Here is a 111403-nt window from a genome sequence, read left to right as displayed (position 1 = left end):
CAACGTCGTCGAACGCTGCTTCAACAAACTCAAGCAGAACAAGGCCCTCGCCACCCGCTACGACAAACGAGCCCGCCACTACAAAGCCCTCGTCACCCTCGCCTGCCTACGACTATGGCTCCCCAACTGACATTGCGGACACCCCCTAGGGAGTGTCCCCCCGGGATGTCGGGCCGCTCTCGCCCTCCGGCCGGAACACCGCCACCCACACGCCCTGCGCCGCCTCGCGGAAGACCACTTCGAGCGGCATGCCGATCCGCAGGTCCGCCGGGGCGCAGTCGACGACCTCCGTCATCATGCGCGGGCCCTCGGCCAGGTCGACCACGGCCGCCGTGTACGGGACCCGCGTCCCGAACGGCGGGAGGTCGTTGCGGTGGATCACCGACCACGTGTAGAGGGTGGCGCGGCCGCTCGCGGGTTCCCAGGTCACCCGCTCCTCGCCGGACCAGCAGAACGGGCAGAACTCCCGCGGGTAGTGGTGGACCCGCCCGCAGTCCGCGCAGCGGCGCAGCAGGAGCCGGCCCTCGGCGGCCGCGTCCCAGTAGGGCCGGGTGAAGTCGTCGGTCTCGGGCAGGTCGTGGCGCGGCGCGCCGGCAGGACTCACAGTGCTCGCGGCGGTCGCAGCGCGCGCTGAGCCCGCAGGACTCGCTGAGCCCGCCGGGCTCGCCGAGCCCGCAGGACTCGCTGAGCCCGCCGGGCTCGCCGAACTCGCAGGGCCCGTCGAACTCGCGGGGCTCACAGGAACAGTCCCGTCGCCGCGTCCACGGACCAGGTCTGCCAGGCCATCGCGAAGAGCGCGACGAGCGAGATCAGGGCCATCATCGCGTTCTGCCCCTGCTCGGCCCAGTCGTGGATCATCAGCACCAGGTACAGCAGGTTCAGCAGCAGCCCGCCGACGAGCGCGACCGGGGTCAGGAAGCCGAGCACCAGCCCGAGCCCGAGGGCGAGTTCCGCGTAGACGACGACGTACGCCATCAGCCGCGGGCGCGGCTGGACGACCTTCTCGAAGCCGCCCTTCACGAACGGCCAGCGGTGCTTGCCGGCGACGTCGGCGGCCCAGGCGATGCCGGTGCCGCGCTCGAACCAGCCCTTCTTGTCCTTGTGCCGCCAGCTCTCCAGCCACCACAGGCCGAGCCCTATCCGGAGCACGGCGAGCCACTCGGCCCCACTGAGCCAGATGGTCTGCATCGGCCCTCCCTCCCTAGACCTGACGGTACGTCAGTTCAGCGGATCGGGAGCGATCCCGCAAGGGTGGCCGTGCACTGCGTTCACCCCGGGCACCCGGCCCGGAGGGGGCGGCCCGGAAGCGCCCGTGATCGATCCGCAATCGATTCCCTCCTTGTCCGAGACCCATCAACGCTGTGTGTCGATACGCTCACTCCTCATGTCCGGAGTCCCCACAGCCCCCGACCTGTCCACCCAGCCGCGCCCGGTCTACGTGATCGGCGCCGGGCCCGGCGGCCTCGCCGCGGCCGCAGCCTTGCGCGCCCGCGGGGTGCGTGCGGTGGTCGTCGAGAAGTCCGATGACGTCGCCTCCTCCTGGCGGGGGCACTACGACCGGCTCCACCTGCACACCACGCGCCGGCTCTCCGCCCTCCCCGGGCTGGCGATGCCGCGCAGGTTCGGGCGGTGGGTGTCGCGGGACGACGTGGTGCGGTACCTGGAGAAGTACGCCGAGTTCCACGCGCTGGAGCTCGTCACCGGTGTCGAGGTGACCCGGCTCGACCCCGCCCCCGGCGGGGACGGCTGGCTGCTGCACGCGACCGGCGGGCGGGTGCTGGACGCCCGCGCCGTCGTCGTCGCCACCGGGTTCAACCACACCCCCGCGCTCCCCGACTGGCCGGGCGGCGACACGTACACCGGGGAGCTCCTGCACGCCCGCGAGTACCGCAACGCCGAGCCGTACGAGGGCCGGGACGTGCTCGTCGTCGGCACCGGCAACACCGGCGCCGAGATAGCCGTCGACCTGGCCGAGGGCGGGGCCGCGCGGGTGCGGCTCGCCGTGCGCACCGCACCGCACATCGTGCGGCGCTCCACCGCGGGCTGGCCCGCGCAGCGCACCGGGATCCTGGTGCGGCGGCTGCCCGTACGGCTCGTGGACCGGCTCGGCGCGCTCGTCGCCAAGGCCTCGGTCCCCGACCTGACGGCGTACGGACTCCCCCGCCCCGCCGCCGGCCTGTACAGCAGGGTCAAGGAGGGCGCGATCCCGGTCCAGGACGTCGGCCTGATCGACGCCGTGCGCACGGGCCGGGTCGAACCGGTCGCCGCCGTGACCTCCTTCGACGGCGGGCAGGTGGTGCTCGCCGACGGTTCCCGCATCACCCCGGACGCGGTGGTCGCGGCCACCGGATACCGGCGCGGCCTGGAGGGCCTGGTCGGGCACCTCGACGTGCTCGACGGGCGCGGCCGTCCCCGCACGCACGGCGGCCGCTCCCCCGCGCAGGCCCCCGGCCTGTACTTCACCGGCTTCACCAACCCCATCAGCGGCATGTTCCGCGAGATGGCCCTGGACGCCGAGAAGATAGCCCGGGCGGTCTCCCGCCGCCTGGGCCCCCTGGCCGGCCGCCCGCAGCCCGACCCCCTCCCGAACACGGGCCTCCGCCCGGTCGACCCCCTCGCCTAGGGGGTGTCCGCAAAGTCCCGCCTGCCCCGCGACGCCCGGCACGCGCTCTCGGCGCACCGGACGCCGCGGGACCGCCCTCCGGGCGGCCGGCGCCACTTCGCGGACACCCCCTTGGGGCGGGCACGGGCCACCCGGGCCGCCACCCGGGCCGCCACCCGGGCCGCCACCCGGCATCCGCGCGGCCGCGTGCGCGCTCCGGCGGGCCGGCCGGCCGCGGGGGTCCCCCGTACCGCCTCCGGCGGACGCGGCCGACGGGTCCCGAACGCGGCCGAAACGCGCTCTGGACCCGTCCCGGCGGGATCTGGGACCGTTCCCACACACCACCTCCACCAGCTTTCCTGCGCAGCACTGTTCCTGACGGCACGTCAGTTCAGTAATCTGACTACGCGTCAGTTATTGAGGTTCATCGAGCAGGAGCGGGCGGAACGATGCTTGGATCTACTCACGGCACCCTCACCACCGACTTCCGCGCACGTGTCGACGCCTGCGGGGAGACCCCCAGGACGGCCGTCCACTCCACGGCGGCACCCTCCGCCGCGGACGCGGTCGCGGTGGACGTCAGCGGACGGCCCCTGCACGCCGATGTCCCCGACCTCGACCGGTTCTTCCGGCCCGAGTCCGTGGCCGTCATCGGCGCCTCCGACGACGAAGGCAGACCGAACACCGGCATCACCCGCCAGCTGATCGCCTGGGCTGAGCGCGTCGGCGCGCGGATCCACCCCGTGCACCCCACCCGCCCCGCCGTCTTCGGAGTGGCCTGCCACGCGTCCGTGGCCGACCTGCCCGAACAGGTGGACCTGGCCGTCCTCCTCGTCGGCGATCCGCTGCCGGTGATCGAGGAACTGGCCGAGGCCAAGGTGAAGTTCGCCGTCGCCTTCGCCTCAGGCTTCGCCGAGACCGGAGACGAGGGGGCCGCCGCCCAGGAGCGGCTCGCGGCCGCCGTCCGGCGCTCCGGCCTGCGCCTGCTCGGCCCCAACACCAACCTCAACGCCTTCGAGGAGTTCCGCGAGGACCTCGACGGCCCGGCGATCGCGCTCATCACCCAGTCCGGCCACCAGGGCCGGCCCGTCTACACCCTCCAGGAGCTGGGCATCCGGCTCTCCCACTGGGCCCCCACGGGCAACGAAGCCGACCTCGAGACCTCCGACTTCATCTCCTACTTCGCCGAGCGGCCCGAGGTCGGGGCCATCGCCTGCTACGTGGAAGGCCTCAAGGACGGCCGCCAGTTCCTCCTCGCCGCCGACCGCGCCGCACGCAACGGCGTGCCCGTCGTCGCCGTCAAGGTCGGCCGCACCGAGACCGGCGCCCGCATGGCCGCCTCCCACACCGGGAAGCTGACCGGCGCGGACACCGTCGTCGACGCCGCGATGCGGCAGTTCGGCGTCATCCGCGTCGACGGTCTGGACGAGCTCCAGGACACCGCCGCCCTGCTCGCCCGGGCCCGCAAGCCGCTGGCCGACGGGGTCGTCGTGTACTCCATCTCCGGCGGCACCGGGGCCCACTTCTCGGACCTCGCGACCGAGGCGGGGCTCACCCTGCCCACCCTCTCGCAGGCCAAGCAGCAGGAACTCCACCAGTGGATACCGGAGTACCTGAACGTCGCCAACCCCGTCGACAACGGCGGCCACCCGGTCGGCGACTGGCGCGGCCGCAAGATCATCGACGCGATCCTCGCCGACCCGTCGGTGGGCGTGCTGATCTGCCCGATCACCGGGCCGTTCCCCCCGATGAGCGACAGGCTCGCGCAGGACCTGGTGGACGCTGCCGAGCAGAGCGACAAGCTGATCTGCGTCGTCTGGGGCTCGCCGGTCGGCACCGAGGAGGCCTACCGCACCACCCTGCTCGGCTCCTCCCGCGTGGCCACCTTCCGCACCTTCGGCAACTGCATCACCGCCGTCCGCGCCTACCTCGGCCACCACCGGTTCACGTCCGCGTACCGCTCTCCCTTCGAGGACGCGCCGCGGACCCCGTCCCCCTCGTACCGCAAGGCGCAGGCACTCATGCGGCCGGGCCAGCAGCTCAGCGAGCACGCGGCGAAGCAGCTGCTCAGGGCGTACGGGATACGGGTCCCCCGCGAGCAGCTCGTGACGAGCGCCGCGGCGGCGGTACGGGCGGCGGGGCTCGTCGGGTACCCGGTGGTGATGAAGGCCTCGGGGCCGCAGCTCGCGCACAAGACGGAACTCGGGCTGGTGAAGATCGGCCTGACCTCGGCGAGCCAGATCCGGGACGCGTACCGGGAGCTGACGGACATCGCCCGCTACGAGAACGTCCCGCTGGACGGGATCCTCGTCTGCCAGATGGTGGAGCGGGGGGTCGAGATGGTCGTCGGCGTGACGCAGGACGAGCTCTTCGGCCCGACGGTGACGGTGGGCCTGGGCGGGGTCCTGGTGGAGGTCCTGCACGACGCGGCGGTCCGCGTCCCGCCCTTCGGCGAGGACCAGGCCCGCGCGATGCTGACGGAACTGCGCGGCCACGCCCTCCTGGAGGGCGTACGGGGCGCCCCGCCGGCCGACGTGGACGCGCTGGTGGAGGTCGTCCTGCGGGTCCAGCGGATGGCGCTGGAACTGGGCGGCGTCCTGTCCGAGCTGGACATCAACCCGCTGATGGTCCTCCCGCGCGGCCAGGGGGCGGTGGCGCTGGACGCCCTGGCGATCTGCCGCTGACCGCCGCGCGGCCCCCGGACCCGCGGACCCCCGGACCCCCGGACCCCCGGACCCGGCCGGCACGCCGGGCCTGCGCCGCGCGGGGCCGCCTCCCCACCCCTACCCCGAACGGGAGTTCACCCCATGAGCAGCGACGCCCCCGCCGACGAGGTCCTGCACCGCATCGAGAGCGGGGTCTCCTGGATCACCCTGAACCGGCCGGAAGCCATGAACGCCGTCACCTGGGACCAGCGCGAGCGCGTCATCGCCCTGCTCGCCGAGGCCTCGGCGGACCCCGGCGTGCGGGCCGTCGTCGTCACCGCCACCGGCAAGGGGTTCTGCGCGGGCGCCGACCTGCGCGGCGCCCCCGCCGCGCCGGGCGAGCGCGTCGCCGGTGACGTCGCCCGCATGATCCGGCTCGGCGCGCAGCGCCTGATCACGGCCGTGCTGGACTGCGAGAAGCCGGTCCTCGCCGCCGTCAACGGCACGGCCGCCGGGATCGGCGCCCACCTCGCCCTCGCCTGCGACCTGGTCGTCGCCGCGGACTCGGCCCGCTTCATCGAGGTGTTCGTACGCCGCGGCCTGGTCCCCGACGGCGGCGGCGCCTACCTGCTCCCGCGCCTGGTCGGTCCGCAGAAGGCCAAGGAGCTGATGTTCTTCGGCGACGCCGTCCCGGCGGCCGAGGCCGAGCGGCTCGGTCTCGTCAACCGGGTGGTTCCGGCCGGGGAGCTGGAGGCCGCCGCCCGGGAGTGGGCGGAGCGCCTGGCGCAGGGCCCGACCCGCGCCCTCGCACTGACGAAGCAGCTGGTGAACGCCTCTCTGGACGGTGGCCGGGCGGCCGCACTGGCCGCCGAGGCCACCGCTCAGGAGATCAACATGACCACAGCCGACGCGAACGAGGGCGTGGCGAGCTTCGTGGAGCGACGCTCGCCCAAGTACCTCGGGCGCTGAGCGGGCGCCTCACGTCATCGGGTTCGGCTTCAGCAGCGCGAACACGGCTCCGGACGGGTCCGCCACCCACGCGATCCGGCCGACGTCCGGCACGTCCGCGGCCGGCATGAGCACCGATCCGCCGTTCCCGCTCGCCGCCGAGACCGTCGCGTCGACGTCCGCGACGTTGAAGTACGGGACCCAGCGCGGCTTCTCGACGCCCCCGCCCGCCCCGTCGCCCATCGGCGCGATCCCGCCGAACGAGGTCTGCTGCTGGTCGCCGTCCTTCAGGCTCAGCACGCGGTACGTCATCCCGGGCGTCTCCATGTCCTGGCTGCGCCAGCCGAAGACGCCGTTGTAGAAGGTGATGGCCGCGGCCGGGTCCGGTACGTGCAGCTCCGCCCACACCAGGCTGTTCTCGTCGGAGACCCTCCCCAGTCCGTCGGTCTTCCCGGACTGCCAGAGCGCGAACTCGGCGCCCTGCGGGTCGGTGGCCTGCGCGAGCCAGCCCTCGCCCATGACGTCCGTCGGCTCCATCCGGATCTTCCCGCCACCGGACCGGATGGCGGACACCGTGGCCTGGATGTCGTCGGCCTTGAAGTGCAGCATCCAGGCGGAACTCGCCCCTTCCTCGGTGAGCGGCCCGAGCGCGGCGACGGTCTTGCCGTCCACCTGGAAGAACCCGTACCCGCCGGCGTCCGGGCCCAGGTCGGTGAAGGTCCAGCCGAAGACGGAGCCGTAGAACCCCGCGGCCCCGGTGGTGTCGGGGCTGCCGAGGTCGAGCCAGACGGGCGAGCCGAGACGGAAGTCGGTGCCGAGCATGGAGTCCTCCTGGAGACGGGTGGATCGGGATCGGGCCGGGGGCCACGATGCCGACCTGCCGCGGGAGTGTCCTCCGTACGGGTCCCGGTGGGGCGGTGGATTCACCCGTACGGGCGAACGGCGAGGCCCCGCCCCGAGCCCCGGCTACAGGCGGTGCAGGGTTTCGGCGGACCGGGGGTGGAGGTCCTCCGGATCGCCCAGGACGCAGAACAGCTCGGGCCGTTCGGCCGTGCCGGCCACCTGCCAGTCCCGCATGGGGCCACAGCCCTCGATGGTGAGCGTGACCCGGTCCCTCGGCCGGTCGAAGAGGCCGCCGGACCCGCGCCCGGGCTCGAACGTCCACGTCCCGGTCCCGGAGCAGGTGTCCCACAGCCCGGTCGGCGCGACCTGCGCCAGGTTCCCGGCTTCCGCCTCGCCGTTCTCGCCCAGCCGCAGCCGGTACGCGCCGCCGCCGCCGATCCACTCGCCGGCGTACCGGGCCCGCTCCAGCCGGGGCGGCTCGTACGCGGCGAACCCGGTCCGCTCCTGGAGGAAGGCGCCGAACGCGCAGAGGAGCAGGGCGATGCCGGTGGCGGCGCCGGCCCGGGCCGCCATCCCGGTCCACCCGAGCGACCTGTGGTGCGCGTACGAGGCCGCCAGCACCGGGAGGACCCCGGAGCCGGCGATCCAGAGCGCCGTCCAGCCGTACGGCAGGCCCCAGGCGGCACCGGCCCATCCCGTGTAGGCGGCGGCGACGGCGGCGGCCCAGAGCGGTGCCCACCACGGGTTTCCCAGCGCTCGCGTCAGGGCCATCACCGGCAGGGTGAACAGCACCCGGTGCAGGTACGCGGCCAGGACCACCACGAGCAGCATCAGCGGTATCGCGGCGAAGACGGCGGAGTCGATGCCGAGGCCGTGGTCGTCGCGCATGCCGGAGGTGGCGAGGAAGGCCGCCCCCGCCACGATGCACTGCCCGGTGAAGGCCAGCTCCGACCCGGTCGACAGACGGGACCGGTTCCGGGACCGCGCGGCCGGTCCCGCGTGCACCTCTGGCATCCCCATGCCCCCACCCCCACATTAATTGAACATGTTCAATCGATGGCGACGATACACCCTCCCCATTTCCGAGTCACCCGCCCGCACCCCTTCCAATCTGACGGACCGTCAGCTTCAATCGTGACGTGATGGGACACGCAGGGATGGCGGCCACCGTCGTCCGATACCTCAGGTCAGTCGGCTCCCCCACCTCCGCCCCGTCGGAGCAGGACCCGGACGCCGGCCACGTCGACGCGCTGCCGCGCCCCGATCTGCGGGCCGTCGGCGAGGACGAGCGCGCCCCCGTCAGCCCCGCCGAGTTCCGGGCCGTACTCGGGAACTTCGCCAGCGGGGTCACGGTCATCACCGCCCCGGCCGGGGAGGGGGAGGACGGCCCGGCCGGGTTCGCGTGCCAGTCCTTCGCCTCGCTGTCGCTCGACCCGCCGCTGGTCACCTTCATGGTGGCCCGTACGTCGACCACCTGGCCCCGGATCGCCCGCGCCGGGGTGTTCTGCGTCAACGTCCTGGGCGCCGGGCAGGGCGAGCTGTGCCGGGCCTTCGCGGTCAGCGGCGCCGACAAGTTCGCCGGGGTCGCGCACACCCCCGCCCCCGTGACCGGGTCACCGCGGCTGGAGGCCGTGCCCGCCTGGATCGACTGCCGCATCCACGCCGTGCACACCGGCGGGGACCACCTGATCGTGGTCGGCCGGGTCGAGGCCATGGGCGCCGCCGGGGAGGACGGCCCGCTCCTCTTCCACAAGGGCCGCTTCGGCCGCCTCGCCGCCGAGTAGCCCGCGGGCGAGCGGGCGAGCGGCGCCGGGGATTGCGTGAAGGCCCCGCCTCCGGCCGGAGGCGGGGCCTTCACGTCGTCCGCGTCGTCCGCGTCGTCCACGTCGTCCACGTCGTCCACGTCGTCCGCGTCGTCCGCGTCAGAACGTGAGCACTCCCCGCGCCACCCGCCCGTGCTGCGCGTCGTCCACGGCCTTCGCGAAGTCCTCGATCGGGTAGGTCTCGGTGACCAGTTCGTCGAGCAGCAGCCTGCCCTGCCGGTAGAGCTCCGCGTAGAGGGCGATGTCCCGCTGCGGGCGGGAGGAGCCGTACCGGCAGCCCATGATGGTCTTGTCCAGGTACATGGACGAGACCGTGAACGACGCCTCCTCCTTGAAGCCGGGGACCCCGAGCAGGATCGCCTGCCCGTGCCGGTCCAGCAGGTCGACTGCCTGGCGGATCAGCTTGACGTTGCCCACGCACTCGAAGGCGTGGTCCGCGCCCGTCGGGAGGATCTCGCGCACCGCCGCCGAGGAGTCGGGGACGGCCGAAGCGTCGATGAAGTGCGTGGCCCCGAACTGCCGGGCCACCGCCTCCTTCGCCGGATTGGCGTCCACGGCCACGATCGCGCCCGCGCCCGCGATCCGCGCGCCCTGGATCACGTTGAGCCCGATGCCGCCCGTGCCGATGACGACGACCGACTCCCCGTGGTCCACCCGGGCCCGGTTCAGCACGGCCCCCACCCCGGTCAGGACACCGCAGCCGATGAGCGCGGCCGAGGTGAGCGGGATGTCGTCCGGGATCTTCACCGCCTGGACGGCCTTGACGATCGTCCGCTCCGCGAAGGCGGAGTTGGACGCGAACTGGAACAGCGGCCTCCCGCCCCGCGAGAACGGCTGCCCCGGCATCCCGATCGCCTTGCGGCACATGGTCGGCCGGCCCCGGTCACAGTCCGCGCAGGCCCCGCAGTTCGCGAGGGTCGACAGGGAGACGTGATCGCCGGGCGCCACGTGCGTCACACCCGAACCGACCGCCTCCACCACCCCGGCGCCCTCGTGGCCGAGGACCACCGGCGGCGGGAACGGTATCGTCCCGTCGATCACCGACAGGTCGCTGTGGCACAGTCCGGCCGCCGCGATGGCGACCAGCACCTCCCCCGGCCCCGGGTCGCGGATCTCCAGATCCTCCACCACCTGGACCTGCTTGCCGTCGAACACGACGCCTCTCACCTGGACTCCTTAGGCAGGCCGAGCACGCGCTCGGCGATGATGTTCCGCTGGATCTCGTCCGAGCCGCCGTAGATCGTGTCGGCGCGGGTGAACAGGAACAGGCGCTGCTCCTCGTCGAGTCCGAGTTCGTACGGGGTCCCGGGCGCCCAGTCGCCCGGCCCGGCGCAGGCCGCGGCTCCGCGGACCGCCACCGCCAGCTCGCCGAGCCGCCGGTGCCAGCCGCCCCACAGCAGCTTGGCCACGCTCGGCGCACCCGGGTCTGCGGCCGTTCCCAGCGTCCGCAGGGCGTTCCAGCGCATCGTGCGCAGCTCGGCCCACTGCCGTACGAGGCGTTCTCGCAGTACGGGGTCCCCGGCGCCCTCCGGCGCCGCGGCCACGTAGGCCCCCACCACCCGCTCCAGTTCCGCCGCGAAGCCGATCTGCTGGACGAGCGTGGAGACCCCGCGCTCCAGGGCGAGCAGTCCCATGGCAACGGTCCAGCCGTCGCCCTCCCCGCCGACGGCCTCCGCCGCCACCGCCCCGTCGAAGAAGACCTCGTTGAACTCGCTCGTCCCCGACATCTGGCGGATCGGCCGGACCTCGACCCTGCCCGGCTGGTCCATCCGCACGAGCAGGAAGGACAGGCCGCGGTGGCGCCGCGAGCCCGGTTCGGTCCGGGCCAGGACGAAGCACCAGTCGGCGTCCCGGGCCAGCGAGGTCCAGATCTTCTGGCCGGTGACCCGGAACCGCCCGTCCGCCGCGTCCCGTACCGCGGTGGTACGGATCCCCGCGAGGTCGGAGCCGGCGCCCGGCTCGCTGTAGCCCTGGCACCACAGCTCCTCGCCGCGCGCGATGCCGGGCAGGAAGCGGTCCCGCTGCTCCCGGGACCCGTACGCGATCAGGGTCGGCGCGAGGAGGTTCTCCCCGATGTGGCCGACCCGCCCGGGGGCGCGCAGCGCCGCGTACTCCTCGGCCCAGACGACCTGGCCGGTGAGGGAGAGCCGCTGCTGCCCGTACGTCCCGGAGGGCAGCTCCCAGCCCTGGCCGATCCAGCCGCCCCGGCCCAGCTCGCGCTCCCACGCGCGCCGGGTCTCGACCCCTTCGTGCTCGCTGCCGGGCCCGCCGAGGCCGAGGGCGTCCGCGTACGGACCCACCAGGTGCCCGGTGAGCCAGGAGCGGGCGCGGACGCGCAGCCGCTCGTCCCCGGCCCCGAAGCTGAAGTCCATGTCTTCCGGGCTCCCCTACGCGTTGGGGCGGTCCTTGGCGGCCGCCGCCTTGGCCATGGCCTCCAGCTGCGCGAGCATCGGCATCGGGTCGGTGCCGACGGTGCCGGGCAGGAAGTCGGCGATCTTCTCGGGGGTCCAGGAGCCCTCGGCGTAGCCGGCGCGCAGTTCGCGCGGCTGTGCCCAGACGGCGATCTTCGGGCCGGCGATCGTGTAGACCTGCCCGGTGATCTTCTCGCCGCCCACGGCGACGGCCTTGTCGGAGAGCAGGTAGGTGACGAGGGCCGCGACGTCCTCGGGCTCGCCGATCTCCTTGAGCTCCATGGGGACGTTCGCCGACATCCGGGTCCGGGCGACGGGTGCGACGGCGTTGGCGGTGACCCCGTACTTGGCCAGCCCGAGCGCGGCGGAGCGGACGAGGGAGATGATCCCGCCCTTGGCGGCGCTGTAGTTGGCCTGGGCGACGGAGCCCTGGTGGTTGCCGCTGGTGAAGCCGATGAGGGTGCCGGAGCCCTGGCGGCGCATGACGGCGGAGGCGGCGCGGAAGACGGTGAAGGTGCCCTTGAGGTGGGTGGCGACGACCGGGTCCCACTCCTCCTCGGACATGTTGAACAGCATCCGCTCGCGCAGGATGCCGGCGACGCACACGACGCCGTCGATGCGGCCGAACTGCGCGAGGGCGGTGTCGACGATGCGCTGGCCGCCCGCCATGGTCGAGATGTCGTCGGCGACGGCGACGGCCTCGCCTCCGGCGGCCTGGATCTCCTTCACCACGCCGTCGGCTATCTCGCTCGTCGGCTCCCCGCCCTCGATGCCGACGCCGTAGTCGTTGACGACGACCCTGGCGCCCTCGGCGGCCGCCGCGAGTGCCACGGCCCGCCCGATGCCCCTGCCCGCGCCGGTGACGGCCACGACCTTGCCGGCCAAGAAGTTCCCCACGCCCGACCCCTTCCCGCGTTTTCTGACGGTCCGTTAGATTCTATGACCAGTCGGATGTCCGGGCACAAGCCCTAGTCGGCCTCAGTTGCCCCAGCGCACCCCAGGAGCTGATGGAAGCCATGACCTTGCCCGCCGAGTTCCACGACATCGCCAAGCGCGTCAACAACTGGGGGCGCTGGGGCGCCGACGACGAGATCGGGACCCTGAACCTGATCACCGCGGAGGTGGTGCGGGCGGCCGCCTCCGAGGTCCGTACCGGCGTGCGGATCCCCCTGGCACTGCCCCTGAAGGAGGACGGGGTGCAGGCGGGGCTGATACCGGGGCGGGTCAACCCGCTGCACACGATGGTGCAGATCAACCAGGAGCTCTTCGGTCCGGGCACGGTGGCGTGCAGCGACGACGCCGTGACGATGGGCCTCCAGTCGGCCACCCACTGGGACGCGCTGACGCACGTCTCGCACTCGGGCCGCATCTACAACGGCCGCCCCGCGTCCACGATCACCGCGCACGCACGCGCCGAGTTCAGCGGCATCGACAAGGCCGCCCCCATCGTCTCGCGGGGCGTCCTGCTGGACGTGGCCCGCGCGAAGGGCCTGGACCGGCTGCCGGGCGGCCACGCGGTGACCCCGGAGGACCTGGCGGAGGCGGAGGAGTTCGGCGGGGTCACGGTCCGGCCCGGAGACGTCGTCCTGGTCCGCACCGGCCAGATCCAGGTCTACCTGGCGGGCGACAAGCACGGTTACGGCTTCCCGTCGCCCGGACTGTCCGTCCGCACGCCGGAGTGGTTCCACGCGCGGGACGTGGCGGCGGTGGCGAACGACACCCTGACCTTCGAGATCTTCCCTCCGGAGATCGACAACCTGTGGCTGCCGGTGCACGCGCTGGACCTGGTGGAGATGGGCATGCACCAGGGCCAGAACTGGAATCTCGAAAAGTTGTCCACAGCCTGTGCAGAAGAGAACCGGTACGCCTTCCTGCTCTCCGCCATGCCGGAGCCCTTCGTCGGCGGCGTCGGCACCCCGGTCGCCCCGGTGGCCGTCCTCTGAGCGCGTTCAACCGTATGGCCCGATTCGGCCGGTGGGGGCGGGGTAGGGAGGGGCCGTCCAACCCTCATCGGCAGCCCCGGAGGCATCCGTGCCCGACATGAACGGCCCCTACCAGGCCGGCACCCCCTGCTGGATCGACCTGATGGTCCCCGACCAGCAGGCCGCCCTCGACTTCTACCGCGACCTCTTCGGCTGGCAGGGGGAGATCGGCCCGGCGGAAACCGGCGGCTACTCCGTCTGCACCCTCAAGGGCAAGCCGGTGGCCGGGATCATGCGCGCCTCCAACCCGGACGGGACGGTCCCGGACCCGATGCCGCCGACCGTGTGGACCACGTACCTGGCCACCGACTCCATCGACTCCACCCTCAAGTCGGTGACCGACGCGGGCGGCACGGTGATGGTGGGCCCGATGGACGTCATGGACCTCGGGCGGATGGCCGTCGTCTGCGACCCGACCGGCGCCGTCGTCGGCCTCTGGCAGTACGGCACCTTCGCCGGGGCGGGCATCGTCAACGAGCACGGCGCGCTGATCTGGAACGAGCTGAGCACCGGCGACGTCGCGGCCGCCTCCGCGTTCTACTCCGCCGTACTGCCGATGGGCACGGCGAAGTCGCAGATGCCGGGCGCCGAGGAGTACACGGAGTTCACGGTCGCGGGCCGGGCCGTCGGCGGGATGATGGACCTCGCCTCGATGCCGACCGGGGTTCCGCCGCACTGGCTCCCGTACTTCGCCGTCGACGACGTCGACTCCGTCCAGGCGGCCGCGGTGCGGGCCGGCGGCGCCGTCAAGGCCCCCGCGTTCGACATGGCGGCGGGCCGGATGGCCGTCCTCGCCGACCCCCAGGGCGGCACCTTCGCGGTGATCGCCGCCACCACCCCGGAGCAACCGGCCTGATCCGAACGGCGGTTGCCCCGGCCCTCCGGCCGGGGCAACCCGCGCGGCCCCGCCCGCACTACCCCAAGCGGTAACGGGCCGCGGCGGCGGCGAAGCCGGGGGCCTCGGCCGGGGTCAGGGCGGAGACCGCCACCCAGGAGAGGTCGGCGAACTCGATGTACATGCGGCCCTTCTGGAGCAGGCCCGTCCCGTTCGCCCGGACGACGGTGATCTCCGACCGCGGGACCTCCCAGTACTGCTGCATCACGGGCGTCGACTGCCACAGCGGCGAGACGTCGGTCAGGGCGAACCAGCGCCGGTCCGTCACCACGAGGACGTCCGTCGCCGAGCCGCGCGCGCCGGCGCGGCCGATCAGGAACCGGCCGGCCGCGCTCTGCCAGCCGCCCTCCATGCCCTTGCCGTCCGCCGGGTCGGGGGTCCGCTCGGCCGCGTCCCGGCGCGGGTCGTGCCCGCGCGCCTTGAAGAACTGCTGGAGGGGGCGCGGGAGCTTCTCCTCGATCCGCCGGCCGAGCGCCGCCGGCTCCGGCGGCGCGAGCAGCTCCTCCGGCGGGTTCGGCACGCCGGGACCCGGTTCGCAGGCACATACGGCGATCAACTGCTCGTCAGGCTGCAGGAAGTCCTCGGCCTGGCGGCGCCGGTCCTGGTTCACGCGCTTGCTCCTACTGCTGAGTAACGTCGAGTGCGCCCCAATTGTCCTCGAAACCGGAATGCCTGATTACCACCGGGGCCGACACCCTCCCCCGGGATGCATCCCGGGGGCGGATGTCCGTACGGGGGACCGCCGTTAGGGTCGCGGCATGGACACCTCATCAGGGCAGGTCGGCAGGGGTCGGCAGCCGTTCCGATGGCAGGTCGCGGCCCTCTGGACGGGCGCCGCGCTCGGCACGCTCCTGCTGTCGAACCTCGCCTTCCGCGTCCCCCTCGGCTTCGGGGACCAGATCTTCGACGTGGGTCCGCTCCTCGCGGTCATCGGCGTGCTGACCGGCGCCCTCCTGGTGCGCCGGGCGCCGCTCACCACCCTCGGCCTGATGCTGTTCGGCACGTACCTGATGCTCTTCGTCGGCCGCGCCCCCGGGCTCACCCTCTCCATGGTGCTGCCCGCCGCGGTGGCGCTCGGGATGGTCGCGGCCACCCGCTCGCGCCGGGTGACCCTGTCGGCCGTGGGCATCACCGTCCTGCTGCTGATCACGGCCCAGTTCGCGGTGCCCGCGGAGGGCTCCGCCGCCCGCGTCCTCGCCCAGAGCCAGCTGCCGGTCGTGGTCCTCGGCTGGCTGATCGGCGACTCCGTGCGGCGCGGCCGCGAGGCCGCCGCGCAGGCGCAGGCCCGCGCCACCGAGCAGGCCCTCACCGACGAGCGGCTGCGCATCGCCCGCGAGCTGCACGACATGGTCGCGCACAGCATCGGCGTCATCGCCATCCAGGCCGGGGTCGGCAGCCGGGTCATCGAGACGCAGCCCGCACAGGCCCGCGAGGCGCTGCGGGCCATCGAGGCGACCAGCCGCGAGACCCTCGCGGGGCTGCGCCGCACGCTGGTCGCCCTGCGCCGCAGCGAGCCCGCGCCGCTGGGGCCCGCGCCGGGCCTGGACGGCATCGACCGGCTCGCCGAGGCCGCCGCGGCCGATACGGGCGTACGCGTGGACGTGGCGTGGTCGGGGGAGCGGCGGCCGCTGCCCTCCGACATCGAACTGGCCGCGTTCCGCATCGTGCAGGAGGCGCTGACCAACGTGGTCCGCCACGCGCGGGCCGGCGGCTGCCGGGTGGAGATCGCGTACGGGCCGGACGAACTCGCCCTGGAGGTCACCGACGACGGGCGCGGCATCCCGGAAGGCGCCGCGCCCGGCGCCGGATTCGGACTCACCGGCATGCGGGAGCGCACCGCCCTGCTGAACGGCCGCTTCGAGGCCGGACCACGGCCCGGGGGCGGCTTCCGCGTGGCGGCGGCCCTGCCGGTCGGACAACCCCAGGAGAAGGCATGAACGCCAGCGCCAACGTCCGCGTACTGCTCGCCGACGACCAGCCCCTGGTCCGCTCGGGGCTGCGCGTCCTGATGGCCGACACGCCGGACCTGGAGGTCGTGGGCGAGGCCGCGAACGGCGCCGAGGCGGTCCGGATGAGCGCCGAGCTCGCCCCCGACGTGGTGGTGATGGACATCCGGATGCCGGAGATGGACGGCATCGAGGCCACCCGGCGCCTCACGTCGGCCGGCCCGGGCGGAGCCCGCGTGCTCATCCTGACCACCTTCGACGAGGACGAGCACGTGTACGGGGCACTGCGCGCCGGTGCGAGCGGTTTCGCCGTGAAGGACATGGCGCTGGACGACATCCTCGCCGCCGTCCGCGTGGTCGCGGCGGGCGACGCCCTGATCGCGCCGGGCGTCACGCGCCGCCTGATAGCGGACTTCGCCGCGGGTCCGGCGGCCGCCCCCGAGCGCGTCGCGGCGATCACGGGCCGGGAGCAGGAGGTGCTGACCCTGGTGGGGCGGGGCCGGTCGAACAGCGAGATCGCGCAGGACCTGTTCATCACGGTGGCGACGACGAAGTCTCACGTGGCCCGGCTGCTGACGAAACTGGACGCCCGGGACCGCGTCCAACTGGTGATCAAGGCCTACGAAATGGGACTGGTCGCGCCGCCCGGTTAGGGGCGCGCGGGAACCAGCGGGTGGCGGCGTACGGTCGTGCGCACCCCGAGCGCGGCACGGCAGCCGCCACCCCACGACCCGCACTCGTCAAGGTCTGCCCTTGGCGTCCCCTCGCGACGAATCGCTGAGTACAAGGGTGATCACCAGTTGACGAACCGTCAACACCTCGTTAGAGGTACACGCGCGGTTCCCACGTCGATCGACAATCCGCGGGTTTGTCGGCGCGGTCGATCTCGCACCAGATCCGCTTGCCCGCGCCCTCGCGCTGCCAGCCCCAGCGGTCGGCCAGTCCGTCCACCAGCTCCAGGCCGCGCCCGCCCGTGTCGTCCCCGGCGGCCTGCCGCCGGGCCGGGCCGCGGGCGCTGGTGTCGGCGACCTCGACCCGTACCCCGGGCTCCCCGAAGAGCATCCGCAGGACGGCGGGGCAGCCGGTGTGCACGACCGCGTTGGTGACCAGCTCGGAGATCAGCAGGATCAGCGTCTCGGCGAGCGGTTCGTCATCCCCTATGCCCGACCCCGCCAGCCGCGACCGCGCCCAGCGGCGGGCCCGGCCGACCTCGGCGGGGTCCGGTCCGACCTCCAGCTGTACCTGAAGCACCTGCACCGCTCACACCATCCGAACCGGCGGACACTTCGCCTCGCGACAGGACGGGATCACCGAGTGTGATCCCCTTGCGGAGCAGCATGGTTGACATACAGTCACCGCAACAAGCGCTTCGGGCATATTCCAGCGCGAAGGAGTAGGTGTGGTGCATACTGCGCGTCGCTCGCGCTGCTGGGCCGCTCGCATTCCCGGGAGCGTACCGGAGCAGGCCCCCGAGTCCGGGCCGCAATGGGCCGGGCCTAGGACACAAACCGATATCAACTCTCTGTAATCGGACATGCGTCCCGGACCGTTCCGACCGTACCCCGTTCCGCTCCCGTTCCACCCCCTTTTGGTGACAGGGAGCTACGTCGAGACCGACGCCAGCTCCGCCGCCAGCAGCTCCTCCGCCTCCTGCGCCGTCCGCCACTGCTCGGCGCGCACCCAGGCCCGCTTGAGGTGCAGGTGCACGTCCGCCTCCCACGTGAAGCCCATCCCGCCGTGCACCTGGAGGCAGTCGCGGGCATTGCGCACGGCGGCCCCGTCGGCCAGCAGCTTGGCCCCGGCCGTCTCCGCCGGGTCCGCGGTCACCGCCGCCGCGTACACCGCCGTACGGGCCACCTCGGCCCGCACCAGCATCTGCGCGCACAGGTGCTTCACCGCCTGGAAGGCCCCGATCGGCTGCCCGAACTGCTCGCGCTCGCGCCCGTACCGCACCGCCAGCTCCAGCGTGCGCAGCGCGCCGCCGACCTGGAGGGCGGCCGTCAGCAGCGCGCCCTCGTCGCGGTACGCCTCCGCGGCGGCGGGCGGCCGCGCGGCCACCCGGTGCAGCGGGGTGAGCGGGTCCGCCGAGGGCACCGGCTCGCCCGGAGGGGGAAGCGGCGCACCGAGCACGGCGTCGGCCTCCCCGAGGTGCGCCACCAGCGCCCCGCCGCCGCCCGGGGCCCCCAGGTCGAACGCCGTGACCACCGCGGTCCCCTCCGCCGCCCCCGGGACGGCGCCCGCCGCCAGGTGCGTGGCGACCAGCGGCCCCGGCAGCAGCGCCCGGCCCGCCTCCTCGAAGACGAGCACCGCCTCGGGCAGCCCGAGCCCGACCCCGCCGCGCTCCTGGGGGAGCCGCAGCGCGAAGAACCCGGCCTCGCCGAGCTCCCGCCACAGCCCCCGGTCCAGGGCCCCGCCCGCGTCCACCGAGGCCCGCAGCGCCTCGCGCCCGTACCGGCCCGCCAGCAGGTCCCGTACGCCGGCCCTCAGGTCGCGCTGCTCTTGCGTCAAGCGGAAGTCCACGGCCCTCACCGGCCCTTCGGGAGGCCGAGGATCCGCTCGGCGACGATGTTCCGCTGGATCTGCGAGGTGCCCGCCGCGATCGTGTACGAGAGGGACGAGAGCCGGTCCAGGGTCCACTCCCCGTCCAGCGCGAGGGAGTCCGCGCCCAGCACCTCGGCGGCGGTGTCGTACAGCTCCTGCCTCGCGTGGGAGTAGGCGAGCTTGAAGACGGAGCCGCCGACGCCCGGCACCCCGCCGGAGGCCTCGGACGCGCTCACGTTCCACTGGGTGAGCCGCCACAGCGCGCCGAACTCCCCGTACAGCCGCCCGAGCCGGCGCCGCAGCACGGGATCGTCCCAGCGGCCGTTCGCCTTCGCGGTGCGCGCGAGCTCTCCCAGGGTGCGGCGGCAGGCCACGACCTCGCCGACGAAGGCCGTCCCCCGCTCGAAGGAAAGCGTGACCATGGTCACGCGCCAGCCGTCGTTCTCGTCCCCGACCCGGTTCGCGACGGGCACCCGCACCTCGTCGAGGAACACCTCCGCGAACTCGGCCGATCCGGCGAGGGTGCGCAGCGGCCGTACGGTGACCCCGGGCGCGTCCATGGGCATGGCCAGCCAGGAGATCCCGCGGTGCTTGGGGCAGGCCTCGCTGACGGGCTGCGTGCGCACGAGGAGCTCGCACCAGTCGGCGACCTCCGCGTGCGAGGTCCAGATCTTCGAGCCGGTGATCACGTAGTCGTCGCCGTCGCGCACGGCGCGCGTGCGCAGCGCGGCCAGGTCGGAGCCCGCGCCGGGCTCGCTGAACCCCTGGCACCACACCTCGTCCCCGCGCAGTACGGGCGGCAGCCAGCGCGCCCGCTGCGCCGCCGTGCCCTCGGCGGCGATCGTCGGGCCGGCGTGCAGGAGCCCGACGAAGTTGGCGCCCACGTACGGGGCGCCGGCCCGCTCGGTCTCCTCCAGGAAGATCAGGTGCTGGGTGGGGGTGGCCCCGCGGCCGCCCGCGTCCACGGGCCAGTGCAGGCCGGCGTACCCGGCGTCGTGGAGCCTGCGCTGCCAGCCGGCGTCGTACGCGCGCCGGCCGGGCCAGTCGTCGGGGGACGGCTTGGCGGGCAGCTCGGGCAGGGTCTTGCCGAGCCATTCGCGCAGCCGGGCCCGGAAGTCCCGCTCCTCCTGCGTGTACGTCAGGTCCATCAGCGGTTCTCATCCATGGACAAGCCGAGCATGCGGATGGCGTTGCCGCGCATCAGCTTGTAGACCGTCTCGTCGTCCAGCCCCTTCACGTGGTCGAGGGCGACCTCCTTGGTGTGCGGGAAGGTCGAGTCCACGTGCGGGTAGTCGGTCTCGAAGGTGGCGTTGTCGCGGCCGACGACGTCGAGCGAGGCGATCCCGTGCTTGTCGCGGAAGAAGCAGCAGAACATCTGCCGGTAGTAGTACGTGGACGGCGGCTCGGGGATCAGGTCGCGGACCCCGCCCCAGGCGCGGTGCTCCTGCCAGACGTCGTCGGCGCGTTCGAGGGCGTACGGGATCCAGCCCATCTGGCCCACGCTGTAGGCCAGCTTCAGCGTCGGGAACTTGACCAGCACCCCGCTGAACAGGAAGTCCATCATCGAGGCCATGGCGTTGTTGAAGCTGAGCGAGGCCTGGACGGCGGGCGGCGCGTCGGGCGAGGCGGCGGGCATCTGGGAGCTGGACCCGATGTGCATGTTGACGACGGTGCCCGTCTCCTGGCACACGGCGAAGAAGGGGTCCCAGTAGCCGGAGTGGATGGACGGCAGCCCGAGGTAGGTCGGGATCTCGGAGAAGGTCACCGCGCGCACCCCGCGGGCCGCGTTGCGCCGGATCTCGGCGACGGCGAGGCCGACGTCCCAGAGCGGGATGATGCAGAGCGGGATGAGCCGGCCGCCGCTGTCGCCGCACCACTCCTCGACCATCCAGTCGTTGTACGCGCGCACGCAGGCGAGCGCCACTTCCTTGTCGTGGGCCTCGGCGAAGGTCTGGCCGCAGAAGCGCGGGAAGGTCGGGAAGCAGAGCGATGCCTCGACGTGGTTGAGGTCCATGTCGGCGAGGCGCGCCTTGGGGTCCCAGCAGCCGCGCCGCATCTCCTCGCGGGTGATGCCCTCCAGGGTCATGTCGTCGCGGTCGAAGCCGACGGCGGCGATGTTGCGCTTGTACGGGAACTTCAGGTCCTCGTAGATCCACCAGTCGGTCGGCGGGCCGTCGGGGTCCATGGAGATCACGTACTTGCCGCCGGTGTACCGGAGGTCGCCGATCCCGGCCGTGAGCGGCTTGGGCCCGCGGTCGCGGTACTTGGCCGGCAGCCAGACGTCGAAGAGGTGCGCGGGTTCGATGACGTGGTCGTCGACGCTGATGATCCGAGGCAGTTCCAGTTCCATGGTGTCCCCTCGCGAGCCGATGAATCCGGTAAATCTGATGGAGCGTCAGAAAGTACGCTAGCCCCGCCACCCCTGGACCGACAAGCGCCGGAGCCCTACGCTCTGCGCTGGATCTGACTAAGCGTCAGTTACGGGAGGCTGGGCATGGCGGACACCAACGACACGGCGGTACGGCTGAGCCACTCCCCCACCCTGTGGGAGCTGGTCGCGGCGCGGGCCGCGCTGAGCCCCGGCGCCCCGGTGCTGATCGAAGCGGCCGAAGACCCCGCCGGCGACCGCACGCTCACCTTCGCCGAGCTGCGCGACCGCTCCGAACAGGTCGCGGCGGGGCTGTACGGGATGGGCGTACGGCCCGGCACGGTCGTCGCCTGGCAGCTGCCCACCCGGATCGAGACCGTCCTGCTCTCCCTCGCCCTGGCCCGGATCGGAGCCGTCCAGACCCCGGTGATCCCCTTCTACCGGGACCGCGAGGTGGGCTTCGCGCTGCGCGAGTCCAAAGCCGAGTTCTTCGCCGTCCCCGGCGTCTGGCGGGGCTTCGACCACACGGCGATGGCGGAGCGCCTCGGCGCGCGCGGCGTCTTCGAGGCGTACGGATCCCTCCCGGCCGCGGACCCCGCCGTACTCCCCGCGCCCCCGTCCGACGGCACGTCCGTCCGCTGGATCTACTGGACCTCCGGGACCACCTCCGACCCCAAGGGCGTCCTGCACACCGACCGCTCACTGATCGCGGGCGGCTCCTGCCTGGCGCACGCCCTGCACCTGAGCCCGGCCGACACCGGCTCGATGGCCTTCCCGTACGCGCACATAGGCGGCCCGGACTACCTGGTGATGCTGCTCCTGTACGGCTTCCCCGCGGTCCTCTTCGAGAAGTTCGCGATGCCGGACGCGCTGGCCGGCTACCGGCGCCACGGGGTCACGGTGGCGGGCGGCTCCACGGCCTTCTACTCGATGTTCCTCACCGAGCAGCGCAAGGACCCCGCCAAGAAGCTGATCCCCACCCTCCGCCTCCTCGCGGGCGGGGGCGCCCCGAAGCCGCCGGAGATCTACCACGCGGTCGTGCGCGAACTGGGCTGCCAGCTGACCCACGGCTACGGCATGACCGAGGTCCCGATGATCACCATGGGCGCCCCGGACGACACGGCGGAACACCTCGCCACCACGGAGGGCCGCCCCCCGGCCGGCATGTCGATCCGCATCACCGCCCCGGACGGCACGCCGCTCCCCGCGGACACCGACGGCGAGGTCCGGCTGCGCGGAGAGGCGGTCTGCCGGGGCTACCTGAACCGCGAGGACCGCCCGGCCGAGGTCTTCGACGACGACGGCTACCTGATCACGGGCGACCTCGGCCACCTGACCCCGGACGGCTACCTCGTCCTCACCGGCCGCACCAAGGACGTGATCATCCGCAAGGGCGAGAACATCTCCGCGAAGGAGATCGAGGACCTCCTGCACCTGCTCCCGGCCATCGGCGACGTGGCCGTGATCGGCCTCCCGGACCCGGAGCGCGGGGAACGCGTCTGCGCGGTGGTGGAACAGCCGCCGGGCGCGGCCCCCCTGACCCTCCCGGACCTCACGGCCCACCTCCGCGCCCAGGGCCTGTCCCCCCACAAGCTCCCGGAGCAGCTCGAACTGGTCGAGGCCCTCCCCCGCAACGAAGCCCTCCGCAAGGTCCTGAAGTACAAGCTCCGGGAGCGGTACGCGTAGCGCGGGGCCCCGCGGCGCCGGCGGGGCCCCTGGCTGCCTGCCGCTACGCGTCCGGGGCCTCCACGCCGCAGTACGCGGCGAAGGCCGTCAGGATCTCGTCCTCCGTGATGCGGCCGTCGGCGTCGGCGTCCAGGGCCTGCGCGATCCCGTCGGCCAGTTCGGCCGGGGTGCCCAGGACGCGCAGCACCCTGGCCGCCGCCGCCGGGGTCGTGCCGCGGCCGTCCTCGTCCGCCACCGCGATCACCCCGTGCAGGAACGGCCGCGCGATCTCCGCGAACCGCTGCGGGTTGTCGCGCAGCCGCTTCGCCGCCCCGGTGATGAACTCCTCGCGGGTCACGCGCTGGTCCCCGTCGACGTCCGCGATCCCGGCCATCCCCTGCCAGAACGCCTCGGCGCCCGCGAAGAGGCCCTGGCCCCTGTCCGACCGCGCGGTGGTGCCGAATTCGGCCAGCACGGCCCTGGCGGCCGCGCTGAAGTCCTCACGGTCGATGTATCCGTTCCCGTCCTGGTCGAACGTGGCAAACCGGGCGGCGATCTTGCGCTCGTATTCTGCGCTGTCCATATGCGGCGTTCCGCCTTCACATGTGCGGTGGAGTTCAGTTCAAGACAAGCCAGGAGCGTAAGGCCTACGTGGCCTGCCCGTTAAGCGAAGTCGTCAAGCAGGTGGCCGCATCGAACCCGCGCACGGGAAGCGCGGCGGGGCGCGTACACCTGTGCCCATGTGCCGCATCCGGCCCCATTGTTCACACCCCGCACCGCGCCTATCACGGAGAGCGCTCTTCCTGGGCCGCGTTCCCCCAAAACGGGCGCGAACCCGCCTCTGGCGACTACATTCGAGGCGTCGACACACGGCTGGGGGCAGTTATGCCGAAGGACGTACCACCTCGCTGGGACCGCCGCATGCAGCAGCGCCTCGCCCGCGGCGAGGCCGCCGCGCTCGGAGAGCTGTACGACCGCTTCGCCTCGCTCGTGCACAGCCTGGCGCACCGGGTCCTCGGCGACGAGACGGCGGCGGACCGGATCACCCGCGAGGTCTTCGGCTACATCTGGGAGAACCCCGACGCCTACGACCCGAAGCAGGGCTCCATGCGCTCCTGGGTCGCCCGGGTCACCCAGAGCCAGGCCGTGGCCCGGCTGCGCCAGTCCGAGCTCGGCCGCGGCTCGCGCGAGGAGCTCGAGCAGAAGGTGCGCAGCGCCACCGCCGCCGCCCGCGCGGACTACATCGTCACGTCGATGCCCGCACCGCTGCGCGCCGCGCTGGAGCTCGCGTACTTCAAGCGCCGCGACTACCGGCAGGCCGCCGCCGACCTCCGCATCAGCGAGGACGAGGCCCGGCGCCGGCTGCGCCTCGGCCTGCAGCTGCTGTCGACCGCCAACGTCCTCCCGCAGGAGGACTCCGCTCCGCCCGGATACGGCCCGCCAGGATATGGAACTCCCCGATGAACGGCCCCGCCGACCCGCCCCCCGAGGGATACGAGGAGCTGCGCCCCGGCGGTCCGGCGCGCATACCGGGTCCGCGCGGGGCCGCTGACGACCTCGATCCGCGGCACGCGCCCGAGCCGCTCCCCGAGCCGCCCGCCGCACCGGAACCGCCCCCGCCGCCGCGCACCCACGCCGTGCTGAAGTCCCTGCTCGGCGCCTGGGCCCTCGCGGCCTGCTCCGCCGAGGAGACGCAGGCGGTCGAGGACCACCTCACCGAGTGCGCGCAGTGCGCCGAGGAGGCGCTGCGGCTACGCGACGCCGTGGGCCTGCTGCACCCCGAGGACAGCCTGGACCTCAAGCCGCTGCTGCGCTCGCGGGTACTGGAGGACTGCCTCGGCAAGCGGCCGGCCCGCATCCCGGTGCCGGCGTGGGCGAACCCGTACGACACCGAGACCGCGCGGCTCGACGCGCTGCTGCGGGACTTCGGCGACTCGGAGTGGCAGACCCCGGTACGGCTCAAGTGGTTCGAGGAGGAGCGGCGCCAGACGCGCCGGACGACGGTGGCCGGGGTGATCGGGCACCTGCTGACGGTCGACGGGCTGGTCGCGACGGCGCTGGGCCTGGACGACCCGCTGGGCCCGGAGGCGCCGTCGGACGCCACGGGCCGCACCGAGCACTACTGGAGCTCCGCCGAGCAGCCGATCACCCGGCAGATCCGCGAGCCGTGGCGGGAGCAGGGCCACACGCTGCTGCGCACGGTGTCGTTCGCGGGCCGGGGCGTCGGCGAACTGTCCGTGGACTACGGGCCCTTCGCGCTGCCGCTCGGGGACGCCTTCCTGGAGCGGGCCTTCGAGTGCTGGGTGCACGCCTGGGACATCGCGGAGGCGGTGGACTACCCGTACGACCCGCCGTCCGGGCCGCACCTGCACCGGATGATCGACCTGGCGGCGCGGCTGCTGCCGAGCGCACTGGCCCACCGGCGCCGGGCGGGCCTCGCCGCCCCGGCCCGCGGCCTGGTCGCGGCGGGCGCGCCGGGGCGGACCCTGCACCTGGAGATCGAGGGCGCGGGCGGCGGCAGCTGGGACATCGCCCTGGACTCCCCGGCGGCGAAACCGTCGGCGGAGCTCACGGTGGCGCAGATCGCGCTGGACGGCGCCGAGTTCTGCCAGCTGGCCGCCGGGCACATCTCCCCGGAGGACGCGGCCGTGGGCCAGCACGGCGACCGCGAGGCCATCCGCGACGTCCTGTTCGCGGCGGCCTCGCTGAGCCGTCTGTAGGCGGTGCGCCGCCGGACCGCTGCCGGAGCCCCGCCGACCTCGGCGGGGCTCCGCCGGTCCGGCGGAGCCCGGTGCTACGCGAAGACGACCGTGCGGGTGCCGTTCAGGAGCACGCGGTGCTCGCTGTGCCACTTCACGGCCCGCGCCAGCGCCTGGCATTCCACGTCGCGGCCGATCGCCACCAGCTGGTCCGGGGTCACCTCGTGACCGACCCGCTCGACCTCCTGCTCGATGATCGGGCCCTCGTCGAGGTCGGCCGTCACGTAGTGCGCGGTGGCACCGATCAGCTTCACGCCGCGCGCGTGCGCCTGGTGGTACGGCTTCGCGCCCTTGAAGCTCGGCAGGAAGGAGTGGTGGATGTTGATGATCCGCCCGCTCAGCTCCTTGCACAGGGTGTCCGACAGCACCTGCATGTACCGGGCCAGGACCACGAGCTCGACGTTCTCCTCGCGGACCAGCGCCAGCAGCTGCGCCTCCGCGTCGGCCTTCGTCTCCTTCGTCACCGGGATGTGGCGGAAGGGGACCCCGTACGAGCGCACCAGCTCGGCGAAGTCGGTGTGGTTCGAGACCACGGCCGCGATCTCGACGGGGAGCGCGCCGATGCTGGAGCGGAACAGCAGGTCGTTCAGGCAGTGCCCGAACTTCGACACCATCAGCACGATCCGCATGCGCTCGTCGGAGCGGTGCAGCTGCCAGTCCATCCGGAACGAGTCGCCGATCGCGGCGAAGCTGGCCCGCAGCTTGTCGAGCGTCACCGGAGCGTCGGCGGAGAAGTGGACCCGCATGAAGAAGAGGCCGGTGTCGTGGTCGCCGAACTGCCGGCTGTCCTCGATGTTGCACCCGGTCATGAACAGGTAACTGGACACGGCGTGCACGATGCCCTGCTTGTCCGGGCATGACAGGGTCAGTACGTACTGCTGGGGGGCCTGGGCCTGCGGGTCGTCGCTCATGACCCCACAGCCTTTCACACCCCGCGGCTCACGCCGCGCGGGTGAGGATCCTCAGCACTTCCAGCGACCGCGGCGGCTCGTCCGGTTCGTCACCGTCCGCCGTCGCCAGCCGTACGTGCGCCTCGCGCGCGGCACGTACCGCCTCGGGCCAGGCGTGGTGCTCCAGGTAGGCGGAGACGGGGGCGTCGGGCCCGACCTGGTGCAGGATCCGCAGCACCCGCAGCACCGCGAGGTCCACGAGGGTGGCCTCCTGGGAGTCGCGGAATATCGTGCCGACGTACTTGTCGGCCGACCAGCTGTCGAGCCAGGTGTCCTCGACGAGGCGGTACACGGCGTCGGTGACGTCCCCGTACCCCTCGGCACCGGCGAGCCAGGTCTCCTCGTGGAAGACCGGGTCGGAAAGCATGTGAAGCGCCGAGCGCACGTTGCTGCGCCAGCGCCACCACGGCATGTCGTTCAGGGGCATGCCGCCCATGGTGGAGGAGCGGCCACCGCGACGGGAAGAGTTCTTCGAACCTTGGGCGAATGTCACGCTTGCGATGTTACGTTCACGGCTTGCGCGATCTTGAAGCGCCTGTGCGCAATCCGCCCCCCTGCAATTCACCTTCACGTCACCGCTTGTTGTGTCCATCTCACTCTTCAGTTACCCGTGGGGCGGAAGTGTGCGTGGACATGACCGAATGGCGACGCACGGCTCCCCTGACCCGCACCTTGGTGGCAACGGCGACGGGGGCGTGTCTCGTCGCCGGATGCGGGGTGCTCCCCGGGGGCTCGGGGGGCTCCGGGGGCACCATCACAGTCATGACCTTCGCGCCCATGGAAACCAAGGCGACCAACATGCCCGGAATGCCGGGAATGGCCAAGGCCTATGAAGCCTGGGTCAATTCCAAGGGCGGTATCAACGGACACAAACTGCGCGTACTGACCTGCAACGAGAAGAACACCCCGACCGGCGCCGCCGACTGCGCCCGCAAGGCCATCGACGAGAAGGCCGTCGCGGTCGTCGGCTCGTACAGCCAGCACGGACGCGCCTTCATGGCCCCGCTCGAGGCCGAGGGCATCCCCTTCATCGGCGGGTACGGGGTCTCCTCCGAGGAGTTCCAGAGCACCCTCTCCTACCCCGTCAACGGCGGCCAGCCCGTCCTCCTCGCCGGCGCCGGGCACCAGCTGGGCAAGGCCTGCAGCCAGGTGGCCATCATCCGCCCGGACACCCTCGCGGGCGACTCCATGCCGATCCTGCTCAACGCCGGCCTGAAGCTCAACAAGGCGCCCGAGGCCAACGACATCCGGGCCGCCGAGGACTCCGCGGACTACGTCACGCAGGCCCGCGAGGCCCTGGCCAACTCCACCGGCGGCAAGGACCGGGGCTGCGTGACCGCCGTGCTCGGCGAGCGCACGGAGACGTTCTTCGACGCGTTCCGGCGCGAGGACAGCAAGCACAAGAACCCGCAGATCTCCTCGGTCCTCGGCAGCGTCAGCCAGGCCGTGGTCGACCGTACCGGCGGCCGGGAGAGCCCTTTCGAGGGCGCGTACGTCGCCAGCTGGTACCCGGTGTCGACGGACGCGCTGTGGGAGCCGATGCGGAAGGTCATCTCCGAGCACGCCTTCGGCAACGACGCGGTGGACCCGGACGACAGCGGGACGCAGACCACCTGGATCGCGTACACCGTGCTCGCCGAGACCCTGAAGCGGTTCAAGTCCGGCGAGGACGTCACGGCGCGCAAGGTGGCGCGCATGCTGAACCAGGGCGAGCCGGTCAAGACCGGCGGGCTGACCCCGGACCTGAGCTGGCGCTACAAGGACATGCGCGCCGTCGCCGGCTTCCCGCGCATGGTGAACGGGCGCGTCAACTTCCAGGTCGTCCAGTCGGGCCGGCTGGTCGCCCAGCAGGGCGGCGAGCCGTCGATGGACATGACGGAGACGCTGGAGCAGGCGCCCCGCGCCGCGTGACGCCCGCTCGCCGCCGTGGCGGCTAGAGCTGGGACTTGTCCCGCTTCGTGAGGGCGTACTTGGCCGCGATCGCGTTCCACAGGGTCGCGGCCGACTCCTTCGCCCTGGTCGCCTCGCCGCTCGCCTTGTTGCCCTCGCTCGCGTTGCCGGTGCCCTTGGCCTGCCCGTCCTTGCAGCCCTTCTTGTCGCCGGCGGTGTCGTCCGCCCAGGCGGCGTAGCTGTTGTCGGCGTCCGCGGAGGACTGCCAGGCCTTGGTGAGCGCGGCGGCCAGCTTCGCGTTGTCCGGGAGCTGGTCCATCTTCAGGTCCTGGAGGCGGGTGACGAGCTCCTCGCGCTGGCGGGCGGCGTCGCGCAGGTCGGTCGCCGCCTGGCCGAGGTTGCGGCAGCCCTTGATGTCGTCGACGGCTCGGATCACCGCGGCGCGGCTGTCGTTGCTGTCCGCCAGCAGCTTGTCCAGCTGGACGGCCTGCGAGCGGGCCGGGTCCACGGGCGCCTCGGCGGCGCCCGCGGCCGAGCTTCCGGCGCTGGGGACCGCGGCCGCGGCCGCCGGGTCGTTGTTCTGCTTCTTGCCGTCGCTGAGCAGCGCGCCGACGCCGAGCCCGACGACGGCCAGGCCGATGACCACGGCGGCGATCACCCAGGCCGGCACCCGGCGGGCCGCCTCCGGCCGGGGCGGGGGCGGGGCGTACTGCGGGTTCTGCGGCTGCGGGTTCTGCTGCGGCGGCTGTTGCGGATGCTGCTGCTGCGGGGGCTGCGGGAACGGCTGCGCCTGAGGGGGTACGGGCCGCTGCCCGCGCGGCGGGTAGCCCCGCGGCGGCTGCTGGCGCAGCACCGGCTCCTGCACGGGCGGCAGCTGCCGCGTGTGCCCGCCGTCGCCGCCCTCCTCCCGGAACAACGCGTCGAACCCCTCGGTGACCGGCGGGATGTACTGCGTGGCGGCCTCGTGGAGCCCCGCCCCGCCCGGTACGGGCGGAATGTACTGGGTCGCCGCCTCGCCGTGCGCCGGTACGGGCGGTATGTACTGGGTGGCCGCCTCGCCGTGCGCCGGTACGGGCGGAATGAACTGGGTGGCGGCCTCGTCGTGCCCGGCGCCCGCCGGCGGGAACGGGGCCGCGGGCCCGGCCGGGACCGGCGGGATGTACTGGGTCGCACCCTCGTCCTGCACGGGCGCGGCCACGGCGGGCGGGTACGGGGCCGCCCCGTCCGGCCCGGCCGGGACCGGCGGGATGTACTGGGTGACCGCCTCGGGCAGCGGCGGGTAGCCGTACCCGTGCGGATCCCCCGGCCCCTCGTAGCCGGGCCCCACCACGTGCCCGGGCGCGGCCCGGTCCGGCACGGGCGGGTAGCCGTACGCGGGCGAGCCCTGCGGCGCCTCCGGGCCCGGCGCGGCCGGATAGCCGTACGCCGGCCGGCCCGGCTGCGGGGTTTGACCGTGGCTGGGTTGCGGGTGCGTCGGGTCGGGGCCCCATGGCGTACCCGCCTGCGGGCCGCCGCCCTGTCCGCTCTCCGTCACCGGGACTCCTTCGCCGACTACTCCGGACAATCCGAATCGTCGGCTCACGCTACCCGGTCACCCCCCTGCGCCGGAGGCCCCAGGGGGAGTCTTGCCGATCGGGCCGGGCTCGCGGCGCCTGGCACCGCGCCCTGATCCGGCCCGACCGACGCGGCTCCCCTACGCCACCACCTCCAGCCGCGCCGTGAATTCCCGGGCCGCCGGCTCCTCGCGGTACGGGGCGAGCCGGCTCCGGAAGTCGTCCAGGTACTCGGCGCCCCGGTTCGAGCGGAGCCCCGACAACAGGTCGGCCGCCTTCGCGGCCGTCTGGCACGCCTGCTCCACCTCGCGCTGCTGCACCTGAGCCGCCGCCAGCAGCAGCAGCCCGATCGCCCGGCGCCGCGCCTTGCCCGCCGGGAGCCCCCGCAGCGCCTCCTCGGCCTGCCTGGCCGCCGAGTCCGCCTGGCCGAGGTCCCGGTGGCAGTGGGCCAGCTCGTCCGCGAGGTACGCCGCGTCGAAGTGCCCGATCCACACCGGGTCGTCGCCCGACTCCGGCTCCGCCCGCTCCAGCGCCGTCACCGCCCGGGAGGACAGCACCGCCGTCGCCCGGGCATCCCCCAGCAACGCGTGCCCGCGCGCCTCGGCCGCGTAGAACATCGCCTCCACCCGCGGCGTGACCTGCCCGCGGGTCCCCTCCTGCGCGGCCCGCGCCAGCTGCGCGATCTCCCGCGGATTGCCCAGCTCCGCCGCGAGGTGGCTCATGGACGCCGCGAGCACGTAGCCCCCGTACGCCCGGTCCCCGGCCGCCTGCGCCAGCCGCAGCGCCTGGATGTAGTAGCGCTGCGCCAGGCCCGGCTGGCCGGTGTCCACCGCCATGTACCCGGCCAGCTCGGTCAGTCTGGCCACCGCCGCGAACAGCGCCCGCCCGACCGGCTCCCGGTACGAGCCGCCGATCAGCCCGGACACCACGGAGTTGAGGTAGTGCACGACGACGGGCCGCACGTGCCCGCTGCCGAAGCGGTGGTCGAGGTCCTTCAGGGCGTCGGTCGTCGCCCGTACCGCCTCCACGTCCGGCATCCCGACGCGCGAGCCGCCGCTGCGCGCCACCTGCGCGTCGGCGCCGGTGATCAGCCAGTCCCGGCTCGGCTCGACGAGCGCCGAGGCGGCCACGCTGGATCCCGAAAGGAAGTCGCGGCGGCCGACGTCGCTCCGCCACAACTCGCTGACCTGCTCGATGGCGCCGATGACGGTCGGGGAGAACTGCAGGCCGATGCCGGAGGCGAGGTTCTTGCCGTTGGCCATGCCGATCTCGTCGATGGTGACGGTCCGGCCGAGTTTGCGCCCCAGCGCCTCGGCGATGATGCCCGGCGCCCGGCCGCGCGGCTGCTGGCCGCGCAGCCACCGGGCCACGGACGTCTTGTCGTAGCGGAGATCGAGGCCGTGTTCGGCCCCGCACATGTTGACGCGCCGGGCGAGCCCGGCGTTCGAGCACCCGGCTTCCTGGATGAGCGCCTGAAGCCGTTCATTCGGCTGGCGCGCGACGAGAGGCCTGGCTGCCATGAAAACCCCCAGTAGCCGCGGGTGATCGTTGGAATGATCACTTCCCGCCTGAGTTGCGGAGAATCATCCGCTCTGCGTCGTGTCGCTACCCAACTCCGGCGCCCCGACCTCCTACGCGCCCCCACGCGTGCTCCAGTGCGCCCCATATGCAGGATCGATGCTCCGGCCACCGGCCGGTTTACGCCCGTAACCCCGCGTGACCCCGAGAGTTGTGATGGGCGTGGAAGAGACCATCGGAGTCACGGAGACGGCACCCATCCCCAAGCAGCGCGGCGAGCAGCTGCTGGACCATGCCGTGCGGTACGCGGAAGAACGGCACTGGGACGTCTTCGCCGGCACCTGGCTGGAGTCCGCCGACGGGCGTGAGGTGTGCTCCTGCGGGGCGCAGGACTGCCCGGCGCCCGGCGCGCACCCCACGGTGAAGGACTGGGCGGCGCTGGCCACGGGCAGCGCGGTCCAGGTGCGGCGGATCTGGGCGAAGCGCCCCGAGGCCTCGATCCTGCTGCCGACGGGCCGGACGTTCGACGCGCTGGACGTGCCGGACTCGGCCGGGTTCCTGGCGCTGGCGCGCCTGGAGCGGATGGAGCGCACCCTCGGGCCGGTCGCCCTGACGCCCGACCACCGGATGCTGTTCTTCGTCCTGCCGGGCGCCGGTGCGAAGGTGCCGGCCCTGGTGCGGGGGCTCGGCTGGTCGCCGACCGCGCTCGATCTGGCCGCGCGGGGCGAGGGCGAGTACGTGGCCGCCCCGCCCACCCGTTTCGGCGGCCGGGGCGCGGTCCAGTGGGCCCGCCGGCCCACCCCGGCCAACCGGTGGCTGCCGGACACGGAGGAGCTGATCGCGGCGCTGGCGTACGCGTGCGGACGCGAAGCGGCGGCGGACCGGGACCGGCGGGGCGCCTGACCCCAGCGCCCGGGATCGCAGGTCAGGGCCGGGATGTTCGTGCCCGGAAACTCATGACATAAGTAACTGCCCACCCTCTCCCCGCCCTCCTATCGTGAGGAAGGCAAGACCACGGGGAACAGGACGAGAGGCAGGCGCACATGCCGGACCAGGCAGTTGCGACGGGTGGGACGGACGGACCGGACGGTGCGCGACCCGCGCCGTCCACCGGACGGGCGGCGGTTCGGGTCGAGGGCCTGTGGAAGCGCTTCGGCGACCAGGTCGCGGTCGCGGGGATCGATCTGGAACTGCCCGCCGGCCAGTTCATCGGCCTGGTCGGGCCGAACGGCGCGGGCAAGACGACGACGCTGTCGATGGTGACCGGACTGCTGCGTCCCGACATGGGGCGGGTCCTCGTCGCCGGGCACGACGTGTGGAGCGACCCGGTCGAGGTGAAGTCGCGGATCGGCGTACTGCCGGAGGGCCTGCGGCTGTTCGAGCGGCTGTCGGGCCGCGAACTGCTCGGCTACATGGGCCGGCTGCGGGGGCTGCCGGGCGAGGAGACGGACAAGCGGGCCACGCAGCTCCTGGACGTCCTGGACCTCGCGGGCTCGCAGCACAAGCTGGTCGTGGACTACTCGACGGGCATGCGCAAGAAGATCGGCCTGGCCGCCGCACTGCTGCACAACCCCGAAGTGCTGTTCCTGGACGAGCCGTTCGAGGGCGTGGACCCGGTGTCGGCGCAGACCATCCGCGGAGTGCTGGAGCGGTACACCTCCTCCGGCGCCACGGTCGTCTTCTCCTCCCACGTGATGGAGCTGGTCGAGTCGCTGTGCGACTGGGTGGCCGTCATGGCCGCCGGCCGGATCCGCGCCGCGGGCCCGCTGGCCGACGTACGGGGCGACGCTCCCTCGCTGCAGGCCGCCTTCCTGGAGCTGGTCGGTGCGGGCGGGCGCGACGCGGGCGACTCCCTGGACTGGCTCGGCGGGCAGGCGGCCCGATGAGCACCGCATCCACCCCCGCCCCGGCGGCCGGGCACGCCGTCTCCGCCGCCCCGGCCTCCGCCCCCGCGGTCAACCTGACCGCGGTCTTCGTCCGCCTCAAGCTCTCGCTGATCCGCAACGGGCTGAAGGGCTCGTCGAAGCGCAAGGCCGCGTACTTCAGCTCGCTGGCGCTGTCGCTGGCGGTGGCCTGCCTCGCCATGGTCGGCCTGGCCGTACTGCACGGGAACGCGCACGCGGGCACGGTCGTCGTGCTGCTCGCCGCGATCCTGGCGCTGGGCTGGACGTTCATGCCGCTGTTCTTCCCGAGCGGGGACGAGACCCTCGACCCGAGCAGGCTGGTCATGCTGCCGCTGCGGCCGAGGCCGCTCGTACGGGCCCTGCTGGCCTCCTCGCTGGTCGGCATCGGCCCGCTGTTCACGGTCTGCCTGGCGGTGGGCTCGGTGGTGGCCGTCGCGCGGGGCGCGGCGGGGATCGTGGCGGCCGTGGTGGCCGTGCCGCTGCTGGTGCTGGGCTGCGTCGCGCTGGCCCGCTCGGTGGCCACGGCCAACGTGCGGCTGCTGACCAGCCGCAAGGGTCGCGACCTGGCACTGCTCAGCGGTCTGCTGATCGCGATAGGCGCGCAGGTGGCGAACTTCGCGAGCCAGCGCCTGTTCGATTCGGGCGGTCTGGCGCAGCTGGAGCCGGCCGAGGCCGTGGTGCGCTGGCTGCCGCCCGCGACGGCCGTCGGCATGGTGGACTCGGCGAGCAGGGGCTCGTACGGGGTGGCGGCGGGCCAGCTGGCGGTGACCGTCCTCGCACTGGTCCTGCTGCTGCGGTTCTGGGAGCGGAGCCTGACCGCGCTGATGGTCACCCCGGACGGGTCGACGATCGCGGCGGCGAAGCCGTCGGGGAAGCGGGAGTCCGCGGGCGGCGCCGGTGCGTGGGCGTTCCTGCCGGCCGGCCGGACGGGCGCGGTCATGCAGCGCTCGCTGCGGTACGTGGTGCGCGACCCGAAGACGAAGTCGGCGTGGGTGACGGCGCTGGCGGTCGGTGCGATCGTCCCGGTCTTCAACGCCCTGCAGGGCACCGGCTCGATGTACCTGGCCTGCTTCGGCGCGGGCATGCTGGGCATGCAGATGTACAACCAGTTCGGGCAGGACACCTCGGCGTTCTGGATGGTCGCGCAGACCATCTCGACCCCGCGGGAGGCGTTCGAGGAGCTGCGCGCCCGCGCGTACGCCCTGGCCCTGGTGACCGTCCCGTACACGGTCGTGCTGACGGCGGTCACGGCGGCGCTCCTGGACGACTGGGCCGCGCTCCCGGCGGGGCTCGGGGTGAGCCTGGCGCTGCTCGGTTCGATGCTGTGCACGGGTGCGCTGGCCTCGGCCCGGTTCCCGTACTCGATCCCGACGGACGGCGCGTTCAAGAACGTGGCGCCGGGTCAGGCCGGGCTCGCCTGGGCGGGCATCTTCGGCGGCATGCTGGTGTCGGCGCTGATCTGCTCGCCGGTGATCGCGCTGACGGTCTTCCTCAACGTGACGGACCAGCACTCACTGACCTGGATCCTGCTCCCGCTGGGCGCGGCTTGGGGCACCTTCGCCGCCTGGGCGGGGCTGCGTCTCGCGGCCCCGAAGGTGGCCGGGACCCTTCCGGAGATCCTGCTGGCGGTCAGCAAGGGCTGAGCGGCGGGCCCGGGCGCGCGTCCGCGTGCGGGAGGGGGTGACGGGCTGCTGCCCGTCACCCCCTCCCTCGTTTCGCGTGGACGCCCGTCCGCCCTGTCCGCCCTGTCCGCCCGTCCGTCTCGCTCAGCGGGCGGCGCTTCTGATCTCGTCCAGGAAGGGTTCCAGGGCGGCGCGCCAGGCCGCCGGCTGGTCGTAGTGGAGGTAGTGGCCGGCGTCGGGGATCTCGGCGTACCGGCCCTTCGGGAGGACGCGGACCATCTCCTGGGCCTCGGCGCGGCCCAGTTCGCCGTCGAGGCCGCGGACGACCAGGGTCGGGCAGCGGACCTGGGCCAGCTCCTCCCAGTGCGCGTCGTGGACCCAGGTCTCGCGGGCGGTCAGCATCTGGCGCCGGGAGAAGACGGGGCGCCAGCCGTCCCGGCCCTCGTGCATCACCTCGGCGAAGAAGGCCCCGCGTCCCGGGTCGGGGCGTTCCACCCGGGGGTCGTCCTCGCCGAACCAGCGGCGGGCGGCGTCCTGGGTGGGGAAGGGGAGGGGCCAGCGGCGGAACCATTCCTCCCACTCCTGCTGGGAGGCCTCGCCGAGGGCGGAGGCGCGCATGTCGCAGATCACCAGTGCCTCGACCAGGTCGGGGCGGCGGGCGGCGAGCTGCCAGCCGGTGAGGGCGCCCATGGAGTGGCCGACCAGGGTCACCGGGGCCAGGCCGAGCTGCTCGATGACGGCTTCGGCATCGGCCACGAAGGCCTCGCGCCCCAGCGGGGTCGAGGCACCCGGGCCGGCGGCGGGGCGCTCGCTCTGGCCGTGGCCGCGCTGGTCGAGGGCGATGACCCGGCGCTGCCGGGAGAGCCAGCGCGCGGTGCCCGCCCAGTGGAAGGCGCGGCCCATCAGGCCATGGAGTAACAGCACCCGGGGTTCTTCGGGATCCGGGGGCGCGGTGGGGGGTGATTCCCGGAACTCCCAGGCGGCCAGGCGCACACCGTCTGCCCCTGTCACATCGATGCGCTGTACCACGGCAGATGCACCCCCTTCGCTCGCGGCCAGACTATCGAACCCGTATTCGAAAACGGGGTTCTCGTCTTCAACACCGCTCTTTCGAGTGACCTTGCTCAAGGATTGGCCGCCGCTGCCGATGGAGATCCTTTCAACAGGGAGGCGGGCCGCTCGGGGAAGACGGTCCGAGGGGATGACCTTGAGAGCTCGGGGCTCCGGGTCAGCAAAGGGGAGGACCGGTCCCGGCGCCGCAAGGCGCCGGGACCGCCCACACCCACCACCGGCTGTGCTGCCACCGAAAGTGCCGCGTACCGGCCCGTGTGGAGGCCGTCAGCGCTTGGCCACGAACACGTGCGAGGCGATCTCCGCATCGAGCTCCGCGGCCTCCCCACCACTGCCGACCAGCACCCCGCCCGGCGACTCGGTCACGCTGACCACCGAGCCGGGCTGTACGCCCGCCCGCCGCAGCGTGTACATCAGCTGGGCGTCCGTCTGGATCGGCTCCCCGATCCGGCGGACCACCACCGTCTTGCCGTCCGCGCCCGGATCCAGCTCCGACAGGCTGACCATGCCGTCCTCCAGGAACGGGTCCGCCTCGGCCTTCTCGCCCAGCTCCTCCAGCCCCGGGATCGGGTTCCCGTACGGCGACTCGGTCGGGTGGCGCAGCAGCTCCAGCACCCGCCGCTCCACCGCCTCGCTCATCACGTGCTCCCAGCGGCAGGCCTCGGCGTGGACCTGCTCCCACTCCAGGCCGATGACGTCGACGAGGAGGCATTCCGCGAGCCGGTGCTTGCGCATCACGCGCGTCGCCAGCCGCCGCCCCTCCTCCGTCAGCTCCAGGTGGCGGTCGCTCGCCACGGCCACCAGGCCGTCGCGCTCCATGCGCGCCACCGTCTGGCTCACCGTCGGGCCGCTCTGGTCGAGCCGCTCGGCGATGCGGGCGCGCATGGGGACCACGCCTTCCTCTTCCAGCTCGAGGATGGTGCGGAGATACATCTCCGTGGTATCGATCAGTCCGGACATTCGTGCCCCTCGGATATCGTGCGCTGGCCCTGCACCCAATTCTGACGCATCGCGCCGACAACCGTCCCGTGCCGGACGTCAAGCCCCGCCCGGGACATCCCCGGGCACACCGGCCCCGGGATTGACGTTCGTATTGACACGCCCTTGGTCCAGACCGCACGGTGAGCGGCGGACACGGACGAACCCCACCTCTGGAAGGGCCATCGGCGTATGAGCGAGAGCAAGCTGGCCGGTCAGTTCCTCGACGCCGCGATCGGACTCCTGGAGCGGGTGAGGGACGAGGAGTCCGCGCACATCGCCGAGGCCGGCACCGCCATCGCCGACGCCGTCGCCTCCGGGAACCGGCTCTTCGCCTTCGGCGCCGGACACTCCTCGCTCCCCGCGCAGGACGTCGTCTACCGGGCGGGCGGACTCGCGCTGGTGAACTTCCTCGCCGTCCCCGGCACCGTGGGGATCGACGTCATGCCGGCCACCCTGGGCAGCGCCCTGGAGCGGGTCGACGGCCTCGCCGGGGCCGTCCTCGACAGCAGCCCGGCCACCGACGGCGACGTGCTCGTGATCATCTCCCTCTCCGGGCGCAACGCGCTGCCGGTCGAGATGGCCATGAACGCCCGGGCCCTCGGCCTGAAGGTGATCGGCGTGACCTCGGTGGCGTACGCGACCGGCACCAAGTCGCGGCACGTCTCGGGCACCTTCCTCAAGGACCACTGCGACATCGTCCTCGACAGCAAGATCGCGGTCGGCGACGCCGAGCTGAGCCTCGACGGCATCGACGCGCCGTTCGCGCCCGCCTCCACGGTCGTGACCAGCGCGATCATGCAGGCCGTGATGGCCGCGGCCGCGGGCGAGCTCGCCGCCCGCGGCGTGGAGCCCCCGCTGCTGCGCTCGGGCAACGTGGACGGCGGCCACGAATGGAACGGCCGCGTCCTGAAGGAGTACGGCGACCGGATCTTCTTCCGCCACTGATCCTCCGGACACCTAGGGGGTGTCCTCTGCCCGGGGCGGCCGCGGCCGGGACGCCAGGTCGAGGTCGGCCGCCACCCGGGCCGCGACCTCCTCCGCGTACGCCGCGTCCGCCTGCTCGAAGGCCGCCCGCGAAGCGGCCCGTACGAAGGTCAGCGCCCCCACGGTCCGCCCGCGGCTGCGCAGCACCGTGCACAGCACGTGCGCCGCGTCCTCGGGCCACTGCCGCTCGCGCGCCCAGCTCCCGGCCGCCTCCCCGCGCGGGGCGCTCGTACGGACCGAGCCGATCCGGTCCAGCGCCTGGAGCGCCGGGTGCCCGGGCGCGTACCGGGCCGGGATCTCCTCCGCCCCCGGCAGCAGCGGCGGCGAAGCCGCCATCCGTACGAGCCGGCGCCGGTCCGGGTCGGCCGACTGCTCCAGTACGTCGAGCAGCGCGTGCTCGGCGAAGCCCGCCAGCGCGAAGTCCAGTCGTACGGCGGCCGCCTCGGCCGGGTCCTCGCACTCGGCGGCCGCCCGGCCCGAGCGGTGCAGCTGGCCGGCGCGGAACCGCAGCTGCGCCGTGTCCAGCGCCGCCTGCCGGGCCTCGGTGATGTCCTGGAACAGCCAGCCGACCCCGAGCGGCACCGGCTCCTCCGCCAGCGGCGAGCCCAGGCGCAGGAACCCCGACCGCCAGCACCGCCGCCGCACCCCCTCCGGCGTGCGGACCGACACCCACAGCTCCGTGGGCGCGGGCGGCGACCCTTCGGCGAGCACGTGCTGCAGGGCCCCCTCCAGCTCCTCGACGCCCTGGGCCAGCAGCTCCCCCAGCGGCCGGCCGAGCAGTGCCGTGCGCCCCGAGCCGAAGGCGCGGGCGGCGTGCGCGTTGACCACGGCGGGCCGCAGGTCCACGTCGACGAGGACGACACCCCAGGAGGCGTCGTCCATCAGCGCCTCGCTCAGCGCGATGGACCGCTCCAGGTCGATCTGGGCGTGCACCTCGCTGAAGGCGCAGTACACCCCGGCGGGCTTCCCGTCCGCCCCGGGCACCCCGGCGGACTGGGTCCGTACGAGCACCCGCCCGCCCTCCTTGGTCAGCAGCGCGAACTCGTGAACCTGCCGCCCGGGCACGTCCTGGGCGGACATGAGCCGCTCCTCCACGTCCTGTGCGTCGGCGGCGCGCACGGCCCAGCCGGCGAAGCCCTTGCGCCCGACCGCCTCGGCGGCGCTCCAGCCGAGGATCCGCTCGGCCTCGCGGTTCCAGTGCGTGATCACGCCGTCGGAGTCGAACGCGCACAAGGCCGCGTCCATCCCGTCGAGCAGCGCTGCGAGCAGATCGTCGGTGGTCTCACTACGTCCGGAAGCACTCACCTGGCACCCCCTGCAGGTGTTCGCGTGTGCGGCACGTCGGATCATTCAACTGGAACGTGACGCAGCCCACACCGCATTCCCCGAATCGCCCCGAAATAAATCACTTGAGGACCTCGGGGAGCGGTTCTAGGCTCTGCCGTACACGAGAAGGGAGGTGGTTCCCGAAATGTACGGAAACCGGACGCGTGAGGTGGCTGCGGGCTAAGGGCCCGTCGTCGCACGCACCCAGTGCGGTGCCCGGCGGGTAGCCAGGCGCCAATCCCAAGCAGTCACCCGACCCGCGAGCTCGCCGGCACGTCCGGCCGGCTTCTCTCACTGCAGGAGAGAAACCCGAGCTCGCGGGTCGTCTGCGTGTGCGCGCGGGTGACGCCGGCCGCTACGGGCAGAGCCGCTCCAGCCGCCACTTCCCGTCCTCCAGGACGTAGCGCAGCCGGTCGTGCAGGCGGTTCTCGTGCCCCTGCCAGAACTCGATCCCGTCGGGGACGACCCGGATGCCGCCCCACTCGGGCGGGACGGGGACCTGCTCGCCCTCGGGGTAGCGCTCCGCGAGCTCCGCGTAGCGGCGGTCGAGCTCGGCCCGGGAGGCGATCACCCGGGACTGCTCGCTCGCCCAGGCGCCCAGTTGCGAGCCGTGCGGGCGGGAGCGGAAGTACGCCGCCGTCTCGTCGCGGCCGATCCGCGAGGCCGTGCCGGTGACGATGACCTGGCGGGAGATGGGGTGCCAGGGGAAGAGCAGCGCGACGTGCGGGTTGGCGTCGATCTCGCGGCCCTTGCGGGAGCCGTAGTTGGTGTAGAAGACGAATCCCCGCCCGTCGAACTGCTTCAGCAGCACCGTGCGGGAACTTGGGCGGCCGTCGGGGGTTGCGGTCGAGACCACCATCGCGTTGGGTTCGAAGAGGTGCGAGTCGGCGGCCTGCTGGAACCACTCGGCGAACTGCCGCATGGGATCTTCGGCGAGGCCGTCCTCGTGGACGATCTCCGAGCGGTACTGCTTGCGCATCGTGGCGGGGTCAATGTCCTGGTCGGTCACGCGTGCCATCCTGCCGCAGGAGTGCTCGCGGCAGTGTGCCGTATGTCACGCTTCCGCCGGCCATCCGTAACAGCCAAAATCTTGGGGCCGGTCCGGAGGTCCCCACGCGGGTGACCGACGGCCGTGCCGGGCATCAACGGGGATGACCGCGCCGGACCGCGAGTCACGCCGGGAGCCGCGCGTGTTCGCACTATCTGAGGAGCCGCCTGATGTCCGACTTCGTACCCGGGCTCGAAGGGGTCGTCGCGTTCGAAACCGAGATCGCCGAACCTGACAAGGAAGGCGGATCGCTCCGCTACCGCGGGGTCGACATCGAGGATCTCGTCGGGCACGTCTCGTTCGGCAACGTCTGGGGCCTGCTGGTCGACGGGGCGTTCAACCCCGGCCTGCCCGCCGCGGAGCCCTTCCCGATCCCCGTGCACTCCGGCGACATCCGCGTCGACGTGCAGTCCGCCCTGGCCATGCTCGCCCCCGTGTGGGGTCTGAAGCCCCTGCTCGACATCGACGAGAAGACCGCCCGCGACAACCTCGCGCGCGCCGCCGTGATGGCGCTGTCGTACGTCGCGCAGTCCGCGCGCGGACAGGGCCGGCCGATGGTTCCGCAGAGCGAGATCGACAAGGCCGAGTCCGTCGTCGAGCGGTTCATGATCCGCTGGCGGGGCGAGCCGGACCCCAAGCACGTCAAGGCCGTCGACGCGTACTGGACCTCGGCCGCCGAGCACGGCATGAACGCCTCGACGTTCACCGCGCGCGTGATCGCCTCCACCGGTGCGGACGTGGCCGCGGCCCTCTCCGGCGCCGTCGGCGCCATGTCCGGGCCGCTGCACGGCGGTGCCCCGTCCCGCGTCCTCGGCATGATCGAGGAGATCGAGCGCACCGGCGACGCCGTGGCGTACGTGAAGAAGGCCCTGGACAAGGGCGAGCGGCTGATGGGCTTCGGGCACCGCGTGTACCGGGCCGAGGACCCGCGCGCCCGCGTGCTGCGGCGTACGGCCAAGGAGCTGGACGCGCCGCGCTACGAGGTGGCCGCCGCGCTGGAGAAGGCCGCGCTGGAGGAGCTGCACGCGCGCCGGCCCGACCGGGTGCTCGCGACGAACGTGGAGTTCTGGGCCGCGATCATGCTGGACTTCGCCGAGGTCCCGGCGCACATGTTCACCTCGATGTTCACCTGCGCCCGCACCGCCGGCTGGTCGGCGCACATCCTGGAGCAGAAGCGCACGGGCCGCCTGGTGCGGCCGTCGGCCCGCTACATCGGCCCCGGACGGCGCGACCCGCGCGAGATCGAGGGCTACGCGGACATCGCCGACACGGCCTGAGCACCCCTTCGTACGCCGCCCGCGCGGCGCCGCCGCCGGTCAGGGCGCCGCATCCCGTGGAAGTACGGGGTGCGGCGCCCTCGGCGTACGCGGGGTACGAGGCGTACGCGGGGTACGAGGCGTACGCGGGGTACGAGGCATACGCGCCACCGGCCGCGCGTGCGCGCCGCCGGCCGGCTTCAGCCGAGGGCGGCGTCCAGGATCCGGGACCACTGGGCGACCACGCGGGCGCGGCGGGCCGTGTCGTCGGTGAGCACGTTGGCCAGGCCGAGGCCGCGGGCCATGTCGAGGAGGCCCTGCACGGTCTCGCGCACGCCGGGCACGGACTCGTCGGCGCCGAGGAGTTCCACGGCGATGCGGTGGGTCTCGCGGCCCACACGGGCCTCCAGTTCGGTGACCTGGGGGCGCAGCTGCTCCTCGTTGGAGGCGGCGACCCACAGCTGGAGGGCGGCGCGGAAGAGGGCTCCGGTGTAGAGGTCGACGATGGCTTCGACCACGGCGGGGCGGGCGGCGGGCCCGGCCTGGAAGAGGTCGCGCAGGGCGGCGGAGCGCTCCTCGGAGACGTAAGCGACGGCGGCGGTGAACAGGTCCTCGCGCGTCGGGAAGTGGTACTGGGCCGCGCCCCGCGAGACCCCGGCGCGTTCGGCGACGACCGCGACGGTGGAGCCGGCCCAGCCCTGTTCGGCGAGGCAGGCGACGGCCGCCTCCAGGAGGTGGCGGCGGGTGACGCGGCTGCGGGCCTGCTTGGGGCCGGACGGGGCCTCGGGCCCGGTCCGGTCGTCCTCGGTGGACCGCGTGTCGGTCACAGGGCCCATGACGGGTCCCGGCGTTCGAAGCGGGCCGTGATGCCCTCGCGGGCCTCGGCGGAGCCGAAGTGGCGTGCGGACAGCTCCGTGAGCGCGGCGCCGTCCGTCGCGAGCACCGCCCGTACCGGGGCGGTGAGCAGCTCCTTGGTGGCGGCGAGGGCCTCCGGGCCCGCCTTGCGCAGGCCCGCGAGCACGGGGGCGAGGACCTGGTCCACGTCCTCGCCGTGCAGGGTGAGCAGGCCGATCCGGGCGGCTTCGGCCGCGTCGAAGGCCTCGGCGGTGAGGAAGTAGCGGGCCGCCGCGCGCGGGTCCAGGCGCGGGAGCAGCGGCGCGGAGATCACGGCCGGGACCACGCCCAGGTGGGTCTCGGTGAAGGCGTACGTGGAGGCGGGTCCGGCGGCGGCGATGTCGCAGACGCCGAGGAGGCCGAGGCCCCCGGCCCGGACGTGTCCGGTGACGCGGGCCACGACCGGCTTGTCCAGCTCGGCGATCTCGCGGAGCAGGGCGAGGAAGTCGGCGGGGTCGCAGGGGGACTTCAAGTCGGCGCCGGCGCAGAAGGTGTTGCCGGTGTGGGTGAGGACGATGGCCCGGGCCCCGGGCTCCGCCGCCGCCGCGGCGAGGGCCGCGCGCAGCTCGCCGACGAGGTCCTCGGAGAGCGCGTTGCGGTTGGCCGGGGAGTCGAGCGTGAGGGTGGTGATGCCGTGCGCTCGCGCGGCGCCGACGGGGCGGGTCATGCCATGTCCTCCGGAGGTTGTGCGGGTGGTGGGCCGCTCCCCGCGGCCCCCGCCCGGTGGCCAGGCTAGTAGGACTTGGGGAGGCCCAGGGTCTGGTGCGAGACGAAGTTCAGGATCATCTCGCGGCTGACCGGGGCGATGCGGGCGACCCGGGAGGCCGTGATGAGGGCTGCCAGCCCGTATTCGCGGGTGAGGCCGTTGCCGCCCAGGGTGTGGACGGACTGGTCCACGGCCTTCACGCAGGCCTCGGCGGCAGCGTACTTGGCCATGTTCGCGGCCTCGCCGGCGCCCATGTCGTCCCCCGCGTCGTACAGGTGGGCTGCCTTCTGCATCATCAGGCGGGCGAGTTCGAGGTCGATGTGGGCCGCGGCCAGAGGGTGGGCGATGGCCTGGTGGGCGCCGATCGCCTCCCTCCAGACCTGGCGGGTCTTGGCGTAGTCGACGGCCTTGGCGAGGGCGTGGCGGCCCATCCCGATGGCGAAGGCGGCGGTCATGATGCGCTCGGGGTTGAGGCCGGCGAAGAGCTGGAGCAGCCCCGCGTCCTCGTCGCCGACGAGGGCTTCGGCCGGCAGCCGCACCTCGTCCAGGACCAGTTCGAACTGCTTCTCCGCCGCCTGGAGTTCCATGTCGATGACGGAGCGGGAGAAGCCGGGGGTGTCGCGGTCCACGATGAACAGGCAGGGCTTGAGGCTCCCCGTGCGTGCGTCTTCGGTACGGCCGACGATGAGCGTGGCGTCGGCGATGTCCACGCCGGAGATGAAGACCTTGCGCCCGGTCAGGACCCACTCGTCGCCGTCGCGGCGGGCGGTGGTGGTGATGCGGTGGGAGTTGGAGCCGGCGTCGGGTTCGGTGATGCCGAAGGCCATGGTGCGGCTGCCGTCGGCGAGGCCGGGCAGCCAGGCCCGCTTCTGGGCCTCGGTGCCGAAGCGGGAGATGACCGTGCCGCAGATGGCGGGTGAGACGACCATCATCAGCAGGGGACAGCCCGCGGCGCCCAGTTCCTCCAGGACGATGGAGAGTTCGGCGATGCCGCCGCCCCCGCCGCCGTACTCCTCCGGCAGGCTGACCCCGAGGTAGCCGAGCTTGGCGGCATCCGCCCACAGCTCGTCGGGGTGAGCGCCCTCCCGGGCGACGCGGGCGAGGTACTCGCGTCCGTACCGCTGCCCGAGCGCGGCGACGGCGGCGCGCAGCGCCCTGTGTTCCTCGGTCTCGACGGTGGTGCTGGTGACGGGGCTCATGCTGGCGTTTCCTCCTGGACTACGGCGAGCAGGGCGCCGAACTCGACCTGGTGGCCGAGGGTGGCGTGGAGCGCGGTGAGCGTGCCGGAGGCGGGCGAGACGATGCGGTGCTCCATCTTCATGGCCTCCAGCCAGAGCAGGGGCTGCCCGGCGGTGACGGCGGCGCCGGGCGCGAGGCCCTCGGCGACGCGGACGACGGTGCCGGGCATGGGGGCGAGCAGGGAGCCGGGTTCGGTGCGGTCCTGGGGATCGGCGAACCGGGGTACGGGGGCGAGCGTGTGTGCGCCGGTGAAGGGCGAGTCCACGTACACCTCCGACGTGTTCGAATTGTGTTTCACGTGGAACGTCCGCCGTACCCCGTCGACTTCGAGGACGACCAGGTGCCGCTCGGCCGACAGGATGCGAACGCCGGGGTGCTCCCCCGGGTCCACCGGGCCGTACCGGACCTCGTGCTCGGTGCCGGCCACGGTGTAGCGGCGGGTCTGCGGCTGGGAGCGGAGGTTGCGCCAGCCGCCGAGCCGGAGGGCCAGCGGTGCGCCCGGGGCGGGGGCCGCCTCGGCGAGCGCACCGGCGAGGGCGGCCAGCGCGGTGCGGCCGGCGGTGTCCGGGGCGGGCTCGGTGAGGGCGGCGAGGTGCCGCTCGTAGAAACCGGTGTCGGGCTGCCCGGTGGCGAACTCCGGGTGCCGCAGGGAGCGTACGAGGAGCTCGCGGTTGGTGGTGAGCCCGTGGATGCGGGCTCCGGCCAGGGCGTGGGCGAGGGCGCGGACGGCCTCGGCCCGGGTCGGGGCGTGGGCGACGACCTTGGCGAGCATCGGGTCGTAGTGGATGCCGACGGTGTCCCCGTCCGCGAAGCCGGTGTCCACGCGGACCGTCCCCCCGGCTTCGCCTGGGACGGCGAGGGTGTGCAGGACGCCGGTCTGGGGGCGCCAGTCCCGGGCGGGGTCCTCGGCGTACAGGCGGGCCTCGACGGCGTGCCCGGCGGGCTCGGGGGGTGTCAGCGGCAGGGCCGCGCCCTCGGCGATGCGCAGTTGCAGGGCGACGAGGTCGAGGCCGAAGACGGCCTCGGTGACGGGGTGTTCCACCTGGAGGCGGGTGTTCATCTCCAGGAAGTACGGGCGCCCGTCGGCGGCGACGAGGAACTCGACGGTGCCCGCGCCCTGGTAGGAGACCGCGCGGGCGGCGGCCACGGCCGCCGTGTGGAGGCTCTCGCGCAGGCTGTCCGGCAGGGCGGGCGCCGGGGCCTCCTCGATGACCTTCTGGTGGCGCCGCTGGAGCGAGCAGTCGCGGGTGCCGAGGGCCCAGACGGTGCCGTGGGAGTCGGCGAGGATCTGGACCTCGACGTGGCGGCCGCGCTCGACGTAGGGCTCGGCGAAGACCTCGCCGTCGCCGAAGGCGGAGGCCGCTTCGGCGCAGGCCGCGTCGAGGGACTCCTTGAGCGTGTCGAGGTCCCGTACGACGCGCATGCCGCGACCGCCGCCGCCCGCGGCGGCCTTGAGCAGGAGGGGCAGGTCGGCGGCGGTGGCGGCCGCGGGGTCGACGGGGTCGAGGAGCGGGACCCCGGCGGCACGCATCAGCTCCTTGGCCCGGGTCTTGGAGGCCATGGCCTCGATGGCCTCGGGCGGGGGACCGATCCAGGCGAGTCCGGCGGCGGTCACCTCGCGGGCGAAGCCGGCGTTCTCGGAGAGGAACCCGTAGCCGGGGTGGACGGCGTCCGCGCCGGCGGCGAGGGCGGCCTCGATGACGAGGTCACCGCGCAGGTAGGTGTCGGCGGGCGCGGCGCCGGGCAGGCGCACGGCCGCGTCGGCCTCCCGTACGTGCAGGGCGTCGGCATCGGGGTCGGAGTGGACGGCGACGGTGGCCAGGCCGAGGGCGCGGGCGGTACGGAAGATCCGTACGGCGATCTCGCCGCGGTTGGCGACGAGGAGGGAGGTGATGGGCTGCTGGGTCATGTGCGGGCTCACATCCGGAAGACGCCGAAGCCGCCGCGGGCGCCCTCGACGGGGGCGTTGTGGACGGCCGACAGGCACAGGCCGAGGACGGTACGGGTGTCGCGCGGGTCGATGACCCCGTCGTCGTACAGCCGCCCGGACAGGAACATCGGCAGGGACTCGGACTCGATCTGCGCCTCCACGAAGGCGCGCATCCCGGCGTCGGCCTCCTCGTCGTACGGCTGCCCCTTGGCCGCGGCGGACTGCCGGGCCACGATGGAGAGCACTCCGGCGAGCTGGGCCGGGCCCATGACGGCGGATTTGGCGCTGGGCCAGGCGAAGAGGAAGCGGGGCTCGTAGGCGCGGCCGCACATGCCGTAGTGGCCGGCTCCGTAGCTGGCGCCGATGAGGACGGAGAGGTGGGGGACGCGGGAGTTGGAGACCGCGTTGATCATCATCGAGCCGTGCTTGATGATGCCGCCCTGCTCGTACTCCTTGCCGACCATGTATCCGGTGGTGTTGTGGAGGAAGAGCAGCGGGATGTCGCGCTGGTTGGCGAGCTGGATGAACTGGGCCGCCTTCTGCGACTCGGCGCTGAACAGCACGCCCTGCGCGTTGGCGAGGATGCCGACCGGGTAGCCGTGGAGCGTGGCCCAGCCGGTGACCAGGCTGGTCCCGTACAGGGGCTTGAACTCGTCGAAGTCGGAGCCGTCGACGATGCGGGCGATGACCTCGCGGGGGTCGAAGGGGGTCTTGAGGTCCGCGGGGACGATGCCGAGGAGTTCCTCCGGGTCGTACTGCGGCTCTTCGGCGGGCTGCGGATCGGGGTGCGGCTTGCGGTGGCCCAGGCGGGCGACGACGCGGCGGGCCTGGCGGATGGCGTCGTGCTCGTCGAGGGCGTAGTAGTCGGCGAGCCCGGAGGTGCGGGCGTGCATGTCGGCTCCGCCGAGGGACTCGTCGTCGCTCTCCTCGCCGGTGGCCATCTTGACGAGCGGCGGACCGCCGAGGAACACCTTGGAGCGGTCCTTGATCATGATGGTGTGGTCGGACATCCCCGGGATGTACGCGCCTCCGGCGGTGGAGTTGCCGAAGACGACGGCGACGGTGGGGATGCCGGCGGCCGAGAGCCGGGTCAGATCGCGGAAGATCGCGCCGCCCGGGATGAAGATCTCCTTCTGGGAGGGGAGATCGGCGCCGCCGGACTCGACGAGGCTGATGCAGGGCAGGTGGTTCTGCCGGGCGATCTCGTTGGCCCGCAGGGCCTTCTTGAGGGTCCAGGGGTTGGAGGCGCCGCCGCGGACGGTGGGGTCGTTGGCGGTGATCAGGCACTCGACGCCCTCGACCGTGCCGATGCCGGTGACCATGGAGGCGCCGACGGGGTGGTCGCTGCCCCAGGCGGCGAGCGGGGAGAGCTCCAGGAACGGGGTGTCCGGGTCGAGGAGCAGCTCGATGCGCTCGCGGGCGAGGAGCTTGCCGCGGCCCTTGTGGCGGGCCGTGTACTTCTCGCCGCCGCCGAGGAGTGCCTTGGCGTGCTCGGCGTCCAGTTCGGCGAGGCGGGCCGTGGCGGCCGCGTGGTGGGCGAGGTAGTCGGGGGCGTGGGGGTCGACGGTGGTGGTGAGGCGGGTCATGGGGCGGTCCCCTCCGGGGTGAGCGGGAGGTGTGTCGGCAGGAGGTGGGCGGGAATGTCCATGTGCCGGGCGCGCAGCCACTCGCCGAGGGCCTTGGCCTGGGGGTCGAAGCGGTGGGCGGAGGCCACGCCGGCGCCGAGGATCCCTGCGATGGTGAAGTTGAGCGCGCGGAGGTTGGGAAGGGTGTGCCGGGTGACGCGGAGGTCTTCGGTCTCGGGGAGCAGGGCCTGAAGGGTTTCGGCGGTCAGGGTGGTGCGGAGCCACTCCCAGGCGTCGTCCCGCTCGACCCACACCCCGATGTTGGCGTCGCCGCCCTTGTCCCCGCTCCTCGCTCCGATCAGCGTGCCGAGGGGGACCCGGCGGGTGGGCCGACCCGCGGGGCCCTCCCCCGCCCCGCCCGTGCCCGGACCCGCGGGCTCCGCCCCGGACCCGGCGGGGACCGGGTCCCCGGCCCCCCGCGCCCCGGAAGCCGTCGGGACCGGCTGGCGGGTGCCGTTGGGCAGGACCGCCACATGGGGCACCGCCGTCGCCGGGACGCTCGAGGACGTGAAGACCCCGTACGGCTGGGCCGGGCCCGGCGGGGACGTCACGTGGAAGCCCGGGTAGCTGGCCAGGGCCAGTTCGACGGCCCCGGAGGTGAGGGCGCGGCCCACCCGGTCCGGCGACGGGTCGCGCACCACCAGGCGGAGCAGCGCGCTGGCCGTCTCCTCCGTCTCCGCGTCCTCGTGGTCCGTGCGGGCCAGCGTCCAGTCCGCCGTGGCCACTTGGGACAGCGCCTCCGCCAACTGCGCCCGGACCAGCGCCGCCTTCTCCTCGATGTCCAGGCCCGTCAGGACGAAGACCACCTCGTTGCGCCAGCCCCCGATGCGGGTCACCCCCACCTTGAGGGTGGCGGGCGGGGCCTCCCCCACGACTCCGGAGATCGACACCCGGTCTTCGGCCGCCTGCGCCAGGCGGGCCGTGTCCAGGCGGGCCGTGACGTCCGGGCCCAGGTAACGGGGGCCCTGGGTCTCGTACAGGAGTTGGGCCGTCACCGTGCCCACCGAGACCACCCCGCCCGTGCCCGGGTGCTTGGTGATCACCGACGAGCCGTCCTCCGCGATCTCCGCCAGCGGGAATCCGGGGCGGCGGACGTCGTGCGCCGTGAAGAAGGAGTAGTTGCCGCCGGTGGCCTGGGTTCCGCACTCCAGGACGTGGCCCGCCACCACGGCCCCCGCCAGCCGGTCGTGGTCGTCCGGCGCCCAGTCGAACCACCAGGCCGCCGCACCGCTGACCAGCGCCGCGTCGGTGACCCGGCCCGTCACGACCACGTCCGCGCCCGCCCGCAGGCAGGCCGTGATGCCGGCGCCGCCGAGGTAGGCGTTCGCGGTCAGCGCGCCCTCCGCGAACGGCATCAGGTCGTCGCCCTCGACGTGGGCGACCGACACCGGGACCCCTGCCTTGGCGGCGAGCGCGCGGATGGCGTCGGCCAGGCCCGCCGGGTTCAGGCCGCCCGCGTTGGCGACGATCCGCACACCCCGTTCGTGCGCGAGCCCGAGGCCCTCCTCCAGCTGCCGCAGGAAGGTCTTGGCGTAGCCGAGGTCCGGGGACTTCAGCCGGTCCCGTCCCAGGATCAGCATGGTCAGCTCGGCGAGGTAGTCGCCGGTGAGCACGTCCAGCGGGCCCCCGGTCAGCATCTCCTCGAACGCGCTGAAGCGGTCCCCGTAGAACCCCGAGGCGTTGCCGATGCGCAGCGGCCGCCGGCTGCCGCTCACCGGGCCGCCCCGGGCGCGCGGCCGGGTCCCGCCGGGCCCGCGAAGGCCTGGGCGATGTCCAGCCAGCGGTCGGCGTCGGGGCCGGTCGCGGTCAGGGCGAGGTCGGCGCGGTGGGCCCGCTGGGTCACCAGCAGGCAGAAGTCGAGCGCCGGCCCGGTGATCCGGTCCGCCGCGTCCGGCGGCCCGTAGGTCCAGGGCTCCCCGCCGTCCGGCGGTACGAGTTCCACCCTGAACTCCGCGGCGGGCGCGGGCAGTCCCCGTACGGCGAACGCGTAGTCGCGGGCCCGTACGCCGATCCGGGCCACGTGCCGCAGCCTCGCGGTCGGGGTGCGGCGTACGCCCAGGGCGTCGGCGACGTCCTGGCCGTGCGCCCAGGTCTCCATCAGGCGGGCGCTGGCCATGGAGGCGGCCTTCATCGGCGGCCCGTACCAGGGGAAGCGGGTGTCGGGCGAGGCCGCGGCGAGCGCCGCGTCGAGGGCGCTGCGCCCGGCCCGCCAGCGGGCCAGCAGTTCGGCGGGCGGCAGCGCGGCGCCTTCCTCCGCGCCTTCGTCCACGAAGGATTCGGGGGCCTTGACGGCCTCCTCGACCAAGGCGGCGAAGCCTTCGGCGTCGGTGAGCGAGACCAGCGCGGCCCGGTCGGTCCAGTGCAGGTGGGCGATCTGGTGGGCGACGGTCCAGCCGCTCGCGGGGGTGGGCCCGGCCCAGCCGGCGGCGGGCAGGTCCCGTACCAGGGTTTCGAGCGCGAGGCCTTCCTCGCGCAGATCGGCGAAGACGGCGACAGCTGACGGATCGAGCACGGCGGGCTCCCCTTTCGGCGTGAGGGGAAGACTGGCAGCCGCACGCAAAACAATCAAGCATGCTTGCATGATTTGGCCGGCGAGCATCCCCTTCGCGCCAGTGGCACCAACTGGCCTGGCAGGAAGGCGATTTGACGTTCGGCACCGGACCAGGCCTGGTCGGCGGGGTGGGCCGCCGCGGGACCGGAGGGGGCGATTCAGGCCGTACGCCGGAAAGCGGCGGAAGCCCGCCGATGTCGCCTCGATACTGAACGCTTCGTCCCCCGCGAAGTCCCCCCGCGCCGAAGGCACTCGCGAAGAAGCCACTCGAAGAAGTCACTCGCCGAACGTCACCCGACGAAGAACGTCACCCGACGAAGAGGATGAACCGACGTGATCTCAGCCGCTTTCTCGCTCTATCCCGAACTCGACGCGACCACCCTCACCGCGTTCGTCACCGCCCTCGAGACCGGCGACGTCACCGGCCTCGCCCCCGCCCGCGCCGCGGAGGTCGCCGACGCCCGCTCCGTCGCCGTCTTCAGCCGGGTCAAGGTCGCCGGCTCCGACGGGGGCCTGCTCGACGCCGCGCTGTGGCGGCACAACGGGGGCCGGCCGCGGCCGGTGATCGTGATGCCCTCGCCGTGGACGAACCACGGCTGGCTCCCGTACGCCGTCCAGGCCAGCGTGTTCGCCGCGCGCGGCTACAACGTGCTCGCCTACAGCACCCGCGGTTTCGCCGGCTCCGAGGGCCAGGTCGACGTGGCCGGCCCGCTCGACGTCGCCGACGGCAGCCGCGCCCTGGACCACCTCATCGAGCGCACCGCCGGACCGGTCACGAAGATCGGCTTCCTGGGCGACTCGTACGGCTCCGGCATCAGCCAGCTCGTCGCCGCGCACGACACGCGCGTCGACGCGGTGGTCGCGCTCAGCACCTGGGGCGACCTCGGCGAGGCCTTCTACGAGAACCGGACCCGGCACGTGGCGGCCGTCCAGGCGCTGCTCAACGCCGCCTCGAAGGCCCGGCTGAGCCCGCAGACGCAGAGCGTGTTCGAGAACGTCCTCGCGGGCCGCGACATCCAGGGAACCCTGCGCTGGGCGGAACAGCGCTCGCCGTTCACCCACATCAAGGAGCTCAACCGGCGCCAGGTCCCCGTCTACTTCTCGCACGCCTGGCACGAGACGCTCTTCCCCGGCAACCAGACGCTGAAGCTCTTCAACGAGCTCACCGGCCCCGCACGCCTCGACCTCGCCATCGGCGACCACTCCGGCCCCGAGATGACCGGCATGATCGGCCTGCCCAACCGGATCTGGACGAACGCCCACCGCTGGTTCGACCACCACCTCCGGGACATCGACAACGGCATCGCCGACGAGGGCCGGATCCTCAGCGAGGTCATGTGGGGCCAGACCCTGGAACCCCGCCCCACCTGGGAATCCGTCACCGAACAGGTGCGCCGGCTGCACCTGGCGAGCGGCGGGGAGCTCACCGAGCGGCCCGAGGCCGGCTGGAGCGCGGGCGTGCTGTGCGGGGTGGACACCCCGGCGACCGTCGCCGACGAGATCGTCCGCTCCGGGTACGACGAGATCGCGGGCCGCCCCAAGGCGTACCGGACCGGTGACATCGACCGCACCGTCGCCGCCGTCTGGACGGCGGACCCGGAGGCGGAGACCACCCGGCTGCGCGGCACGCCGAGGCTGCGCGTCACGTACCGGGCCGCGAACCCGGACTCGTCGTTCGTCGCGTACCTGCTCGCGGTGGCGCCCGACGGGACGGGCCACATCGTCACGCACGCCCCGTACACGGACCTCGACTCGCCGCCCGACAGCCTGGTCAGCGCCGACCTCGAGCTCCAGGCGACGGCGTACGACGTCCCGCGCGGGCACCGGCTGATGCTGGTGATCGACGCCCGCGACCCGTTCTACGCCGACGCCAACCTGCCGCGCTCGACGCTGGCCTTCACCTCCCCGGAGGCCACGCCGTCCTACCTGGACCTGCCGCTGGGCTGACCACCGCCACCCCCGCCCCGCCGAGCACCCCCGAGCCCGGCGGGGCGGGCGCACGGGCTCAGGCGGCGGCCGTCCTGCGGGTCTGGGAGCGGACCGCGCCCATGCTCGCCGCGATGACCAGTGCGATCGCCAGCGCGTCGACCGCCGACATCGCCTGGTTCAGGAGCAGGAACCCGGCCGTGGCCGCGATGGCCGGTTCCAGGCTCATCAGGATCGCGAACGTCGGGGCGGGGACGCGGCGCAGCGCCAGCAGCTCCAGGGTGTACGGCAGCACGGAGGACAGGACGGCGACCCCGACGCCCAGGGCCAGCGTGCTCGGCACCAGGAGCGCCGGGCCGGCCTCGATCACGCCCAGCGGGAGCGAGAGCACCGCCGCCACGGCCATGGCCAGGGCCAGCCCGTCCGCCTGCGGGAAGCGGCGGCCCGTACGCGCGCTGAACACGATGTACGCCGCCCACATCGCGCCCGCTCCGAGCGCGAAGGCGGCGCCGAGGGGGTCGAGGCCGCCGAAGCCGCTGCCGCCGCCGTGGCCGGCGAGCAGGACGACGCCGCCGAGGGCCAGGCCGGCCCAGAGCAGGCTGACCAGGCGGCGCGAGACGACGACCGAGAGGACGAGGGGGCCGAGGACTTCGAGGGTGACGGCCGGGCCGAGCGGGATGCGGTCGATGGACTGGTAGAAGAGCCCGTTCATGCCGGCCATGGCGACGCCGAAGGCGACGACCGTGCCCCAGTCGGCGCGCGCGTACCCCCGCACCTTCGGGCGGCACAGGACCAGCAGCACCAGCGCGGCGGCCGCGAGCCGCAGCGTGACCACGCCCGCGGCCCCTGCCCCCGGCATGATCTTGACCGCGAGGGCGGCGCCGAACTGCACCGAGATGCCCGCGGCGATGACCAGTGCGACGGGGCCGAAGCGGGACGGGGCTACGCCGGCGGCCGCCGGGAGTGCCGGGGTCGTCGTGAGCTCGGCGGGCCCCGGGGTGGCGCGGTCGGACTTGGGCGAGGTTGCGGGCATTAATTCAGACTAAGGGGTGCGTAAGGGCCACGGGGGCATGCGTTGGCTTACAGGGCCTCCGCCAGGAGCTCGGCGAGGTGGCGGGCCCGGCTCCCGTCGGGGAGCCCGGCGAGCTGGGTGATCTGGGTGCGGCAGGAGAATCCGTCCGCCAGGACCGCGGCCCCGGGCGGGGCCGCGCGCAGGGCGGGCAGCAGCTGTTCCTCGGCGCAGGCCACGGAGACCTCGTGGTGGCCCGGCTCGAAGCCGAAGTTCCCGGCGAGGCCGCAGCAGCCGCCGCTGAGCTCACCGCCGAGGCCGGCGCGCTCGCGGAGCCTGCGGTCGGCGGCGTCGCCGAGGACGGCGTGCTGGTGGCAGTGCGTCTGGCCGACGGCGGTGCGGTCCAGGCGGGGCGGCTGCCAGTGCGGGGCGTTCTCCTCCAGGGTCTCGGCGAAGGTCCGGACGGCTGCCGCGAGGCGCTGCGCGCGCGGGTCGTCGGGCAGGAGGGCGGGGAGGTCGGTGCGCAGGGCGGCGGCGCAGGACGGTTCGAGGACCGTCACCGGTCCCCGTACGACGTCCACGGCGTCGAGGGTGCGCCGCAAGACGGTGCGGGCGCGGTCGAGGCGGCCGGTGGAGATGTAGGTCAGCCCGCAGCAGACCCCTTTCGGGGGGAGGGAGACGGCGAGCCCGGCGTCGCGCAGGACCCGGACGGCCGCCCGTCCCACCTCGGGCGCGAGGTGTTCGGTGAAGGTGTCGGGCCAGAGCGTGACACCGGCCGGGGCCGGACCCGGGGGCACCGGCCCCCGGGTCGCCGCCGCCGCTCCGGCCGTCCGCCGCCACCAGCGGGTGAAGGGCTCGCCGGCCAGCGGGGGGAGGGGGCGTTCCCGCGTCAGGCCCGGGACCGGGAGGCGGCGGGCGGCCGCGTTCGCCGCGCGCGCCAGCCGCAGCGCGGAGATCAGGCGGAGCCACGCGGGCAGACCGCCCAGGGCGTAGTGGGACAGGGGGCGGATGCGGCCCGCCCAGTGGCGGTGCAGGAACTCCGCCTTGTACGAGGCCATGTCCACCCCCACCGGGCAGTCGCGGAGGCAGCCCTTGCAGGCCAGGCACAGGTCCAGTGCCTGCGCCACCTCCGGCGAGCGCCAGCCGTCCGTCACGATCTCCCCGGCCAGCATCTCGTGCAGCAGCCTCGCCCGGCCGCGCGTGGAGTGCCGCTCCTCCCCCGTGACCCGGTACGACGGGCACATGACCTGCGGACCGGCCGTCTCGGTGGACCGGCATTTCGCCACGCCCACGCAGCGGGCCACCTCCCCCGCGAACGCGGTCGCCGGCAGCACCTCGAAGCGGAGGTTCTCGTCCAGGCGGTCCGGGCGGACCAGCATGCCGGGGTTCATCCCGCCCGCCGGGTCCCACACGTCCTTGTACGCGCCGAAGAGCCTGACGACCTCCGCCCCGTACATCCTGGGCAGGAGCTCCGCCCGCGCCTGCCCGTCCCCGTGCTCCCCGGAGAGGGAGCCGCCGTGCGAGACCACCAGGTCCGCCAGGTCGGCGGAGAAGGAGCGGAAGCGGGCGATCCCCGCCGCCGACACCAGGTCGAAGTCGATCCGTACGTGGACGCATCCCTCGCCGAAGTGCCCGTACGGGGTCCCCCGCAGCCCGTGCCGCGCCAGCAGCGCCCGGAACTCCCGCAGGTAGGCGCCCAGCCGGGCCGGCGGGACCGCGCAGTCCTCCCACCCCGGCCAGGCCATCCCCCCTCCCGGCATCCGCGTCGCCGTCCCCGCCGCGTCCTCGCGGATCCGCCACAGCGCCCGCTGCCCCGCCGGGTCCGTGACCACGACCGAGTCCAGCGCGTCCGCGGCCCGTACGAGGGACCGCGCCGCCCCCTCGTCCCGCATCTCGGCGAACAGCCACCCCCCGCCCCGGGGGAGTCCGGAATCCGGGCCCACGAGGTCGGCCGCCATCCCCTCCACCGTCAGCGGCCCGAAGCCCAGCAGCCCGGCCGCCGCGTCCGCCGCCGCGCTCTCGTCCGCGTACCCGAGGACCGCGAGGGCCGGCGCGCGCGGCGCCTCCACCAGGCGTACGACCGCCTCGGTCACCACCCCGAGCGTGCCCTCGCTCCCGCAGAAGGCCCGGGCCGCCTCCACGCCCCGCTCGGGCAGCAGCGCGTCCAGCCCGCCGTATCCGGAGATCCGCCGCGAGAAGCCTCCCGCCATGCCCGTGCGCAGCACCGCCAGGTTCCCCGCGACCAGCTCCCGCAGGCCCGCCGGGGCTCCCGCCCAGCCTGTGCCCAGCCGGTACGACGCGCCCCCGTACGCCGTGACCGCCAGCTCCGCCACGTTGTCCGCGGTGGTCCCCCAGGCCACCGAGTGGGCCCCGCACGCGTTGTTGCCGATCATCCCGCCCAGCGTGCAGCGGGAGTGCGTGGAGGGGTCCGGGCCGAAGGTCAGCCCGTGGGGGCGGGCCGCCTCGCGCAGCCGGTCGAGCACCAGACCCGGCTGGACCACGGCGGTGCGGGCGGCGGGGTCCAGCGACACCAGGGCGTTCATGTGCCGGGTCAGGTCCAGCACCACGCCGACGCCCGTGGCCTGCCCGGCGATCGAGGTCCCGCCGCCGCGCGGGACGACCGGTACGCCCGCCTCCGCGCAGATCCGCAGCGCGGCCGCCACGTCGTCGGCGTCGCGCGGCCGGGCCACCCCCACCGGTACCCGGCGGTAGTTCGAGGCGTCCATCGTCGCCAGGGCGCGGGCCGCGGCCCCGAAGTCCACCTCCCCGCGCAGGTTCTCCCGCAATGTCCGTTCGAGTTCCCCGGGTGACGTCACGGCGCCCACCCTGCCACCGGCCGGACCCGTCTCACCGGGTGGACGCGCCTCCGAGGGGTGGACCGGGACCCGATACGCTCCGCTCGTGGCCGAGATCCAGATTCCCGCTGACATCAAGCCCGCCGACGGACGCTTCGGCGCGGGCCCCTCCAAGGTGCGGACCGAGGCGCTGGACGCCCTGGCCGCCACCGGTACCTCCCTGCTCGGAACCTCCCACCGCCAGGCCCCGGTCAAGAACCTGGTCGGCTCGGTGCGGGACGGCATCCGGGACCTGTTCTCCCTCCCCGAGGGCTACGAGGTGATCCTGGGCAACGGCGGCTCCACCGCCTTCTGGGACGTTGCGACCGCCGGGCTCATCGAGCGCAAGTCCCAGCACCTCACCTTCGGCGAGTTCTCCTCCAAGTTCGCCAAGGCCGCGAAGCTCGCGCCGTGGCTGGACGAGCCGACCGTGATCTCCTCCGAGCCGGGCACGCACCCCGAGCCGGCGGCCGAGGCGGGCGTCGACGTGTACGCGTACACGCACAACGAGACCTCCACGGGTGTGGCGGCGCCGGTCAAGCGCGTCGCTGGCGCCGACGCCGGTTCACTCGTCCTGGTGGATGCCACCTCGGGCGCCGGCGGTCTGCCGGTGGACATCACCGAGAGCGACGTCTACTACTTCGCCCCGCAGAAGTCCTTCGCCTCCGAAGGCGGCCTGTGGCTGGCGGCGTTCTCCCCGGCGGCCCTGGAGCGGGCGGCGCGCGTGCACGCCTCCGGCAGCCGGCACATCCCGGAGTTCTTCTCGCTGCCGACGGCGATCGACAACTCGCTGAAGAACCAGACGTACAACACCCCGGCCCTGTCCACCCTCTTCCTGCTGGACCAGCAGCTGAAGTGGATGAACAGCCAGGGCGGCCTGGAGTTCACGACCGGGCGTACGGCGGCCAGCGCGGGCCACCTGTACGGCTGGGCGGAGGCCTCGAAGTACGCGAACCCGTTCGTCGTGGACGCCGACAAGCGATCCGCCGTCATCGGCACGATCGACTTCTCGGACGACATCGACGCGGCCGCCGTCGCCAAGGTGCTGCGCGCCAACGGCATCGTGGACACCGAGCCGTACCGCAAGCTCGGCCGCAACCAGCTCCGCATCGCGATGTTCCCGGCGATCGACCCGGCGGACGTGCAGGCGCTGACCGCGTGCATCGACTACGTGATCGAGCAGCTCTGACCACGGCCCGACCAGGGCCTGAACAGGGCCTGATCGTGGCCTGATCGCGGCCTGACGGCAGTCCGGCCACGGTCCGAACCGCACCGTACGAGCCCCTGGCGACTCCTTGTCGCCAGGGGCTCCGTCGTTGCCCCGGCAAGGCCGGAACTCCGGGACCTTGGTCCCAAAAATCGGGGCAAAGAGCCCGTAAACGACACCCCCTTGGCGGGTGTGCGGCCTGCGGCTTCATGCCGAGGGACTTTCGGCACCCACCCCGACGGCGCCCGTGCGGGCCCGCAACCAAACACCCCGTTATGTCCCTCATGTCAGGTGTGCCGGGAACGAACCCCGGTCTCCCGTTCAGGAGGAATTCCATGCGCAAGGCAGTCACCCTCGCAGCCATAGCCCTGACGTCGACGCTGGCCCTCGGCGCCGCCGCTCCCGCGTTCGCCGCCGACGCGAGCCCGTCCCCTTCGGTCGGCCAGGGCGCGAGCAGCAGCGACAGCTCCGCGTCCCTGCAGCTGTCCGTCGCCTCCGGCAAGCCGGGCACCGAGGTCAAGTTCACCGTGAAGGCCCCCAAGGGCTCCACCGCCCTGTCGGTCTCCTCGAAGGCCCTGGAGGACGTCAGGCTGAGCCCGGCGGGCGACGGCACCTGGACCGGCACCGCGAAGATCGCCAAGGTCGCGGACGGCAACTACGGCGTGAGCCTCACGGGCACCGCCCCCGACGGCGGCAAGCTCCAGGCCACCGCGCAGCTGACCGTCAAGGCCCAGACCCCGCCGCCCGCCCCGGTCTCCTCCCTCAAGCTCTCGGCCGACCACGGCCGCCCGGGCGACAAGATCGGCGTCACGGTCAGGACGGCGGCCGACGTGAAGAACGCGTACGTCGCCTCCGACGCGTTCGGCGGCCGGGTCGACCTGAAGAGCGACGGGCACGGCACCTGGACCGGTACCGCCGTCGTCGCCAAGGACGTCAAGACCGGGTACTACGGCGTGCACGCCTTCGCGGGCGGCAAGGAGTTCGACACCGTGAAGTTCTCCACCGAGGCGGGCGGCGGCGGCAAGCCCGACGTCAAGCCGGTGACCCCGCTCAAGCCGGGCGAGCACAAGACGCCCAAGGGCTCCGTCAACACGGGCCAGGCGCCGGCGGACACCGTCGCCTCCGCCGTCGCGGCAGAAGCCACGACCCATGCCTGAGCAGCCCACCCCTCCCCGCCGGGGCGGCCGCGCACGCCGCGCTGCCGCCCTGGCGGGCGCCGCGGCCCTCGCCGCCGTCCTCACCTCCGGCTGCTCGGCGTCGGCGAGCAGCGGGCCCGGCGGGGCCGGGCCCGCGAAGGCGGCCGCCGCGCTCCCCGCTTCCGTCCCGGACCGCATCGAGATCCCGGACATCAAGGTCGACGCCCCGCTCGACACGGTCGGCCTCGACCCCCAAGGCGAGATGCAGGAGCCGGACTTCGCCAAGCCCGACGACGCCGCCTGGTACAAGGACGGCCCGACCCCGGGTGAGGCGGGCGCGGCGGCCATCGTCGGCCACATGGACACCCCGCAGGCCCCGAAGGCCGTCTTCTTCAACCTCAAGACCCTGAAGAAGGGCGGGAAGATCGAGGTCCACCGGGCCGACGGCAGCACGGCCGTCTTCGCCGTCGACGAAGTCGGCACGTACAAGAAGGACCGCTTCCCCACCGACAAGGTCTACGGGGACACCCACGGCTCGGCCCGGCTGCGCCTGATCACCTGCGGCGGCGAGCTCACCGCCGACCGCCACTGGGATTCCAACGTCGTCGTCTTCGCGCACCTCACCGGACGGGCGTAGGCCGCGTCCGGGCCGCGTCCGGACCCCGCCGCCCGCACGCGATACCTTCAGGGCCTCGGCATTCGGTGAATGCAGGACAGCATGGAGGCAGCGGCGTGAGCGTGCGAGTGACGGCGGCCCAGAGCGGCGTGGACCCCTTCGGCACGGCCCGGCTGCGGCGCGGGGTCCTCGACGCCTGGGGCGCGGGCCCGGCCCGTTTCCGCGAGGACGCCAACGCCGAGGAGGACCTGGCCCTCGGCGGCTACCGCGACCGGCTCGTCGTCGAGCTGGCGCAGAACGCCGCCGACGCCGCGGCCCGGGCCGAGGTGCCCGGCCGGCTGCGGCTCACCCTGCACTCCGGCGAGGGCGGGCACGGGGTGCTGGCCGTCGCCAACACCGGTGCCCCGCTGGACGCGACGGGCGTGGAGTCGCTGAGCACCCTGCGGGCCTCCGCGAAGCGGGAGCCCGCGGGGGCGGCCGGGGCCGCGGGCACGACCGGCTCCGCCGACACCGTCGGCCGGTTCGGCGTCGGCTTCGCGGCCGTCCTCGCGGTCTCCGACGAGCCCGCCGTGCTGGGCCGCCACGGCGGCGTCCGCTGGTCCCTGGCCGAGGCCCGCGAGCTGGCCCGCGACGCGGCCAACGGCAGCCCCGGCCTCGGCGACGAACTGCGCCGCCGCGACGGGCACGTCCCGCTGCTGCGGCTGCCGCTGCCCGCCGAGGGCACCGCCCCCGACGGTTACGACACCGTGGTCGTCCTCCCGCTGCGCGACGCGGCCGCCGGTGGCCTGGTGCAGCGGCTGCTGTCCGGCATCGACGACGCGCTGCTGCTGACCCTGCCCGGGCTGGCCGAGATCGTCGTGGAGACCCCGCAGGAGGGGACCCGTACGCTCCGCCGCCGCGACGAGGGCCCGTACACCGTCGTCGAGGACGCGGCGGGCGGCGCCGCCGAGACCCGCCGCTGGCGCACCGTCCGCCACAGCGGCCCCATCGAGCCCGCCCTGCTCGCCGACCGGCCCGTCGAGGAACGGCTGCGGCCGGTCTGGACGGTGTCCTGGGCCGTGCCCGTGGACACCGAAGGCGCTCCCGTGCGCCCGTCCACCGCGAGCGTGGTGCACGCTCCGACCCCGACCGACGAGCCGCTGGGCATCCCCGCCCTGCTCATCGCGACGCTGCCGCTCGACACCGCCCGCCGGCACCCCGCGCCGGGGCCGCTGACCGACTTCCTGGTGGAGCGCGCGGCCGACGCGTACGCCGAACTGCTGGGCGCCTGGGACCCGGTGGGCACCGCGCTGGTGGACCTCGTACCCGGGCCGCTCGGCCGGGGCCCGCTGGACGGGGCGCTGCGCGCGGCCGTGCTGCAGCGGCTGCCGCGTACGGCGTTCCTCGCCCCGGCGGCCCCCGCCGAGCACGCGGAGGAGCGCTCCGCCCTGCGGCCCTTCGAGGCCGAGGTGGTGGAGGGCGCGGGCGCCGACACCGTACGGGTCCTGGCCGAGGTACTGCCCACCCTGCTGCCGGCCGGGCTGGAGCGCCGTCCCGAGCTGCGCACGCTGGGCGTGGGCCGGCTGCCGCTGGGCGACGCCATCGAGCGGATCGCGGGCATCGAGCGCACCCCGCAGTGGTGGCACCGGCTGTACGACACCCTGGCGGGGGTGGACCCGGACCGGCTCTCGGGCCTGCCGGTGCCGCTGGCGGACGGACGGACCACGATCGGCCCCCGGCACGTCCTGCTGCCCGACGCGGACACCCCGAAGGACCTGGCCCGGATGGGGCTCAAGGTCGCCCATCCGGACGCCGCCCACCCGCTGCTGGAGCGGCTCGGCGCGCTCCCGGCCACGCCGCGCGCGGTCCTGACGACCCCGCAGGTGCGGGCGGCGGTGGCCGCCTCGCTGGACGCCGGGGAGATCTGGGACGAGGACGCCCTCGACGCCGACGAGCTGGCGGAGGTGGTCCTGGGCCTGGTCCGGGAGGCCGACCTGGCGCCGGGCGACGAGCCGTGGCTGGGCGCGCTGGCCCTGCCGGACGAGGAGGGCGAGCTGACGCCCGCGGGCGAGCTGCTGCTGCCGGGATCGCCGCTGGCCGCGGTGATCCGCGAGGACGAAGTCCCCTACGTGGACGGCGAACTGGCCGAGAGGTGGGGCGCGCAGCCGCTGACGGCCTGCGGCGTGCTGGCCACCTTCCAGCTGGTCCGCGCCACCGACGTGGTCCTCGACCCGGACGAACTGGAGCCGCGCGACGGGGACTTCGCCGAACCGGACGACGCGGGGCTGCTGGACGCGGTGGACGTGTGGTGCGAGGACGTGCTGGACCAGCTCCCCGACACCCCGCTGCCGCCCGTGGCCACGGAACTCGTCGCGGTGCGCGACCTCGACCTGGTCGACGACGACTGCTGGCCCCAGGCCCTGGCGATGCTCGCGCAGCCCCCGCTGCGCGATGCGCTGACCCAGCCCGTACGGGTGCTGCTGCCGGACGGCACCACGCAGTCGGTGCGCTCGTACACCGCCTGGTGGCTGCGCGACCACCCCGTGCTCGACGGCCGCCGCCCGGCGGGGCTGCGCGCGGCGGGCGGCGACCCGCTGCTGGCGGGGCTCTACACCCCGGCCGACGCGACGGGCTTCGAGGACGAGCAGGTCCTGCGCGCACTCGGCGTACGCACGACGGTGCCGGCCCTGCTGGACGAACCCGGCGGCGCCGCCGAGCTCCTGGGCCGGCTCGCCGATCCGGACCGCGAGGTGTCGGACCGCCAGCTGCACGCCCTGTACGGGGCCCTGGCGGATCTGGACCCCGAGCAGGTCACGCTCCCGGACGAGCTGCGCACGGTGGTGGACGGGGAGGTCGTGGTGGTCGACGCGGCGGACGCGCTGATCGCGGACGCCCCGGACCTGCTGCCCCTGACGGCGGGGCTCCCGCTCCTGCCGGTGGCCCCGGCCCGCGCGGCCGACCTGGCGGAGCTGCTCCAGGTCCGCCGCCTCTCGGAGACGGTCCCGGCGGAGGTCACGACGCCGGGCGAGGAGCACGAGGTACCGGAGTCGGTCCGGATCCTCCTGGGCCCCTCGACCCCGGAGGTCTACCTGGAGCACGAGGAGCTGATCGCGGGCGGCGTGGAACTCGACTGGCGCCGCACCCCGGACGGCACCCTCCACGCCGCCACCCTGGAGGGCGTGGCGGCCGGCCTCGCCTGGGCGGCGGACCAGTGGCCCCGCCGGTTCGAGGTGGCCGCCCTGCTGGAAGACCCCTCCCGCACGGCGGAACTGGCCCGCGACCGCTGGTTCGACTGAGGCGGGCGCGGAGGCGGGCGCGGGCGCGCGCCGGCCCCGGTCCGGTCCGGTCCGGACCGGACCGGGGCGGACCGGGGCGGACCGGACCGGACCGGGGCGGACCGGGGCGGACCGGACCGGACCGGGGCGGACCGGGGCGGACCGGACCGTCTAGGCCGGGAACCTGCGGTTGACCCAGCGGAAGGTGATCTCGATCAGGGCCGAGGCCGCCGCCGCGACGGCGACCGCCGTCCAGGGCATTTCGGTGCCCACCAGCTTCAGTTCGAAGAACTCCTGGAGCCAGGGGACGACCAGGACGATCAGGAAGGCGCCGCCCATCGCGCCGACCAGGGCCACCCGCCACCACGTGTACGGGCGGGCGATGATCACCAGGACCCACATCGAGGTCAGGAACAGCGTCAGCGTCGCCGCGCTCGTCTCGGCCTCGAGGGCCTCGGGGCCGCTGTAGTGGTGGCGGGCGAGCAGGTAGGTGACGAAGGTGGCCACCGCCGCGATCACGCCGCCCGGGATCGCGTACCGCATCACCCGTTTCACGAAGTGCGGCCGCGCGCGCTCCTTGTTCGGAGCCAGGGCCAGGAAGAACGCGGGAATGCCGATGGTGAGCGTGGACAGCAGCGTCAAGTGGCGCGGCAGGAAGGGGTACTCGACCTGGAAGCAGACCACCAGGATCGCCAGCAGCACCGAGTAGACGGTCTTCGTGAGGAAGAGGGTGGCGACGCGGGTGATGTTGCCGATGACCCGGCGGCCCTCGGCGACCACCGAGGGGAGGGTGGAGAAGCTGTTGTTCAGGAGGACGATCTGGGCGACCGCGCGCGTGGCCTCGGAGCCCGAGCCCATGCTCACGCCGATGTCCGCGTCCTTGAGGGCGAGGACGTCGTTGACGCCGTCTCCCGTCATCGCGACCGTGTGGCCCTTGGACTGCAGCGCGCCGACCATGTCCCGCTTCTGCTGCGGGGTGACCCGGCCGAAGACGGCGTTCTCGTCGAGGACCTTGGCCATGTCGGCCTGATCGGTCGGCATCTTGCGCGCGTCGACGGTGTTCTCGGCGCCCGGCAGGCCCAGTTTGCCGGCCACGGCGCCCACCGAGACGGCGTTGTCGCCGGAGATGACCTTCGCGTGGACCTTCTGGTCCTCGAAGTAGCGCAGGGTGTCGGCCGCGTCGGGGCGCAGCCGCTGTTCCAGGACGATCAGGGCGGTCGGCTTGGCGCCCGTGCCGACGGCCGGGTCGTCGAGCTCGCGCGCGGCCCGGGCGAGGAGCAGGACGCGCAGGCCCTGCTCGTTGAGCTCGTTGATCTCGTCGAGGGCCGGGTCCCCGGCCGGGAGGAGCACGTCGGGGGCGCCGAGCAGCCAGGTGTTGTTCTCGCCGTCGCCCTCGCTGAAGCTGGCGCCGCTGTACTTGCGGGCGGAGGAGAACGGCAGGGACTCGGTGCAGCGCCACTCGGCGCTGTCCGGATAGGCGTCGATGATCGCCTGGAGGCTGGCGTTGGGACGCGGGTCGGATTCGCCGAGCGCGCCGAGCACCTTCTTGACGTACGCGTCCTCCGCGCCGCCGAGCGGGCGGAGCTCGGTGACGTCCATGCCGCCCTCGGTGAGGGTGCCGGTCTTGTCGAGGCAGACCACGTCGACGCGGGCGAGGCCCTCGATGGCCGGCAGCTCCTGCACCAGGCACTGTTTGCGGCCGAGCCGGATGACGCCGATCGCGAAGGCGACGGAGGTCAGCAGGACGAGCCCCTCGGGGATCATGGGGACGATGCCGCCGACGGTGCGGGCGATGGCGTCCTTGAGGTTGTTGTCCTTGACGACGAGCTGGCTGATGATCAGGCCGATCGAGGTCGGGATCATCATCCAGGTGACGTACTTGAGGATGGTGGAGATGCCGGAGCGCAGCTCGGAGTGGACGAGCGTGAAGCGGGTGGCCTCTTCGGCCAACTGGGCGGCGTAGGCCTCGCGGCCGACCTTGGTGGCGGTGAACGCGCCGCCGCCGGCGACGACGAAGGACCCGGACATGACGGGGTCGCCGGGCTTCTTCAGGACGGGGTCGGCCTCGCCGGTGAGCAGGGACTCGTCGATCTCCAGGCCCTCGGCCTCGCCGACGGACCCGTCGACGACGACCTTGTCGCCCGGGCCGAGCTCGATGACGTCGTCGAGGACGATCTCGGAGGTGGAGATCTCGGCGGTCCGGCCGTCGCGGCGGACGCTGGGTTTGGCTTCGCCGATGACGGCGAGGCTGTCCAGGGTCTTCTTCGCCCTCATCTCCTGGATGATGCCGATGCCGGTGTTCGCGATGATCACGTAGCCGAACAGGCTGTCCTGGAGCGGCGCGACGATGAGCATGACCACCCAGAGCACGCCGATGATGGCGTTGAACCGGGTGAAGACGTTGGCGCGGACGATGTCGGCGGTCGAGCGGCTGCTGCGCACGGGGACGTCGTTGACGGCCCCGCGGGCGACGCGCTCGGCGACTTCGGCGGTGGTCAGGCCCGCGGGCTTGAACCGGGGTGCGGGCGGCCGGACCGGGTGCACCGGGTCCAGCTCGGCTCCCGCGTCGATGGCCGCGCCGCCGGGCCCGCCACCCGGCTCGGAACCGTTGGGTTCGATCTCTGCCCGCTGCGTCATGCTTTCGACGGTAAAGGGGGTTCTACCGGTTCACCCGCCGAGAAGTCCGAAGATCCGACTTCGGGATGACCCGAATCGTCCCTTGGTCTTCCCCGGTCTTCCCTGCTCTTCGCCGGTTCCCCGTCCCCCGCCGGTCCGCCCCGTCCCTCAGCCGGAGCTGCCGCCGCCGCTCTCCCCGTTCCGCGCGGCCAGTGCCTCCGCGGCGTGCCGCTTGAGCGCGGCGTCGCGGCCCCGGACGTACCAGACGCCGATCAGGCCGAGGAACCCGCCGGCCGCGCAGCACCAGACCCACCACAGCAGGTCGCGGTCGGCGAACCAGCCGTAGAAGGGGAGCTGGACGACGAACATCGCGAACCAGAGGATCGTGCCGCCGGTGACGGTCGCGACGATCGGGCCCTCGAGGGGCTCGGGCGCCTCGTGCTTCGCTGTCCATTTCGCCATGCCCTCAAGTCTAGGTGGCCCGAAACCGGGTCTACGCGCGGAGATGGACGGGCTTTCGTTCATGTGTTCATACTGAAACGGTGTGGGCATGGCCCATTTTCTTCGTATGAATCCCCCAATGCCCCCCGCAATGAAGACCTAGAGGACCGCATGAGCACGTCGGCTCCCGCCCCCGCGCCCACCCTCCCGGACCCCGCCCCCCGCGGCGGGTCCGCCCTGGACCGCCACTTCAAGATCTCCGAGCGCGGCTCCACCATCGGCCGCGAGGTCCGCGGCGGCTTCGCCACCTTCTTCGCGATGGCGTACATCATCGTGCTGAACCCGATCATCCTGGGCAGCGCGAAGGACATGTACGGCCACCAGCTCGACAGCGGCCAGCTCGTGACCGCCACCGTCCTGACGGCGGCCTTCACCACGCTCCTCATGGGCGTCATCGGCAACGTCCCGATCGCGCTCGCCGCCGGCCTCGGCGTGAACACCGTCGTCGCCCTCCAGCTCGCCCCGCGCATGAGCTGGCCCGACGCCATGGGCATGGTGGTCCTGGCCGGCTTCGTCGTGATGCTGCTGGTCGCGACCGGCCTGCGCGAGCGCGTCATGAACGCCGTCCCGCTCGGCCTGCGCAAGGGCATCGCGATCGGCATCGGCCTGTTCATCATGCTGATCGGCCTGGTCGACTCGGGCTTCGTCACCCGCATCCCGGACGCCGCGCACACCACCGTGCCGCTCACCCTCGGCACGGGCGGCCACCTGCACGGCTGGCCGGTCCTGATCTTCATCGTCGGCGTCCTGCTGACCCTGGCCCTGCTGATCCGCAAGACGCCCGGCGCGATCCTGATCTCCATCGTGGTCATGACCGTCGTCGCCGTCGCCGTCCAGCTGATCGTCAAGCTGCCCGACTCGGGCTGGGGCCTGACCGTCCCCGAGTGGCCGGGCAATCCGGTGGCCGCGCCCGACTTCGGGCTCGTCGGCCAGGTCAGCCTGTTCGGCGGCTTCGGCAAGGTCGGCATGCTGACCGGCATCCTCTTCGTCTTCACCGTGCTGCTGTCCTGCTTCTTCGACGCGATGGGCACGATCCTCGGCGTCGGCGACGAGGCCAAGCTGATCGACAAGGACGGCAACTTCCCCGGCATCAACAAGGTGCTGCTCATCGACGGCCTGGCCGTCGCCTCCGGCGGCGCCACCTCGTCCTCGGCCACCACCTGCTTCGTGGAGTCCACGGCAGGCGTCGGCGAGGGCGCCCGTACGGGCCTCGCGAACGTCGTGACCGGCGGCCTCTTCACCGTGGCGCTGTTCCTGACCCCGCTCGCCACCATGGTCCCGTCCCAGGCGGCCACACCCGCCCTCGTGGCGGTCGGCTTCCTGATCCTGGCGGGCTCGGTCAGGGACATCGACTGGAGCGACTTCACCATCGCCGTCCCGGCCTTCCTGGCCATGGTGATGATGCCGTTCACGTACTCGATCACCAACGGCATCGGCTTCGGCTTCATCAGCTTCTGCGTCCTGCGGCTGGCGACCGGCCGGGGCCGTGAGGTGCCGGCGGCCCTGTACGTCGTCTCGGCGGTGTTCGTCTTCTACTACGCGATGCCGGCCCTCGGCCTCACGTAGGGCGCCCCTTCCGGCGCTTCCCGGCCCCGCCCTCCACGGAGGGCGGGGCCGTTGCCGTCTCCGGCCGACGAGCCGGGCGATTCGGCCGAGCCGGGCTCAGGTGAGCCCGTAGAACTTCTCCGTCTCGTCGACGGCCGCCTTGAAGCGCTCGTCGAAGTCATCGCGAATGAGCGTCCGGACCACGTAGTCCTGGACGCTCATTCCGCGTTTCGCCGCATGAGTCCGGAGGCGGTCGAGCAGCTCCCCGTCTATGCGCATGCTCAGCACGTGTGTCCCCATGCCGAAAGGGTCGTGGCACAGGACGTGGACGCGTGTCGCTTTCCGCTGCGGACTCACCCGTACGAGTGACACGCTTCACCTGCGTTCTTTAGAGAGAGTAATGAGGTAGTCTAAAGAGATGCTCGACCTTACCCATGGCGACGACGCTGCCGCCGTGAACGACCTCCGCTCCGCCGTCATGCGGCTGGGCCGGCGCCTCAAGCACCAGCGCGTCGACGAATCGCTGAGCCCGACCGAGATGTCGGTCCTCGGCACCCTCGCCCGGTGCGGCCAGGCCACCCCCGGTGAGCTGGCCCGGCGCGAACACGTCCAGCCGCCGTCGATGACACGCATCGTCGCGCTGCTGGAGGCCAAGGGACTGGTCAGGCTGCAGCCGCACCCGGACGACCGCCGCCAGAAGGTGGTCACCCAGACCGAGGAGGCCGAAGCGATGCTCGAAGAGAGCCGTCGCAAGCGGAACGCCTTCCTGGCCGGGCTCGCGGCCGAGCTCACCGAGGACGAATGGGCCAAGCTGCGCGAGGCCGCGCCCGTCCTGGAGAAGCTCGCGCACTTGTAAGGAACGACGCCAGGAGGCGAACGCTTTTGAGTACGGGAAACGGAGCAGACTCCGCACCCGGCCATACATCCACCACTACCACCGGGCGCCCGACGCGCTCCACCGGCACCACAGGCTCCACGGGCAAGAACAACTCGATGTTCAGCTCGCTGAAGATCCGGAACTACCGGCTCTTCGCCACGGGACAGGCCGTCTCCAACACCGGCACCTGGATGCAGCGCATCGCCCAGGACTGGCTGGTCCTGTCCCTGACCGGCTCGGCCTCCGCGGTCGGCATCACGATCGCCCTGCAGTTCCTGCCGATGATGGTGTTCGGCCTCTACGGAGGCGTACTCGCGGACCGGCTGCCCAAGCGGCCTCTGCTGATCGCCACCCAGACCCTGATGGGCCTGACCGGTGTCGCGCTCGCCGCGCTCACCCTCGCCGGACACGTCCACGTGTGGCACGTGTACCTCGCGGCCTTCCTGCTCGGCCTCATCACCGTCGTGGACAACCCCGCGCGGCAGACCTTCGTCTCCGAGATGGTCGGCAAGGAGCAGCTCGCCAACGCCGTCAGCCTGAACTCGGCGAACTTCCAGTCCGCGCGGCTGGTCGGCCCGGCGATCGCCGGTGTGCTGATCACCGCCGTGGGCGTCGGCTGGGCCTTCCTGCTGAACGGGCTGTCCTTCGCCGCGCCGGTGGCCGGCCTGCTGCTGATGCGCACGCGCGAACTGCACCCGGTCGAGACGCGGCCGCGCGCCAAGGGCCAGCTGCGGGAGGGCCTGCGCTACGTCGCCGGCCGCCCCGAGCTGATCTGGCCGATCGTCCTGGTCGGCTTCATCGGCACCTTCGGGTTCAACTTCCCGATCTGGCTGTCGGCCTTCGTCAGCGACGTGTTCCACGGGGACGCGGGCACGTACGGGCTGTTCAACACGCTGATCGCCGCGGGCTCCCTGGCGGGTGCGCTGCTGGCGGCCCGGCGCGGGCACTCGCGGCTGCGGCTGCTGGTCGCGGCGGCGGTGCTGTTCTCCGTGCTGGAGGTCGTGACGGCCTTCGCGCCCGGGTTCTGGCTGTTCGCCGCGCTGCTGGTGCCGATCGGGATGTTCGGGCTGACGGTCAACGTCACCGCGAACGCGAGCGTCCAGATGGCCACCGACCCCGAGATGCGGGGCCGGGTGATGGCGCTGTACATGATGGTGTTCACCGGCGGCACCCCGATCGGTGCGCCCGTCGTCGGCTGGGTGACGGACACGTACGGGGCCCGGATCGGCATGGCCGCGGGCGGCCTCGTCTCCCTGGCCGCGGCCGCGACGATCGCGGTGATCCTGTCCCGGGTCGGCAACCTCCGCCTCAGCGTGAGCCGTCACGGGGTCACGTTCGTCCCCTCCCCCCGCCCCCGCGAGCTGGTCACGGCGGCGTAGTACGTCCGCCGCGAGCCCCGCGGCCGCGTGACGCCTCGGCGCCGCGGCCGCGTCAGTCGCGGGGCCTGCGGCGGAAGAGCCGCTTGGCGCCGAAGACCAGGGCCGTGCCCACGGCCAGGACGGCGGCACCCTTCGTGAAGCCGCCCCCGCCCTGCTCTCCCGCCGGGCCGGGGGCCCCGGTGGCCGGCGTCGAGCCCGGCTTCGCCGGGGCCGGGCCGCCGGATCCGCCCGCCGCGGGCTTCACCGCGACCGCCACGACCCGGCTCGACTCCCCCTCGGATCCGAACAGCAGCGTCGACCCGTCCGCCGAGTACGTCACCGACTCGGCCTGCCCCTGCCACGGCGCGTCCACCCGCTCGCCCTCGCCCTGCGGCTTGCCGTCCTTCCACGGGTAGGTCTTCGCGAAGAAGTAGCCCCGCAGCGTGAGGCTGCCGCCGTCCGGCGAGAACGCCCCGTCCGTCACCCACGGCAGGTCGGCGACCCGCCGGAACACGTTCGTCCCCGAGGCGGACAGCTGCTGCGGGCCCTCGTACAGCCCGCCCTTGTCCTCGCTCTTGCTGGCGATGTACACCCGGCCCGTCACCGGATGCACCATCAGCGCCTCCGCGTTGCGCGCCCCGTCCGCGTACTTCACCGTGAACTGCTCGGCCTTGACCGTGACATCGGCCAGCTGCTTCGGCTCCGGGAAGCGGTAGATCCAGACGTGGTCCCAGGTCCCGTTCAGGTTGTCGCCGATGTCGCCGACGTACAGCTGCCCGTCCGGGCCCAGCGAGATGGCCTCGACGTCGCGCGGGGTCCCGATCCCGGTCAGCGTCACCCGGGCCACGGTCTTGCCGGTCGCCGAGTCCACCGCGTACACGTACGGGCCGTCGTCGCTGTCGTTGTGCGTCCAGTACACGCCCGGGTGGATCCGGCTCGCCGCCAGCCCGCTCGACTCCTTGATCCGCGGATCGGTGATCGTGAACCCGGAGGCGCCGGGGGCGGCGGAGGCCGAGCCCTCGGCGGCCGCGGCGGCCGAACCGGGCAGCACGGCAAGGGCGATGACGGCGGTCAACGGCAGCAGGCGCATACCCCAAGCGTGCCAGGCCGCCCCGCGTGTCCGGCATCACAGGGGCGCCCGGCGCGTGATCCGCGATGATGACCGGATGCGTTTCATGTTCGTCGGCGATTCCATGACCATCGGACGCGCCGGCGACTACACCTGGCGCTACCGGATGTGGCAGCACCTGGGTGCCGCGCCGGGCGGCCCGTACGAGATCGTCGGCCCGCGCACCGCGCTCTTCGACACCGGAGCGGGCGAGCCGGTCAGCCACGCCTACGCCGACCCCGGCTTCCCGGAGGACGCCCGCCGCCACCTCGCCGGCTGGGGCGAGGGCTGGCAGCACATGGCCCCCCTCATCGGCTCCGCCGTCCGCTCCGGCGAACCGGACGTCCTGCTCGTCTCCCTCGGCCTGATCGACCTCGGCTTCTACACCGCCGCCGAGGAGACCGCGGCCAACGCCCGCCGCTTCATCGCGGAGGCCCGCGCCGCCCGGCCCGGCATCCGGATGGTCCTGCTCCCGGTCATCCCGAACGTCCGGGCCGATTCCGACGCCCCGTTCGCGGCCGAGGTGGCCCGGTTCAACGAGCTCCTCGCGAAGGCCGTGGCCGACCTGTCCACCGACGCCTCGCCGATCCTGCTGGCCGCGCGCCCGGCCTCGTACGAGATCGCGCACGACACGTACGACGGCACCCACCCCAACGCCTCCGGCGAGCACCGCCTGGCCGGGGAGTTCGCCGCGGTCCTGCACCAGGCCTGGGGCATCGGCGGCCCGTACCGGATGCCCTGACCGCTCCGCGCCCCGCGCCCCGCGCCGGGGCGCGGGGCGCGGAGCGGTCGTGCCGTCATGGCCGCGCCATCACCAGGCGAAGGCCTCCGGCGAGGTCCCCGGGCCGGGGAAGATCTCGTCCAGGCCGGAGAGCACCTCCTGCGAGAGCTCCAGGTCCAGCGCCCGCAGCGCGCTCTCCAGCTGCTCCGCCGTACGGGGACCCACGATCGGCCCCGTCACCCCGGGCCGGGTCAGCAGCCACGCCAGGGCCGTCTCGCCGGGCTCCAGGCCGTGCTTGTCGAGCAGGTCCTCGTACGCCTGCACCTGCGCCCGTACGGCCGTGTTCGCCAGGGCGTCCGCGGAGCGCCCGGAGGCGCGGCGGCCGCCCTCGACCTCCTTCTTGATGACGCCGCCCAGCAGCCCGCCGTGCAGCGGGGACCACGGGATCACCCCGAGCCCGTACTCCTGCGCGGCCGGGACGACCTCCATCTCGGCGCGCCGCTCGGCGAGGTTGTAGATGCACTGCTCGCTGACCAGCCCGACCGAACCGCGCCGGGCGGCCGTCTCGTTGGCCTGGGCGATCTTGTAGCCGGGGAAGTTCGACGATCCGGCGTACAGCACCTTGCCCTGCTGGATCAGCACGTCGACGGCCTGCCAGATCTCCTCGAACGGGGTCCGGCGGTCGACGTGGTGGAACTGGTAGAGGTCGATGTAGTCCGTCTGGAGCCGCTTGAGGCTGGCCTCGACGGCCCGGCGGATGTTCAGCGCCGAGAGCCGGTCGTAGTTGGGCCACGGGTCGCCCTCGCCGGCCATGTTCCCGTACACCTTGGTGGCCAGCACGGTCTTGTCCCGCCGGCCGCCGCCCTGGGCGAACCAGGTGCCGAGGATCTCCTCGGTGCGGCCCTTGTTCTCGCCCCAGCCGTAGACGTTGGCGGTGTCGAAGAAGTTCAGGCCCGCGCCGAGCGCGGCGTCCATGATCGAGTGGCTGGTGGGTTCGTCTGTCTGCGGACCGAAGTTCATCGTGCCGAGGACGAGTCGGCTGACCTTGAGTCCGGTGCGTCCGAGCTGTGTGTACTTCATGGGCCCCAAGCCAACTGCCTGGAGTCCACTCGAAGCAAGGGTCCGCGCGGGCGGGGTCGCCGTCCGGGCAGGGCTACTGTCCCACGGCGGCTGCCACGGCCACGACGACGAACATCAGCACGAGCACACCGGCCATCACACGGTTTCGGGTCTTGGGATCCACCCGTCGAGCGTAACGCGGGCCCCGCACCTTCCCGTACCGAGGGGCCTCAGGCGGCCAGGGGCCAGGCCTCGACCACCTCGTAGCGGGGCTGCTCGCCGGGCACCCCGCCCGCCGGGAGGTTGCTGCGGACCAGGCTGAGCTCGCCGGCCCGCCAGGGCGTGCCCTCGAAGTCCGCCAGGGCCTCGACGTACGGGTGCATGTCGGCGCCGCCGCGGCTGCGGGCCAGGGTGAGGTGCGGGGTGTAGCGGCGGTGGTGCTCCATCGGCACCCCGGCCCGGCGGGCGGCCGCGTCGGCGCGCTCGGCGAGCATCCGCATGGGGTCGAGCCCGCCCGCGGCGCCGACCCACAGGGCGCGGTCGCCGAAGTGGCCGGAGCCGTGGATGCGCAGGCTGAAGGGTTCGGTGCGGTGGGCGGCGCGGGCGAGGCGGGCGTGCAGGTCCGGCAGGAGCCCGTCGCGCACCTCGCCCATGAAGGCGAGGGTGAAGTGCCAGCCCGCCTCTCCCGTCCAGCGGAGCCGGTCGTCCCGCAGCGGCTCCACCACCCGGCGCAGCTCATCGACGGCCTGCTGGGGCGGCATCAACGCGGCGAACAGCCTCATGGGCGCGAGCCTAACCCGGACGGCGGGTCGGGCTCGCGCCCGGCTGCGGGTTACGCCTCCGCGATCGGGATCGGCTGGGACGGCGCCGCCGCCGTCCTGCCGTTCACGGGGGTGGCGCCCGCAGCGGTTCCCTCGGCGGCCGGCTGGGCGGCCGGCTGGGACATCGACGAGAGCAGCTGGCGGGCCAGGCCGAGGCCGGTACCGCCCATGGTCAGCGCCTTCGCGAACATCTCCGACATGCCCTCGGCCCCGTTGAGCAGCACCATGTGCTCCACGTTCCCGAAGGCCCCGGCGCCGGCCTCCACGATCGCCGGCCAGTTCTCGGCGAGCTGCTGGGCGACGACCGCCTCCTGGTTCTCGGCCAGTGCCGCGGCCCGCGCCTTGATGGCGTCGGCCTCGGCGAGGCCCTTGGCCTTCGCCGACGCCGCGACCGCGAGGCCCTTCGCCTGGGTGGCCGCCGCCTCGGCCTCACCGGTCGCCCGGGTGGCCTTCGCGGCCGCGAGACCCCGGGCCTCGGTGGCCGCCGCGTCCGCGGTCGCCGCCGTGGTCACGCGCGTGGCCTCGGCCGCGGCCGCCAGCTCGGTCTCCTTGGCCTTGGCCTGCGCCGCCGAGATGCGGGCGTCCCGCTCGGCCTCGGCGCGGGTGCGGGTCTCGTACGCCGCCGCGTCCGCGGGCTTGCGCACGTCCGCCTGGAGCTGCTGCTCGCGCCGGTGCGCTTCCAGCTCGGCGACCCGGGTCTCCTGTACGACGACCTCCTGGCGGGCCGCCGCCTCCGAGAGCGGGCCCGCCTGGCGGGCGGTCGCGGCGGCCTTGTCCCGCTCGGCCTGGTAGCCCGCCTGGAGGATCTCGCTGTCGCGGGTGGCCTCCGCCATCCGCGCGAAGGCGGTCTGCTCGGCCTCGGTGGCCAGGCGGTTCGCCTCGGCCTGCGCGATGCGCGCGTCCCGCTGGACGGCGGCCGCGTGCGGCATGGCCAGGTTCTTGATGTAGCCGGTCGGGTCCTCGATCTCGTGGATCTGGAGCGAGTCGACGATGAGGCCGAGCTTCTCCATCTCCGTACCGCAGGCCGCCCGGGTCTGCCCCGTCAGCTTCTCGCGGTCGCGGATCATGTCCTCGACCGTCAACCCGCCCACGATGGAGCGCAGATGGCCCGCGAAGACGATGTGCACGCGCTCGGGCATCATCTTCTGCTGGTCCAGGAAGCGGCGTGCCGCGTTCGCGATGGACACGAGGTCGTCGCCGATCTTGAAGATCACGACGCCCTTCACCCGCAGCGGGATGCCCTGGTGGGTCACGCAGTCCACGTTCAGCTGGGTCTCGTTGAGGTCCAGCGACAGCTTGCGCACCGCCTGGACGCCGGGGACCACGAGGGTTCCGCGTCCGGTGACGATCCGGAACCCCATGCCCTCGCCGATGCCCTCGGTGCGGTGCGTGGAGCCGGAGATGACGAGTGCCTCGTTCGGTTCGGCCACCCGCCACATGAGCTTGAACAGGCCGATCAAAGCCAGGATTGCGGCGAGAACGATTCCCGCCACGACGCCGATAGCCATCGGCAACGCCCCCTTATCGCAGTGCCGTTCGACACTGACGAGGGCGAGTGTGCTCCTGTGCGGGGCCGTTAAGAAGACGCGGACGCTTTCTTGTCGCCATCTTGATACGAACCACATCCGCGCAGGTGGCGCCGGGGCTCAGTTGTCGTACGCCGCCATCACGTACACCGTGCGCGGAGGCAGGTACTCGACGACGGTCACGACCGTTCCGACCGGCAGCCGGCCCGTCCCGTGCGCCGGATGGGCGAGGAAGTGCTCCGCGCCGCCCCGGATGCGGACGATGACCTCGCCCACGAGCCCGGGGCCCACCGTCCCGGTCACCCGGCCGTCCAGCCCCACCATGCCGTCTTCCCCCATGCGCCGAGCGTACGCCGCCGGGGGACGGCCGTCGCCCCGTACGGACGGGGCAGGACACCCCTTACGAGTGGCCCAGGTCCGCGGCCGGGAGGTCCGTCGAGGGGACCGAGCCCGTGTCGGGGGCCGGGCGCAGCGGGAACTCGTCCGTGGCCATCGAGTCGAGCACCGGCGGCGCCGGGCGCGGCGGCTTCGGCATGACGGCGGCCTCGGAGTGGCCGCCGCAGCCGTACGAGAGCGAGACGAGGTGTCCGTCGGCCGGGCCGAACTCGTTGGCGCAGATGCCGAAGGCCTGGCCGAGCGAGCCGCCGATGGCGACGAGGAACCCGCACGAGACGCAGGAGGCGGGCGCGGCCTGCGCCATCGGGGTCTTGGCGCCGAAGGACTCGTCCCAGCGGTCGGCGGCGCTGTGCAGCCCGTACCGGGACAGGACCCGGGCGCGCCGCATGCCGAGCTCCTCGGCGACGGAGGTGATGGAGCCGCGTACGGGCACCACGGCGCGGTCGGTGACGTCGGCGTCCTCGGCCTCGACCAGTTCGGCCATCTCGGTGGAGACGACGGAGTTAGGCGGCGGCGCGTCCTCGCCCGACCAGCCCGGCTCCAGCCGCAGGTCCTCGGCGTCGGTGGGCAGCAGGTCGCCGGGGCCCATGTCGCCCGGGCGCAGCCGCTCGCTCCACGGCACCCATTCGGGGGCGAGCAGCGCGTCGTCGCCGGGGAGCAGCACCGTTTCGTCGAGGGTGACGTTCTTGGCGCGGGAGGCGCGCGTGACGGTGACGGCCCAGCGCCAGCCCCGGTATCCGGGGTCCTTGCACTCGAAGAAGTGCGTGACGACCCGGTCGCCCTCCGCCACGGCGGAGACGTGCTCGCCCACCACGGAGGGAGCGGCGGCTTCCTCGGCCGCCGTGCGGGCGAGGTCTACCGCCTCGGCGCACAGGCGGTCGGGGGTACGGCTTCGCGTCGTCGCAGCACTCACAGGTCTCGTTCTCTCCTACGCCGTCTCACGAGTGCGCCGTCCGTACTGTCGTCCTGAACGACCCGTCGGTCCTGTCCGTACGTGGCGCGGGCGGAGCGGACCAGAGGGCCGCGTCGACGTCCGCACCCGATCGGCCTCGGGCGCACCTACCTGCAATCCATTCTGCGGGATCGCGAAGAGGCGCGCGGCCGAGAGCAACCGCCGGTGGCGCGCTACGCACGCTACCTCCTCCGACGCCTTGGGCCCACATGCAAGGTCCGATTCGCGGACGGGAGCGTGTGCCGACATCGCCCCCACGACCTCCGGACGACCTCCCGACGCCGTCCCGACGGCGATCCTTCGGGCGCCCGTAACGCGCCGGGACGGGACCGTGAAGGGTCCGTGGGGCACTATGGCGGGTGTGACACCCGTACGGTCGTCCCGCGACGGCTCGGGACCGGCCAGGCGGGCCGGCCGGGCCGTCGGGCGTGCCCTGCGGCGCCCTTTCACCGGTACGGCGCGCGGGATCCGGCGGGCCACGCACGCGCACGGGGCCGGCGAGTCGGGTCTCGGCAGGCTGATCGAGCTGCACGCCATCAACGGCGCCGGCGACGTGATGATCACCGTGGCGCTGGCCTCGACGGTGTTCTTCTCGGTACCCACGGACGAGGCGCGCGGCCGCGTCGCGCTGTACCTCGCGATCACGATGGCCCCCTTCACCGTGCTGGCCCCGGTGATCGGTCCGGCGCTGGACCGGCTGCCGCACGGCCGGCGGGCCGCGATGGCCTGCGCGATGCTCGCGCGGGCGCTGCTCGCCGTCATGATGTCCGGCGCGGTGGCCACGGGCGGGCTGGAGCTCTACCCGGCCGCGCTGGGCGTGCTGGTCGCCTCCAAGGCGTACGGGGTGGTGCGCAGCGCGGTGGTGCCGCGGCTGCTCCCGCCGAAGTTCTCACTCGTCAAGGCGAACTCCCGGGTCACCCTGGCGGGCCTGCTCGCCACCGCCGCGGCCGCGCCCGTCGCGGCGGGGCTGCACACCATCGGGCCGCCGTGGCCGCTGTACGGGGCCTGCGCCATCTTCGTCTGGGGCACGTTCGCGGCGTTCTCGCTGCCGCACAAGGTGGACGAGGCCAAGGGCGAGCGCCGGGCCCGGCTGTCCACGCACGAGCCCCACTCGCGCAAGCCCGGACTGCGCACGGTGAGCCCGTCGGTGCTGTGCGGTCTGCTGGCGAACGCCGCGATGCGCGGGCTGTCCGGGTTCCTGATCTTCTTCCTGGCGTTCCTGCTGCGCGAGCACCCGCTCGCCGGGCAGAGCGCGGCGGTGTCGCTGGGCATCGTGGGCGTCTCGGCGGGCGTGGGCAACGCCTGCGGGACGGCGGTGGGCGCATGGCTGCGGGCCCGCGCCCCGGAGACGATCATCGCGGCGGTGCTGTCGGCGACCCTGGGGGTCGCGATCCTGGCGGCGGTGTTCTACAGCGGGCTGTTCATGGCCGTACTGGGGGCCACGGCGGGCTTCTGCCAGGCGCTGGCGAAGCTGTCGCTGGACGCGATGATCCAGCGGGACGTGCCCGAGGCGGTCCGGACGTCCGCGTTCGCCCGTTCGGAGACGCTGCTCCAGATGGCGTGGGTGCTGGGCGGCGCGATCGGTATCGCGCTGCCGCTCAACGGGGTCCTGGGCATGGCCGTGGCGTCGGCGATCGTCGCGGCGGGCACCGTGATGGCCCTCCGCGGCCGTCTCACCGCCCCCCGCCACCACCATCCGGGTTCTCCCCGCCCCCGAGTGGCGTAGAGCGGGGCAAAACGGCCCCGCCCGGCGGGGTGCGCGCCGCGCGGCAGGCCACGGACACCCCCGTGCGGCGGTGGAGGCGGGTGGCCCGATAGCCTTCGGCTCATGACCGCACAGCTTTTCTCGGGTAGGGGCCGCCGCAGCGTCGCGGCCCTCGGAGCCGTGTCCGCCGGCCTCCTCCTCCTCTCCGCCTGCGACAAGCCGACGCCTCTGGCGACCGTGACGGTCGGCACGTCGTCGGTGTCCACCGAGGCCGTCTGCTCCGACTCCAAGGAGCTCTCCATGGACAAGGTCCAGGAGTGCCTCACCGACATGAAGGACGCCAAGACGATCGAGTACGGCCGCGGGGACACCCTGCGCCTGGGCGTCGAGCCGGACGTCGTCGAGGACGGCAAGCGGTGGCAGGCGGTCCTCGACGGCCAGCCGATCACCGAGCCCTCCTCCAACACCTACCGCAGCTTCCCCGGTGCCGACCTGTTCGCCACCGGCGGCCAGGGCGAGGCCCCGTCCTCCAAGAAGCTGAACATCGTCCAGGTCGGCGAGGACGGCAAGCCGCTCGCCGTCTGGGCCTACAACGTCAAGCTCAAGTAGCCACGTACCGACCGTGCGCGCGCTCATCGTGACCGCGGTGGCGGCGGAGGCAGACTCCGTCGCCAGTGGCCTGACCGGGCCCACCCCTCATCCGGACCCGGTGACGCCGGAGCCGCGTGCCCTCCCCGGCGGCTACCTCCTCTCCCGGCGCGATCTGCCCGGTCTCGCCGCCGACGTCCTCGTCGGCGGGGTGGGGCCGGCCGCCGCCGCGGCCGCCACGGCCACCGCGCTCGCGCTGGCCGACTACTCCCTCGTCGTCTCCGCCGGCATCGGCGGCGGGTTCCGGCCCGCCGCCCCGGTCGGCTCCCTCGTGGTCGCCGACGCCGTCGTCGCCGCCGACCTCGGGGCCGAGACCCCCGACGGCTTCCTCGACGTGCAGCAGCTCGGGTTCGGGCACAGCGTGCACCTGCCGCCCGCCGAACTCGCCGCCCGCGCCGCCGAGGCCACCGGGGCGCTGCTCGCGCCCGTGCTGACCGTCTCCACCGTCACCGGCACCGCCGAGGGCGCGGCCCGGCTCGCCGCCCGGCATCCGCTCGCCGGGGCCGAGGCCATGGAGGGCTTCGGGGTCGCGGAGGCGGCCGCCGCGCACGGGCTGCCCGTGCTGGAGATCCGCGCCGTGTCCAACGCCGTCGGCCCCCGCGACCGCGACGCCTGGCGGATCGGGGACGCGCTGGCCGCGCTCACCGCCGGATTCCGCGCCCTGGGGCCCGTACTCGTCACCTGGGGAGAACGCCATGAGCACCGCTGAACGGACCGCCGGCCGGCCCGCCGGGCCGCTCGCCATCGCCTATTCGCCCTGCCCGAACGACACGTTCGTCTTCGACGCCTGGGCCCACGGCCGGGTCCCGGGCGCGCCCGGCCTCGACGTGACCTTCGCGGACATCGACATCACCAACGGCATGGCCGAGCGCGGCGAGCTGGACGTGCTGAAGGTGTCGTACGCCGTGCTGCCGTGGGTGCTGGAGGAGTACGCGCTGCTGCCGTGCGGCGGGGCGCTCGGGCGCGGCTGCGGGCCCCTCGTCCTCACCCGCGAGGCCGGTGTGGACCTGGCCGGCAAGACCGTCGCCGTGCCCAGCGAACGCTCCACCGCGTACCTGCTGTTCCGGCTGTGGGCCGCGGACGTGCTGCCGGACGGCGTCGGCAAGGTGGTCGTCCTGCCGTTCCACGAGATCATGCCGGCCGTACGCGACGGCCGGGTCGACGCCGGACTCGTCATCCACGAGGCCCGGTTCACCTATCAGGACTACGGGCTGCACTGCCTGGCCGACATGGGCGAGCACTGGGAGTCCACGACCGGCCTGCCGATCCCGCTCGGCGCGATCATCGCCAAGCGCTCGCTGGGCGCCGAAACCCTGCACGCGCTGGCCGAGTCGGCCCGTGCCTCGGTCCGGATGGCCTGGGACGACCCGGAGGCCTCCCGCCCGTACGTCCGCGCCCACGCGCAGGAGCTGGACCCGGCCGTCGCCGACCAGCACATCGGGCTGTACGTCAACGAGTTCACCGCGAACCTGGGAGACGCAGGGTACGCGGCGGTGCGCGGGCTGCTGACGAGGGCCGCGGCGGAGGGTCTGGTACCGGCCATCGCGCCGAACGCGCTGGACTTCCCGTAGGCGTTTTCCGGCCGCCCACGACGCTGCCCCGGCCCTCCGGAGAGGGCCGGGGCAGCGTCGTGGGAACGGATCCCGAGGGCTCAGACGTCGAGCTGGTCGGCCACCGCGCGCAACAGGCCGGCGATCTTCGTGCCGTGCACCTTGTCGGGGTAGCGGCCGCGCTCCAGCATCGGGGTGATGTTCTCCAGCAGGGTCGTGAGGTCCTGCACGATCGAGGCCAACTCGTCCGGCTTGCGGCGCTGAGCGGCCGCCACCGAGGGGGCCGGGTCCAGCACCGTCACGGAAAGTGCCTGGTCACCGCGCTGTCCGGCGACGACACCGAACTCGACGCGCTGGCCGGGCTTGAGGGCGTCGACCCCGGCCGGGAGCACCGACGAGTGGACGAAGACGTCTCCGCCGTCGTCGCGGGAGAGAAAGCCGAAGCCCTTCTCACTGTTGAACCACTTGACCTTGCCGGTAGGCACGTCCGTCCTCTGTCCTTGTGCTCGTCGGGGTCCGGGACGCCGCGCGGCGGGTCCGGACAACAGCGCAGCGGGTCGTGGTGACCCGCCGTGTCCAGGCTAGTGGGCGTTTCACAGGAGACAAGACGTTCCCCGGTCCTTCGCCGGCTCTTCGGATTTCGGCTGCGCTGTCGGCTGCTTCGGCCAGGGAACTACCCTGGTGAGGTGACTGTTACTCCTCATTCCGACGAAGCGCGGCCGGGCGACGGCCTGGTGCGCGCCGGTGGCATCGTGTTCATCGCGGGCGCCGTGGCGACCCTCGCGACGATGGCCCCGCTGTTCCTGGACGTCGACCCGTTCCCGCCGTACGCGTGGGCCGTGTGCATGCTGATGGGCATCGGCTTCCTGATCTCGGCGGCCGGGGTGCTGCGCTCGGCCGCGGCCCAGCGCCGGGACGCCCGCGCCTCCCAGGCCTGACGCGCGGACCCGACGCCCTTCCGGGTCAGAGCGCCTGAGTGCGGACGTAATCCGTGAGCCACTGCGGCAGCGCGGTGAGGTCCGGCAGCACCACGTCGGCGCCCGCCTCCCGCAGTTCCGGCTCGGGGCACGGGCCGGTCGGCACCGCCACCGACACCGCGCCGGCCGTACGGGCCCCGCGCACGTCGCCGACGTGGTCGCCGACGTACACCTGAGCCCCGTACTCGCGCAGCGCGCCCGCCTTGGCCTCGGCCCACAGCCAGCCGATGACCGCGTCCGGCACGATGCCGAGGTGCGCGAGGTGCAGCCGGGCGTTGGGCTCGTGCTTGGCCGTGACGACGATCGCGCGGCCGCCGAGCGCCTGGACGGCCTCGATCGCCTCGCGGGCGCCGGGCATCGCGGGGGTCGGCTCGATGGCGTGGGTGGGATAGATCTCCCGGTAGCGATCGGCCATGGCGGGGATCTCCGCCTCCGGGAACCAGTACGCGAGCTCCTCGTCCAGCGGCGGTCCGAGCCGCGTGACCGCCTCGTCGGCGTCGATGAACGTGCCCGTCTCGGCGGAAAGCGCCTGGTAGGCGGCCTTGATGCCGGGGCGCGAGTCGATGAGGGTCATGTCGAGGTCGAAGCCGACCGTCAGCTGGGCGGACGCGGCGGGCACGGCGGGGGTCTCGGAGCTCATGCCTCCATTGTGCCGAGCGGCCCCGGACGGGCGGGAACACCGGCGTGGCCCCGCCTTACGGGACGGTGAAATCCGGGGGGGCGCGCCGGCGCCCGTCCCCGTGGCGTCCGCCGGACGGGCCGTTCGGCCTCAGCGGCGGCGGGAGCGCCAGGCCAGGTAGAGGGCCGAGGCGACGGCCGCGACGCGGGCCAGCCAGGGCCACATGCCCTGGAAGACCACGCCCAGCCCCTCGTCCGTCAGCGGCGCGCCCCAGCGCCGCTCCAGACGGCCCCACAGCCACACCACGGCGCCCGCGAACACGGCGCCCGGCACCCCGAACACGACCGCCTTGCGCTCGGCCGGCCCCAGCACCCGCGACGCGTACGCGAGGAGCCAGCCTCCGGCGAGCAGCAGCCAGGAGCCGGTGACCGCGCCGGCCACGAGCACGGCCGCGGCCAGCAGCAGGAAGGCGTGCGGCTTCGGGCGCGGGGCGGCGCCGGGCGCGGCCCCCGCATCCGGTGCGGCCGCCGCCCTGGCCTCCGCCTTGGCCTGCCGGCGCCGCTTCAGGAACCGTACGAGTCCCCGTACGGCCGATTCGCCTTCGGCGGCGGGCGCCCCCGCCGGACCGGTGGCGGGCTCCGGCTTCTTCTCCTCCTCCGGGTGCCGGAACAGCTCCGGGATCTCGATCCCGCCCGCGAAGCCCTCCACCTGCGGTCCGGCGCCGTGGGGGCCCGGCGAGACCCGCCACCAGTCGGGCTCCGCCCCGTCGTCGGCGCCCAGTTCGTCGAGCCCGGCCAGGTGCGGCGGCGCGGGTGCGGTGTCCGCCGGGCGCGGCTCCGGCACGGCCTTGCGGAGCAGCCGGCCGGGCCCGCGCTGGGTCGGCACCGCGGGGGCCGGATCAGGGGTGGCGGCCCGCGTCTGCGGGGCGGGCGACGCGCCCATGCCGTCGAGGACCTCCTCCGGCGTGCCGATCCGCTCCAGGATGCGCCGCACGGCCGCCGGGGTCTCCGGCTCGTACTTGGCGCGCCGCCGGTCGATCTCGTCCCGCAACCCCGCCACCAGCCGCATCCGGTCCCCGGAGGACAGCTGCCGCCGCTGCGCCAAGTCCCCGACCCGGCTCAGATATTCGTAGACCAGATGGTCGCTCTCGATCCCCATGTCCGGCTCCTCCCGTACCACCCTCCCGAAAGGTAGCGCGTGCGCCCGTGGAGCTGCCGAGGGCTCAGCGGATACCGTTGGCCGGATGGGGACCGGCCGACGCGACCATGGAGGCGACCGTGCCTGAGCTGCCCGAGCCCGGCAGTGCCGCGGAGAACGCCACGGCGAGCAGCGCCCCGCGCTCCCTCGCCGAGGCCCTGCGCGCCCGCGACGACGCGTCGCTCGCCGCCCTGCTGCACGCGCGCCCGGACCTGCTCGGCCCGGTGCCGGGCGACATCACGCAGCTGGCCACCCGGGCCGGCACCCGGGCCTCGGTGATCCGCGCGCTGGACCGGCTCGACCGGTTCGCGCTGCAGACCGCGGAGGCCCTCGCGGTGGCCCCGGACCCGTGCCCGTACCCGGTGCTGGAGTCCCTGCTGGCCGGCGAGCACGGCAGCGGATCCGGTGCCCGCGAGGACAACGGCGCCCGCGCCGAACTCCCGCGCGCCCTGGCCACCCTGCGCGACCAGGCCCTGGTGTGGGGCGACGACGAGCGGCTGCGGCTGGTCCGCACGGCCCGCGAGCTGCTGGCGCCCTCCGCCGGCCGGCCCTCCCCGACGGGCCTCGGGCCGACCGTCGCCGAGGCCACCGCCGGGATGTCGCCGACCCGGATCCAGGAGATCGTGGCGGCCGCCGGGCTGCCCGCCACGCACGACGCGGTGTCGGCCGTGACGGCGCTGACCGGCCTGTTCAACGACCCGGAACGGATGTCGGCGCTGCTGGACGAGGCCCCCGCGGAGGCCCACCAGGTGCTCGGACGGCTCGTGTGGGGGCCTCCGTACGGGGAGGTCACGCCGAACCCGACCCCGCCCGTGCGGTGGCTGCGCGACCGCGGGCTGCTGCTGCCGGCTTCGGCGCGGACCGTCGTACTGCCCCGTGAGGTGGCGCTGCACCTGCGCGGCGGCCTCGCGCACCGGGCGACGGAGCCGCTGGCCCCGGCCGTGCCCGCCGACCGCGAGCACCGTCCACAGCTTGTGGACGCCAACGCGGCCGGGCAGGCGCTGGCCGCGCTGGCCACCGTCGAGGAGCTGGTGAAGTCCTGGGAGCACACCGGGCCGCCGGTGCTGCGGGCCGGAGGCCTTTCCGTACGGGACCTGAAGCGGACCGCGGCCACCCTGGACGCCACCGAGCCGGCGGCCGCGTTCTGGATCGAACTCGCCTATGCGGCCGGGCTGCTGGCCAGCGACGGGGAGGCCGACGAGCGGTACGCCCCCACGCCCGCCTTCGACGACTGGGTCGAACTCCCGCCCGCCGAGCGGTGGTCGGCCCTCGCCGCCGCCTGGCTGCCGGCCACCCGGACCGCCGGCCTGATCGGCGATCAGGACGCCAAGGGCCGCACCCTGTCCACGCTGGGCCCCGATCTGGACCGCTCCGCCGCCCCCGAGGTGCGCCGGCGCGTCCTCGAACTCCTCGCGGCCCTACCCGAGGGCGCCTCCGCGGCCCCCGACACCCTGCTCGCCCGGCTCGACTGGGAGCGGCCCGTACGGGGGACGAGCGCGCTGCGCGCCCGCCTCGCGCGGTGGACGCTGACCGAGGCCGAGGTGCTCGGGGTGACCGGCCGCGGCGCGCTCTCGGCGCACGGCCGCGCGCTGCTGGAGCACCGCGATCCGGCGCCGCTGCTCGCGCCGCTGTTCCCGGAGCCGGTGGACCACGTACTGCTGCAGGCCGACCTGACGGCGGTGGCGCCCGGGCCGCTGCGCCGGGGGCTCGGCGATGTGCTGGCCGTCCTCGCGGACGTGGAGTCCAAGGGCGGGGCGACCGTCTACCGCTTCACGCCCGGCTCCGTACGGCGGGCGCTGGACTCCGGGCGGACCGCGTCCGACCTGCACGCCTTCCTCGCCGAGCACAGCATCACGCCGGTTCCGCAGCCGCTGGCCTACCTGATCGACGACGTGGCGCGCCGGCACGGGCACCTGCGGGTCGGCGCGGCCTCCTCGTACGTGCGCTGCGACGACGACGGCATGCTGAACGAGATCCTGGCCGACCGGCGCTCCGCCGGGCTCGGGCTGCGGCGCCTGGCCCCGACGGTGCTGGCGGCGCAGGCCGAACCGGGGGCGCTGCTCGACGGGTTGCGGGCGATGGGCTACGCGCCGGCCGCGGAATCGTCGACCGGGGACGTGGTCGTGGCGCGGGCCGACGCCCACCGGACGCCGGCGAGATCGGCGCCGGTCCCGGTGCCGGACGGGCCGCCGGTACCGGACGTGACGCTGCTGGGGGCGGCCGTCCGGGCGATCCGCGCGGGCGACCTGGCGGCGACGGCGGTGCGCAAGGAGCCTGCTGCCGCGTCGGCGGGGGTTCTGGCGGGCGAACTCCCGCGTACGAGCGCGGCGGAGACCCTGGCCACGGTGCAGGCGGCCGCGCTGACCGGGACGGCGGTGTGGATCGGGTACGTGAACGCGGACGGCGCGGCGAGCCAGCGCGTCATCGCCCCGGTCCGGGTGGAGGGCGGCTTCGTCACGGGGTACGACCACACGGCCGACGAGGTGCGGACGTACGCGCTGCACCGGATCACGGGGGTCGCGGAGCTGGCGGAGGAGCACCTGTAAAACGGCTGGCGGCCCCGGGCCGGCGCCGAGCACCCTTGTGCCCATGCAAGAAGTACGAGCCAACCGGCAGATCAGGGCCGCCCACACCGACACCACGGTGACCGTCTACCAGGCGTACTCACCCGCGCTGGGACTGCCCGCGGCCCGCGACGGCCGGTTCCCGCCCGCCTGGAAGCGGGAGCGGATGACGTGGATCAAGCCGTCGTTCCTGTGGATGATGTACCGCTGCGGCTGGGCCGCCAAGGCCGAGCAGGAGACGGTGCTGGCCGTCGAGATCACCCGCGAGGGCTTCGACCGCGCGCTGCGCGACGCCTGCCTGTCGCACTTCGAACGCGGCACCCACGCCGACCACGAGGCCTGGCAGCGGGCGCTGCGCGGGAGCAGTGCCCGCGTCCAGTGGGACCCGGAGCGCGATCTGCACCTGAACCCGCTGCCCCACCGCTCGCTCCAGCTGGGCCTGTCCGGACCCACCTCGCGCGCGTACGCCGACGAATGGACGGTCTCGATCCGCGACGTGACCCCGCTGGCCCGGGAGATCCACGGCCTGGTCCGCTCGGGGGACGAGGGCGCTGCGCGGGCGCTGCTGCCGGTGGAGACACCGTATCCGGCGGGGCCGCTGGAGCACCTGGGCGCGTAGCCGGAACGCGATCCGAAAAGCGGAATGCGAGGCATCGTTTTCGCAGCTCAGATGGGGTGGGAGGCCTTCCGGTCCCTGTTGCAGAGCGGTGACAGAGGGGCGATGGATTGGTGATCCACGATGTGTGAAGATCAGTTCATCGCAGCAAGCGGCCGAGGAAGTCGAACCGGCGCCGGAGCGAGAACCCCGCACCACCCGCCACCGGCGCTCCGCCGCGGCACCTCGCACGTCCTCTTCCGTCTGCCCTGCCGGCCGCCACCGCTCCGCGCTGCTCGCCTGCCTTCGTGATTCCTTGGGGGGAGTCCACCATGTCCGCTCGCACCATCACCCGCCGCACCGTCCGCTCCGCGGCCGCCACCGCCGTCGTCGCCGCCGTCGCAGGTACCGTCCTGATGCCGCTGTCGGCGTACGCCGCCCCGGCCGCCGAGAACCTGCACGCGCTGAAGATCACGATGGGCGCCCCCGCACCGAGCGGCCCGCTGACCCGGGGCGGCGCGACGGAGACCTTCGAGCTGACGGTCTCCAACCCCGCGGACAAGCCGAGCTCGTTCCACCCCTGGATCCTCCTGGAGGGCGCGGGCGCGAGCCCGCTCCAGCAGAGCGACGTCACCTTCAAGGTCGAGGGCGTGACCGCGCCGGCGACCGAGTCCTTCATCGGGCAGCAGGACGGCGAGTGGCAGGGCATGTTCCACCAGGCGGGCAAGCCGCTCGGGGACGGCTTCGAGATCCCGGCGGGCGCCAAGCTCACCTGGAAGGTCACGATGGGCCTCGGCAAGAGCTACCCGACCACCAACGGCGACTTCAAGCTGACGGCCACGAGCTACACGGGCGAGGTGGCGGACGACGGCGCCGCCAGCCTGACGTTCAAGACGGAGCCGTCGGTCAAGAAGGGCAAGCTGGAGACCGCGTTCAAGAACGTCGGAGACTGCAAGGGCGTCCCGGCCCTCCAGTGCCGCGAGATGGACCTGAGCTACCGGCTCACCGGCGACGGCGAGTTCGGCACGGCGCTGCGCACGTCGGTGGGCGTCAACTTCGGCACCAACGTCAAGGTGCCCAACCTCCAGCTGGAGATGCTGGTGGACGGCAAGTGGCAGGGCGTGAACACCTCCGACCCGTACAACTTCGACCTGCCGACGATCCCGAAGGGCTTCAGCGCCGCCGCCGGCGAGCGCATCGTGCACCTGCGGACCTCGCTGGGCCCGAACACGGACTTCAAGAAGGCCACCGACATCACCCTGCAGTCCGGCATCGGCCTGGCCGAGGGCAACACCTACGAGTTCGCGGGCAGCGAGACGAAGTTCCAGCTCGCCCCGGCCACCACGGCCACGTCGCCCTCGCCGACCCCGAGCAAGTCCGCCACCACGCAGCCGTCCACGAGCCCGTCGCCGTCCGCCTCGGCCTCCGCGACCGCCGTGGTCGCCGCGAACAGCAACACCAAGGCCACCGGCGCCACGGGCTCCCTGGCCAGCACCGGCGCCGACTCGAACACCGCCCTGTACTCCGGCCTGGCCGCCGTCCTCGTCGGCCTCGGCGGCGCCGCCGCATGGTTCGGCGCCCGCCGCCGCCGCGCGACGCGCGTCTGATCACCCGCACCACGGCGAAGGGGCCCGGCACACCAAGTGCCGGGCCCCTTTCCCGTGCTCACCCGGACCGTGAGGGGTGCGTTCCCCTCGTGCGGTGAGCGGCGGCCGCGCGGCGGCTCGTACGCGGCCGCACGGCCATGGCTGTCCCCCCACCGGGCGGATGCGGCAGACTGGAGGTTTGGCCGTCCGCGCCCGGTCGGCCACCCCCGCAGGAAAGGGACGTTTGTGAACGGGCCTCTCATCGTCCAGAGCGACAAGACACTGCTTCTCGAGGTCGACCACGAGCTCGCCGGGGCGGCGCGGCGGGCCATCGCCCCCTTCGCCGAGCTCGAGCGGGCCCCCGAGCACATCCACACGTACCGGATCACCCCGCTCGGCCTGTGGAACGCGCGGGCCGCGGGGCACGACGCCGAGCAGGTCGTCGACGCGCTCGTCGAGTTCTCCCGCTACCCCGTCCCGCACGCGCTGCTCGTCGACGTCGCCGAGACCATGGCGCGCTACGGCCGCCTCACCCTCTCCAAGCACCCCGTGCACGGGCTGGTCCTGACCAGCACCGACCGGCCCGTGCTGGAGGAGATCCTGCGCTCCAAGCGGATCACCCCGCTCGTCGGGGCCCGGCTCGACCCCGACACCGTCGCCGTGCACCCCTCCGAGCGCGGGCAGATCAAGCAGACCCTGCTGAAGCTGGGCTGGCCGGCCGAGGACCTCGCCGGGTACGTCGACGGCGAGGCGCACGCCATCGACCTCGTGGAGGACGGCTGGGCGCTGCGGCCGTACCAGCAGCAGGCCGTCGAGGGCTTCTGGCACGGCGGATCGGGCGTGGTCGTGCTGCCCTGCGGCGCCGGGAAGACGCTGGTCGGCGCCGGGGCCATGGCGATGGCCAAGGCCACGACGCTGATCCTGGTCACGAACACCGTCTCGGCCCGCCAGTGGAAGCACGAGCTGGTCAAGCGGACCTCGCTGACGGAGGAGGAGATCGGCGAGTACTCCGGCACCCGCAAGGAGATCCGGCCGGTCACGATCGCCACGTACCAGGTCCTGACGACGAAGCGGAAGGGCGTCTACCCGCACCTGGAGCTGTTCGACTCCCGGGACTGGGGCCTGATCCTCTACGACGAGGTGCACCTGCTGCCGGCGCCGGTGTTCAAGTTCACCGCCGACCTCCAGGCCCGGCGGCGGCTCGGCCTGACCGCGACCCTGGTCCGCGAGGACGGCCGCGAGTCGGACGTGTTCTCGCTGATCGGCCCGAAGCGGTTCGACGCGCCGTGGAAGGAGATCGAGGCACAGGGCTACATCGCGCCGGCGGACTGCGTCGAGGTCCGGGTGAACCTGACCGAGAGCGAGCGGCTGGCGTACGCGACCGCCGAGACGGAGGAGAAGTACCGCTTCTGCGCGACGACGGCGACGAAGCGGAAGGTCACCGAGGCGCTCGTCGCCAAGCACAAGGGCGAGCAGACGCTGGTCATCGGTCAGTACATCGACCAGCTCGACGAGCTCGGCGAGCACCTGGACGCGCCCGTCATCAAGGGCGAGACCTCGAACGCGCAGCGGGAGAAGCTCTTCGACGCCTTCCGCGAGGGCGAGATCAGCGTGCTGGTGGTGTCGAAGGTCGCGAACTTCTCGATCGACCTGCCCGAGGCCACGGTCGCGATCCAGGTGTCCGGTACGTTCGGCTCCCGCCAGGAGGAGGCCCAGCGGCTGGGCCGCGTACTGCGCCCGAAGGCGGACGGCCACGAGGCGCGGTTCTACTCGGTCGTCGCGCGCGACACGATCGACCAGGACTTCGCCGCCCACCGCCAGCGCTTCCTGGCCGAACAGGGCTACGCCTACCGGATCATGGACGCCGACGACCTCCTGACGGCCGACGGCCCGACGGACTGACCGGCTGACCGGCTGACCGGCTGACCGGACGTGAGGCCCGGCCCGCCTCAGCCGTCGTGGCCGGGCCGCGGATCCTCGACGACGCGGACATCCTGCTGCCCGAGGGGTGACCTGCGGAGCGGGAGCGGGAACAGGACGAGGTCCGGCCGCGGCTTCGGGCGGCGGCGGGCCGCCGTCCGGGCCAGGAGGGCGAGCAGCGGGAGGGACCAGACCCACAGGTGCGGCCAGTCCGACAGCAGGGCCCGGCCCGGGGCGGGCAGGTGGCGGGCCCAGAAGGCGGCGGAGTCCTGCGGGAGCACCAGCAGGCCGAGCAGGGCGGTCCCGGCGAGGGCGCCCGAAGCCGTCAGAGCGGCCCGGACCCGGCCGGTCAGCAGCAGGTACGGGATGAACAGCGCCGGGGTCAGGGTGATCCCGGCGGCCGTGCCCAGCGCGAAGCCCTTGCCGAGGGCGCCGCGGGGCCGGCGCAGGTCCCACAGGACCAGGCAGGCCAGCGCCAGGTTGATCTGCCCGGCGAGCAGGCTCTGGAACAGCGGCTCCACCCACAGCCCGGCGATGGTGGCCCCCAGGACGGGCCCGGGCCGGGCCCGCAGTCCCGCGAGGCGGCAGGACATCAGGAGCAGCAGGGCCAGCAGGACCGCGTTGCCGAGCACGAAGACGGCCTTCAGGACCCCGGCGGGCAGCCAGGCGGCCGGGGTGAACAGGATCGCCGCGAAGGGCGGGTACGCCGAGGGAGGGCGCCACTCGGCGGCGCTGAAACCGGCGGCGAGGCCGTCGGCGATCGGGATCCGCACCACGATGCAGAGCACGCCGAGCACGAGGAGCGAGCCCGTGACCAGCACGCCGACCAGGGGCGACGTCGGGGGGCTGGAAGGGAGACTCCGGGTCACGCGCGTGACCCTAGTGGATCACCGTGGACGCCCCGCCGCTATCCGGCCAGCCCGCCGCCCGGCCCGTGCGGCCGTACGCGGACCCGGGGCGTGCCCGGGGCGGGATGGGGGCAGGCCCGGAGCGGGACCGAGGCAGGCCCGAGGCAGGCCCAGGGCAGGCCCGGGGCCGCTGGTCAGCGGCGTATGACGCCCGCGTCCTCGGCGTATTCGCCCAGCACGACCACGCTCACGGCCGCGGAGGCGAAGACCTTCGCTGCACGCAGGGCGTTGCCCACCAGGTGGCGGGGGCGGGAGTCGGAGGTGGCGGTGGCGCCGCTAGGGCGGCCGCCCCGGATCGGGGTGAAGGTTGCGGTGCTCATGTATCCATGGTGCATTTTCGTCCCGAATATCACATCGGTCTCGGGGTGGAATCGCAGGCCCTCCCGCCTCCTCCTCCCGGCCCATGCCGTCCCCTAGTGGCTCTGTCCCAGGTCTGACACTCCCCGGTACGACACCCGGACGGGCCTACCCCCGCGGAGGGACCTCCCGCCGGTGAATCCGTTAGCGCCGCGCCTGCGCACTGACTACAATCTCCGCTCTTGCCGCCTCCCGCCGCCGTTTCGGGGAGAGCCGCCCGCCGGACGGAAACCGGCGGGCATCGTTCCGTACCGATCAGCAGCTGGAGGCATTTCCGTGTCCGCGCACGCCCCCGAAACCGGCATCGACGACGACAGCGACAGCGGCTCCGGCGCCCACCACCCCCTCGCCCGCGAGCAGGCCCACCTCACCGCCTCCCGCTCCGCCCTGCGCGCCATGCGCGAGGACGTCGAGGCCCTCGACATCCGTGACGTCACCGCGAACTGGGTCAACGCGATCGTCCTCCAGGCCCAGATCGACGACCGGATCAAGGCCCTCGCAGACCTCGCGCACACCCCGCTCTTCTTCGGCCGCCTCAACTACCTGCACGCACCCGGCGCGGACCTCGCCGAAGGCGCGGAGGGCGAGCAGTTCTACATCGGCCGGCGGCACGTCCACGACGCCGACGGCGATCCGATGGTGATCGACTGGCGCGCGCCGGTCTCCCAGCCGTTCTACCGCGCCTCCAAGAACGATCCGCAGGACATCGCCCTGCGCCGCCGCTTCGGCTACACCGGCGGCGAGCTCACCGCGTACGAGGACGAGCACCTCTCCGACCCCTCGGAGGCGGCCGCCGTCAGCAAGCTGCTCCAGCAGGAGATCGAGCGCCCGCGCGTCGGCCCCATGCGCGACATCGTCGCGACGATCCAGCCCGAGCAGGACGAGATCGTCCGCTCCGGCCTGTCCGGGTCCGTCTGCGTGCAGGGCGGCCCCGGCACCGGCAAGACGGCGGTCGGCCTGCACCGCGTCGCGTACCTGCTGTACGCCCACCGCGAGCGGCTCGCCCGCACCGGAACGCTCGTCATCGGGCCGAACCGTTCCTTCCTGCAGTACATCGAGCAGGTCCTGCCGGCCCTCGGTGAGCTGGAGGTCAAGCAGGCCACCGTGGAGGACCTCGTCTCCCGCGACGGCCTGGAGATCCGCGGCGCCGACGCCGCCGCGACGGCCGTGGTCAAGGGCGACGCCCGCATGGCGGAGGTGCTGCGCCGCGCGGTCCGCTCGCACGTCACCCCGCCCTCCGAGCCGCTGATGGTGGTGCGCGGTTCGCGCCGGTGGCGGGTGCCCGCGTACGAGCTGGCGGAGATCGTGACCGAACTCCTCGACCGGGACATCCGCTACGGCGCCGCCCGCGACGCGCTGCCGCAGCGCATCGCGCACACCGTGCTCGTACGGATGGAGCAGGCGGGCGAGGCGCCGGACGACCGCGTCCAGGACGCGGTGGCGCGCAGCGCCGCCGTGAAGGCGGCGGTCAAGGCGGTGTGGCCGGCCGTGGACCCGGCCAAGCTGGTGCTGCGCCTGCTGTCGGACGCGGAGTTCCTGGCGGAGCACGCGCAGGGGGTGCTCTCGGACGAGGAGCAGCGGCTGCTGCTGTGGGCGAAGCCCTTCCGCAGCGTGAAGTCGGCGAAGTGGTCGGCGGCCGACCTGGTCCTGATCGACGAGGCGGCGGACCTCGTGGAGCGCACGCACTCGCTGGGCCATGTCGTCCTCGACGAGGCGCAGGACCTGTCGCCGATGCAGTACCGGACGGTCGGGCGGCGCTGTACGACCGGCTCGGCCACGGTCCTGGGCGACCTCGCGCAGGGCACGACCCCGTGGGCCACGCGCAGCTGGGACGAGGCGCTGGCGCACCTGGGCAAGCCCGAGGCGGTGCTGGAGGAGCTGACGGCCGGCTTCCGCGTGCCGCGCGAGGTGATCGCGTACGCCTCGCGGCTGCTGCCGTCGATCTCGCCGGGGCTGGCCCCGGTCTCCTCGGTGCGTGAGACGCCGGGCTCGCTGGTCGTCGCGCCGGCGGCGGATCCCGCGGACCTGACCGCCTCGGTGATCGGGGCCTGCCGCGCCTCGCTGGGCCACGAGGGCTCGGTCGGCCTGATCGCGGCGGACGCCCGGATCCAGGAGCTGGGGGCGGCGCTGGAGGCGGCGGGGATGGCCTACCTCTCGCCCGGCGAGGAGACGACGGCGCACGCGCGCCTGACGCTGGTCCCGGCCTCGCTGGCCAAGGGCCTGGAGTACGACTACGTGGTCCTGGACGAGCCCGCCGCGATCGTGGCGGGCGAGCCGGACGAGCGCACGGGCCTGCGGCGCCTGTACGTCTGCCTCACCCGCGCGGTGTCGGGCCTGACGGCCCTGTACGCGGACCCGCTGCCCGAGGCGCTCGCCGGGGTGTGAGGCGTACGGCGGCCGGTGCCCGCCCGGCACCGGCCGCCTGCCGAACGGCCCGCCTCCGGTGCGGGCCCGGCGGTACGCCTACGCCAGTGCGGCCCTCCAGTCGGCCACCGCCGAGGCCGAGACCGGGCCCGTCCAGCCGTCGGGCCGGGCCGCGCCGCCGATGTGGAAGGCGTCGATCCCTGCGGCCCGCAGCACCGGCAGGTGGGCCAGCGTCAGCCCGCCGCCCACCAGGATCTGCGCCGTGTACCCCGGCTCGCCCCGCCGCGCCGCCTCGGCCAGCAGCACCGGCAGCCCCGCGTCGACCCCGGTCGCCGAGCCCGCCGTCAGGTACGTGTCCGGCGCGGCGGACTCCGGCAGCTCCGCGAGCGCCTTGCGCAGCTGGTCCCGGTCCGCGGCCCGGTCGATGGCCCGGTGGAAGGTCCACTTGCAGCCGCCCAGCTCCGCCACGACCGCCTCGATCGCGGCCAGGTCGGGGCCGCCGTCCGGGGCCAGGAAGCCGAGGACGAACTCCTCCGCGCCCTCCGCCCGCAGCGCCCGCGCCCGCGCGGCCAGCAGCTCCACGTCCGCGGCCGAGCCCGCCGCGAAGCCGTCGGCCGTACGGAGCATCACGCGCAGCGGGATGTCGACCGCCGCCCTGATCGCCGCGAAGGTCTCGCGCGGCGGGGTGAGCCCGTCGGCGGCCATGTCGGTGACCAGTTCGAGGCGGTCCGCCCCACCCTCCTGGGCCGCGACCGCGTCCTCCGCGTCGAGGGCGATCACCTCCAGGACTGCACGGTTGCTCATTGGGCCCCACTCCTCCGGAAAGCTGCTGGTATGGAAAATAGGTCTAGTCCAATATCCAGGGTACGGGCCTCCGCCCACCCTCCACCAGCACAATCACGCCACCCGCACAATGTGCGCATGGACCGCATGGACACCGCCCCGCTCCGCGCCCGCTGGCACGCGACCACCACCGCCGCCGGCGCGGCCGCCGGGCACGATCCCGACCCGTACGCCGACCGGCTCCTCGCCGCCTGGGCCGAGCCCCAGCGCCGGTACCACACCACCGCGCACCTGGCCGACGTGCTCGCCCGGATCGACGTGCTCGCCGCGCACGCCGCCGACCCCGCCGCCGTCGAGCTCGCCGCCTGGTTCCACGACGCCGTCTACCGCCCCGACCGCTCCGAGAACGAGGAGCGCAGCGCGGCCCTCGCCGAGCGCGCCCTGCCCGAGCTCGGCATCGACGCGGCCCGCACCGCCGAGGTGGCCCGGCTGGTCCGGCTCACCGTCACCCACGACCCCGCCCCCGGCGACACCAACGGCGAGGTGCTCTGCGACGCCGACCTGGCCGTGCTCGCGGGCGCGCCCGACGCGTACGCGGCGTACGTCGCCGCCGTCCGCGCCGAGTACGGCTTCGTCCCCGAGGACGCCTTCCGCGCCGGCCGGGCCGCCGTACTGCGCCAGCTGACAGGCCTGCCCCGGCTCTTCCGCACCCCGTACGGCACCGCGCACTGGGAGGCCCCGGCCCGCCGCAACCTGGCCGCCGAGCTCGCCGATCTGAGCACCGGTCCCGCCGACCGGGAATGAGAACCGCTTCGCGGCGGTTTGTGCAGAGCATGCCCTCCGCCGCAGCACGCTCCCGCATGCCCGTCGCCGTCTACGTCCTCGGCCTGTCCGTGTTCGCGCTCGGGACCAGCGAGTTCATGCTCTCGGGGCTGCTGCCGCCCATCGCGCGGGACATGGACGTCACCATCCCGCAGGCCGGCCTGCTGATATCGGCCTTCGCGATCGGCATGGTCGTCGGAGCGCCGCTGCTGGCGGTGGCCACCCTGCGGCTCCCGCGCCGCACCACCCTCATCGCCCTCATCAGCCTCTTCGGCCTCGGGCAGGTCGCGGGCGCGCTGGCCCCCTCGTACGAGCTCCTCTTCGCCTCCCGCGTCGTCTCCGCGCTCGCCTGCGCCGGCTTCTGGGCGGTCGGAGCCGCCGTGGCCATCGCGATGGTGGAGAAGGACCAGCGCGCCCGCGCCATGGCCGTCATGATCGGCGGCCTGTCCATCGCCAACGTCCTCGGCGTCCCCGCCGGCGCCTTCCTCGGGGAGCACCTGGGCTGGCGGTCCGCGTTCTGGTCGGTCGGCGCGGCCTCGGCGGTCGCCCTCGCCGGCATCCTGACGCTGATCCCGGACATCCCGCGGCCCGCCGTACGCCCCACCCTCGCGCGGGAGCTGCGCATCTACCGTGACCGCCAGGTGTGGCTGTCGATCGGCATCACGGCGCTGGCCGCGGGCGGGGTCTTCTGCGCCTTCAGCTACCTGTCGCCGCTGCTCACGGATGTCGCCGGACTGGACGCCGGCTGGGTGCCGTGGGTGCTCGCGCTGTTCGGGATCGGCGCGCTCGTCGGCACGACGATCGGCGGGCGGATCGCGGACGCGCACCTGTTCGGCGTGATGCTGTGGGGGATCACCGCCTCGACGCTCTTCCTCGTGGCGCTGGCCCTCTTCGCTTCCTCGGCCGTGGCCGCGGTGGGACTGTCGTTCCTGATCGGCGTCTCGGCGTTCGCCACGGCGCCGGCCCTCAACGCCCGCATGTTCAACGTGGCGGGCGCCGCCCCGACCCTGGCCGGAGCCACCACGACGGCCGCGTTCAACCTGGGCAACACGGGCGGACCCTGGCTCGGCGGCGCCGTCATCGACGCCGGCCGCGGCTTCGCCGCACCCGCCTGGGCGGGCGCGGCGATGACGGTGACGGCCATCGCCCTGGGCGCGGTCGCCCTGCGCCTGCACACCCGGGCGCCCCAGCCCCCGACCCGCGTGATCGCCTCCTCGGCCCCGGCCCCTGCGGCGGCCGCGGCCGAACGGGCCGCCACCCGCTGACCCGCCGGCCAGACGGGTCTTCGACGACGCCCCCTACGCCGCCGGGCGGCCCTTCGGGCGGCGCAGGCCCGCGGCCGTCAGGCGGCGGACCAGCTCCTTGCTGCCGACCTCCACCGCGCCCGCGCCCACCGCGTCCGCGTAGCGGTGCGACGGCACGTCGTAGTGGTCCCGCTCGAACGCCTTCGCCGGGCAGCCGATCGACGCCGCGAAGGCGTGCAGCTCCTCGTACGAGACGTCGCTCACCAGGTGCGACCACATGCGGCCGTGGCCCGGCCAGGTCGGCGGGTCGATGTAGAGCGTCACCGGCGGCTCACCGGCCGGCGCCGAACACGGGGCCGAGGGCGCCCACCGCGGCGACCTTCACCCCGGCCTTGCCGCACACCCAGTGCGGGTCCGGCCCCAACTCCGGCTCCACGTCCAGCGCGTGCGGATCGCCGTGCGAGCAGACCGGGCACAGCGGCCAGCGTCCGTACTTCTCCAGCAGCGCGTCCTGCACGTCCTGGGCGACGAGTCCGGAAAGGTAGTCGACCCCCTCGGGCCACTGCTCCACCCACCACCGGCGGTGCGTGACCGAGTCCTCGACGAGGGAGACGACATCGGCGTCGGCGACCTCGCCGGCGGCGAGATCGGCGAGAACAAGTGCGCGGGCGACGTGCAGCGCCTGTTCCAGGGGGGTCGCGTGGTCCATGCGCCCATTGTGGACCCGTACGGCCCACGCTGACGAAGGTCATTTCGTCACAGCGGCTCATGGCGCCTTGACGGCCCCCACAGCCGAAAATAGCTTTCAGGTGTGAGCGGCGACGTGAAGGAAACTTCCAGCACTCCGGCCCCGGCCTCCGGTGCCCCCGCCCCCGGCGCCCTGCGGGCCCGGATCCGGGCGCTCGACCCCTCCATGACCCGCTCCGTCCGGGCCGTCGCCGAAACCGTCGCCGCCGACCCCGCCGGCTGCTCCCGCCTCACCGTCGGCGCGCTCGCCGCGCGCACCGGTACCAGCGAGGCCACCGTCGTCCGCACCGCCCGCCTCCTCGGCTACCCCGGCTACCGCGACCTGCGCCTGGCCCTCGCCGCGCTCGCCGCGCAGCAGGAATCCGGCGCGGCCCCCGCCCTCGCCGCCGACATAGCCGTCGACGACCCCCTCGCCGACGTCGTCGCCAAACTGGCCCACGAGGAGGCCCAGACCCTCGCCGACACCGCCGCCGGACTCGACCTCACCGCGCTCGCGGCCGCCGTCACCGCACTGGCGACCGCCCGCCGGATCGACATCTACGGCGTCGGCGCCTGCGCACTCGTCGGCCAGGACCTCGCCCAGAAGCTGCTGCGCATCGGCCTCGTCGCCCACGCCCACGGCGACCCCCACCTGGCCGTCACCGGCGCGGTCCAGCTGCGCCCCGGCGACGCCGCCGTCGCGATCACCCACTCCGGCGCCACCGGCGACGTGATCGACCCCCTCCGTACGGCCTTCGAGCGCGGGGCCACCACCATCGCGCTCACCGGCCGCCCGAACGCCCCCGTTTCCCATTACGCCGACCTCGTACTGGCCACCTCCGCCGCCCGCGAGACCCGGCTGCGCCCGGCCGCCATGTCCAGCCGGACCAGCCAGCTCCTCGTCGTCGACTGCCTGTTCGTCGCCGTCGCGCAGCGGACGTACGAGAGTGCCGCCCCCGCGCTCGCCGCCTCGTACGAGGCGCTCGCCCCCCGCCGATCCGCCAGGAGCCCCCGCCCATGACCGGCCCGCACGCCGACAGCCCGCACGCCGATGGCTCGTACACCGCACTCCGCGCCCAGCTCGACACCCTGACCACCGAGGCCTTCCGCCCCGAACTGGCCGAGATCGACCGGCTGTCCACCCTGGACATCGCCCGCACCATGAACGCCGAGGACGCCGGCGTCCCGGCCGCCGTCGCCGCGCAGCTGCCGCGGATCGCGGCCGCGATCGACGCCATCGCGCCGCGGATGGCCCGTGGCGGGCGGCTCGTGTACGCGGGCGCCGGCACGGCCGGCCGCATGGGCGTCCTGGACGCCAGCGAGTGCCCGCCCACCTTCAACACCGATCCGGCGCAGGTCGTGGGCCTGATCGCGGGCGGGCCCGGCGCCATGGTCCGGTCCGTGGAGGGCGCCGAGGACTCGAAGGAACTGGCCGCCGCGGACCTGGCCGCCCTGGACATCGGACCGGACGACACCGTCGTCGGCGTCTCCGCCTCCGGCCGCACCCCGTACGCCATCGGCGCGGTCGAGTTCGCCCGTACGCGCGGGGCGCTCACCGTCGGCCTGTCCTGCAACGCCGGCTCGGCGCTGGCCGCGGCCGCCGAGCACGGCATCGAGGTCGTCGTCGGGCCCGAGCTGCTGACCGGGTCCACCCGCCTGAAGGCCGGCACCGCGCAGAAGCTCGTACTGAACCTCGTCTCGACCATCACCATGATCCGGCTGGGCAAGACCTACGGGAACCTGATGGTCGACCTGCGCGCCTCCAACGAGAAGCTGCGGGCCCGCTCGCGCCGGATCGTCGCGCTGGCCACGGGCGCGCCGGACGAGGAGATCGAGGCCGCGCTCGACGCCACCGGCGGCGAGGTCAAGCAAGCCGTGCTCGTCCTGCTCGGCGGCGTGGACGGCCCGGCGGCCGCCGAACTGCTCACGGCCGCACGCGGCCACCTCCGCGAGGCCCTGGCCATGGCCTCGGCCCCCTGACCCCGGCCTCCCCGACCCGCTGACTGCCCCGTTTCCCCGACGCAAGGCGATCACCACATGTCCACTGACAAGAACCGCGCCACCGCCGCCGCGATCCTCCCCCTGGTCGGCGGCCCGGACAACATCGGCTCGATCGCGCACTGCATGACCCGGCTGCGCATCGCCCTGCACGACCGCTCGCTGGTCGACGACGAGGCGCTGCGGGCGCTGCCCGCCGTACTGGGCGTCGTCGAGGACGACACCTACCAGATCGTGCTCGGGCCGGGAGCGGTCGCCCGGGTGACCCCGGAGTTCGAGGCGCTGGTCGAGGAGGGCCGGTCCTCCCGTACCGCCGGGGCTGCGGTGACCGCCGGGGAACTGGCCGAGCGGGGCGCCGCGTTGAAGCAGGCGCAGAAGGCCCGCAACAGCACACCGGTGAAGCTGTTCCTGCGCCGGATCGCGAACGTCTTCGTACCGCTGATCCCGGCGCTCATCGGCTGCGGCATCATCGCGGGCCTGAACGGCGTGCTGCTCAACACGGGCTGGCTGCCGGCCGTCGTCCCCGCGCTCGCCGCGATCGCCTCCGGGTTCATGTCGCTGATCGCGGTCTTCGTCGGCTACAACACGGCCAAGGAGTTCGGCGGCACCCCGGTCCTGGGCGGCGCCGTCGCCGCCATCATCGTCTTCCCCGGCGTCGCGAAGATCGACGCCTTCGGCCAGCACCTCTCCCCCGGCCAGGGCGGCGTCCTCGGGGCGCTGGCCGCCGCGTTCCTCGCCGTGCAGGTGGAGAAGGCGTGCCGCAGGTGGGTCCCGGAGTCGGTGGACGCGCTGGTCACCCCCACCCTCACCGTCCTGATCTCCGGACTGGTGACGATCTTCGGCCTGATGTTCCTCGCCGGTGAGGTCGCCACCGCCATCGGCTCCTTCGCCACCTGGATGCTCGCCGGCGGCGGCGCCTTCGCGGGGCTGGTCCTCGGCGGACTGTTCCTGCCGCTGGTGATGCTCGGTCTGCACCAGGCCCTGATCCCGATCCACACCACCCTCATCGAGCAGACGGGCCACACCGCCCTCCTGCCGATCCTCGCCATGGCGGGCGCGGGCCAGGTCGGCGCGGCGCTCGCGGTCTACTGCCGGCTGCCGCACAACCGGTCCCTGCGCACCACCATCAAGTCCGCGCTCCCGGCCGGTTTCCTGGGCGTCGGCGAGCCGCTGATCTACGGGGTCTCGCTGCCGCTCGGGCGCCCCTTCGTCACCGCCTGCGTGGGCGGTGCGGCGGGCGGGGCGTTCGTCGGGCTCTTCAACCAGCTCGGGGTCGCCTTCGGCGCCACGGCCATCGGCCCCTCGGGCTGGGCCCTGTTCCCGCTCCTGGACGGCCCCTCGGGTCTGGGCCCGAACCTCGCGATCTACGCGGGCGGCCTCGCGGTCGGCTACCTGGTGGGCTTCGCCGCCACCTGGTTCTTCGGCTTCACCCGCCAGATGCTGACGGACCTCGACACCGACCCGCAGCCCGTGGCGGACGCCGCCCCGACCGCGGACGCCGACAAGGAACCGGCGATGACCTGACGGCGCCGACGCCGACGCCGACGCCTCCACCTGCGCCCTCGGCCGACACGGCGGTCCGGCCGGTCAGTGAGTCGTTCCCGCCGGGACCCAGCCGTCGCCGCCGAGGGGGAACTCGTAGCCGGGCCGCCCGTTGTAACCGCTGGTACGGAAGGGCTTTCCGTTGTTGTCGATCTTGACGGTGCCGTGGCGGGACCCGCTCGACCAGGCCAGCTCCAGGTACCAGCTCACGTCGTACGCGGAGGCGTCGGCCCTGACGTAGAACACCTCCGGTTCGGACTCGCTCACCTTGAACGGGAAGTTCGGCTGCCCCGCCTCGGGTACGACGGCCGGGCGCACGGCGTCGAGGGCGACGGTGAAGGAGCGCGTCGGCACCCCGGCGCCGCAGCCGACGCCCGGGTAGCCCATGGCGTAGTCGTTCCAGGCGAGCGGCGCACGCTTGCCCGCCATGCGGACGGTCAGGCTCTCCAGGACCACCGTGTCCTTGCCGGTGCCCTGGAGGGTCAGCGTGACGTACTGCTTGCCCGCGGACACGGCTCCGACCGCCCCCACCCACGCGGGCGTGTCCCGTTCCAGGGGCGGCGGGGCCACCTGGGCCGGAGGCCTCTCGATCAGGTAATGCTGGTCGCACGGGTTTTCCCAGGTGTAGGGCTGGGTGGTCACCTTCACCGGCGTACCGGACGCGGTGTCGCCGCCGCGACCGGCGGGGGACGGGCTCGCGGTGGGGGCGTTGGGGGCGGCGCCGGCCGCCGGCGCGGAGTCCGAGGGCGAGGGTGAGGGCGAGGGCGAGGGCGAGGGCGAGGCTCCCGAGCGTGCCGCCTCGGACGCCCCCGTCGTCCCGCCGTCCGTACGCCGCCCCGCGCCGTCCGCGAGGGACGCGGCACCGGCGGGGCGCTCCCGGGCGTCGCCGTCTCGTGTCGGCAGGTACGCGCTGAGCGCCACCGCCCCGGCCACGACGGCCACGGCGATCCCCGCGAGGACGGCCGTGCGGATCCGGCGGCGCCCGTTCGGCGCGGGCGGACCGGAAGGAGCAGCAGGCTCGACGAGCGGCTCGGCCGGGTCAGCCGAGTCGGCGGGGTCCTCCGGCTCCGCCGGAAGCGTCTGCGCGGGCGCCTCCGCGCTCGGTGTCCTGGCGCCCGGCTCACCGCCCTTGCGCGGGCGGTTGGCGTCCGCCAGCACCCAGGCCCGGTGCAGTTCGACGAGTTCCCCGGGCGATGCCTTGCAGAGGCGGGCGAGCCGTTCGACCGGTGCGTAGTCCGCGGGGATCACGTCGCCGATGCAGTACCGGTGCAAGGTCGACGTACTCATGTGGAGCCGTTTGGCGAGCGTTCCGTAGCTGAGCCCGGACCGGTCCTTCAGCTCTCGCAGCAGCCGGGCGAACCCGGCATCAGCAGTGTCTTCCGACACCGTTCCTCCCACCCCGTGTCCCGTCACGCATCCCAGCAACAGGCTGTTTCAGCAGCTCAGAGCCTGTTTCAGCATCCCAGCGTCCCTGACCGCCCCTCGGGTGCAGCGGCTGGGACGGATCACCGCGCAGGCTGAGGCCATCCAAGCACACGGCTCCCGGCGCCGGTCCCGACGAACCACCGCCCCTGCCGGGCCACATGAAAGGCCATCAGCCATGACCGCGCTCCGCACCACTCGTACGACCCGGCGCCTCGCCGGTGCCGCCGCCGTCGCCCTCGCCGCGCTCGCCCTCACCGCGTGCCAGAACGGCACGGGCCTCAAGGACGGTGGAGCCGCGACCGCCTCGGACTCCACCACGGCGACCCCCTCGCCGACGGGCGCCACGAGCCCCGCCCCGGGCACCCCCGCCCCGGGCGCCGCGAAGACCGGTACCGGCACGGGCAAGGGCACCGGCTCGGGCTCCGGCACCGGTTCCGGCTCCGGCTCCGGCTCCGGCTCCGGAGAGGCGAAGGGCGGCTCGTCGGACCCGGCCGCCGCCGCGGGCAACCGCGTCCTGTGCAACGGCTCCAACACCGAGGTGACCGTCCAGCCGGTCGCCCGACCGCTCAACCACATGCTGATCTCGGTGAAGAACACCGGCTCGAAGTCCTGCGACCTGACGTACTACCCGGTCCTCCGCTTCGACGAGATGCAGTGGGCCCCGGCTCCGCGGCAGGAGACCCGCCCCCAGGCCGTGGTGTCCCTCGCGCCCGGCCAGTCGGGCCACGCGGCGGCCATGCTGGCGGCGGCCGACGGCAGCGGCGAGGGCGGAACGACCGGGCAGAAGCTCACGATCGCCTTCCAGGGGCGCACGCCCAACAGCAGCGGCGGCGCGTCCGCCATCCCGTCCCTGCCGGCCAAGGGCGTCTACTACGACAGCTCGCTGACGGTCACGTACTGGCAGCAGAACATCGAGGACGCGCTGGGCTCTTGAGCGGGAGCCTCGGCATACTCTCCGGCATGGAGATACCCCCCGTAGTCCCGCCCGGCCGGATGAGCGCGCTGCCCCAGGCCGTGCTCGACCTCCCGGACGGGTGGCTCCTGCGGCCCTGGGAGCCGTACGACGCCCCCTCGCTGGTCGCCTCCGGCACGGACCCGGACATCCAGCACTGGAACCGCACGGGCCGGTTCACCGAGGCCCGGGCCGAGGAGCGCATCGCGCGTTACCGCGCCGACTGGGAGGCGGAGAAGGCCGCGCTCTGGGCGATCGCCCCCGCCACCGGCGTACCGGCCGTCGGCCTGATCGGCCTGGCCGACCTCGACCTGGCGGGTGGGAGCGGGGAGATCCTGTACTGGCTGCTGCCCGCGGGCCGCGGCAGCGGGACCATGGCCGGGGCCACGGACCGGGTCAGCCGCTGGGCCTTCGAGGAGCTCGGCCTGCACCGCCTGCGGATCACCCACTCCGTGGCCAACCCGGCGTCCTGCCGCATCGCGGAGAAGGCCGGTTTCCCGCTGGAGGGCACCATGCGAGGGGCCCTCCTCCACGCGGACGGCTGGCACGACGAACACCTCCACGCCCGCCTGCGCACGGACTGACCGGTCCCGCCTTGAAGATCGCCGCATGATCACACCATCGAGCTAACACGTGGCGACGAACGCCCCGCGGGGCCGCATATGCCAGCAACCTATGCACATGCATTCCCTCACCCCACATGCCGGACACGGTGGTGGCATCGCAAGTAGCATGGGTGGCATGAGCGAGCCCACCCAGAAGTACTCGATCTCGATGCCCCGCGACGTCGCCGAGGCCGCTCGCGCCCGCAGCGGCCCCTCGGGCCTGTCCGCCTACGTCACCGCCGCCGTGGCCCGCCAGATCGAGCGCGACAACCTCGCCGAGCTCATCGCCGTCGCCGAGGCGGAGATCGGCCCGATTACAGCCGAGGAAATCCGCGAGAAGGGCGACTTCCTCGTGCGTGCGCACAAGGAAGAGTCGGCCATTGCCGAAGACGGGCGGAGCGCCGCATGACACCCCGGAAGGCCGCCCCCGCCGGCACTCTCGTCCTCGACAGCGAGGGACTCGCGAAGTACATCTCCCGCGACCGTGAAACCGTGGGCTGGCTGGCGGCAGCCCACGCCCGGGACGTCCGTGTCATCACCAGCACGGCCACCCTCGTCGAAGTGATCCACCCTCAGATCAACGTGCCGGCACTGAAGTGGGCCCTCTCCCGCGTGGTGGTCGAACCCGTCACGGAGGAGATCGCCCACCGGGCCACCGACCTGCTCCGCGAAGCGGGACTGCACGGGCACAAGCACGCCATCGACGCCATGCTCGCCGCCACCGCGCTCGCGGCGCCCGGGCCGGTCACCGTCCTGACCTCCGACCCGGAAGACCTGACGGCCCTCTGCGGCACACGCCTCGCCACGGTCAAGGTCTGACCACCCCCGCGGGGCCCGACCCGGCTGCGGTCCGCAGGAAGCGGACCAGGTCATCGGTGCTGCAACCGAGGCTCGGGCCCCGCTCGGCGGCCATCAGGAGCAGCTTCCAGGCCAGCTCGAACTCCCAGGCCCGCGCGGTAGCGAGGCGCCCCTCCAGGGCGGCCTCGCTCACGCGGGACGGGCCCGCTCGTGCAGGACGACGGCCAGCCGGAGCGCGGTGGTGACGTTGCAGCGGCCGAGGTCGATCAACGGGAGCCCGTACGTCCCCGCCGCCGAGACCACCCACAGTGGCGGCAGTGGCGGCGACTGCCTAGAAGTCGCCGACGGCCACCCCGACCTCGTCCCCGTCCGGGACTACAAGGTCCCGGACGGCCCCCACCTCACCTTCAACGGCCCGGCCTGGACGGCGTTCGTCACCAGCCTCGGCTGAACGAGCCGTACATGAGGCTGGTGGTCGAGCGGGATCCTTCCCGTACAGGGCGACCGTCGAGATCCCCGCCCCCGTGGGCATCGCCCTCGACACCCGGCCCCTCACCAGCCGATAGTCGGGGCCACGTCGAAGATCGGGGGGAGGCTGCCGTCGGCGTCGAGGTTGACGAACGTCCTCCCGTGGAGGGCGAACGACTCGCCCAGCCGGAGGCCCCGCAGGACCGTCGACTCGCCGTCCGGCTTCCCGGTTCGCGGGTCGAGGTGCCAGAGGTGGTGGTACGCGCCCTCCGTGACCACGGCGATCCGCCCGGACCGGCCGTCGGCGGCCAGGGCCCGGACCCGCCAGTCGTTCTCGAAGGCGCGGGTCCACAGGTGGCGGCCGTCCGTCAGGGAGAACGCCGCCAGCAGCTCCCGCTTCTCCCGCTCCGGGACGGACGCGTACAGCACGTCGCCGACGACCAGCCACTCCGTCTCACCCGTGGTCGGGACGTACGGCTCCTGCGACTCCGCCCGCACGCGGCCCGCCTCGTCGAACACCAGCAGGCGGCCGTCACCGACGGCGGCGGCCAGGGACGCCGACGCGATGCGCGGGGACTCGTACCCGACCGGCATCGGGTACCGCCAGGCGACGGCGCCGGTGCGGGCCCCGAGCGCGAACAGCTCGACTCCCGCGTCGGTCCGGGCCAGGAGCAGGACCCGCTCCGGGCCGGCGGCCACCTCCACGGCGACGGCGCCCGCCGGCAGCGGGGAGCGCCACCGCTCGGCGCCGGTGGCCAGGTCGTATGCGAGAACGGCGTCCGCGGTCGCGGTCACGGCCAGGGAACCTCCCGCGGCCGGCCGGCCCACGAGGTGCGGGATGTTCATGGTCCAGAGCTGCTTGCCGGAGGTGACGTCCACCGCCACCAGGCGGCCTCCGCAGCCGTCCAGCACGGTGGCGAAGGTCAGCAGACCGGTGCCGGAAGGGCTGTCCGCGCTCATCGCGCACACCGCCCCGCCTGCCGGAACCCGCAGGCTCCAGCCCCGGCGGCCCTCCCCGTCGTAACCGGTCACGCCGTCCGCTCCGGCCCGGACCACGAACCCGGTGGCCGGGGGCCCCGCCCAGGAGCCGAGCGGCTTCCCGACTGCCGAACTCCCCGGGGCCTGGTACGAGAAGAGGTCCATGTGCGGGCCGCGCAGCCAGGAGAAGCCGAGCCACCCGGGCCACAGGGCGACCAGCGCGACGGCGACCGCCGCGGTCCAGCCGCCGGCGGACCGGTACGCACGGCCCTTCACGACCGACCACCACAGCCCGCCCGCCGCCAGACCGGCGAGCAGCGTCCACCAGACCAGCGAATCCAGCCCGCGCGGGCAGCCGCCGTAGTCGCACACGCCGTCGGTCATGTCGACGGCGGTCAGCTTCGCGCACAGGACGGCGTACAGCACCGCGACCGCGCTGAAGGCGCAGGCCGCGGCCAGCCGTACGCGGTCCCGGAGCCGCTTCACCGGCGGCGGTGTCGTGTCCATGATCCCCCTCGGCCCGCAGCCTATCCCCGAGCGGGCTGCGGGCCCGGTTCGTCAGGACCCTCCTGCGGTCAGAGACCGGCGGTGTACAGCAGCTTGTTCGGGGAGGCCGGGCTGAGGCTCTTCAGGACGTCCTTCGTGGACTCCTGCTCCAGGTACTCGGCGACCTCCTCCGGAGCGGCGGTCGGGTGCGCCTGCTTGTAGAGGACGGCCACACCGGCGACGTGCGGCGCCGCCATCGAGGTGCCGTCCAGGGCCACGCTGCCGCCGCCCAGCTTCGCGGAGACGATGGCCTGGCCGGGCGCGTAGAGGGTGACGCACTGGCCCCAGTTGGAGAAGGAGGTCTCCTCGTCGTACTGGTTGGTCGCCGCCACCGTCACCACGAGCGAGGCGGACGCGGGCGAGACGCCGCAGGCGTCCTTCGCGGAGTTGCCCGCCGCGACGACCGGCAGCACCCCGGCGGCGGTGACCGCGTCCGCGGCGTCGTTGACGGCCTTCGACAGGTCCCCGCCCAGGGAGCCGTTCATGACGGCCGGCTGCTTGGCGTTCTTCGCCACCCAGTCCATGCCCGCGATGATCCCCGACCAGGTGCCCATGCCGTCACAGCCGAGGACACGGACGCTGACCAGGTTCGCCTTGCGCGCCACCCCGTACGTCTTGCCCGCGACCGTGCCCGCGACGTGCGTGCCGTGGCCCTGGCAGTCCGCGCCGAGCCGCCCGTCGCCGATGGCGTCGAAGCCGAAGGTGGCGCGCCCGCCGAACTCGTCGTGCGCGTAGTCGATGCCCGTGTCGAGGATGTAAGCGGTCACCCCGGCGCCGTTGCCCTCGGTGGTGAAGCTGTTGTCGAGCGGCAGCTCCTTCTGGTCGATCCGGTCCAGGCCCCACGAGGAGGACGGCGCACGCGTACCCGGCGTCCGGGTCGGCTGCGGCACGGACTGGACCGCGGCGTCCTCCTCGACCGACTTCACCCCGAGGCTCACCCGGACGATCTGCAACTGGAGCGGGGTCAGCGGGACCGCGAAGCCGTTCATCGCCTTCGTGTAGACGAACGTCGGCTTCAGGCCCAGCTTCGTCGCGGCCTTCGCCGCGTCCACCCCCTTGTCCAGGGTCACGATGTACTTGCCGGGCACCGCGTTCGCGGAGGTGTGCAGGGGTACCGGGGTCGGCTCCGGGGTGTCGGCGGCGGCCGTACCGGCCGCGACCGCGGGCACGGTGAGGAGGGTGGCGGCGGCCAGGCGTGCGAGCAGGCGCATGGAAGGAACTCCCTGAGGGGGGCAGGACGGGAAACCGGCATGAAGGAGCCGCCCCGACCAGGGCGGATGCCTCTGCGGGTGCGGCCTTCCCTTCCATCGGTGCCACGCGGGCGCGCCATGAACCACCGCCGCCCGCCCGGCCGATCGCCGGCCGCCCGCGCAACACGCGCTGCCGCACAAGCTGCAGAAAGGGTTGTCCCCCTGTGCCGTCAAGGCCGTGCCGCGCGCCGTCCCGGCCCGGGCCCCCCGGCAAGATCACCCGTACGGCCCGCCCCCACACCGGCGAGCGCGCAGCCGGTGCGCCCCCGGTGCCTCCGCCACCCCCACGCACGTCGTTGACCTGCGGCGTCGTACGTGATGGCCTCACCCCATGCGCACCCGCCTGAGCCGGGCCCTGCCCGCAGCCGTCGTCGTACTGGCCGCCTTCTCCGCCCTCCCCGCGTCGACGGCCACGGCCGCCGTGCACGCACCGGTCCCGTACGCGGCCCCCGCCGACCACCCCACGTACATCGTCACCGTGAGCCGGGACCTCGACCCCGCCGACGTGGCGCGGCGGGTCGGTGTCACCCCGGTCCACGTCTACGACACCGCCCTGCACGGCTTCGCCGCCCCGCTCAGCCCCGCCCAGCGCGTGGCCCTGCGGGCACTGCCGGGCGTCGAGACCATCGAGCAGGACGGCACGGCCTCGGCCGGCTGACGGGCGCCCGGCCGTTCCCCCTCCCCGCCCGCCGCTTAGGGTGAGGACGATCAACTCGGCTGTTGATCGGGGGAGTCGGGGGGAGACCGATGAACAGCGCGACCGAGGTGTTCCAGCCCTTGCGGGAGGACGATCCGCAGACCGTCGCCGGCTACCGCCTCGCGGCCCGGCTCGGCGCGGGCGGCATGGGCCGGGTCTACCTGTCGCACACCCCGGGCGGCCGGCCGGTGGCCATCAAGGTGGTACGGCCCGAGCTGGCCGAGGATCCGACGTTCCTGCGGCGGTTCCGCCGCGAGGTCGAGGCGGCCCGGCGGGTCCGGGGCGCGTACACGGCCGAGCTGATCGACGCCGACGCGGACGGGGTGCCGCCCTGGCTGGCCACCGTGTACGTGCCGGGGCCCTCGCTGTCGGAGGCCGTGGCCCGGCGCGGACCGCTGCCGGTCCCCGCGGTGCTGTGGCTGGTGGCGGGGGTGGCCGAGGCCCTGGGGGTCATCCACGGTGCGGGGATCGTGCACCGCGATCTCAAGCCGTCGAACGTGCTGCTGGCCGCCGACGGGCCGCGGGTCATCGACTTCGGCATCTCACTGGCGTCCGGCACCACCTCGCCCACCGCCACGGGCAGCGCCATCGGCACGCCCCAGTACATGGCCCCCGAACAGGCGCTGGCCGGCGAGACCACGACGGCCACCGATGTCTTCGCGCTCGGCCAGACGGCGGCGTTCGCCGCACTGGGCGAGCCGTTGTACGGAGACGGCCCCTCCGTCAGCGTGCTGTTCCGGATCGTCCACTCCGACCCCGACCTGTCCCGGCTGCCGGAGTCGCTGCGCCCGCTGATCGCCCGGTGCCTGGCAGCCGATCCGGACGACCGCGCCACCCCGGCGGAGATCGTGGCGTGGTGCAGGCAGCGGCTGGGCAAGGACGCGGACGCGGGCGGCGGTCCGGCCGTCTGGCGGGAGGTGGCGGGGCCGGAGCCGGTGGTCCCGGCCCCGGTGCCGCACCCCACCTCCGTACGCACACGGGCCCTGGCACCGGACGCGGCGCCGATGGCCTGGCGGCCGCCGGCCACGCCGCCGCTCACGCCGGAGGAGCAGCGGGTGCGCAGGCGGCGTACCGCTGTGATCGTCGGCGCGGTGGTGACGGTGTCCGCCGTCCTGCTGACCGGGCTGACCTGGAAGGTCATGGACGCGGCGGACCGGGCACGCGAACGGAGCGCGGCCACGCCCTCCGGCCCGTCGAGTGGCGGCAAGGCCACGGGATCCGCCGGGGCAGCGGGAGCCGGCGCATCGGTCGGGGCCGGCGGAGCCGCATCGAGCGCGCCCAAGGCCTCCAAGCCGCCCGCGCCCTTCCCCTACCCCCAGGTCTGGCTGGACGAGAAGAACTCGATCGGCATCAAGGACCCGGTCAAGCGGCAGGACCGCACGGGGGACATCCGCCTGGACTGCGAGAAGAACAGCTGTGAGCTGGTGAGCGACACGAGCGTGTTCGTCCAGCTGTTCGCCGATCCCGGCACCGGCAACCTCGACACGTGCGGCCTCATGACGAGGCCCTCCAATCAGCACACGCTCCCGCTGGCCGCATCGGCGCCCGGCACCGAGATCTGTGTCCGGCACCCCTCGGGGGACATCGCACTGCTCGTGATCCAGACGAAGCCGGTCGTGCGGCTGCCCGATCTGCCCGGCTGGATCACCGCGGACATGACGGTCTGGCGCGCGGCCTGACGGCGGCCCGTCCGCCGGGGAGTCAGCCGCGGGCGGCCTCGATGAAGGCGCGGATCAGGGCGGGGTCCTTCACGCCGCGCTCCCGCTCCACCCCGCTCGACACGTCCACGCCCCAGGCGCCGGTGGTCTCCACGGCCTCCCGTACGTTCGCGGGCGTCAGCCCGCCGGCCAGCAGCCAGCGGCCCTCCGGCGCGGTGAACTCCGCCGAGCCCCAGTTCCACGGCTTGCCGGAGCCGGGGTCGGGCGCGTCCAGCAGCAGCAGGTCCTCCCCGTACTCCCCGCACCGCTCCACGTGCCCGGCGGTGGCCCGCAGCAGGGTCCGGCCCCCGGCGCGCAGCGCCTCGTAGAACTCCGGGCCCTCGTCGCCGTGCAGTTGCACGCCCCGTACGCCGCTCTCCTCGGTCAGACGCCGCACCTCGTCGACCGGCTGCCCGCGGAACACCCCGACGGTCAGCACCGAGTCCGGCACCCGGGCCCCGAGCTCCCGCGCCTCGGCGGCGGCGATCGTACGGGGGCTGCCGGCGGCGAAGACGAACCCGACGGCGTCGGCCCCGGCCGCCACGGCCACGTCGACGTCGGGCCCGGTCTTCAGGCCGCAGATCTTCACGAACAGCTCGTTCATCCCCCCAGTCAACCAAAGCCGTCCGCCAACGGTGAAGGACCGTCTCGTTCATCGCGCGCACGGCTGCCTGAAACGCCCGAGGGCGGCACCCCCCGTGTGGGGAGTGCCGCCCTCGGTCGAAGAACAGCCGATCAGCCGGGGCCGATCAGAAGTCCATGTCACCGCCCGGCATGCCGCCGCCGGCCGGGGCGCCGGCCTTCTCGGGCTTGTCGGCGATGACGGCCTCGGTGGTGAGGAAGAGGGCCGCGATCGACGCCGCGTTCTGCAGCGCGGAGCGGGTGACCTTCGCCGGGTCGATGATGCCCTCGGCGATCATGTCCACGTACTCGCCGGTCGCGGCGTTCAGACCCCAGCCGACCGTCAGGTTGCGGACCTTCTCCACGACGACGCCACCCTCGAGACCACCGTTGACGGCGATCTGCTTGAGCGGGGCCTCCAGGGCGAGCTTCACGGCGTTGGCGCCGGTGGCCTCGTCACCCGTGAGCTCGAGCTTCTCGAAGACCGCGGAGGCCTGGAGCAGGGCCACGCCACCACCGGCGACGATGCCCTCCTCGACGGCCGCCTTCGCGTTGCGAACGGCGTCCTCGATGCGGTGCTTGCGCTCCTTGAGCTCCACCTCGGTCGCGGCACCGGCCTTGATGACGGCCACGCCGCCGGCCAGCTTCGCGAGGCGCTCCTGGAGCTTCTCGCGGTCGTAGTCCGAGTCGGAGTTCTCGATCTCGGCGCGGATCTGGTTGACGCGACCCTGAACCTGGTCGCTGTCACCGGCACCGTCGACGATCGTGGTCTCGTCCTTGGTGATGACGACCTTGCGGGCGCGGCCGAGCAGGTCCAGGCCCGCGTTCTCGAGCTTGAGGCCGACCTCCTCGGAGATGACCGTGCCGCCCGTGAGGATGGCGATGTCGCCGAGCATGGCCTTGCGGCGGTCGCCGAAGCCCGGGGCCTTGACGGCGACGGACTTGAAGGTGCCGCGGATCTTGTTGACGACCAGGGTCGACAGGGCCTCGCCCTCGACGTCCTCGGCGATGATCAGCAGCGGCTTGCCGGACTGCATGACCTTCTCGAGGAGCGGCAGCAGGTCCTTGACCGAGCCGATCTTCGAGTTGACGATCAGGATGTACGGGTCGTCGAGCGACGCCTCCATACGCTCCATGTCGGTGGCGAAGTACGCCGAGATGTAGCCCTTGTCGAAGCGCATGCCCTCGGTGAGCTCGAGCTCCAGACCGAAGGTCTGGGACTCCTCGACCGTGATGACGCCTTCCTTGCCGACCTTGTCCATGGCCTCGGCGATGAGCTCGCCGATCTGGGTGTCGGCGGCGGAGATGGAGGCCGTGGAAGCG

Annotated in this window: 101 protein-coding genes and 1 pseudogene (1 of these 102 running past the window's edge); 49 read left to right on the top strand and 53 right to left on the bottom strand. The window is 73.6% G+C overall.

Annotated features, from left to right (window positions below):
- Positions 1 to 130: pseudogene (locus ACFY1T_RS24765) on the top strand (IS5/IS1182 family transposase); the annotation flags it as partial.
- A 15-nt stretch (positions 131 to 145) separates the two neighbouring features.
- Here the strand turns inward: ACFY1T_RS24765 and ACFY1T_RS24760 are convergent.
- Together ACFY1T_RS24760 and ACFY1T_RS24755 are read right to left on the bottom strand one after the other, a co-directional pair.
- The gene (locus ACFY1T_RS24760) at positions 146 to 604 is read right to left on the bottom strand and encodes a Zn-ribbon domain-containing OB-fold protein (protein ID WP_390790090.1); all 459 of its coding nucleotides are present in this window, start codon (positions 602 to 604) and stop codon (positions 146 to 148) included.
- A 131-nt stretch (positions 605 to 735) separates the two neighbouring features.
- Positions 736 to 1188 (bottom strand): DoxX family membrane protein, encoded by a 453-nt coding sequence (locus ACFY1T_RS24755; protein ID WP_030858365.1) that lies wholly within the window; start codon positions 1186 to 1188, stop codon positions 736 to 738.
- A gap of 196 nt (positions 1189 to 1384) precedes the next feature.
- On the opposite strand from ACFY1T_RS24755, the gene ACFY1T_RS24750 reads away from it, so the two are divergent.
- The 3 genes from ACFY1T_RS24750 (at position 1385) to ACFY1T_RS24740 (ending at position 6216) form a co-directional block, all read left to right on the top strand.
- Positions 1385 to 2623, top strand: a complete 1239-nt coding sequence (locus ACFY1T_RS24750) for a flavin-containing monooxygenase (protein WP_390790089.1) — start codon at positions 1385 to 1387, stop codon at positions 2621 to 2623.
- Between the two features lie 428 nt (positions 2624 to 3051).
- Positions 3052 to 5286 carry an acetate--CoA ligase family protein gene (locus ACFY1T_RS24745; RefSeq protein WP_390790088.1) on the top strand — a complete coding sequence of 745 codons (2235 nt, stop codon included), beginning with the start codon at positions 3052 to 3054 and terminating at the stop codon, positions 5284 to 5286.
- A gap of 123 nt (positions 5287 to 5409) precedes the next feature.
- The gene (locus ACFY1T_RS24740) at positions 5410 to 6216 is read left to right on the top strand and encodes an enoyl-CoA hydratase/isomerase family protein (RefSeq protein WP_390790087.1); all 807 of its coding nucleotides are present in this window, start codon (positions 5410 to 5412) and stop codon (positions 6214 to 6216) included.
- Between the two features lie 9 nt (positions 6217 to 6225).
- Here the strand turns inward: ACFY1T_RS24740 and ACFY1T_RS24735 are convergent, their stop codons facing one another.
- A complete protein-coding gene (locus ACFY1T_RS24735) occupies positions 6226 to 7017 on the bottom strand; it encodes a VOC family protein (protein ID WP_390790086.1) in 792 nt (263 codons plus the stop codon).
- A gap of 144 nt (positions 7018 to 7161) precedes the next feature.
- Positions 7162 to 8058, bottom strand: a complete 897-nt coding sequence (locus tag ACFY1T_RS24730) for a hypothetical protein (RefSeq protein WP_390790085.1) — start codon at positions 8056 to 8058, stop codon at positions 7162 to 7164.
- Between the two features lie 137 nt (positions 8059 to 8195).
- On the opposite strand from ACFY1T_RS24730, the gene ACFY1T_RS24725 reads away from it, so the two are divergent.
- Positions 8196 to 8822: a flavin reductase family protein gene (locus ACFY1T_RS24725; protein ID WP_390790101.1), complete on the top strand. Its 627-nt coding sequence runs from the start codon at positions 8196 to 8198 to the stop codon at positions 8820 to 8822.
- A gap of 138 nt (positions 8823 to 8960) precedes the next feature.
- Here the strand turns inward: ACFY1T_RS24725 and ACFY1T_RS24720 are convergent, their stop codons facing one another.
- The 3 genes from ACFY1T_RS24720 to ACFY1T_RS24710 are packed head-to-tail and all read right to left on the bottom strand — an operon-like array spanning position 8961 to position 12169.
- Entirely contained in the window at positions 8961 to 10028 is a 1068-nt protein-coding gene (locus ACFY1T_RS24720; RefSeq protein WP_390790084.1) for a Zn-dependent alcohol dehydrogenase, read from the bottom strand.
- Positions 10025 to 11233: an acyl-CoA dehydrogenase family protein gene (locus ACFY1T_RS24715; protein WP_390790083.1), complete on the bottom strand. Its 1209-nt coding sequence runs from the start codon at positions 11231 to 11233 to the stop codon at positions 10025 to 10027. Before ACFY1T_RS24715 ends, ACFY1T_RS24720 begins: the two co-directional genes overlap by 4 nt.
- Positions 11234 to 11248: 15 nt before the next feature.
- Positions 11249 to 12169, bottom strand: coding sequence for an SDR family oxidoreductase (locus ACFY1T_RS24710; protein WP_390790082.1), 921 nt, complete (start codon positions 12167 to 12169; stop codon positions 11249 to 11251).
- A 119-nt stretch (positions 12170 to 12288) separates the two neighbouring features.
- On the opposite strand from ACFY1T_RS24710, the gene ACFY1T_RS24705 reads away from it, so the two are divergent.
- A complete protein-coding gene (locus tag ACFY1T_RS24705) occupies positions 12289 to 13215 on the top strand; it encodes a cyclase family protein (RefSeq protein ID WP_390790081.1) in 927 nt (308 codons plus the stop codon).
- A 97-nt stretch (positions 13216 to 13312) separates the two neighbouring features.
- A complete protein-coding gene (locus ACFY1T_RS24700) occupies positions 13313 to 14110 on the top strand; it encodes a VOC family protein (RefSeq protein WP_390790100.1) in 798 nt (265 codons plus the stop codon).
- Positions 14111 to 14168: 58 nt separating this feature from the next.
- Here ACFY1T_RS24700 and ACFY1T_RS24695 read toward each other — a convergent pair whose 3' ends face one another.
- The gene (locus ACFY1T_RS24695; protein WP_390790080.1) at positions 14169 to 14759 is read right to left on the bottom strand and encodes a hypothetical protein; all 591 of its coding nucleotides are present in this window, start codon (positions 14757 to 14759) and stop codon (positions 14169 to 14171) included.
- 148 nt (positions 14760 to 14907) lie between these two features.
- Here ACFY1T_RS24695 and ACFY1T_RS24690 point away from each other — a divergent pair, with 148 nt between their 5' ends.
- Positions 14908 to 16086, top strand: a complete 1179-nt coding sequence (locus ACFY1T_RS24690) for a sensor histidine kinase (protein ID WP_390790079.1) — start codon at positions 14908 to 14910, stop codon at positions 16084 to 16086.
- Complete coding sequence (locus tag ACFY1T_RS24685) at positions 16083 to 16748, top strand: response regulator (protein ID WP_390790078.1); 666 nt, start codon at positions 16083 to 16085, stop codon at positions 16746 to 16748. Before ACFY1T_RS24690 ends, ACFY1T_RS24685 begins: the two co-directional genes overlap by 4 nt.
- Before the next feature lie 169 nt (positions 16749 to 16917).
- Here the strand turns inward: ACFY1T_RS24685 and ACFY1T_RS24680 are convergent, their stop codons facing one another.
- The 4 genes from ACFY1T_RS24680 to ACFY1T_RS24665 all read right to left on the bottom strand — a co-directional run bounded on the left by ACFY1T_RS24680 (position 16918) and on the right by ACFY1T_RS24665 (position 20986).
- Complete coding sequence (locus tag ACFY1T_RS24680; protein WP_030858382.1) at positions 16918 to 17352, bottom strand: ATP-binding protein; 435 nt, start codon at positions 17350 to 17352, stop codon at positions 16918 to 16920.
- 345 nt (positions 17353 to 17697) lie between these two features.
- Complete coding sequence (locus tag ACFY1T_RS24675) at positions 17698 to 18615, bottom strand: acyl-CoA dehydrogenase family protein (protein WP_390790077.1); 918 nt, start codon at positions 18613 to 18615, stop codon at positions 17698 to 17700.
- A 5-nt stretch (positions 18616 to 18620) separates the two neighbouring features.
- Entirely contained in the window at positions 18621 to 19784 is a 1164-nt protein-coding gene (locus ACFY1T_RS24670; RefSeq protein WP_390790076.1) for an acyl-CoA dehydrogenase family protein, read from the bottom strand.
- Positions 19784 to 20986: an amidohydrolase family protein gene (locus tag ACFY1T_RS24665; RefSeq protein WP_390790075.1), complete on the bottom strand. Its 1203-nt coding sequence runs from the start codon at positions 20984 to 20986 to the stop codon at positions 19784 to 19786. The genes ACFY1T_RS24670 and ACFY1T_RS24665 overlap by 1 nt, the downstream gene beginning before the upstream one ends.
- A gap of 144 nt (positions 20987 to 21130) precedes the next feature.
- On the opposite strand from ACFY1T_RS24665, the gene ACFY1T_RS24660 reads away from it, so the two are divergent.
- The gene (locus ACFY1T_RS24660) at positions 21131 to 22690 is read left to right on the top strand and encodes a class I adenylate-forming enzyme family protein (RefSeq protein ID WP_390790074.1); all 1560 of its coding nucleotides are present in this window, start codon (positions 21131 to 21133) and stop codon (positions 22688 to 22690) included.
- 43 nt (positions 22691 to 22733) lie between these two features.
- Here the strand turns inward: ACFY1T_RS24660 and ACFY1T_RS24655 are convergent, their stop codons facing one another.
- On the bottom strand, positions 22734 to 23252 hold the full coding sequence (locus ACFY1T_RS24655) for an EF-hand domain-containing protein (RefSeq protein ID WP_390790073.1): 519 nt from the start codon (positions 23250 to 23252) through the stop codon (positions 22734 to 22736).
- Between the two features lie 302 nt (positions 23253 to 23554).
- On the opposite strand from ACFY1T_RS24655, the gene ACFY1T_RS24650 reads away from it, so the two are divergent.
- Positions 23555 to 24133, top strand: a complete 579-nt coding sequence (locus tag ACFY1T_RS24650; protein ID WP_390790072.1) for a sigma-70 family RNA polymerase sigma factor — start codon at positions 23555 to 23557, stop codon at positions 24131 to 24133.
- Complete coding sequence (locus tag ACFY1T_RS24645) at positions 24130 to 25389, top strand: maleylpyruvate isomerase N-terminal domain-containing protein (RefSeq protein ID WP_390790071.1); 1260 nt, start codon at positions 24130 to 24132, stop codon at positions 25387 to 25389. The genes ACFY1T_RS24650 and ACFY1T_RS24645 overlap by 4 nt, the downstream gene beginning before the upstream one ends.
- Before the next feature lie 74 nt (positions 25390 to 25463).
- On the opposite strand, the gene purU is transcribed toward ACFY1T_RS24645, so the two are convergent.
- Positions 25464 to 26339 (bottom strand): formyltetrahydrofolate deformylase, encoded by an 876-nt coding sequence (gene purU / locus ACFY1T_RS24640; RefSeq protein ID WP_390790070.1) that lies wholly within the window; start codon positions 26337 to 26339, stop codon positions 25464 to 25466.
- 28 nt (positions 26340 to 26367) lie between these two features.
- Complete coding sequence (locus ACFY1T_RS24635; protein WP_030858397.1) at positions 26368 to 26814, bottom strand: hypothetical protein; 447 nt, start codon at positions 26812 to 26814, stop codon at positions 26368 to 26370.
- 197 nt (positions 26815 to 27011) lie between these two features.
- Between ACFY1T_RS24635 and ACFY1T_RS24630 the strand changes: the two genes are divergently transcribed.
- Positions 27012 to 28289 (top strand): ABC transporter substrate-binding protein, encoded by a 1278-nt coding sequence (locus ACFY1T_RS24630; RefSeq protein ID WP_390790069.1) that lies wholly within the window; start codon positions 27012 to 27014, stop codon positions 28287 to 28289.
- Between the two features lie 22 nt (positions 28290 to 28311).
- Here ACFY1T_RS24630 and ACFY1T_RS24625 read toward each other — a convergent pair whose 3' ends face one another.
- Together ACFY1T_RS24625 and ACFY1T_RS24620 are read right to left on the bottom strand one after the other, a co-directional pair.
- Positions 28312 to 29802, bottom strand: coding sequence for a hypothetical protein (locus ACFY1T_RS24625; RefSeq protein ID WP_390790068.1), 1491 nt, complete (start codon positions 29800 to 29802; stop codon positions 28312 to 28314).
- A 159-nt stretch (positions 29803 to 29961) separates the two neighbouring features.
- A complete protein-coding gene (locus tag ACFY1T_RS24620; protein ID WP_390790067.1) occupies positions 29962 to 31341 on the bottom strand; it encodes a transcriptional regulator in 1380 nt (459 codons plus the stop codon).
- 214 nt (positions 31342 to 31555) lie between these two features.
- On the opposite strand from ACFY1T_RS24620, the gene ACFY1T_RS24615 reads away from it, so the two are divergent.
- The 3 genes from ACFY1T_RS24615 to ACFY1T_RS24605 all read left to right on the top strand — a co-directional run bounded on the left by ACFY1T_RS24615 (position 31556) and on the right by ACFY1T_RS24605 (position 34886).
- Positions 31556 to 32242: a bifunctional DNA primase/polymerase gene (locus tag ACFY1T_RS24615; protein WP_390790066.1), complete on the top strand. Its 687-nt coding sequence runs from the start codon at positions 31556 to 31558 to the stop codon at positions 32240 to 32242.
- A gap of 140 nt (positions 32243 to 32382) precedes the next feature.
- Complete coding sequence (locus ACFY1T_RS24610; RefSeq protein WP_390790065.1) at positions 32383 to 33225, top strand: ABC transporter ATP-binding protein; 843 nt, start codon at positions 32383 to 32385, stop codon at positions 33223 to 33225.
- Positions 33222 to 34886, top strand: coding sequence for a transporter (locus ACFY1T_RS24605; RefSeq protein WP_390790064.1), 1665 nt, complete (start codon positions 33222 to 33224; stop codon positions 34884 to 34886). The genes ACFY1T_RS24610 and ACFY1T_RS24605 overlap by 4 nt, the downstream gene beginning before the upstream one ends.
- 123 nt (positions 34887 to 35009) lie before the next feature.
- Here ACFY1T_RS24605 and ACFY1T_RS24600 read toward each other — a convergent pair whose 3' ends face one another.
- Both ACFY1T_RS24600 and ACFY1T_RS24595 read right to left on the bottom strand, forming a co-directional pair.
- The gene (locus ACFY1T_RS24600; RefSeq protein WP_390790063.1) at positions 35010 to 35894 is read right to left on the bottom strand and encodes an alpha/beta fold hydrolase; all 885 of its coding nucleotides are present in this window, start codon (positions 35892 to 35894) and stop codon (positions 35010 to 35012) included.
- A 309-nt stretch (positions 35895 to 36203) separates the two neighbouring features.
- Positions 36204 to 36896 (bottom strand): metal-dependent transcriptional regulator, encoded by a 693-nt coding sequence (locus ACFY1T_RS24595; RefSeq protein WP_030156851.1) that lies wholly within the window; start codon positions 36894 to 36896, stop codon positions 36204 to 36206.
- Positions 36897 to 37106: 210 nt separating this feature from the next.
- Here ACFY1T_RS24595 and ACFY1T_RS24590 point away from each other — a divergent pair, with 210 nt between their 5' ends.
- Positions 37107 to 37862, top strand: coding sequence for an SIS domain-containing protein (locus ACFY1T_RS24590; protein ID WP_030858415.1), 756 nt, complete (start codon positions 37107 to 37109; stop codon positions 37860 to 37862).
- Positions 37863 to 37874: 12 nt separating this feature from the next.
- On the opposite strand, the gene ACFY1T_RS24585 is transcribed toward ACFY1T_RS24590, so the two are convergent.
- Positions 37875 to 39206: a PAS domain-containing protein gene (locus tag ACFY1T_RS24585; RefSeq protein ID WP_390790062.1), complete on the bottom strand. Its 1332-nt coding sequence runs from the start codon at positions 39204 to 39206 to the stop codon at positions 37875 to 37877.
- Positions 39207 to 39582: 376 nt separating this feature from the next.
- On the bottom strand, positions 39583 to 40245 hold the full coding sequence (pdxH, locus tag ACFY1T_RS24580) for a pyridoxamine 5'-phosphate oxidase (protein ID WP_390790061.1): 663 nt from the start codon (positions 40243 to 40245) through the stop codon (positions 39583 to 39585).
- A gap of 200 nt (positions 40246 to 40445) precedes the next feature.
- Here pdxH and ACFY1T_RS24575 point away from each other — a divergent pair, with 200 nt between their 5' ends.
- A complete protein-coding gene (locus ACFY1T_RS24575; RefSeq protein ID WP_229338527.1) occupies positions 40446 to 41552 on the top strand; it encodes a citrate synthase 2 in 1107 nt (368 codons plus the stop codon).
- A gap of 179 nt (positions 41553 to 41731) precedes the next feature.
- On the opposite strand, the gene ACFY1T_RS24570 is transcribed toward ACFY1T_RS24575, so the two are convergent.
- From ACFY1T_RS24570 to ACFY1T_RS24540, 7 genes are all read right to left on the bottom strand, one after another.
- Positions 41732 to 42367 carry a TetR/AcrR family transcriptional regulator gene (locus ACFY1T_RS24570; RefSeq protein WP_390790060.1) on the bottom strand — a complete coding sequence of 212 codons (636 nt, stop codon included), beginning with the start codon at positions 42365 to 42367 and terminating at the stop codon, positions 41732 to 41734.
- Complete coding sequence (locus tag ACFY1T_RS24565) at positions 42355 to 43092, bottom strand: enoyl-CoA hydratase family protein (protein WP_390790059.1); 738 nt, start codon at positions 43090 to 43092, stop codon at positions 42355 to 42357. The genes ACFY1T_RS24570 and ACFY1T_RS24565 overlap by 13 nt, the downstream gene beginning before the upstream one ends.
- Before the next feature lie 65 nt (positions 43093 to 43157).
- Positions 43158 to 44330, bottom strand: coding sequence for an acyl-CoA dehydrogenase family protein (locus ACFY1T_RS24560; protein WP_390790058.1), 1173 nt, complete (start codon positions 44328 to 44330; stop codon positions 43158 to 43160).
- A complete protein-coding gene (locus ACFY1T_RS24555) occupies positions 44327 to 46279 on the bottom strand; it encodes an acetyl/propionyl/methylcrotonyl-CoA carboxylase subunit alpha (RefSeq protein ID WP_390790057.1) in 1953 nt (650 codons plus the stop codon). Before ACFY1T_RS24555 ends, ACFY1T_RS24560 begins: the two co-directional genes overlap by 4 nt.
- 8 nt (positions 46280 to 46287) lie before the next feature.
- On the bottom strand, positions 46288 to 47886 hold the full coding sequence (locus ACFY1T_RS24550) for an acyl-CoA carboxylase subunit beta (RefSeq protein ID WP_390790056.1): 1599 nt from the start codon (positions 47884 to 47886) through the stop codon (positions 46288 to 46290).
- Entirely contained in the window at positions 47883 to 49562 is a 1680-nt protein-coding gene (locus ACFY1T_RS24545) for an acyclic terpene utilization AtuA family protein (protein ID WP_390790099.1), read from the bottom strand. Before ACFY1T_RS24545 ends, ACFY1T_RS24550 begins: the two co-directional genes overlap by 4 nt.
- A gap of 74 nt (positions 49563 to 49636) precedes the next feature.
- Positions 49637 to 50437 carry a TIGR03084 family metal-binding protein gene (locus tag ACFY1T_RS24540; protein WP_390790055.1) on the bottom strand — a complete coding sequence of 267 codons (801 nt, stop codon included), beginning with the start codon at positions 50435 to 50437 and terminating at the stop codon, positions 49637 to 49639.
- A gap of 372 nt (positions 50438 to 50809) precedes the next feature.
- Between ACFY1T_RS24540 and ACFY1T_RS24535 the strand changes: the two genes are divergently transcribed.
- Complete coding sequence (locus ACFY1T_RS24535) at positions 50810 to 52423, top strand: alpha/beta fold hydrolase (RefSeq protein WP_390790054.1); 1614 nt, start codon at positions 50810 to 50812, stop codon at positions 52421 to 52423.
- A gap of 58 nt (positions 52424 to 52481) precedes the next feature.
- On the opposite strand, the gene ACFY1T_RS24530 is transcribed toward ACFY1T_RS24535, so the two are convergent.
- The gene (locus ACFY1T_RS24530; RefSeq protein ID WP_390790053.1) at positions 52482 to 53435 is read right to left on the bottom strand and encodes a DMT family transporter; all 954 of its coding nucleotides are present in this window, start codon (positions 53433 to 53435) and stop codon (positions 52482 to 52484) included.
- 47 nt (positions 53436 to 53482) lie between these two features.
- Positions 53483 to 56227, bottom strand: coding sequence for an FAD-binding and (Fe-S)-binding domain-containing protein (locus ACFY1T_RS24525; protein WP_390790052.1), 2745 nt, complete (start codon positions 56225 to 56227; stop codon positions 53483 to 53485).
- 85 nt (positions 56228 to 56312) lie between these two features.
- Here ACFY1T_RS24525 and serC point away from each other — a divergent pair, with 85 nt between their 5' ends.
- The 4 genes from serC (at position 56313) to ACFY1T_RS24505 (ending at position 62479) form a co-directional block, all read left to right on the top strand.
- On the top strand, positions 56313 to 57434 hold the full coding sequence (serC, locus tag ACFY1T_RS24520) for a phosphoserine transaminase (RefSeq protein WP_390790051.1): 1122 nt from the start codon (positions 56313 to 56315) through the stop codon (positions 57432 to 57434).
- Between the two features lie 353 nt (positions 57435 to 57787).
- On the top strand, positions 57788 to 58609 hold the full coding sequence (locus ACFY1T_RS24515; RefSeq protein ID WP_390790050.1) for a hypothetical protein: 822 nt from the start codon (positions 57788 to 57790) through the stop codon (positions 58607 to 58609).
- Entirely contained in the window at positions 58602 to 59225 is a 624-nt protein-coding gene (locus ACFY1T_RS24510; protein WP_390790049.1) for a class F sortase, read from the top strand. The genes ACFY1T_RS24515 and ACFY1T_RS24510 overlap by 8 nt, the downstream gene beginning before the upstream one ends.
- A 101-nt stretch (positions 59226 to 59326) precedes the next feature.
- Positions 59327 to 62479 (top strand): sacsin N-terminal ATP-binding-like domain-containing protein, encoded by a 3153-nt coding sequence (locus ACFY1T_RS24505; protein WP_390790098.1) that lies wholly within the window; start codon positions 59327 to 59329, stop codon positions 62477 to 62479.
- 150 nt (positions 62480 to 62629) lie between these two features.
- Here the strand turns inward: ACFY1T_RS24505 and ACFY1T_RS24500 are convergent, their stop codons facing one another.
- Together ACFY1T_RS24500 and ACFY1T_RS24495 are read right to left on the bottom strand one after the other, a co-directional pair.
- A complete protein-coding gene (locus ACFY1T_RS24500; RefSeq protein ID WP_390790048.1) occupies positions 62630 to 65095 on the bottom strand; it encodes an HAD-IC family P-type ATPase in 2466 nt (821 codons plus the stop codon).
- A gap of 147 nt (positions 65096 to 65242) precedes the next feature.
- Positions 65243 to 65536 (bottom strand): hypothetical protein, encoded by a 294-nt coding sequence (locus ACFY1T_RS24495; RefSeq protein ID WP_030858450.1) that lies wholly within the window; start codon positions 65534 to 65536, stop codon positions 65243 to 65245.
- 150 nt (positions 65537 to 65686) lie between these two features.
- Here ACFY1T_RS24495 and ACFY1T_RS24490 point away from each other — a divergent pair, with 150 nt between their 5' ends.
- The gene (locus ACFY1T_RS24490) at positions 65687 to 67141 is read left to right on the top strand and encodes an NCS2 family permease (protein ID WP_390790047.1); all 1455 of its coding nucleotides are present in this window, start codon (positions 65687 to 65689) and stop codon (positions 67139 to 67141) included.
- Between the two features lie 96 nt (positions 67142 to 67237).
- On the opposite strand, the gene ACFY1T_RS24485 is transcribed toward ACFY1T_RS24490, so the two are convergent.
- Positions 67238 to 67420, bottom strand: coding sequence for a hypothetical protein (locus ACFY1T_RS24485; protein WP_030156886.1), 183 nt, complete (start codon positions 67418 to 67420; stop codon positions 67238 to 67240).
- A gap of 118 nt (positions 67421 to 67538) precedes the next feature.
- Here ACFY1T_RS24485 and ACFY1T_RS24480 point away from each other — a divergent pair, with 118 nt between their 5' ends.
- Complete coding sequence (locus tag ACFY1T_RS24480) at positions 67539 to 67976, top strand: MarR family winged helix-turn-helix transcriptional regulator (protein ID WP_030156888.1); 438 nt, start codon at positions 67539 to 67541, stop codon at positions 67974 to 67976.
- 26 nt (positions 67977 to 68002) lie between these two features.
- Positions 68003 to 69376 carry an MFS transporter gene (locus ACFY1T_RS24475; protein ID WP_390790046.1) on the top strand — a complete coding sequence of 458 codons (1374 nt, stop codon included), beginning with the start codon at positions 68003 to 68005 and terminating at the stop codon, positions 69374 to 69376.
- A gap of 52 nt (positions 69377 to 69428) precedes the next feature.
- On the opposite strand, the gene ACFY1T_RS24470 is transcribed toward ACFY1T_RS24475, so the two are convergent.
- Entirely contained in the window at positions 69429 to 70445 is a 1017-nt protein-coding gene (locus ACFY1T_RS24470) for a WD40 repeat domain-containing protein (RefSeq protein ID WP_390790045.1), read from the bottom strand.
- A 76-nt stretch (positions 70446 to 70521) separates the two neighbouring features.
- Here ACFY1T_RS24470 and ACFY1T_RS24465 point away from each other — a divergent pair, with 76 nt between their 5' ends.
- Positions 70522 to 71205 (top strand): GDSL-type esterase/lipase family protein, encoded by a 684-nt coding sequence (locus ACFY1T_RS24465; protein WP_390790044.1) that lies wholly within the window; start codon positions 70522 to 70524, stop codon positions 71203 to 71205.
- 69 nt (positions 71206 to 71274) lie between these two features.
- On the opposite strand, the gene ACFY1T_RS24460 is transcribed toward ACFY1T_RS24465, so the two are convergent.
- From ACFY1T_RS24460 to ACFY1T_RS24440, 5 genes are all read right to left on the bottom strand, one after another.
- Positions 71275 to 72264: an aldo/keto reductase gene (locus ACFY1T_RS24460; protein ID WP_390790043.1), complete on the bottom strand. Its 990-nt coding sequence runs from the start codon at positions 72262 to 72264 to the stop codon at positions 71275 to 71277.
- 209 nt (positions 72265 to 72473) lie between these two features.
- Complete coding sequence (thpR, locus tag ACFY1T_RS24455; RefSeq protein ID WP_390790042.1) at positions 72474 to 73025, bottom strand: RNA 2',3'-cyclic phosphodiesterase; 552 nt, start codon at positions 73023 to 73025, stop codon at positions 72474 to 72476.
- Between the two features lie 50 nt (positions 73026 to 73075).
- Positions 73076 to 74572, bottom strand: coding sequence for a flotillin family protein (locus ACFY1T_RS24450; protein ID WP_390790041.1), 1497 nt, complete (start codon positions 74570 to 74572; stop codon positions 73076 to 73078).
- A 138-nt stretch (positions 74573 to 74710) separates the two neighbouring features.
- Complete coding sequence (locus ACFY1T_RS24445; RefSeq protein ID WP_030156898.1) at positions 74711 to 74929, bottom strand: hypothetical protein; 219 nt, start codon at positions 74927 to 74929, stop codon at positions 74711 to 74713.
- 61 nt (positions 74930 to 74990) lie between these two features.
- A complete protein-coding gene (locus tag ACFY1T_RS24440; protein WP_030858464.1) occupies positions 74991 to 75899 on the bottom strand; it encodes a DUF3027 domain-containing protein in 909 nt (302 codons plus the stop codon).
- A gap of 391 nt (positions 75900 to 76290) precedes the next feature.
- Here ACFY1T_RS24440 and ACFY1T_RS24435 point away from each other — a divergent pair, with 391 nt between their 5' ends.
- From ACFY1T_RS24435 to ACFY1T_RS24420, 4 genes are all read left to right on the top strand, one after another.
- Positions 76291 to 77664: an MFS transporter gene (locus ACFY1T_RS24435; protein WP_390790040.1), complete on the top strand. Its 1374-nt coding sequence runs from the start codon at positions 76291 to 76293 to the stop codon at positions 77662 to 77664.
- 102 nt (positions 77665 to 77766) lie between these two features.
- On the top strand, positions 77767 to 78252 hold the full coding sequence (locus tag ACFY1T_RS24430) for a hypothetical protein (RefSeq protein WP_030858468.1): 486 nt from the start codon (positions 77767 to 77769) through the stop codon (positions 78250 to 78252).
- 13 nt (positions 78253 to 78265) lie between these two features.
- The gene (locus tag ACFY1T_RS24425) at positions 78266 to 79000 is read left to right on the top strand and encodes a futalosine hydrolase (protein WP_390790039.1); all 735 of its coding nucleotides are present in this window, start codon (positions 78266 to 78268) and stop codon (positions 78998 to 79000) included.
- A complete protein-coding gene (locus tag ACFY1T_RS24420; RefSeq protein ID WP_390790038.1) occupies positions 78987 to 79862 on the top strand; it encodes a 1,4-dihydroxy-6-naphthoate synthase in 876 nt (291 codons plus the stop codon). Before ACFY1T_RS24425 ends, ACFY1T_RS24420 begins: the two co-directional genes overlap by 14 nt.
- Before the next feature lie 80 nt (positions 79863 to 79942).
- On the opposite strand, the gene ACFY1T_RS24415 is transcribed toward ACFY1T_RS24420, so the two are convergent.
- A complete protein-coding gene (locus tag ACFY1T_RS24415) occupies positions 79943 to 80326 on the bottom strand; it encodes a cold-shock protein (RefSeq protein ID WP_030012939.1) in 384 nt (127 codons plus the stop codon).
- A gap of 201 nt (positions 80327 to 80527) precedes the next feature.
- On the opposite strand from ACFY1T_RS24415, the gene ACFY1T_RS24410 reads away from it, so the two are divergent.
- A complete protein-coding gene (locus ACFY1T_RS24410; protein WP_390790037.1) occupies positions 80528 to 80779 on the top strand; it encodes a hypothetical protein in 252 nt (83 codons plus the stop codon).
- 25 nt (positions 80780 to 80804) lie between these two features.
- Here the strand turns inward: ACFY1T_RS24410 and ACFY1T_RS24405 are convergent, their stop codons facing one another.
- Positions 80805 to 81458 (bottom strand): HAD family hydrolase, encoded by a 654-nt coding sequence (locus ACFY1T_RS24405; RefSeq protein WP_390790036.1) that lies wholly within the window; start codon positions 81456 to 81458, stop codon positions 80805 to 80807.
- A 129-nt stretch (positions 81459 to 81587) separates the two neighbouring features.
- Complete coding sequence (locus ACFY1T_RS24400) at positions 81588 to 82595, bottom strand: hypothetical protein (RefSeq protein WP_390790035.1); 1008 nt, start codon at positions 82593 to 82595, stop codon at positions 81588 to 81590.
- Positions 82596 to 82702: 107 nt separating this feature from the next.
- On the opposite strand from ACFY1T_RS24400, the gene ACFY1T_RS24395 reads away from it, so the two are divergent.
- The 4 genes from ACFY1T_RS24395 (at position 82703) to ACFY1T_RS24380 (ending at position 89281) form a co-directional block, all read left to right on the top strand.
- Entirely contained in the window at positions 82703 to 85180 is a 2478-nt protein-coding gene (locus tag ACFY1T_RS24395; protein ID WP_390790034.1) for a helicase-associated domain-containing protein, read from the top strand.
- Between the two features lie 43 nt (positions 85181 to 85223).
- Entirely contained in the window at positions 85224 to 85817 is a 594-nt protein-coding gene (locus ACFY1T_RS24390) for a DUF4291 domain-containing protein (protein WP_390790033.1), read from the top strand.
- Between the two features lie 308 nt (positions 85818 to 86125).
- Complete coding sequence (locus ACFY1T_RS24385; protein WP_390790032.1) at positions 86126 to 87400, top strand: LPXTG cell wall anchor domain-containing protein; 1275 nt, start codon at positions 86126 to 86128, stop codon at positions 87398 to 87400.
- A 225-nt stretch (positions 87401 to 87625) separates the two neighbouring features.
- Positions 87626 to 89281 (top strand): DNA repair helicase XPB, encoded by a 1656-nt coding sequence (locus ACFY1T_RS24380; RefSeq protein ID WP_390790031.1) that lies wholly within the window; start codon positions 87626 to 87628, stop codon positions 89279 to 89281.
- Between the two features lie 47 nt (positions 89282 to 89328).
- Here ACFY1T_RS24380 and ACFY1T_RS24375 read toward each other — a convergent pair whose 3' ends face one another.
- Both ACFY1T_RS24375 and ACFY1T_RS24370 read right to left on the bottom strand, forming a co-directional pair.
- Positions 89329 to 90168: a glycosyltransferase family 87 protein gene (locus tag ACFY1T_RS24375; protein ID WP_390790030.1), complete on the bottom strand. Its 840-nt coding sequence runs from the start codon at positions 90166 to 90168 to the stop codon at positions 89329 to 89331.
- A gap of 173 nt (positions 90169 to 90341) precedes the next feature.
- On the bottom strand, positions 90342 to 90527 hold the full coding sequence (locus ACFY1T_RS24370) for a hypothetical protein (protein WP_030858490.1): 186 nt from the start codon (positions 90525 to 90527) through the stop codon (positions 90342 to 90344).
- A 433-nt stretch (positions 90528 to 90960) separates the two neighbouring features.
- Between ACFY1T_RS24370 and ACFY1T_RS24365 the strand changes: the two genes are divergently transcribed.
- Positions 90961 to 92949 (top strand): HelD family protein, encoded by a 1989-nt coding sequence (locus ACFY1T_RS24365; protein ID WP_390790097.1) that lies wholly within the window; start codon positions 90961 to 90963, stop codon positions 92947 to 92949.
- Between the two features lie 78 nt (positions 92950 to 93027).
- Here the strand turns inward: ACFY1T_RS24365 and ACFY1T_RS24360 are convergent, their stop codons facing one another.
- The gene (locus tag ACFY1T_RS24360; protein ID WP_390790029.1) at positions 93028 to 93732 is read right to left on the bottom strand and encodes a copper homeostasis protein CutC; all 705 of its coding nucleotides are present in this window, start codon (positions 93730 to 93732) and stop codon (positions 93028 to 93030) included.
- A 117-nt stretch (positions 93733 to 93849) separates the two neighbouring features.
- Here ACFY1T_RS24360 and ACFY1T_RS24355 point away from each other — a divergent pair, with 117 nt between their 5' ends.
- Both ACFY1T_RS24355 and ACFY1T_RS24350 read left to right on the top strand, forming a co-directional pair.
- Positions 93850 to 94515: a hypothetical protein gene (locus tag ACFY1T_RS24355; protein WP_390790028.1), complete on the top strand. Its 666-nt coding sequence runs from the start codon at positions 93850 to 93852 to the stop codon at positions 94513 to 94515.
- 56 nt (positions 94516 to 94571) lie between these two features.
- A complete protein-coding gene (locus ACFY1T_RS24350) occupies positions 94572 to 95798 on the top strand; it encodes a Cmx/CmrA family chloramphenicol efflux MFS transporter (RefSeq protein ID WP_390790096.1) in 1227 nt (408 codons plus the stop codon).
- 33 nt (positions 95799 to 95831) lie between these two features.
- On the opposite strand, the gene ACFY1T_RS24345 is transcribed toward ACFY1T_RS24350, so the two are convergent.
- A complete protein-coding gene (locus ACFY1T_RS24345; protein ID WP_030858500.1) occupies positions 95832 to 96101 on the bottom strand; it encodes a DUF4031 domain-containing protein in 270 nt (89 codons plus the stop codon).
- Between the two features lie 7 nt (positions 96102 to 96108).
- Positions 96109 to 96486: a hypothetical protein gene (locus tag ACFY1T_RS24340; RefSeq protein WP_384708256.1), complete on the bottom strand. Its 378-nt coding sequence runs from the start codon at positions 96484 to 96486 to the stop codon at positions 96109 to 96111.
- Positions 96487 to 96588: 102 nt separating this feature from the next.
- Here ACFY1T_RS24340 and ACFY1T_RS24335 point away from each other — a divergent pair, with 102 nt between their 5' ends.
- Genes ACFY1T_RS24335 through ACFY1T_RS24325 form a run of 3 tightly spaced genes read left to right on the top strand, consistent with a single transcriptional unit; the run spans position 96589 to position 100025 of the window.
- The gene (locus ACFY1T_RS24335) at positions 96589 to 97524 is read left to right on the top strand and encodes a MurR/RpiR family transcriptional regulator (protein ID WP_390790027.1); all 936 of its coding nucleotides are present in this window, start codon (positions 96589 to 96591) and stop codon (positions 97522 to 97524) included.
- Positions 97521 to 98483: an N-acetylmuramic acid 6-phosphate etherase gene (gene murQ / locus ACFY1T_RS24330; protein WP_390790026.1), complete on the top strand. Its 963-nt coding sequence runs from the start codon at positions 97521 to 97523 to the stop codon at positions 98481 to 98483. The genes ACFY1T_RS24335 and murQ overlap by 4 nt, the downstream gene beginning before the upstream one ends.
- Before the next feature lie 57 nt (positions 98484 to 98540).
- Positions 98541 to 100025: a PTS transporter subunit EIIC gene (locus tag ACFY1T_RS24325; protein ID WP_390790025.1), complete on the top strand. Its 1485-nt coding sequence runs from the start codon at positions 98541 to 98543 to the stop codon at positions 100023 to 100025.
- A 63-nt stretch (positions 100026 to 100088) separates the two neighbouring features.
- On the opposite strand, the gene ACFY1T_RS24320 is transcribed toward ACFY1T_RS24325, so the two are convergent.
- Positions 100089 to 101429 carry a helix-turn-helix domain-containing protein gene (locus ACFY1T_RS24320; protein ID WP_390790024.1) on the bottom strand — a complete coding sequence of 447 codons (1341 nt, stop codon included), beginning with the start codon at positions 101427 to 101429 and terminating at the stop codon, positions 100089 to 100091.
- A gap of 214 nt (positions 101430 to 101643) precedes the next feature.
- Between ACFY1T_RS24320 and ACFY1T_RS24315 the strand changes: the two genes are divergently transcribed.
- From ACFY1T_RS24315 to ACFY1T_RS24300, 4 genes are all read left to right on the top strand, one after another.
- Positions 101644 to 102402: a DUF4232 domain-containing protein gene (locus tag ACFY1T_RS24315; RefSeq protein WP_390790023.1), complete on the top strand. Its 759-nt coding sequence runs from the start codon at positions 101644 to 101646 to the stop codon at positions 102400 to 102402.
- A gap of 26 nt (positions 102403 to 102428) precedes the next feature.
- Complete coding sequence (locus ACFY1T_RS24310) at positions 102429 to 103004, top strand: GNAT family N-acetyltransferase (protein WP_390790022.1); 576 nt, start codon at positions 102429 to 102431, stop codon at positions 103002 to 103004.
- Between the two features lie 157 nt (positions 103005 to 103161).
- Positions 103162 to 103434, top strand: coding sequence for a CopG family transcriptional regulator (locus ACFY1T_RS24305; protein WP_385467088.1), 273 nt, complete (start codon positions 103162 to 103164; stop codon positions 103432 to 103434).
- Complete coding sequence (locus tag ACFY1T_RS24300) at positions 103431 to 103844, top strand: PIN domain-containing protein (protein WP_390790021.1); 414 nt, start codon at positions 103431 to 103433, stop codon at positions 103842 to 103844. Before ACFY1T_RS24305 ends, ACFY1T_RS24300 begins: the two co-directional genes overlap by 4 nt.
- Here ACFY1T_RS24300 and ACFY1T_RS24295 read toward each other — a convergent pair.
- Positions 103834 to 104016, bottom strand: a complete 183-nt coding sequence (locus ACFY1T_RS24295) for a hypothetical protein (protein WP_390790020.1) — start codon at positions 104014 to 104016, stop codon at positions 103834 to 103836. The genes ACFY1T_RS24300 and ACFY1T_RS24295 overlap by 11 nt on opposite strands.
- A gap of 48 nt (positions 104017 to 104064) precedes the next feature.
- Here ACFY1T_RS24295 and ACFY1T_RS24290 point away from each other — a divergent pair, with 48 nt between their 5' ends.
- Positions 104065 to 104274: a DUF397 domain-containing protein gene (locus tag ACFY1T_RS24290; protein ID WP_390790019.1), complete on the top strand. Its 210-nt coding sequence runs from the start codon at positions 104065 to 104067 to the stop codon at positions 104272 to 104274.
- Between the two features lie 101 nt (positions 104275 to 104375).
- Here the strand turns inward: ACFY1T_RS24290 and ACFY1T_RS24285 are convergent, their stop codons facing one another.
- Together ACFY1T_RS24285 and ACFY1T_RS24280 are read right to left on the bottom strand one after the other, a co-directional pair.
- Complete coding sequence (locus ACFY1T_RS24285; RefSeq protein ID WP_390790018.1) at positions 104376 to 105776, bottom strand: PQQ-binding-like beta-propeller repeat protein; 1401 nt, start codon at positions 105774 to 105776, stop codon at positions 104376 to 104378.
- 68 nt (positions 105777 to 105844) lie between these two features.
- A complete protein-coding gene (locus ACFY1T_RS24280) occupies positions 105845 to 107026 on the bottom strand; it encodes a S8 family peptidase (RefSeq protein ID WP_390790017.1) in 1182 nt (393 codons plus the stop codon).
- Positions 107027 to 107396: 370 nt separating this feature from the next.
- Between ACFY1T_RS24280 and ACFY1T_RS24275 the strand changes: the two genes are divergently transcribed.
- Positions 107397 to 107723 carry a protease inhibitor I9 family protein gene (locus tag ACFY1T_RS24275; RefSeq protein WP_390790016.1) on the top strand — a complete coding sequence of 109 codons (327 nt, stop codon included), beginning with the start codon at positions 107397 to 107399 and terminating at the stop codon, positions 107721 to 107723.
- Between the two features lie 89 nt (positions 107724 to 107812).
- Positions 107813 to 109441, top strand: a complete 1629-nt coding sequence (locus tag ACFY1T_RS24270; protein ID WP_390790015.1) for a serine/threonine-protein kinase — start codon at positions 107813 to 107815, stop codon at positions 109439 to 109441.
- Positions 109442 to 109463: 22 nt separating this feature from the next.
- Here the strand turns inward: ACFY1T_RS24270 and ACFY1T_RS24265 are convergent, their stop codons facing one another.
- Positions 109464 to 110063, bottom strand: a complete 600-nt coding sequence (locus tag ACFY1T_RS24265; RefSeq protein ID WP_390790014.1) for a phosphoribosylanthranilate isomerase — start codon at positions 110061 to 110063, stop codon at positions 109464 to 109466.
- 145 nt (positions 110064 to 110208) lie between these two features.
- Positions 110209 to 111403: the 3' portion of a chaperonin GroEL gene (groL, locus tag ACFY1T_RS24260; RefSeq protein ID WP_030858540.1), read on the bottom strand. Its footprint extends 428 nt past the window's final position; 1195 of the gene's 1623 nt are visible here — the last part of the coding sequence; its start codon lies off the right edge, out of view; its stop codon occupies positions 110209 to 110211.

The sequence above is a fragment of the Streptomyces sp. NPDC001194 genome (assembly GCF_042896985.1).
In the GTDB taxonomy this organism is placed as follows: Bacteria; Actinomycetota; Actinomycetes; order Streptomycetales; family Streptomycetaceae; genus Streptomyces.
Note: the sequence above shows the minus strand (reverse complement) of the source record. Positions and strands in the feature narration are given on the sequence as shown.

What these genes read in the sequence shown, in the direction of transcription:
- ACFY1T_RS24605 (WP_390790064.1), top strand. Translation starts at nt 33,222, where the DNA reads ATGAGCACCGCATCCACCCCCGCCCCGGCGGCCGGGCACGCCGTCTCC.
- ACFY1T_RS24490 (WP_390790047.1), top strand. Translation starts at nt 65,687, where the DNA reads ATGAGCACGTCGGCTCCCGCCCCCGCGCCCACCCTCCCGGACCCCGCC.
- ACFY1T_RS24285 (WP_390790018.1), bottom strand. Translation starts at nt 105,776, where the DNA reads ATGGACACGACACCGCCGCCGGTGAAGCGGCTCCGGGACCGCGTACGG.
- ACFY1T_RS24735 (WP_390790086.1), bottom strand. Translation starts at nt 7,017, where the DNA reads ATGCTCGGCACCGACTTCCGTCTCGGCTCGCCCGTCTGGCTCGACCTC.
- ACFY1T_RS24445 (WP_030156898.1), bottom strand. Translation starts at nt 74,929, where the DNA reads ATGGGGGAAGACGGCATGGTGGGGCTGGACGGCCGGGTGACCGGGACG.
- ACFY1T_RS24610 (WP_390790065.1), top strand. Translation starts at nt 32,383, where the DNA reads ATGCCGGACCAGGCAGTTGCGACGGGTGGGACGGACGGACCGGACGGT.
- ACFY1T_RS24435 (WP_390790040.1), top strand. Translation starts at nt 76,291, where the DNA reads ATGGCGGGTGTGACACCCGTACGGTCGTCCCGCGACGGCTCGGGACCG.
- ACFY1T_RS24595 (WP_030156851.1), bottom strand. Translation starts at nt 36,896, where the DNA reads ATGTCCGGACTGATCGATACCACGGAGATGTATCTCCGCACCATCCTC.
- ACFY1T_RS24660 (WP_390790074.1), top strand. Translation starts at nt 21,131, where the DNA reads ATGGCGGACACCAACGACACGGCGGTACGGCTGAGCCACTCCCCCACC.
- ACFY1T_RS24310 (WP_390790022.1), top strand. Translation starts at nt 102,429, where the DNA reads ATGGAGATACCCCCCGTAGTCCCGCCCGGCCGGATGAGCGCGCTGCCC.
- murQ (WP_390790026.1), top strand. Translation starts at nt 97,521, where the DNA reads ATGACCGGCCCGCACGCCGACAGCCCGCACGCCGATGGCTCGTACACC.
- ACFY1T_RS24370 (WP_030858490.1), bottom strand. Translation starts at nt 90,527, where the DNA reads ATGAGCACCGCAACCTTCACCCCGATCCGGGGCGGCCGCCCTAGCGGC.
- ACFY1T_RS24745 (WP_390790088.1), top strand. Translation starts at nt 3,052, where the DNA reads ATGCTTGGATCTACTCACGGCACCCTCACCACCGACTTCCGCGCACGT.
- purU (WP_390790070.1), bottom strand. Translation starts at nt 26,339, where the DNA reads ATGAGCGACGACCCGCAGGCCCAGGCCCCCCAGCAGTACGTACTGACC.
- ACFY1T_RS24450 (WP_390790041.1), bottom strand. Translation starts at nt 74,572, where the DNA reads ATGGCTATCGGCGTCGTGGCGGGAATCGTTCTCGCCGCAATCCTGGCT.
- ACFY1T_RS24725 (WP_390790101.1), top strand. Translation starts at nt 8,196, where the DNA reads ATGGCGGCCACCGTCGTCCGATACCTCAGGTCAGTCGGCTCCCCCACC.
- ACFY1T_RS24430 (WP_030858468.1), top strand. Translation starts at nt 77,767, where the DNA reads ATGACCGCACAGCTTTTCTCGGGTAGGGGCCGCCGCAGCGTCGCGGCC.
- ACFY1T_RS24510 (WP_390790049.1), top strand. Translation starts at nt 58,602, where the DNA reads ATGCCTGAGCAGCCCACCCCTCCCCGCCGGGGCGGCCGCGCACGCCGC.
- ACFY1T_RS24555 (WP_390790057.1), bottom strand. Translation starts at nt 46,279, where the DNA reads ATGACCCAGCAGCCCATCACCTCCCTCCTCGTCGCCAACCGCGGCGAG.
- ACFY1T_RS24705 (WP_390790081.1), top strand. Translation starts at nt 12,289, where the DNA reads ATGACCTTGCCCGCCGAGTTCCACGACATCGCCAAGCGCGTCAACAAC.
- ACFY1T_RS24390 (WP_390790033.1), top strand. Translation starts at nt 85,224, where the DNA reads ATGCAAGAAGTACGAGCCAACCGGCAGATCAGGGCCGCCCACACCGAC.
- ACFY1T_RS24550 (WP_390790056.1), bottom strand. Translation starts at nt 47,886, where the DNA reads ATGACCCGCCTCACCACCACCGTCGACCCCCACGCCCCCGACTACCTC.
- ACFY1T_RS24650 (WP_390790072.1), top strand. Translation starts at nt 23,555, where the DNA reads ATGCCGAAGGACGTACCACCTCGCTGGGACCGCCGCATGCAGCAGCGC.
- ACFY1T_RS24280 (WP_390790017.1), bottom strand. Translation starts at nt 107,026, where the DNA reads ATGCGCCTGCTCGCACGCCTGGCCGCCGCCACCCTCCTCACCGTGCCC.
- ACFY1T_RS24740 (WP_390790087.1), top strand. Translation starts at nt 5,410, where the DNA reads ATGAGCAGCGACGCCCCCGCCGACGAGGTCCTGCACCGCATCGAGAGC.
- ACFY1T_RS24400 (WP_390790035.1), bottom strand. Translation starts at nt 82,595, where the DNA reads ATGGGGATCGAGAGCGACCATCTGGTCTACGAATATCTGAGCCGGGTC.
- ACFY1T_RS24270 (WP_390790015.1), top strand. Translation starts at nt 107,813, where the DNA reads ATGAACAGCGCGACCGAGGTGTTCCAGCCCTTGCGGGAGGACGATCCG.
- ACFY1T_RS24715 (WP_390790083.1), bottom strand. Translation starts at nt 11,233, where the DNA reads ATGGACTTCAGCTTCGGGGCCGGGGACGAGCGGCTGCGCGTCCGCGCC.
- ACFY1T_RS24730 (WP_390790085.1), bottom strand. Translation starts at nt 8,058, where the DNA reads ATGGGGATGCCAGAGGTGCACGCGGGACCGGCCGCGCGGTCCCGGAAC.
- ACFY1T_RS24630 (WP_390790069.1), top strand. Translation starts at nt 27,012, where the DNA reads ATGACCGAATGGCGACGCACGGCTCCCCTGACCCGCACCTTGGTGGCA.
- ACFY1T_RS24360 (WP_390790029.1), bottom strand. Translation starts at nt 93,732, where the DNA reads ATGAGCAACCGTGCAGTCCTGGAGGTGATCGCCCTCGACGCGGAGGAC.
- ACFY1T_RS24620 (WP_390790067.1), bottom strand. Translation starts at nt 31,341, where the DNA reads ATGGCAGCCAGGCCTCTCGTCGCGCGCCAGCCGAATGAACGGCTTCAG.
- ACFY1T_RS24530 (WP_390790053.1), bottom strand. Translation starts at nt 53,435, where the DNA reads ATGCCCGCAACCTCGCCCAAGTCCGACCGCGCCACCCCGGGGCCCGCC.
- pdxH (WP_390790061.1), bottom strand. Translation starts at nt 40,245, where the DNA reads ATGGCACGCGTGACCGACCAGGACATTGACCCCGCCACGATGCGCAAG.
- ACFY1T_RS24645 (WP_390790071.1), top strand. Translation starts at nt 24,130, where the DNA reads ATGAACGGCCCCGCCGACCCGCCCCCCGAGGGATACGAGGAGCTGCGC.
- ACFY1T_RS24460 (WP_390790043.1), bottom strand. Translation starts at nt 72,264, where the DNA reads ATGAAGTACACACAGCTCGGACGCACCGGACTCAAGGTCAGCCGACTC.
- thpR (WP_390790042.1), bottom strand. Translation starts at nt 73,025, where the DNA reads ATGAGGCTGTTCGCCGCGTTGATGCCGCCCCAGCAGGCCGTCGATGAG.
- ACFY1T_RS24485 (WP_030156886.1), bottom strand. Translation starts at nt 67,420, where the DNA reads ATGGGGACACACGTGCTGAGCATGCGCATAGACGGGGAGCTGCTCGAC.
- ACFY1T_RS24575 (WP_229338527.1), top strand. Translation starts at nt 40,446, where the DNA reads ATGTCCGACTTCGTACCCGGGCTCGAAGGGGTCGTCGCGTTCGAAACC.
- ACFY1T_RS24350 (WP_390790096.1), top strand. Translation starts at nt 94,572, where the DNA reads ATGCCCGTCGCCGTCTACGTCCTCGGCCTGTCCGTGTTCGCGCTCGGG.
- ACFY1T_RS24275 (WP_390790016.1), top strand. Translation starts at nt 107,397, where the DNA reads ATGCGCACCCGCCTGAGCCGGGCCCTGCCCGCAGCCGTCGTCGTACTG.
- ACFY1T_RS24590 (WP_030858415.1), top strand. Translation starts at nt 37,107, where the DNA reads ATGAGCGAGAGCAAGCTGGCCGGTCAGTTCCTCGACGCCGCGATCGGA.
- ACFY1T_RS24750 (WP_390790089.1), top strand. Translation starts at nt 1,385, where the DNA reads ATGTCCGGAGTCCCCACAGCCCCCGACCTGTCCACCCAGCCGCGCCCG.
- ACFY1T_RS24635 (WP_030858397.1), bottom strand. Translation starts at nt 26,814, where the DNA reads ATGGGCGGCATGCCCCTGAACGACATGCCGTGGTGGCGCTGGCGCAGC.
- ACFY1T_RS24395 (WP_390790034.1), top strand. Translation starts at nt 82,703, where the DNA reads ATGGAGGCGACCGTGCCTGAGCTGCCCGAGCCCGGCAGTGCCGCGGAG.
- ACFY1T_RS24565 (WP_390790059.1), bottom strand. Translation starts at nt 43,092, where the DNA reads ATGACCCGCCCCGTCGGCGCCGCGCGAGCGCACGGCATCACCACCCTC.
- ACFY1T_RS24480 (WP_030156888.1), top strand. Translation starts at nt 67,539, where the DNA reads ATGCTCGACCTTACCCATGGCGACGACGCTGCCGCCGTGAACGACCTC.
- ACFY1T_RS24340 (WP_384708256.1), bottom strand. Translation starts at nt 96,486, where the DNA reads ATGGACCACGCGACCCCCCTGGAACAGGCGCTGCACGTCGCCCGCGCA.
- ACFY1T_RS24355 (WP_390790028.1), top strand. Translation starts at nt 93,850, where the DNA reads ATGGACCGCATGGACACCGCCCCGCTCCGCGCCCGCTGGCACGCGACC.
- ACFY1T_RS24300 (WP_390790021.1), top strand. Translation starts at nt 103,431, where the DNA reads ATGACACCCCGGAAGGCCGCCCCCGCCGGCACTCTCGTCCTCGACAGC.
- ACFY1T_RS24265 (WP_390790014.1), bottom strand. Translation starts at nt 110,063, where the DNA reads ATGAACGAGCTGTTCGTGAAGATCTGCGGCCTGAAGACCGGGCCCGAC.
- ACFY1T_RS24615 (WP_390790066.1), top strand. Translation starts at nt 31,556, where the DNA reads ATGGGCGTGGAAGAGACCATCGGAGTCACGGAGACGGCACCCATCCCC.
- ACFY1T_RS24670 (WP_390790076.1), bottom strand. Translation starts at nt 19,784, where the DNA reads ATGGACCTGACGTACACGCAGGAGGAGCGGGACTTCCGGGCCCGGCTG.
- ACFY1T_RS24685 (WP_390790078.1), top strand. Translation starts at nt 16,083, where the DNA reads ATGAACGCCAGCGCCAACGTCCGCGTACTGCTCGCCGACGACCAGCCC.
- ACFY1T_RS24365 (WP_390790097.1), top strand. Translation starts at nt 90,961, where the DNA reads ATGCGCGAGGACGTCGAGGCCCTCGACATCCGTGACGTCACCGCGAAC.
- ACFY1T_RS24405 (WP_390790036.1), bottom strand. Translation starts at nt 81,458, where the DNA reads ATGAGCTCCGAGACCCCCGCCGTGCCCGCCGCGTCCGCCCAGCTGACG.
- ACFY1T_RS24495 (WP_030858450.1), bottom strand. Translation starts at nt 65,536, where the DNA reads ATGGCGAAATGGACAGCGAAGCACGAGGCGCCCGAGCCCCTCGAGGGC.
- ACFY1T_RS24470 (WP_390790045.1), bottom strand. Translation starts at nt 70,445, where the DNA reads ATGCGCCTGCTGCCGTTGACCGCCGTCATCGCCCTTGCCGTGCTGCCC.
- ACFY1T_RS24560 (WP_390790058.1), bottom strand. Translation starts at nt 44,330, where the DNA reads ATGAGCCCCGTCACCAGCACCACCGTCGAGACCGAGGAACACAGGGCG.
- ACFY1T_RS24755 (WP_030858365.1), bottom strand. Translation starts at nt 1,188, where the DNA reads ATGCAGACCATCTGGCTCAGTGGGGCCGAGTGGCTCGCCGTGCTCCGG.
- ACFY1T_RS24315 (WP_390790023.1), top strand. Translation starts at nt 101,644, where the DNA reads ATGACCGCGCTCCGCACCACTCGTACGACCCGGCGCCTCGCCGGTGCC.
- ACFY1T_RS24515 (WP_390790050.1), top strand. Translation starts at nt 57,788, where the DNA reads ATGCGCAAGGCAGTCACCCTCGCAGCCATAGCCCTGACGTCGACGCTG.
- ACFY1T_RS24500 (WP_390790048.1), bottom strand. Translation starts at nt 65,095, where the DNA reads ATGACGCAGCGGGCAGAGATCGAACCCAACGGTTCCGAGCCGGGTGGC.
- ACFY1T_RS24655 (WP_390790073.1), bottom strand. Translation starts at nt 23,252, where the DNA reads ATGGACAGCGCAGAATACGAGCGCAAGATCGCCGCCCGGTTTGCCACG.
- ACFY1T_RS24420 (WP_390790038.1), top strand. Translation starts at nt 78,987, where the DNA reads ATGAGCACCGCTGAACGGACCGCCGGCCGGCCCGCCGGGCCGCTCGCC.
- ACFY1T_RS24700 (WP_390790100.1), top strand. Translation starts at nt 13,313, where the DNA reads ATGAACGGCCCCTACCAGGCCGGCACCCCCTGCTGGATCGACCTGATG.
- ACFY1T_RS24305 (WP_385467088.1), top strand. Translation starts at nt 103,162, where the DNA reads ATGAGCGAGCCCACCCAGAAGTACTCGATCTCGATGCCCCGCGACGTC.
- ACFY1T_RS24545 (WP_390790099.1), bottom strand. Translation starts at nt 49,562, where the DNA reads ATGCTGACCGGGGGCCCGCTGGACGTGCTCACCGGCGACTACCTCGCC.
- ACFY1T_RS24465 (WP_390790044.1), top strand. Translation starts at nt 70,522, where the DNA reads ATGCGTTTCATGTTCGTCGGCGATTCCATGACCATCGGACGCGCCGGC.
- ACFY1T_RS24385 (WP_390790032.1), top strand. Translation starts at nt 86,126, where the DNA reads ATGTCCGCTCGCACCATCACCCGCCGCACCGTCCGCTCCGCGGCCGCC.
- ACFY1T_RS24665 (WP_390790075.1), bottom strand. Translation starts at nt 20,986, where the DNA reads ATGGAACTGGAACTGCCTCGGATCATCAGCGTCGACGACCACGTCATC.
- ACFY1T_RS24690 (WP_390790079.1), top strand. Translation starts at nt 14,908, where the DNA reads ATGGACACCTCATCAGGGCAGGTCGGCAGGGGTCGGCAGCCGTTCCGA.
- ACFY1T_RS24570 (WP_390790060.1), bottom strand. Translation starts at nt 42,367, where the DNA reads ATGGGCCCTGTGACCGACACGCGGTCCACCGAGGACGACCGGACCGGG.
- ACFY1T_RS24325 (WP_390790025.1), top strand. Translation starts at nt 98,541, where the DNA reads ATGTCCACTGACAAGAACCGCGCCACCGCCGCCGCGATCCTCCCCCTG.